96 protein-coding genes and 1 pseudogene (1 of these 97 running past the window's edge) are annotated in these 115,343 nt (G+C 27.2%); 82 read left to right on the forward strand and 15 right to left on the reverse strand.

Going from position 1 to position 115,343, the window contains the following annotated elements:
- Positions 1-398 precede the first annotated feature (398 nt).
- From ACQPVP_RS04775 to ACQPVP_RS04785, 3 genes are all read left to right on the forward strand, one after another.
- Complete coding sequence (locus ACQPVP_RS04775; protein ID WP_430847769.1) at positions 399-1,838, forward strand: alginate O-acetyltransferase; 1,440 nt, start codon at positions 399-401, stop codon at positions 1,836-1,838.
- A gap of 93 nt (positions 1,839-1,931) precedes the next feature.
- Positions 1,932-3,332, forward strand: coding sequence for an MBOAT family O-acyltransferase (locus ACQPVP_RS04780; RefSeq protein ID WP_430847771.1), 1,401 nt, complete (start codon positions 1,932-1,934; stop codon positions 3,330-3,332).
- A 14-nt stretch (positions 3,333-3,346) separates the two neighbouring features.
- Complete coding sequence (locus tag ACQPVP_RS04785) at positions 3,347-4,753, forward strand: alginate O-acetyltransferase AlgX-related protein (protein WP_430847773.1); 1,407 nt, start codon at positions 3,347-3,349, stop codon at positions 4,751-4,753.
- A gap of 94 nt (positions 4,754-4,847) precedes the next feature.
- On the opposite strand, the gene ACQPVP_RS04790 is transcribed toward ACQPVP_RS04785, so the two are convergent.
- On the reverse strand, positions 4,848-5,804 hold the full coding sequence (locus tag ACQPVP_RS04790) for an LCP family protein (RefSeq protein ID WP_430847775.1): 957 nt from the start codon (positions 5,802-5,804) through the stop codon (positions 4,848-4,850).
- Between the two features lie 156 nt (positions 5,805-5,960).
- On the opposite strand from ACQPVP_RS04790, the gene ACQPVP_RS04795 reads away from it, so the two are divergent.
- The 11 genes from ACQPVP_RS04795 to ACQPVP_RS04845 all read left to right on the forward strand — a co-directional run bounded on the left by ACQPVP_RS04795 (position 5,961) and on the right by ACQPVP_RS04845 (position 20,610).
- Positions 5,961-8,267 carry a cell wall-binding repeat-containing protein gene (locus ACQPVP_RS04795; protein ID WP_430847777.1) on the forward strand — a complete coding sequence of 769 codons (2,307 nt, stop codon included), beginning with the start codon at positions 5,961-5,963 and terminating at the stop codon, positions 8,265-8,267.
- A gap of 82 nt (positions 8,268-8,349) precedes the next feature.
- On the forward strand, positions 8,350-10,407 hold the full coding sequence (locus ACQPVP_RS04800) for a family 10 glycosylhydrolase (protein ID WP_430847779.1): 2,058 nt from the start codon (positions 8,350-8,352) through the stop codon (positions 10,405-10,407).
- A 305-nt stretch (positions 10,408-10,712) separates the two neighbouring features.
- Positions 10,713-11,366, forward strand: a complete 654-nt coding sequence (locus ACQPVP_RS04805; RefSeq protein WP_430847781.1) for a sugar transferase — start codon at positions 10,713-10,715, stop codon at positions 11,364-11,366.
- Positions 11,367-11,573: 207 nt separating this feature from the next.
- Positions 11,574-12,359, forward strand: a complete 786-nt coding sequence (locus tag ACQPVP_RS04810; protein ID WP_430847783.1) for a DUF4422 domain-containing protein — start codon at positions 11,574-11,576, stop codon at positions 12,357-12,359.
- Between the two features lie 50 nt (positions 12,360-12,409).
- Positions 12,410-13,462: a glycosyltransferase family 2 protein gene (locus ACQPVP_RS04815; RefSeq protein WP_430847785.1), complete on the forward strand. Its 1,053-nt coding sequence runs from the start codon at positions 12,410-12,412 to the stop codon at positions 13,460-13,462.
- Positions 13,463-13,483: 21 nt separating this feature from the next.
- Positions 13,484-14,548, forward strand: coding sequence for a glycosyltransferase (locus tag ACQPVP_RS04820; protein WP_430847787.1), 1,065 nt, complete (start codon positions 13,484-13,486; stop codon positions 14,546-14,548).
- A gap of 50 nt (positions 14,549-14,598) precedes the next feature.
- A complete protein-coding gene (locus ACQPVP_RS04825; RefSeq protein WP_430847789.1) occupies positions 14,599-15,672 on the forward strand; it encodes a glycosyltransferase family 4 protein in 1,074 nt (357 codons plus the stop codon).
- 29 nt (positions 15,673-15,701) lie between these two features.
- The gene (locus ACQPVP_RS04830; RefSeq protein ID WP_430847791.1) at positions 15,702-16,736 is read left to right on the forward strand and encodes a hypothetical protein; all 1,035 of its coding nucleotides are present in this window, start codon (positions 15,702-15,704) and stop codon (positions 16,734-16,736) included.
- A gap of 37 nt (positions 16,737-16,773) precedes the next feature.
- Positions 16,774-17,979, forward strand: coding sequence for a hypothetical protein (locus tag ACQPVP_RS04835; protein ID WP_430847793.1), 1,206 nt, complete (start codon positions 16,774-16,776; stop codon positions 17,977-17,979).
- Between the two features lie 80 nt (positions 17,980-18,059).
- On the forward strand, positions 18,060-19,172 hold the full coding sequence (gene glf, locus ACQPVP_RS04840) for a UDP-galactopyranose mutase (protein WP_430847795.1): 1,113 nt from the start codon (positions 18,060-18,062) through the stop codon (positions 19,170-19,172).
- Position 19,173: 1 nt separating this feature from the next.
- On the forward strand, positions 19,174-20,610 hold the full coding sequence (locus ACQPVP_RS04845; protein WP_430847797.1) for an oligosaccharide flippase family protein: 1,437 nt from the start codon (positions 19,174-19,176) through the stop codon (positions 20,608-20,610).
- A gap of 170 nt (positions 20,611-20,780) precedes the next feature.
- On the opposite strand, the gene ACQPVP_RS04850 is transcribed toward ACQPVP_RS04845, so the two are convergent.
- Entirely contained in the window at positions 20,781-21,785 is a 1,005-nt protein-coding gene (locus ACQPVP_RS04850; protein WP_430847799.1) for an LCP family protein, read from the reverse strand.
- 102 nt (positions 21,786-21,887) lie between these two features.
- Here ACQPVP_RS04850 and ACQPVP_RS04855 point away from each other — a divergent pair, with 102 nt between their 5' ends.
- The 3 genes from ACQPVP_RS04855 (at position 21,888) to ACQPVP_RS04865 (ending at position 26,173) form a co-directional block, all read left to right on the forward strand.
- Positions 21,888-23,021: a glycosyltransferase family 4 protein gene (locus ACQPVP_RS04855; RefSeq protein ID WP_430847801.1), complete on the forward strand. Its 1,134-nt coding sequence runs from the start codon at positions 21,888-21,890 to the stop codon at positions 23,019-23,021.
- An 11-nt stretch (positions 23,022-23,032) separates the two neighbouring features.
- Positions 23,033-24,199, forward strand: coding sequence for a glycosyltransferase (locus ACQPVP_RS04860; protein ID WP_430847803.1), 1,167 nt, complete (start codon positions 23,033-23,035; stop codon positions 24,197-24,199).
- A gap of 81 nt (positions 24,200-24,280) precedes the next feature.
- Positions 24,281-26,173: a cell wall-binding repeat-containing protein gene (locus tag ACQPVP_RS04865; protein ID WP_430847805.1), complete on the forward strand. Its 1,893-nt coding sequence runs from the start codon at positions 24,281-24,283 to the stop codon at positions 26,171-26,173.
- A 55-nt stretch (positions 26,174-26,228) separates the two neighbouring features.
- Here the strand turns inward: ACQPVP_RS04865 and ACQPVP_RS04870 are convergent, their stop codons facing one another.
- Complete coding sequence (locus ACQPVP_RS04870) at positions 26,229-27,782, reverse strand: cell wall-binding repeat-containing protein (protein ID WP_430847807.1); 1,554 nt, start codon at positions 27,780-27,782, stop codon at positions 26,229-26,231.
- 163 nt (positions 27,783-27,945) lie between these two features.
- Between ACQPVP_RS04870 and ACQPVP_RS04875 the strand changes: the two genes are divergently transcribed.
- The 17 genes from ACQPVP_RS04875 (at position 27,946) to ACQPVP_RS04955 (ending at position 47,379) form a co-directional block, all read left to right on the forward strand.
- Entirely contained in the window at positions 27,946-29,370 is a 1,425-nt protein-coding gene (locus tag ACQPVP_RS04875) for a lipopolysaccharide biosynthesis protein (protein WP_430847809.1), read from the forward strand.
- A gap of 79 nt (positions 29,371-29,449) precedes the next feature.
- Positions 29,450-30,538, forward strand: a complete 1,089-nt coding sequence (locus tag ACQPVP_RS04880; protein ID WP_430847811.1) for a glycosyltransferase family 4 protein — start codon at positions 29,450-29,452, stop codon at positions 30,536-30,538.
- A 44-nt stretch (positions 30,539-30,582) separates the two neighbouring features.
- Positions 30,583-31,905: a polysaccharide biosynthesis tyrosine autokinase gene (locus ACQPVP_RS04885; RefSeq protein WP_430847813.1), complete on the forward strand. Its 1,323-nt coding sequence runs from the start codon at positions 30,583-30,585 to the stop codon at positions 31,903-31,905.
- A 17-nt stretch (positions 31,906-31,922) separates the two neighbouring features.
- Positions 31,923-33,632, forward strand: coding sequence for an asparagine synthase-related protein (locus tag ACQPVP_RS04890; protein WP_430847815.1), 1,710 nt, complete (start codon positions 31,923-31,925; stop codon positions 33,630-33,632).
- A complete protein-coding gene (locus tag ACQPVP_RS04895) occupies positions 33,625-34,893 on the forward strand; it encodes an oligosaccharide flippase family protein (protein WP_430847817.1) in 1,269 nt (422 codons plus the stop codon). The genes ACQPVP_RS04890 and ACQPVP_RS04895 overlap by 8 nt, the downstream gene beginning before the upstream one ends.
- 16 nt (positions 34,894-34,909) lie before the next feature.
- Positions 34,910-36,073 (forward strand): glycosyltransferase, encoded by a 1,164-nt coding sequence (locus ACQPVP_RS04900; protein ID WP_430847819.1) that lies wholly within the window; start codon positions 34,910-34,912, stop codon positions 36,071-36,073.
- Positions 36,074-36,491: 418 nt separating this feature from the next.
- The gene (locus ACQPVP_RS04905; RefSeq protein WP_430847821.1) at positions 36,492-37,262 is read left to right on the forward strand and encodes an O-antigen ligase family protein; all 771 of its coding nucleotides are present in this window, start codon (positions 36,492-36,494) and stop codon (positions 37,260-37,262) included.
- Positions 37,255-38,301, forward strand: coding sequence for a glycosyltransferase (locus ACQPVP_RS04910; RefSeq protein ID WP_430847823.1), 1,047 nt, complete (start codon positions 37,255-37,257; stop codon positions 38,299-38,301). The genes ACQPVP_RS04905 and ACQPVP_RS04910 overlap by 8 nt, the downstream gene beginning before the upstream one ends.
- 19 nt (positions 38,302-38,320) lie before the next feature.
- Positions 38,321-39,382 (forward strand): non-hydrolyzing UDP-N-acetylglucosamine 2-epimerase, encoded by a 1,062-nt coding sequence (wecB, locus tag ACQPVP_RS04915; RefSeq protein ID WP_430847825.1) that lies wholly within the window; start codon positions 38,321-38,323, stop codon positions 39,380-39,382.
- Between the two features lie 163 nt (positions 39,383-39,545).
- A complete protein-coding gene (locus tag ACQPVP_RS04920; protein WP_430847827.1) occupies positions 39,546-41,402 on the forward strand; it encodes a polysaccharide biosynthesis protein in 1,857 nt (618 codons plus the stop codon).
- 36 nt (positions 41,403-41,438) lie between these two features.
- Complete coding sequence (locus ACQPVP_RS04925; protein WP_430847829.1) at positions 41,439-42,044, forward strand: sugar transferase; 606 nt, start codon at positions 41,439-41,441, stop codon at positions 42,042-42,044.
- 18 nt (positions 42,045-42,062) lie between these two features.
- A complete protein-coding gene (locus tag ACQPVP_RS04930) occupies positions 42,063-43,145 on the forward strand; it encodes a Gfo/Idh/MocA family protein (protein ID WP_430847831.1) in 1,083 nt (360 codons plus the stop codon).
- A 47-nt stretch (positions 43,146-43,192) separates the two neighbouring features.
- Positions 43,193-44,314, forward strand: a complete 1,122-nt coding sequence (locus ACQPVP_RS04935; protein ID WP_430847833.1) for a glycosyltransferase — start codon at positions 43,193-43,195, stop codon at positions 44,312-44,314.
- 179 nt (positions 44,315-44,493) lie between these two features.
- On the forward strand, positions 44,494-45,075 hold the full coding sequence (locus tag ACQPVP_RS04940) for a hypothetical protein (protein ID WP_430847835.1): 582 nt from the start codon (positions 44,494-44,496) through the stop codon (positions 45,073-45,075).
- Between the two features lie 20 nt (positions 45,076-45,095).
- Positions 45,096-45,479 (forward strand): GntR family transcriptional regulator, encoded by a 384-nt coding sequence (locus ACQPVP_RS04945; protein ID WP_430847837.1) that lies wholly within the window; start codon positions 45,096-45,098, stop codon positions 45,477-45,479.
- On the forward strand, positions 45,480-46,376 hold the full coding sequence (locus ACQPVP_RS04950; RefSeq protein WP_430847839.1) for an ABC transporter ATP-binding protein: 897 nt from the start codon (positions 45,480-45,482) through the stop codon (positions 46,374-46,376).
- Positions 46,357-47,379, forward strand: a complete 1,023-nt coding sequence (locus tag ACQPVP_RS04955; protein ID WP_430847841.1) for a hypothetical protein — start codon at positions 46,357-46,359, stop codon at positions 47,377-47,379. The genes ACQPVP_RS04950 and ACQPVP_RS04955 overlap by 20 nt, the downstream gene beginning before the upstream one ends.
- A gap of 48 nt (positions 47,380-47,427) precedes the next feature.
- Here the strand turns inward: ACQPVP_RS04955 and brnQ are convergent, their stop codons facing one another.
- Positions 47,428-48,699, reverse strand: coding sequence for a branched-chain amino acid transport system II carrier protein (brnQ, locus tag ACQPVP_RS04960; RefSeq protein WP_430847843.1), 1,272 nt, complete (start codon positions 48,697-48,699; stop codon positions 47,428-47,430).
- Positions 48,700-48,887: 188 nt separating this feature from the next.
- On the opposite strand from brnQ, the gene ACQPVP_RS04965 reads away from it, so the two are divergent.
- Positions 48,888-49,778, forward strand: a complete 891-nt coding sequence (locus ACQPVP_RS04965) for a UDP-3-O-(3-hydroxymyristoyl)glucosamine N-acyltransferase (protein WP_430847845.1) — start codon at positions 48,888-48,890, stop codon at positions 49,776-49,778.
- 76 nt (positions 49,779-49,854) lie between these two features.
- Entirely contained in the window at positions 49,855-50,724 is an 870-nt protein-coding gene (gene galU / locus ACQPVP_RS04970) for a UTP--glucose-1-phosphate uridylyltransferase GalU (protein ID WP_430847847.1), read from the forward strand.
- A 42-nt stretch (positions 50,725-50,766) separates the two neighbouring features.
- Here the strand turns inward: galU and ACQPVP_RS04975 are convergent, their stop codons facing one another.
- From ACQPVP_RS04975 to ACQPVP_RS04990, 4 genes are all read right to left on the reverse strand, one after another.
- Positions 50,767-51,528 (reverse strand): O-antigen ligase family protein, encoded by a 762-nt coding sequence (locus ACQPVP_RS04975; protein WP_430847849.1) that lies wholly within the window; start codon positions 51,526-51,528, stop codon positions 50,767-50,769.
- A 536-nt stretch (positions 51,529-52,064) separates the two neighbouring features.
- On the reverse strand, positions 52,065-53,090 hold the full coding sequence (gene trpS / locus ACQPVP_RS04980) for a tryptophan--tRNA ligase (protein WP_430847851.1): 1,026 nt from the start codon (positions 53,088-53,090) through the stop codon (positions 52,065-52,067).
- Between the two features lie 404 nt (positions 53,091-53,494).
- On the reverse strand, positions 53,495-53,650 hold the full coding sequence (locus ACQPVP_RS04985; RefSeq protein ID WP_430847853.1) for a zinc-ribbon domain-containing protein: 156 nt from the start codon (positions 53,648-53,650) through the stop codon (positions 53,495-53,497).
- A 212-nt stretch (positions 53,651-53,862) separates the two neighbouring features.
- Positions 53,863-54,948, reverse strand: a complete 1,086-nt coding sequence (locus tag ACQPVP_RS04990; RefSeq protein ID WP_430847855.1) for a GerAB/ArcD/ProY family transporter — start codon at positions 54,946-54,948, stop codon at positions 53,863-53,865.
- A 196-nt stretch (positions 54,949-55,144) separates the two neighbouring features.
- Between ACQPVP_RS04990 and ACQPVP_RS04995 the strand changes: the two genes are divergently transcribed.
- The 4 genes from ACQPVP_RS04995 (at position 55,145) to tyrS (ending at position 59,734) form a co-directional block, all read left to right on the forward strand.
- The gene (locus tag ACQPVP_RS04995) at positions 55,145-56,557 is read left to right on the forward strand and encodes a spore germination protein (RefSeq protein WP_430847857.1); all 1,413 of its coding nucleotides are present in this window, start codon (positions 55,145-55,147) and stop codon (positions 56,555-56,557) included.
- The gene (locus ACQPVP_RS05000) at positions 56,554-57,672 is read left to right on the forward strand and encodes a Ger(x)C family spore germination protein (protein ID WP_430847859.1); all 1,119 of its coding nucleotides are present in this window, start codon (positions 56,554-56,556) and stop codon (positions 57,670-57,672) included. Before ACQPVP_RS04995 ends, ACQPVP_RS05000 begins: the two co-directional genes overlap by 4 nt.
- Positions 57,673-57,975: 303 nt before the next feature.
- Complete coding sequence (locus tag ACQPVP_RS05005) at positions 57,976-58,389, forward strand: hypothetical protein (protein WP_430847861.1); 414 nt, start codon at positions 57,976-57,978, stop codon at positions 58,387-58,389.
- A 124-nt stretch (positions 58,390-58,513) separates the two neighbouring features.
- Positions 58,514-59,734 (forward strand): tyrosine--tRNA ligase, encoded by a 1,221-nt coding sequence (gene tyrS / locus ACQPVP_RS05010; RefSeq protein WP_430847863.1) that lies wholly within the window; start codon positions 58,514-58,516, stop codon positions 59,732-59,734.
- 54 nt (positions 59,735-59,788) lie between these two features.
- Here tyrS and ACQPVP_RS05015 read toward each other — a convergent pair whose 3' ends face one another.
- The 3 genes from ACQPVP_RS05015 to ACQPVP_RS05025 all read right to left on the reverse strand — a co-directional run bounded on the left by ACQPVP_RS05015 (position 59,789) and on the right by ACQPVP_RS05025 (position 63,261).
- Entirely contained in the window at positions 59,789-61,219 is a 1,431-nt protein-coding gene (locus tag ACQPVP_RS05015; protein WP_430847865.1) for a HAMP domain-containing sensor histidine kinase, read from the reverse strand.
- 3 nt (positions 61,220-61,222) lie between these two features.
- On the reverse strand, positions 61,223-61,906 hold the full coding sequence (locus ACQPVP_RS05020) for a response regulator transcription factor (RefSeq protein WP_430847867.1): 684 nt from the start codon (positions 61,904-61,906) through the stop codon (positions 61,223-61,225).
- A 329-nt stretch (positions 61,907-62,235) separates the two neighbouring features.
- Positions 62,236-63,261, reverse strand: coding sequence for an Ig-like domain-containing protein (locus ACQPVP_RS05025; RefSeq protein WP_430847869.1), 1,026 nt, complete (start codon positions 63,259-63,261; stop codon positions 62,236-62,238).
- 252 nt (positions 63,262-63,513) lie between these two features.
- Between ACQPVP_RS05025 and ACQPVP_RS05030 the strand changes: the two are divergent.
- The 26 genes and pseudogenes from ACQPVP_RS05030 to ACQPVP_RS05155 all read left to right on the forward strand — a co-directional run.
- Positions 63,514-63,690: pseudogene (locus ACQPVP_RS05030) on the forward strand (EscU/YscU/HrcU family type III secretion system export apparatus switch protein); the annotation flags it as partial.
- A gap of 225 nt (positions 63,691-63,915) precedes the next feature.
- Positions 63,916-64,602, forward strand: a complete 687-nt coding sequence (locus ACQPVP_RS05035; protein WP_430847871.1) for a metallophosphoesterase — start codon at positions 63,916-63,918, stop codon at positions 64,600-64,602.
- 325 nt (positions 64,603-64,927) lie between these two features.
- Entirely contained in the window at positions 64,928-70,903 is a 5,976-nt protein-coding gene (locus tag ACQPVP_RS05040) for an alpha-N-acetylglucosaminidase TIM-barrel domain-containing protein (protein WP_430847873.1), read from the forward strand.
- A 157-nt stretch (positions 70,904-71,060) separates the two neighbouring features.
- On the forward strand, positions 71,061-71,282 hold the full coding sequence (locus ACQPVP_RS05045; RefSeq protein ID WP_430847875.1) for a FeoA family protein: 222 nt from the start codon (positions 71,061-71,063) through the stop codon (positions 71,280-71,282).
- Between the two features lie 12 nt (positions 71,283-71,294).
- Positions 71,295-73,169 carry a ferrous iron transport protein B gene (feoB, locus tag ACQPVP_RS05050; protein WP_430847877.1) on the forward strand — a complete coding sequence of 625 codons (1,875 nt, stop codon included), beginning with the start codon at positions 71,295-71,297 and terminating at the stop codon, positions 73,167-73,169.
- A 240-nt stretch (positions 73,170-73,409) separates the two neighbouring features.
- Positions 73,410-75,164, forward strand: coding sequence for an ABC transporter ATP-binding protein/permease (locus ACQPVP_RS05055; protein WP_430847879.1), 1,755 nt, complete (start codon positions 73,410-73,412; stop codon positions 75,162-75,164).
- A gap of 1 nt (position 75,165) precedes the next feature.
- Complete coding sequence (gene cydC, locus ACQPVP_RS05060) at positions 75,166-76,842, forward strand: thiol reductant ABC exporter subunit CydC (protein ID WP_430847881.1); 1,677 nt, start codon at positions 75,166-75,168, stop codon at positions 76,840-76,842.
- A gap of 93 nt (positions 76,843-76,935) precedes the next feature.
- Positions 76,936-77,226 carry a nitrous oxide-stimulated promoter family protein gene (locus ACQPVP_RS05065; protein ID WP_430847883.1) on the forward strand — a complete coding sequence of 97 codons (291 nt, stop codon included), beginning with the start codon at positions 76,936-76,938 and terminating at the stop codon, positions 77,224-77,226.
- A gap of 36 nt (positions 77,227-77,262) precedes the next feature.
- Positions 77,263-77,673: a YbaN family protein gene (locus ACQPVP_RS05070; RefSeq protein WP_430847884.1), complete on the forward strand. Its 411-nt coding sequence runs from the start codon at positions 77,263-77,265 to the stop codon at positions 77,671-77,673.
- Positions 77,674-77,684: 11 nt separating this feature from the next.
- Positions 77,685-78,005 (forward strand): hypothetical protein, encoded by a 321-nt coding sequence (locus ACQPVP_RS05075; protein ID WP_430847885.1) that lies wholly within the window; start codon positions 77,685-77,687, stop codon positions 78,003-78,005.
- Positions 78,006-78,098: 93 nt separating this feature from the next.
- Positions 78,099-78,332: a glutaredoxin domain-containing protein gene (locus tag ACQPVP_RS05080; protein WP_430840406.1), complete on the forward strand. Its 234-nt coding sequence runs from the start codon at positions 78,099-78,101 to the stop codon at positions 78,330-78,332.
- A gap of 87 nt (positions 78,333-78,419) precedes the next feature.
- Positions 78,420-79,073: a Crp/Fnr family transcriptional regulator gene (locus ACQPVP_RS05085; protein WP_430847887.1), complete on the forward strand. Its 654-nt coding sequence runs from the start codon at positions 78,420-78,422 to the stop codon at positions 79,071-79,073.
- Between the two features lie 105 nt (positions 79,074-79,178).
- Positions 79,179-79,460, forward strand: coding sequence for an ArsR/SmtB family transcription factor (locus ACQPVP_RS05090; RefSeq protein ID WP_430847889.1), 282 nt, complete (start codon positions 79,179-79,181; stop codon positions 79,458-79,460).
- A 106-nt stretch (positions 79,461-79,566) separates the two neighbouring features.
- Positions 79,567-80,358: a GTP pyrophosphokinase gene (locus tag ACQPVP_RS05095; protein ID WP_430847891.1), complete on the forward strand. Its 792-nt coding sequence runs from the start codon at positions 79,567-79,569 to the stop codon at positions 80,356-80,358.
- 288 nt (positions 80,359-80,646) lie between these two features.
- Complete coding sequence (locus ACQPVP_RS05100) at positions 80,647-81,582, forward strand: ABC transporter permease (RefSeq protein WP_430847893.1); 936 nt, start codon at positions 80,647-80,649, stop codon at positions 81,580-81,582.
- Positions 81,582-82,535 (forward strand): iron chelate uptake ABC transporter family permease subunit, encoded by a 954-nt coding sequence (locus tag ACQPVP_RS05105; RefSeq protein ID WP_430847895.1) that lies wholly within the window; start codon positions 81,582-81,584, stop codon positions 82,533-82,535. The genes ACQPVP_RS05100 and ACQPVP_RS05105 overlap by 1 nt, the downstream gene beginning before the upstream one ends.
- On the forward strand, positions 82,532-83,287 hold the full coding sequence (locus ACQPVP_RS05110; RefSeq protein WP_430847897.1) for an ABC transporter ATP-binding protein: 756 nt from the start codon (positions 82,532-82,534) through the stop codon (positions 83,285-83,287). The genes ACQPVP_RS05105 and ACQPVP_RS05110 overlap by 4 nt, the downstream gene beginning before the upstream one ends.
- A 53-nt stretch (positions 83,288-83,340) precedes the next feature.
- Entirely contained in the window at positions 83,341-84,297 is a 957-nt protein-coding gene (locus tag ACQPVP_RS05115; protein ID WP_430847899.1) for a siderophore ABC transporter substrate-binding protein, read from the forward strand.
- Positions 84,298-84,594: 297 nt separating this feature from the next.
- A complete protein-coding gene (locus ACQPVP_RS05120) occupies positions 84,595-85,146 on the forward strand; it encodes an NADH peroxidase (protein ID WP_430847901.1) in 552 nt (183 codons plus the stop codon).
- A 200-nt stretch (positions 85,147-85,346) separates the two neighbouring features.
- Entirely contained in the window at positions 85,347-86,774 is a 1,428-nt protein-coding gene (cls, locus tag ACQPVP_RS05125; protein WP_430847903.1) for a cardiolipin synthase, read from the forward strand.
- Between the two features lie 700 nt (positions 86,775-87,474).
- Positions 87,475-88,488, forward strand: coding sequence for a 3-deoxy-7-phosphoheptulonate synthase (gene aroF, locus ACQPVP_RS05130; RefSeq protein ID WP_430847905.1), 1,014 nt, complete (start codon positions 87,475-87,477; stop codon positions 88,486-88,488).
- Positions 88,489-88,734: 246 nt separating this feature from the next.
- Entirely contained in the window at positions 88,735-89,778 is a 1,044-nt protein-coding gene (aroB, locus tag ACQPVP_RS05135; RefSeq protein ID WP_430847907.1) for a 3-dehydroquinate synthase, read from the forward strand.
- Between the two features lie 193 nt (positions 89,779-89,971).
- On the forward strand, positions 89,972-91,264 hold the full coding sequence (aroA, locus tag ACQPVP_RS05140; protein WP_430847909.1) for a 3-phosphoshikimate 1-carboxyvinyltransferase: 1,293 nt from the start codon (positions 89,972-89,974) through the stop codon (positions 91,262-91,264).
- Positions 91,242-92,324 carry a chorismate synthase gene (aroC, locus tag ACQPVP_RS05145; RefSeq protein WP_430847910.1) on the forward strand — a complete coding sequence of 361 codons (1,083 nt, stop codon included), beginning with the start codon at positions 91,242-91,244 and terminating at the stop codon, positions 92,322-92,324. Before aroA ends, aroC begins: the two co-directional genes overlap by 23 nt.
- Positions 92,324-93,451 carry a prephenate dehydratase gene (gene pheA / locus ACQPVP_RS05150; RefSeq protein WP_430847912.1) on the forward strand — a complete coding sequence of 376 codons (1,128 nt, stop codon included), beginning with the start codon at positions 92,324-92,326 and terminating at the stop codon, positions 93,449-93,451. The genes aroC and pheA overlap by 1 nt, the downstream gene beginning before the upstream one ends.
- A 63-nt stretch (positions 93,452-93,514) precedes the next feature.
- Positions 93,515-93,706 (forward strand): hypothetical protein, encoded by a 192-nt coding sequence (locus ACQPVP_RS05155; protein ID WP_430847914.1) that lies wholly within the window; start codon positions 93,515-93,517, stop codon positions 93,704-93,706.
- A gap of 192 nt (positions 93,707-93,898) precedes the next feature.
- Here the strand turns inward: ACQPVP_RS05155 and ACQPVP_RS05160 are convergent, their stop codons facing one another.
- Complete coding sequence (locus tag ACQPVP_RS05160) at positions 93,899-94,207, reverse strand: hypothetical protein (protein ID WP_430847916.1); 309 nt, start codon at positions 94,205-94,207, stop codon at positions 93,899-93,901.
- Positions 94,208-94,669: 462 nt separating this feature from the next.
- Here ACQPVP_RS05160 and ACQPVP_RS05165 point away from each other — a divergent pair, with 462 nt between their 5' ends.
- The gene (locus tag ACQPVP_RS05165) at positions 94,670-95,086 is read left to right on the forward strand and encodes a GNAT family N-acetyltransferase (protein ID WP_430847918.1); all 417 of its coding nucleotides are present in this window, start codon (positions 94,670-94,672) and stop codon (positions 95,084-95,086) included.
- Positions 95,087-95,151: 65 nt separating this feature from the next.
- On the opposite strand, the gene ACQPVP_RS05170 is transcribed toward ACQPVP_RS05165, so the two are convergent.
- Positions 95,152-95,793 carry a pentapeptide repeat-containing protein gene (locus ACQPVP_RS05170; RefSeq protein WP_430847920.1) on the reverse strand — a complete coding sequence of 214 codons (642 nt, stop codon included), beginning with the start codon at positions 95,791-95,793 and terminating at the stop codon, positions 95,152-95,154.
- A gap of 106 nt (positions 95,794-95,899) precedes the next feature.
- Here ACQPVP_RS05170 and aroE point away from each other — a divergent pair, with 106 nt between their 5' ends.
- The 10 genes from aroE (at position 95,900) to ACQPVP_RS05220 (ending at position 106,334) form a co-directional block, all read left to right on the forward strand.
- Positions 95,900-96,715 carry a shikimate dehydrogenase gene (aroE, locus tag ACQPVP_RS05175; protein ID WP_430847922.1) on the forward strand — a complete coding sequence of 272 codons (816 nt, stop codon included), beginning with the start codon at positions 95,900-95,902 and terminating at the stop codon, positions 96,713-96,715.
- Between the two features lie 9 nt (positions 96,716-96,724).
- Entirely contained in the window at positions 96,725-97,231 is a 507-nt protein-coding gene (locus ACQPVP_RS05180; protein ID WP_430847924.1) for a shikimate kinase, read from the forward strand.
- Positions 97,232-97,392: 161 nt separating this feature from the next.
- Entirely contained in the window at positions 97,393-98,406 is a 1,014-nt protein-coding gene (gene aroF / locus ACQPVP_RS05185) for a 3-deoxy-7-phosphoheptulonate synthase (protein ID WP_430847926.1), read from the forward strand.
- A gap of 115 nt (positions 98,407-98,521) precedes the next feature.
- The gene (locus ACQPVP_RS05190; RefSeq protein WP_430847928.1) at positions 98,522-99,355 is read left to right on the forward strand and encodes a prephenate dehydrogenase; all 834 of its coding nucleotides are present in this window, start codon (positions 98,522-98,524) and stop codon (positions 99,353-99,355) included.
- A 286-nt stretch (positions 99,356-99,641) separates the two neighbouring features.
- On the forward strand, positions 99,642-100,385 hold the full coding sequence (locus tag ACQPVP_RS05195; RefSeq protein WP_430847930.1) for a LytR/AlgR family response regulator transcription factor: 744 nt from the start codon (positions 99,642-99,644) through the stop codon (positions 100,383-100,385).
- On the forward strand, positions 100,370-101,647 hold the full coding sequence (locus ACQPVP_RS05200; RefSeq protein WP_430847932.1) for a GHKL domain-containing protein: 1,278 nt from the start codon (positions 100,370-100,372) through the stop codon (positions 101,645-101,647). Before ACQPVP_RS05195 ends, ACQPVP_RS05200 begins: the two co-directional genes overlap by 16 nt.
- A gap of 313 nt (positions 101,648-101,960) precedes the next feature.
- On the forward strand, positions 101,961-103,361 hold the full coding sequence (locus tag ACQPVP_RS05205) for an MFS transporter (protein WP_430847934.1): 1,401 nt from the start codon (positions 101,961-101,963) through the stop codon (positions 103,359-103,361).
- Between the two features lie 100 nt (positions 103,362-103,461).
- Positions 103,462-104,628, forward strand: coding sequence for an amidohydrolase (locus ACQPVP_RS05210; protein ID WP_430847936.1), 1,167 nt, complete (start codon positions 103,462-103,464; stop codon positions 104,626-104,628).
- A gap of 229 nt (positions 104,629-104,857) precedes the next feature.
- Positions 104,858-105,418 (forward strand): class IV adenylate cyclase, encoded by a 561-nt coding sequence (locus tag ACQPVP_RS05215; RefSeq protein WP_430847938.1) that lies wholly within the window; start codon positions 104,858-104,860, stop codon positions 105,416-105,418.
- A 100-nt stretch (positions 105,419-105,518) separates the two neighbouring features.
- Positions 105,519-106,334 carry a ZIP family metal transporter gene (locus ACQPVP_RS05220; RefSeq protein WP_430847941.1) on the forward strand — a complete coding sequence of 272 codons (816 nt, stop codon included), beginning with the start codon at positions 105,519-105,521 and terminating at the stop codon, positions 106,332-106,334.
- 164 nt (positions 106,335-106,498) lie between these two features.
- On the opposite strand, the gene fba is transcribed toward ACQPVP_RS05220, so the two are convergent.
- Positions 106,499-107,362, reverse strand: coding sequence for a class II fructose-1,6-bisphosphate aldolase (gene fba / locus ACQPVP_RS05225; protein WP_430847943.1), 864 nt, complete (start codon positions 107,360-107,362; stop codon positions 106,499-106,501).
- Between the two features lie 514 nt (positions 107,363-107,876).
- Here fba and ACQPVP_RS05230 point away from each other — a divergent pair.
- The 5 genes from ACQPVP_RS05230 to ACQPVP_RS05250 all read left to right on the forward strand — a co-directional run bounded on the left by ACQPVP_RS05230 (position 107,877) and on the right by ACQPVP_RS05250 (position 114,595).
- Positions 107,877-109,301, forward strand: a complete 1,425-nt coding sequence (locus ACQPVP_RS05230) for a PTS transporter subunit EIIC (protein ID WP_430847945.1) — start codon at positions 107,877-107,879, stop codon at positions 109,299-109,301.
- 107 nt (positions 109,302-109,408) lie between these two features.
- Complete coding sequence (locus tag ACQPVP_RS05235) at positions 109,409-110,065, forward strand: HAD family hydrolase (RefSeq protein WP_430847947.1); 657 nt, start codon at positions 109,409-109,411, stop codon at positions 110,063-110,065.
- Between the two features lie 173 nt (positions 110,066-110,238).
- Positions 110,239-111,279 (forward strand): nucleoid-associated protein, encoded by a 1,041-nt coding sequence (locus ACQPVP_RS05240; protein WP_430847949.1) that lies wholly within the window; start codon positions 110,239-110,241, stop codon positions 111,277-111,279.
- Positions 111,280-111,595: 316 nt separating this feature from the next.
- On the forward strand, positions 111,596-112,924 hold the full coding sequence (locus ACQPVP_RS05245; protein ID WP_430847951.1) for an acetyl-CoA hydrolase/transferase family protein: 1,329 nt from the start codon (positions 111,596-111,598) through the stop codon (positions 112,922-112,924).
- A gap of 348 nt (positions 112,925-113,272) precedes the next feature.
- Positions 113,273-114,595 carry an acetyl-CoA hydrolase/transferase family protein gene (locus tag ACQPVP_RS05250; protein WP_430847953.1) on the forward strand — a complete coding sequence of 441 codons (1,323 nt, stop codon included), beginning with the start codon at positions 113,273-113,275 and terminating at the stop codon, positions 114,593-114,595.
- A 141-nt stretch (positions 114,596-114,736) separates the two neighbouring features.
- Here ACQPVP_RS05250 and ACQPVP_RS05255 read toward each other — a convergent pair whose 3' ends face one another.
- Positions 114,737-115,343, reverse strand: partial view of a 3D domain-containing protein gene (locus tag ACQPVP_RS05255; RefSeq protein WP_430847955.1) — the 3' portion only. 599 nt of this gene lie beyond the right edge of the window; only the last 607 of its 1,206 coding nucleotides appear in the window; the start codon falls outside the window, past its right edge; it ends in the stop codon at positions 114,737-114,739.

The raw sequence follows: 115,343 nt of genomic DNA on the forward strand, positions 1-115,343 counted from the left end.
TAATAAATTAATATATTTTAAATTATATTACATATTTGTATAAAATTAAAGACTGCTGACACTTTGTCAGCAGTCTGTAAAGCTGTGTACAATTAAAGTTGTACACAGCTTTTTTGACAAAAAATAATGATAAAACATAATAATATTTAATTTTAAAACTATAGATATAGTGTAATTTAAAATAAAATTAAGAAAAAAATAAGAAAATATTAATGATATATTAAGAAAATTAGAGTATTTAGGAGTACTATTGAGAAATTAGCTTATAAGTTGCTGATATAAACCCTGATGTATATATTGTATATTCAAATAATATAATATAATCAATAAATGCGCATTTGATTAGGGGAATAGCTTAAAACTTTACAAAATATTAATTTCTTAAGTGAGGTGGTGTTTTGAAAAGAAATATTAGAAATGCTTATTATTTGAGAATAGTTATATTCTTAAGCATTATTATAATACCAATATTTAATATAGATTTGAAAAGTAATCAAGTTTCAGAAATTGATAATAGGATGTTAATGAATTTCGAAGATATTTTTACAAATTCTAATGATAGTAGATCTATATTTAATAATGCTTCTACTTATTTGAATGATAGAATTGGATTTAGAACAAGTATGGTATCCTTATACACAAATGGAATGGACATGCTTTTTGATGAATTAGTTCATCCAAGTTATGAATATGGTAAGGAAGGACATATTTATCTTAAGTTACCAGAAACGGCTGTAAATTTGAAATTTCAGGAAGTTTTCTCAAGTTTTATAAAAGATTTTCAAACCTATTGTAATGAAAGAGCGATTAAATTCTTATATACATTGGAGCCAAATAAGTCAACTATTTATCCAGAGTATTTACCAGAAGGATATAATAGAAGTACTGAAAATTTAGATTATTTTATAGAGCTTTTAGAAGAAAAAGATATTAATTATTTAAGCAACGTAGATACTTTATTAAATGCCAAGGAAGATCCAGAATATAAAGATATCTTACTATATAATAAAGAATATGATGCTGGCCATTGGAATGAAACAGGGGCTATAGTTGGCTTTACAGCTATTATAGATAGGCTAAATGAATTAGATAATAGAGTAGGGCAATTTGATATTACAAACTTTGAGCCAGAAGAATACGTAAATGAAACATTAGTAGCATCTAACTTTGTAATTAATGAAGAAACTACTAATTACAATTTGAAAGAATATAACATAGAATATATTGAAGATTATGAGGATGAAATAATAAGACATGAAAACTTTAGATATTTCACCCATTATAAAAACTTAACAAATACTGAAGGCCCTAGATTATTAATTTTTGCAGGAAGCTACTTTAATAATAAAGAAAAATTTATCACGGGTAATTTTTCAGAAGTAATGAAAATACATAACTACAGAAATGTAATAGACTACGAATATTATATAAACATTTATAATCCAGATATAGTTTTGTTTGAATCAACTGAATATACTAATACTGGCTATCACTATCCAATTAAGGATATGGAAGAAAAAACATATATAAAATCAATTAATAGCTATAATAATTTAATTGAAAATAATTTTGTTTATGTTGATAATAAAAATATTCAAAAGTCAGGAAGTAATATAACAAATTTTGTAGTACCAATTGAAAGTGATGATTTACTTTGTGCATATGTGGATATTAATAATAGAATATTAGACTGCAAAATTAATATAGTTGAAGATAATTTATATGTTGAATTTTCAATAATAACTTCAGAATTAGAAAATATAGATAGCTTTGACTTATATTTTATTTCAAATGATGAAGAAAGGTATCAACAAATAAATATTATTTATAATTATTAAATTTAAGAGTATTTTAAGCTTTAAAATATATAATATTTAGAATATGTTTAGTTGTAAAATTGATAGTATTATAAATTGGAAAGGGATAAATTTATGGTATTTAGTTCGACTATTTTTATTTTTATTTTTTTACCAATAGTTTTATTTACATATTATGTTTTAGGTAAAAAAATAAAAAATTATGTTTTATTAATAGCAAGTCTTTTTTTCTACGCCTGGGGTGGAGTAGATTATTTAAAGATATTGATATTATCTATTATGATTAACTATATTTTTGGATTATTAATAGATAAAGTAAGGGATAACATTAAATTAAAAAAAATATTTTTATCTATGGGAGTATTGATTAACTTAGCTTTACTTTTCTATTATAAATATTATGATTTCTTTATAGAAAACACTAACTTAGTATTTAATACTAATTTTAAGTTAAAATATATAGTTTTACCTATAGGTATTTCGTTTTTTACTTTTCAGGGAATGTCCTATATTATAGATATTTATAGAAAAGATGGTAAGGTTAACAAAAATCCTTTTGCTGTAGCACTATATATATCTTTCTTTCCACAATTAGTGGCAGGTCCTATTGTAAAATATAAGACAGTAGATGATCAAATTAGAAATAGAAGAGAGGCTGTAGAGGATTTTAGTTATGGAATAAATAGATTTGTTATAGGACTAGCTAAGAAAGTTATGATTGCAGATATATTAGGTATTATGGCAGATAATATATTTAATTTATATTATAGCGGAATAGATACACCAACAGCATGGATAGGTGCAATTTGCTATACATTCCAAATATATTATGATTTTTCAGGGTATTCAGATATGGCTATAGGATTAGGATACATGTTTGGGTTTAAATTTATGGAGAATTTTAATTATCCATATATATCAAAATCTATAACTGAGTTTTGGAGAAGATGGCATATTTCCTTATCAACTTGGTTTAAAGAATATCTTTATATACCACTTGGAGGTAATAGAAGAGGAAATGTATACTTCAATTTATTTGTTGTATTTTTAGTTACAGGTATTTGGCATGGAGCAGCGTGGACATTTGTATTATGGGGATTATGGCATGGATTATTTATCCTTATTGAAAGAGCTATAAATAAACGAGAGTGGTATATTAAAATTCCAACTGCTATTAAGTATATTGTTACTATGCTAATTGTTATTTTAGGATGGGTACTATTTAGGGCAGATAGTTTGGAACAAGCAGTAGGATATATTAGGACTATGTTTGGTATGACTAATGTAGGAACTTTAACATTTGAATATCCATACTTTATCAATAAAAAAATTGTGGTTTGGATAATTATTTCAGCATTAGGCTCAACACCTTTTATTTCCAATAAACTTAAGAAGTATAGTGGAAATAAGACTTTTGAATTGTTATCTACAATATTTATATCATTATTATTTATTGTTGCAATAATTTTTGTTGTTAATTCAACTTATAGTCCATTTATTTACTTCCAATTTTAAAGGAGGTTAAGACTGTGAAAAAAATTAATATTTTAAAAATGATAATATTCATTTTCATTATTTTAGTACCTATAGTAACGTTTAATTTAAAAAAAGATGTTGTATCAGAAATAGATAATAGAAAGCTTATGAATATAGAAGATATATTTACTAGTGATGATTTAACTGATGGAATACAAAGTTTTATAGATGATAGAATTGGATTAAGAAATAGTATGGTCAGTATATATAATAGGTCTATGGACGTACTTTTTGATGAAATGGTTCACCCAAGTTATCAATACGGAGAGGATGGATATGTATTTTTCAAGGTATCTGAAAATAATTTTGACCAGGAATTTCAAGAAATTTATTCAAGTTTTATCAAAGATTTTCAGGATTATTGTGAAAGTAGGGGGATAGGGTTCTTATATACATTTGAACCAAGTAAAGCTACAGTATATGAGGAATATCTTCCAAAGGGATATAATTATAATAACGAGAATCTAAGTTATTTTATATCATTATTAGAGGAGAAGAGTGTTAATTATTTAGATAACTCTGAAATATTAATAAATGCAAAAAAAGATATACAAGTTTTTGATCAAAAATATGATGCTGGCCATTGGAATGAAACTGGTGCGAGTATTGGAATTTCTGCTATGCTAGATAGATTAAATGAATTGGATAATAGAGTAGGAAGTTTAGATATAAATAATTTTGAAAAAGTTAGCTTTATAAATGAAACATTACCAACTTCATATTTCTATATAAATGAAGAAACAACTCATTACAATTTAATTAATAATAATTCTATAGAAATAAATGATTTAGAAAGCGAAGTATATAGAGATAGTAATTTTAGATACTTTACTAATTACAAAAATGAAAATAATGAAGATGGACCTAGATTACTTATATTTGCAGGAAGTTATTTTAATGGAAAGGAAAAATTCTTAACAGAAAACTTTTCAGAAGTAATTAAAATTCATAATTATAGAAATGTAATAGATTATGAATACTATATAAATTTATTTAATCCTGACTTAATTTTATTTGAATCAACAGAGTACACTCATTCAGATTATTATTTTCCAAGAGATATGATGAGTAGTAAGATTTCAAATAAGAATATAGATAGTTATATAGATTTATTAGAAGATAGCTTTGTTGAGATTGAAAATACGCCTTTAGAGAAATCAGATACTAATATTACTAATATTACTAATTTTTCAATTCCGATTGAAAGCAAAGATTTGTTATATGCTTATGCAAATATAGATAATAGAATATTAGATTGTAAGATTAGTAAAAGTGAAAATCAAGATTATATAGAGTTTTCAATAATGAATTCTGATTTAGAAAATGTAGATAGTATAGATTTGTATTTTATTTCTAAAGATGAAGAAAGATATCAAAAAACAGAAATATATTTAGATTAATTATTACCTTGAGTTTTTAGAAGTAAATATGTTGTGTTAGGGCGACTTGGAGTTTGCGACGGAGCTATTAATATAACATATTTACTTCTTTTTTTTACTCTACTGAGAATAAGAATTTATGAAGTTCTTCTGTTGTTCCTTCTATATCTATATTAGTATGATACATATCTGTAAATCCTGCACTAATAATATTTCCATCAGAAGGGAATCTTCCTTGTTCTATATTACTTAATCCCATTCCTAAGGCTTTAGTTGATATAGAAATTATTTCACTATTAGTTAAATTAGTAGTAACTAAAGGAAGAATTTTGTTTATCATTCCAGGAACTTCAGTTAAACTTATATCCTTAAACTTAACAAATAAAGCATTTAAAACATCTCTTTGACGTTCAGTTCTTCTAAAATCTCTTCCAGCTGTATATCTAATTCTACAATAAGCAGAAGCTTGAGTACCATTTAAAAGTTGTGTGCCAGAGTTATATATATGTTCTGTAGTTGTTCCATTATTTTTATCTATGTTATCTATGTATCCATTTATATATTGAAGTTCATCTGGAGTAATTTCCATTTCAATACCACCAAGAGCATCTATTATCTTTGGAAGTCTTTCTAAATCCACTTGAACAAACTTGTCTATTTTTAAATTGAAATTATAATTTATGGTCTTTAATATAGAACTTGGACCACCATCTAAAATAGTATAATTTAAGTTCATTTTACCACCATCAGGTAAGTCTAAATAAATATCACGCATTAAAGAGCAAAGTTTAATTTTATTATTTTTAGTATCGATTGCAAGAATCATAGTTGCATCAGCAGCACTAACATCGTAGATTTCTGAAAAATCACTTCCAAATAGAGCTATTGTTATAACGTCAGCAATTTCTTCTGGAGTTTCTTTACCAGTATCAACAACATCATTTCTATCAATATTAACTCTCTCTACTTTACTAGAAAGATAATATGTATAGGAGCCACCTATAGCAAGCATTAAAATGATTACAGATAAAACTGCAACAAGAATTTTCGTTTTCAGTGTAAGCTTTTTCATTTAATTACCCCCAAAAGTAAAATATTATTTATATATTATATCAATAATATTATAATTTTGAAAAGATAGAATAGTATCATATAAATAGAAAATTGATTTTGGAGTAAACAAATGATAAAATCACCAATATATGTTGCTAATTAAAGGGGGATAATCATGAAAAAACTAGCATCAATAATATTACTAATAGTACTAATTATTCCTGTATCAATACCTATGGCAGATGATAAGTTTAATAATGGTAATATCTATAATTACATGATGGATAATGGGGTAGCCCTTGGAAAAGATAACTTGGCAGAAAATGTTGATGATAAAACATTAATACAAATGTCTAATGGAGCTAGCAAAACTATAAATAATATAGTTATTGTAATAAGATTTAAAGGTGAAGAAGAGTTTATGAATATGGATAATTTCTATAAATTATCCAATACATATAATATGTATGAAGACATTAATTATGATAATGTTGCAGATGAGGGATCTATTTCATTAAATTCTTATATTAGTGATTTAACTTATGGACAAGTTAAAGTTAAAAGTAGCTTTTATCCAGTTAGAAATAATAAGTATTTCTCAATAGAGGCACCTGAAACTAGAGATTATTATGAAAAGTATGTAGCTGGAAGTAGAAAAGAAGCGGAATTTATTAAATGGGCCTTTGATGAAATAAAGAATGAAATAAATTTATCAGAAAATGAATTAGATCAAGATAATGATGGAGAAATAGACATTGTTACATTTTTATGTTCAGGTGCAACAACAAGTAATAATATGTTATGGCCGCATGAAACCAAATTTATAGGTGATACGTCTATTAACGGCAAAAAGTTAGGTACATATAATTTAATTAATGTAGGAAATTTTGAAAATAACATTTTTAATAAAGGAAATTTAAAAATAGCAATTCATGAATTCTTACATGGATTTAGTTATCCAGATTTATATAGATACTATTATAGAGGAAATCCAGTAGGTGAATGGGATGTTATGGCCAATACTGATGGATACGGACAACTTCCTTTAGTTTATACAAGAAATTTTTATAGTAATTTAAACTTAAATATTCAAGAAATAAATAGTGATGGTGTTTATATTCTCAAATCTTCACAAAGCACAAATAAGGATGATACATTAGCTTTTAAAATTAAATCGCCTTTATCAGATACTGAATATTTTATGGTGGAGTTTAGAAAAAAAGAAGGAAATTGGGATAGTGCTTTGCCAGGATCAGGTCTTATAGTTTATAGAATAAATGAAAATGTCAATCCTTTTGAAGGGAATAGAAATGGGTCACCAGACCATATTTATGTTTTTAGAGAAGGGGATACTAATAGTTATCATGCTCAAGGTAATACAAGGACAGCTTTTTTATCTAAAGAGTCTGGAAGGACAAGCATTGGTAGTGTAGATTTAAGTGGAAAATTCGTTTCTAATAGCTTATTTTTTGACAGTGGAGAAAACAGTGGGATAGTGATATCAGAAGTTGGCAGTTCAAATGGTGATGAAATAAGTTTTAAAGTTACATTTCATAAGGAAAGTGAAGATGTTGAGTTTAAAAGTATAATTGGAAAGGATAGATATGAAACTGCTGTAAAACTTAGTGAAGATAGTTTTGAAAGTTCTAATTCAGTAATATTGGTAAATGGACTAGCTTTGGCTGATGGGTTAGCTATTACACCTCTTGCAAGTTATTTAAATGCACCAATATTATTATCAAGAAAAGATAGTGTTCCAGAAAAAACTATTAATGAAATAAAAAGAATTGGTGCAGAAAATGTGATAATTGTAGGTGGAGAGGCAGTTTTATCTAATAAGATTTATAGTGAATTAAATAAAGTTGGAATAAAAAATATAAAAAGACTTGCAGGAAATAATAGATATGAAACATCATTAGAAATTGCAAAGTATATAGATAGTAATTATTATAATATTGAAGATATAGTTGTGAGTAATGGATTAACAGAAGCTGATGCTATGTCTATAGCATCGATAGCTGCAAGAGAAAAAATGCCTATAATATTATCTAATTCAAAAGAGTTAGAGAAATCCTCTTATAATTGGTTGAAAAATCAAAATTTAAAAAATGCATATATTATTGGAGGAGAAACAGCCTTATCTAATAATGTTTTAAATCAAGTAAATTCAATAACTAGTATGGATATAAGTAATAATAGGATAGGTGGAAGTAATAGATATGAGACTAACGCTTTAGTAATAGATAAATTTATAGAAGATAATTTACATACAGTATATTTATCTAAAGGATTGACATTAGTAGATGCTCTAGCAGCAGGAACAATAGCATCTACTAACAATGGAGTTATTATACTTTGTAATGATAACTTAACAGAAAGTCAAAAATCTATTTTATCCCATATTAATATAAAAAATGTTATTGAAGTTGGGGGTGGTATTTCTAGAAATTTAGTTAGTGAAATTAAAGGTATAACAAATTGATGAAAATACTTTATTTTACATAATGTAGGATTTATAATATGTGTATTAGGAAATTTTTCTATAATTAAGGGGAGGAAAATAAGTGAAAAATTTAAAAGTTTTATTGCTATTTATTCTAAGTTTTATGGTCTTAAGTGTAAACTTAGTAAAGGTTGAAGCTGCAACCAATGAAGACATTAAGGCTGTTTGGATAACAACAGTATATAATAAAGATTGGCCAAGTGTTGGGTCAAGAAATAATCCTGATGAACAAAAACAAGAGTTTATTAATATTCTTGAAGATGTAAAGAGCTTAGGATTAAATACAGTAATTGTACAAGTTAGGCCTGAAGGTGATGCAATATATAAATCAAGTATAAATCCTTGGTCAAAGGTTTTAACTGGAACTCAAGGACAAGATCCAGGATATGATCCATTAGCTTTTATAATAGAAGAAGCTCATAAAAGAGGAATACAAGTTCATGCATGGCTTAATCCTTATAGAATAACAACTAGTGGCACTGATGTTAATTCTTTATCAGAAAATCATTTTGCTAGAAAGAATCCACAAACTGTAATTACTGATGGAAAGGCATTATATTATAATCCGGGGCTACCAGAAGTTAGACAACATATAATAGATACAGTTTCTGAAATTGTAAATAATTATGATGTAGATGGAATTCATTTTGATGATTATTTTTATCCAAGTGCAAATGTTAATGATGAAGATGCATTTTCTAAGTATGGAAATGGTATGAGCATTGGAGATTTTAGAAGAAATAGCGTTAATCAATTAGTGGAATCAGTATATAATAAAATTAAGAGTATAGATAGTGAGATTGAATTTGGAATAAGCCCAAGAGGAATATGGAAGAATAGTTCAAGTGATTCTACTGGTTCAGAAACAAATGGAGCTCAAAGCTATTATGATATTTTTGCTGATACTAGAACATGGATAAAAAATAATTGGCTTGATTATGTTGCGCCTCAGGTATATTGGGAAATTGGAAATAAGGCTGCAGATTATTCAAAGCTGATTCCTTGGTGGTCCAATGAGGTAAATGGAACAAATGTAAAGTTATATATAGGACATGGAATATATAAGACAGAAGTTGCTAGTGAAATTGATAAGCAAATAGAACTTAATAGACAGTATCCAAATGTAAGGGGAAGTATATTCTATACTTATAGTAATATTAAATCCAACACAGGTGGTATAAGAGACAAGCTGGTAAGTTCATTAACTGTTCCAATAGTAACACTAGCTGGAAGTGATAGGTATGCAACAGCAGTGAAATTAAGTCAAAGCCAATTTAATAAGTCAGATACAGTTGTAATAGTTAATGGATTAGCTATTGCTGATGGATTAGCAGCTACACCGTTAGCTACATATTTAAATTCACCAATTCTATTAACAAGAAGTAATTTAATACCAGATACAACTAAAAGTGAAATATCTAGATTAAATGCAAAAAAAGCAATTATAATAGGTGGAAATACAGTAGTTGATAGTAATGTAGAATCTGCTTTAAGAAATTTAGGAATTACATCTATTGAAAGATTAGGTGGAAGTGATAGATATGCTACATCACTTCAAATTGCAAAATATATAGACACATATCTTTATGATGTAGAAAATATAGTTGTAAGCAACGGGCTTGGTGAAGCAGATGCAATGTCAATAGCTTCAGTGGCTGGCAGAGATAGAATGCCAATAATATTATCAAGAGCTGATAAATTAAATGATGATATATATAGTTGGTTAAAAGGTGAAAATCTTAAGAGTGCTTATATAATAGGTGGACAAACTGTCTTAAGTAATAATCTATTGAATTCAGTTAATACAATTACTTCATTAGATATAAGTAATAATAGATTAGGTGGAGCAAATAGATATGATACTAATGCAATGGTAATAGAGAGATTTTATGGCTCAAACCTAAATAAGGTTTATGCTTCAAAAGGATTAGTATTAGTTGATGCTTTAACAGCTGGTCCAATTGCAGCATTAAATAATGGTCCTGTAGTATTATGTAATAATGATTTAACTACAATGCAAAAAAATATTTTAAGTTTAAAAAATGCAAATTCTATAGTTGAATCAGGCGGAGGAATTTCTAAAACGGCAATAAACTCTTTAAAATCTGCATTAAAATAGTAAAAAATAGAATGCTTCTAGTAATAATAAATATTATTAGAAGTGTTTTTATTATTTGAAAAATAATACAATAATCGACAAAAATAATCAATATTATTTATATATGAACATAATCTGTATTATAAATTAAAATTAAATTTTAATTTATAAAAAAATAGTTTTTTTTATAAATCAACCAAGTGTTTATTGAATTTTTAGAAAGTTTAAATTATAAGATTTATATGATATAATACTATAGGCTAAAATTAGGATATAAAACACTTGGTGTAACTAAGTATATTATGTTTAAAATTAGGGGGATTTGTATGGATAATATTAATGTTAATATTAATTCAGCAGTTGAAAAGGAAGATAGGTTAATATACAGTCTATTAAAAAGATTGATAGATATTATAGGGGCTTTATTTGGCTTAATTCTATTAAGTCCTATATTAATAATTGTAGGATTTTTAATAAAGTTAGAATCAAAGGGACCTATTATTTTTGCCCAAAAAAGGGTTGGGTTAAATGGAAAAGAATTTAAAATGTATAAGTTTAGATCTATGGTAGCAAATGCTGAAGAAATAAAGGAAAAATTAAAAGAAAAAAATGAAATGTCTGGACCAATGTTTAAAATAAAGGATGATCCTAGAATAACTAAAGTTGGTAAATTTATAAGAAAGACAAGCATAGATGAATTGCCACAATTAATTAATGTGCTTAAAGGTGATATGAGTTTAGTTGGACCTAGACCAAGCTTACCAAATGAGGTTAAGGAATTTGAGCCTTGGATGTTAAAGCGCCTTGAAGTTAAACCAGGTATTACTTGCTTTTGGCAAGTTATGGGTAGAAACAATATAGATTTTGAAAATTGGATGAAACTTGATATTAAGTATGTAAATGAAAGAAGTCTTTGGTTAGATATAAAACTTATTTTTAAGACTTTCTTTGTGTTGTTTGGAGATGAAAATGCTGCTTAGTATATAGTAATTAATAAAAGTTAATATTTTTATAAAGAGGTGAGGTAAAAATTAAAACAGCAGTAGTAGAAATATTTGATGATATAATCTCTAATATGTTTTTATATAAATTTCTTGGGGGAGAGGAAAATGTATATACAAGAAATTTGTTTTTAAGGGATTAATAAAGAGTTATTTTAAAATTAAATGCTGACTTAGGAGAATTATATGAATATAAAAATATTAGTAGCCACACATAAGACTTATAAAATGCCAAATGATAAATGTTACTTACCGGTTCAGGTTGGAAGAGAAGGAAAAAGTGATATTGGATATGTTGGAGATAATACTGGAGATAATATATCAGAAAAAAACCCATATTATTGTGAATTAACAGGATTATATTGGGGAATAAAAAATTTAAAATGTGATTATATTGGATTAGTACATTATAGACGTCATTTTTCTGGAAAGGGATTTTTATCAAATTTGATTGGAAATAAATTTGATAAAATTTTATCACAAGATGAAATTGAAATGATATTAAAAGAGTGTGATGTTATTCTTCCTAAAAAAAGAAAATATTACATTGAAACTCTTTATTCTCATTATGGAAATACTCATTATTCAGAGCATTTAGATGAAACTAGGATAATACTTGAGAAGTTATATCCTGAATATGTTGTGGACTTTGACAAAGTTATGAATCGTACTAGTGCACATATGTTTAATATGTTTATAATGAAGAAAGAATTAGCTGATAATTATTGTGACTGGTTATTTTCAATATTAGAAGAATTAGAAAAAAAAGTAGATGTAAACAAATATGATGCATTTCAAGCAAGACTATTTGGCAGGGTAAGTGAGTTATTATTAGATGTTTGGATTGAAAAAAAACAATTAAAGTATACGGAAGTATCATGTATGCATATGGAAAAAATAAATTGGTTCTATAAAGGATATAAATTTTTACAAGCTAAATTTACTTCGAAAAAGTTTGAAAAAAGTTTTTAGTCAATCGTTAATAAAAGTAGAATATTAATTTATATATATGGAGGATGAGGATGGAGTTAAAGCCATTTATAAGTATTATAATACCAATTTATAAAATACCAGAAGATTTTTTAAGAAAATGTATAGAGAGTGTAATAAATCAAAGTTTTAAAGATATTGAAATTATATTAGTAGATGATGAATCACCTGATAATTGTGGAGAAATATGTGATGAATATTCAAATATTGATAGTAGAATAAAAGTAATTCATCAAAAAAATCAAGGAGTATCAGTAGCAAGAAATTCTGGAGTAGATAATGCTACTGGAGAGTGGATTTCCTTTGTAGATGCAGATGATTGGATAGATGAAGATTATATACAAAATTTTTATAACATGACTTTAAAAACAAAAGCTGATATATTGATGTGCGATTGTTGTGTAAATTATTCAAGGAGAGAAGTAAAAAATAAATTTTTCAAGGATAATAAAATTGAGGCTATTGGAGAAGAAAAGGATAGATTTTTACTTCAATACTTATGTAGTAAAATTTATAGTGATGATTTATCAACTGCAGATATTGGATCACCATGGGCTAAAATTTATAAAAGAGAATTTTTAATAAAAAATAATTTTAAATTTGACCCTAAGCTTATTAGAATGGAGGACAATATTTTTAACTTATATACTTTTCAAATGGCTAATACTCTATATTATGAAGAGGGATATTTATATCATTATAGAAAAAGTGAATTCTCAGGATTTAGTAGATTTACACCAGAGATAGTTAATTATTATGAAATAGTATTTAATGAATTACAAAAATTTATAAAAAAGTATAAAAAATCCAATGAATTTTATATAGCTACTGATGTAAAAATTATAAAAAGTATATATGTTTATTGTAAGATGTACTATTTTCATAAAGATAATACTAAGAAATATACAGAGGTAAATAAGGAATTAAAAGAACTTTTAAACAAAGATTTATATAGAAATGCAATTAAAAATGTAAAGTTTAGATACTTATCTAGCATAGAAAAGATATTTGTTATTTGTTTAAAGTTTAAAATGATAAATGTATTAAGACTTTTAATGAATATTAAAAATCTCATATTTAAGTAAACTGAAAGGTGTAAGTAAAATATGATAGAAGATAATGTTTTAATAAGTGTGATAGTTCCAATATATAATTCTGAGCAATATTTAGAACAATGTATTGAATCTATTATAAATCAAAAATATTCAAATTTGGAAATAATATTGGTTAATGATGGTTCTGTAGATGGAAGCTTAAAAATATGTGAAAAATATGCAAAGAAGGATAATAGAATAAAAGTAATAGATAAAAAAAATGAGGGAGTATCTGTTGCAAGAAATGTTGGAATGGAAGTTTCAAGTGGTCAGTGGATTTCATTCATAGATTCAGATGATTGGATAGATCCGGATATGTTTGAAAAAATGTTGGCAAAAAGTAAAGATGATGATTTTGATGTAATAATGTGTAATTGTTATATTAATAAAAATAATAATGAGCATAATAATCAATCCTTGTCAAGTGAAGATTTGATTTTTAATAAAGAGGATATACATATATTACAAAGAAAGTTTCTTTGTAGGGGAATAAAAGAATACAGACCATATGTCTGGGGACTAGGAGCACCATGGTGCAAATTATATAGTAGTAAATTAATTAAAGAGAATAATATAAGTTTTGTTCCTGGATTAACAAGAAATGAAGATGGTCTTTTTAATTTATATATTTTCGAATATTCAAAAAAGATATGCTATTTACCAGATTGCTGTTATCATTATAGAGTTTTATCTGAATCTTTATCTCATAGAAGACAAGATAATATTATTATAGATACTGAGAAAAATTTATCTGAATTGATAGATTTTAGCAATAAATATAATAAAGATAATATATTTTGTGATGGAGTTAATGCAAGAATAATTACAGGAACACAACAATATCTTAGAGATTACTTCTTTTATGATATAACTTTAAAGTCATATGGAAAAAGAAAAAAAGAATTATTAAACTTGAGGAAAGAAGATTTATACGCAAATGCATGTAAAAAAATTAACTATTCAGTACTACCATTATCTGAAAAAATGTATTGTTTTTGCTTTAAATATAAACTAATTCTTGTTTTATTATTAATGGTTAAAGTTAGAGAAAAAGTTAAAAATTCTATAAGTTTTTAATAAGATTTTATAATTTATAGAGATAAAATCAATAGAATTAGGAGATAAATATGAAAATTTGTTTTTTTATTTATAATATATCTAATGCTGGTGGAAGTGAACGAGTATCAATAGTAATTTCAAATGAGTTAAAAAAGCGAGGATATGATGTAAGTATATTAAGTGTTTGTGGAACAGAATCTTTTTATGAAATAAATACTGATATACCAATAGAGATAATTTATAAGGGCGAAAATAATATTAGTAGTAAAAATAAATATTTAGATATACTTAAAAATGCATATAGGTATCATAAGAGAAATAAGACGGATATAGTTATTGATGTATTTGCAAGTAGAAGTTTAATTTCAATACCTTTAAAATTGTTTTTAAAGATAAAGAATATTACATGGGAACATTTTAATTATTCAGCTAAGATAGGATTAAATCCACTAGGAAGAAAATTAGCATGTAGATATTCTAACAAAATTATAACATTAACAAGTGAAGATATTTCATTGTATAAAGAAGATAATAGAAATATTAAAGCTGATATTGAGTATATCTATAACCCTAATCCATATGAAGGATCAGAAGTTAGTGATTTAAATAATAATAATGTAATAACAGTTGGAAGATTATCAAATCAAAAGGGATACGATATGCTATTAGATGCATGGGAGATAGTAGAAAAATCATGTGATTTTAAATTGCTTATTGTTGGTGATGGTGAAGAGAAAGAAGGCCTAAAGAAAAAGGCTTCTGATTTGAAGTTGAAAAATGTAGAGTTTCTTGGTGTCACTAATGATGTACCGAAATTTTACAAGAAATCATCAATTTATGTATCATCATCTAGATTTGAAGGATTACCAATGTGTATGATTGAAGCACAATCTTTTGGATTGCCAATAGTGAGTTTTAAATGTAAAACAGGACCAAGTGAAATAATAGAAGATACTATTTCAGGATATCTTGTTGAAAATGGTGATTATAAAATGCTAGCAGAAAAGTTGTTATTATTAATAAATGATAGAGAGCTACTTAAGAAAATGTCTTTTGAGGCTAGAAATCAATCATATAGATTTAATATTGATTCAATAATTAACAAATGGGAAGATACAATAAATGGTATATATGAAAAGTAATTGTGTAAGCATTAAAGAAGGAGAACAATATGAAATACAGTAATTATTTGATTTCTGAAGATAATGGTAATAATAATCATGCAGGGTCAAAAGCTAGAAATGATATTGATTATTTTCTTAAAGAAAATGTATCAGAAATATTAAGAGTTGAAAAGTTTTTTAATTCGAATGGAATAATTAACAAAGTTAAAATATTATGTAAAATGACAACTGACTGGAGTAAAATTATTTACAAAATTAATTCTAAAAGTAATATTATAATTCAATATCCATTAGAGAGTCCAAAAGAAATAGTTAATTTTTTTATTAAGATGACTAAAAAAGTGAAGGATGCAAAATTAATTGCAGTTATACATGATTTAGAATCATTGAGATTTGATTCTAAAAGGAAGAAGTCCGAAATAGAATATTTAACTCAGTATAACTATATAATAGTTCATAATGAAAGTATGAAAAGATATCTAGTAAATCAAGGAATTGATGAAAATAAATTAATTGTATTGGGAATATTTGACTATAAAACAGATGAAATTAATAAGAAAAATAGAAATTTAACTAATGAAATTGCGATAGCGGGAAATCTATCAAGTGATAAGTCAGGATATGTATATGATTTAGGAAAAATTGGGTCAAATGTTAAGTTTAATTTATATGGACCTAATTATAAGGAATATAAGAATGATAATTTAAAATATTTTGGACAATTTCCTCCAGAAAAATTACCAGAAAATCTTGAAGGAAGTTTTGGGCTAGTATGGGATGGAAGTGAAATAAATGATTGTGTTGGAATAACAGGTGAATATTTAAAATATAATAACCCACATAAAGTATCATTGTATATTGTATCTAATTTACCAATAATAATATGGAAGAAAGCAGCTATGGCAGATTTTGTGGTTAAGGAGAAAATCGGTATAGCAGTAGATTCCTTAGAAGATATTTATGATGAAATATCAAAGTTAAAAGAAGAAGATTATCAAAATATGATTAACAATATTAGTAGCATATCAAAGAAATTGCAAGATGGTTATTATATAAAAAAATCGTTAAAAGAAGTATTATAAGAAGATATAATTAAAATAGAATGTTGGGGAGGGGTATATGTTAAATTCTTATATTGAAAAAATTTATGATAATTTTAATTCAAGAATTAAAATGGAGTTATCAGATTTAATTTATTATATAGCTTATTTTTTATATTTAACAAAAATGGTTATAACAACTACGATGTTTAATGAACATTTAGGTCGTATAGTAACGGTACCAATTACTCTTATTTGTTTAGGACTACTTTTGATAAAAATATTATTATTAAATGAATATTCAAAGAAAAACTTTATAATAATGGGTATATTAACTTTGTGTGCTGGACTTACTTATATAAATAGTTCATATAATGATTTAATATTTTTAGTATTATTTATAATTGGTGCAAATAATGTAAATTTTAAAAATATAGTTAAAATATTTTTAGCCGTTAGAATAAGTATTTTATTAATTGCAATGCTGTCTGCAAAGCTTGGATTAATAGAAGATATAATATATATAAGAGAAGGAAAAATTAGGCAGTCGTTTGGTAGTCTTTACCCTACTGATTTTGCAGCAGGAGTATTCTTTATTGCTTTAGCATATTTGTATATTAAATGCGAAAAGTTAAAAATTAGAGATGTAATTATATTTGTATTCTTAGGAATAGGAGTATCTTATTTTTGTGATGCAAGAGTTGATTCGATTTGCATATTTGGAATAGCAATATATTCATTATTTAAGGTAATGTATAATAAAAAGGAAAACCTAAAAATTAATAAATTTCTCAATGTTATATTATCATCATCTATGATAATATGCACTGCTTTTTCAATAATTATATCTATAATTTATAATAATTCAAATAAAATTATGTTGTTTTTAAATAAGTTATTATCAAATAGATTAGAATTAGCAAAAAAAGGTATAGATAAATATGGATTCACATTATTCGGGCAAAGGGTTGATATGGTAGGAAATGGAGGAAGTACTAGTGTTAATCCAACCGAATATTTCTTCATTGATTCTTCATATTTATTTGTTGCTTTAAGATACGGGATGATTGCACTAATTATATTTTGCATTTTATTCACAATATATATTAAAAAAACAATAGACTTAGGAGAAATTACAATTGCATTTATTATTATGATAATAGCAATTAATTCTATAGTAGCACATAGGCTATTGGATATTGCTTATAATCCATTTTTACTAGTATTTTTTGCTAAAATAAGTATTAATACAAGATATGATGAGAGTGAACGACAAATAATATAAGATTAGTATGACGAAGAAATTAAACTTTTATATAAAAAATAATATAATAAAACTTTAAATTAAAGGAAAGGATTTACTTTATGAAAAAATATGATTATTTAATAGTTGGAGCAGGATTATTTGGATCTATATTTGCATCAGAGGCTAACAAAAGAGGAAAAAAATGTTTAGTTATAGATAAAAGAAATCATATAGGTGGAAATATATATTGTGAGAATATAGAAGGAATTAATGTACATAAATATGGAGCACATATATTCCATACAAGTAATAAAAGAGTATGGGATTATGTAAATAGTTTTGTGGAATTTAATAGATATACTAATTCTCCAGTAGCTAATTATAAAGGTGAATTATATAATTTACCATTTAACATGAATACATTTTATCAATTGTGGAAAGTAAAAACTCCAAAAGAAGCTTTAGCTAAGATAGAAGAACAAGTTAAGGAAGCTAATATAGATGAGCCTAAAAATTTAGAGGAACAAGCTATAAAATTAGTAGGTAAAGATATATATGAAAAATTAATTAAGGGATATACAGAAAAACAATGGGGTATGAAAGCTACTGAATTACCGGCATTTATAATTAAGAGATTACCAGTTAGGCTTACTTTTGATAATAATTATTTTAATGATAAATATCAAGGTATTCCAATAGGGGGATATAATAAAATAATAGAAAAGATGCTTGAAGGAATTGATGTTGAATTGAATGTTGATTTCTTTAAAGAAAGAGAACACTTTGAAAATATAGCAGAAAAAATTGTATTTACAGGTATGATTGATGAGTTCTATGATTATAAGTTTGGAACTTTAGATTATAGAAGTTTGAGATTTGAAACAGAAGTGTTAGAGGAAGAAAACTTCCAAGGAAATGCAGTTGTTAATTATACGGAATATGAAGTACCTTATACAAGAATAATTGAACATAAGCATTTTGAGTATGGAACTCAAGAAAAAACAGTGATAACTAAAGAGTATTCAGCAGATTGGAAAATAGGAGATGAGCCTTATTATCCAATTAATGATGATAGAAATAATGGAATTTATAATAAATATAAAGAATTAGCTGATAAAGAAGACAAAGTGATTTTTGGTGGAAGATTGGCAGAATATAAGTATTATGATATGCATAACGTAGTTGAAAGGGCTTTAAATGTAGTTGAAGAAGTGTTTGGAAAGGTAGAATAAAATGCAAATTTTAAAAAATTTTTTGTATAATTTATCATATCAAATATTAGTATTAATTTTACCTTTAATAACAGTGCCATATGTATCAAATGTATTAGGAGCAAAAGGTGTAGGTGACTATGCCTTTACTTATGCTAATACTCAATATTTTATTTTATTTGGTATGGTTGGTATAACCTTATATGGTAATAGACAGATAGCATATGTAAGAGATAATAAGGAAAAGTTAAAGAATACATTTTATTCTATATACTTAGTACAATTAATAACAATGTCTATATCAAGTGTATTATTTTTAATTTTTGCTTTTACATTTAGTGATAATTTATATAGATCATTATATTTAGTACAAGGTATAAATTTATTAGCTTCATTAATAGATATTTCGTGGTTATTAATGGGGCTTGAGCAGTTTAAAAAAACTGTAGTAAGAAATACTCTAGTGAAATTACTATCACTAGCAAGTATATTTATATTTGTAAAGAGTATAGATGATTTAGTTAAATATACTATGATATTAGCACTAGCGAATTTTCTAGGAAATTTAACATTTTGGTTCTATATACCAAACATAATAGGATTTAAAAATATTAAATTAGGAAGACTATCATATCATATAAAAGAATCAATAGCTTTATTTATACCACAAATAGCAATCCAAGTTTATATTTTATTAAGTAAAACTTTATTAGGAGTTTTTACAGATACTATACAAGTAGGCTATTATGAAAACTCTCAAAAATTAGTTAATATAGCTCTTACAGTTGCAACAGCTATTGGTACAGTAATGATGCCTAAAATAGCTAATACAGTTGCAACTGGTGATATGGATAAGGTTAAGTATTACATAAAAAATTCTTTTTTCTTTATGAATTTAATTTCTATTCCTCTAACTTTTGGATTATTAGGAATAGCTAAGGAATTATCCCCTTGGTTTTTTGGAAAGGAATTTGAAGGAATAGAAACATTAGTAATTATAAGCTCTATAACAATTTTAGCAATAAGCTGGTCAAATGTATTTGGAACCCAATTGTTGGTGCCATTAAATAAAACAAAAGAGTTTACTTTATCAGTTACTGCTGGAGCTATAGTTAATTTATGTTTAAATCTTATAATCTTAAAGTCTATGGGAAGTGTAGGAGCTTGCATAACTACAGTTTTAGCAGAAATAACAGTTACAGCAACACAAATGTATATTTTAAGAAAAGTTTTGAATTTAAAAGAAATGCTAAAATCAGTGTTTATATTTTTCCCATCAGCAATAATTATGTTTATAGTAGTTAGATTTATTGGAATGTATATGGGAGCTAAAATAATAACTACTATAGTTCAAGTTTCTATAGGAGGAATACTTTATTTAGCAACAATATTTATACTCTATAGAACTATTTATAAACAAAATATTATAGAATATATAAAAAATATGATAAAAAATTAAGTAGACAATATTAGAGATTTGAGAAATTTTTATCTAGTATACTTTTAAAAATAAATTTATATTTAGAATTAGAAAATTAAGTAATATTATAAATGCATATTATTTTAAATAATTTATTATAAGGCAATAAAATATCCCGACATTAAATGTCGGGATATTTTGTTATAATTTTATTTTATATCATTAAATATATAATCTCTCATTTGTTGTTTAGCAGTTTCTAAATCAAAGGTTAAATAATAAACTCCATTTATCATAGCACCTTCTCCATAGCCATCTCTAGGGAATCTATCTTGTTCTAAATTATTTCCTATACCAAGAACTTTAGTACCTAGTGAAAGAATATCAGTAGCATTTAAATTAGTTTGAACATAAGGTAATACTTCATTTAATAAAGAATTATAAGAAGATACTGAAGTAGAAGTTAACTTATTAAATAAAGCGTCTAGTACTGTTCTTTGTCTTTGAGTTCTTTCATAGTCTCCACCGCTAGTATATCTTATTCTAGAATAAGCAAGGGCTTGAGTTCCATCTAAGTGTTGAACTCCAGAAGAATATATATGTGCTGAATTTGTTCCATCTTTTTGGTTAATGTCATCTATATAACTATTAATATATTCTAATTCTTCATTTGTAATCTCGATATCAACACCACCAAGTATATTAATTATTTTAGGTAATGATGAGAAGTTAACTGTTACAAAATCTTGAATATTTAAACCGAAGTTTTCATTTATAGTTTTTATTGAAAGTTCAGGACCACCATAAGCATATGCGTGGTTTATTTTATCTTGTCCATATCCATCTATGTATACATAAGAATCTCTCATTATAGAAGTTAGTTTAAGTTTATTATGGATAGGGTCTAATGTTGCAATCATAATTGCATCTGAACGACCAGTTTCACCATCAGTAGCATCTACACCGAATAAAGCTATATTTGTTATTTTATCAGCTGTAGTATATTCCTTAATTTCATCTTCTACAATTCCTAAGTTATCTTTATCAATATCAACAGTATCCATTTTATTTAAAAGTCCTACGAAATATCCTCCACCAACTACTGCTAGTGCAAGTAATACACATAAAAAACCTATAAATATTTTAAATCCAATAGATTTCTTTTTTTTCTTTTTTCTTTTTTCATTGTGTTGATTATTTTCAATGCTTGACATAAATACACTTCCTTTCATTATATATTTTATCATAAAGCTATTATATCTTTCAATTATGTAGTAGAATTTGTAATAAGTAAGTAATTAATTAAGGAGTAACAAATGAAAGTACTACAAATATGTTCGTTTTATGCTATAAATGATTTGTATAAAAATCTATTTGAAGAATTAAAGAGCATTGCTATTGATAGTGATATATATATTCCGTGCAGACCTAAAAATATTCCTGAGAATGTAGAGAAAAATGAGTTCTATTCTGGGGTATATAAAAATGGTGATAGAATATATGAAAAAGTTATAAATGTATTAAATCAATATTTATTTTATAAGAAAAATAATGATATATATGAGGATTTAAAAAAGAAAGTTAAAATAGATAAATATAATATCATTCATTCTCACTCTCTTTTTGAAAATGGATATTTAGCATATAAAGCTAAAAAAGAATATGGAATTGAATATATAGTTGCTATTAGAAATACGGATGTAAATGGTTATTTTAAGAAAGCAAAGCATTTAAGAAAAATTGGAATAGAAATAATGAAAAATGCTAAAAAAGTAATTTTTATATCTCCGAGTTATAGGGAATTTGTGATTAATAACTTTATTAAGGAAAGTGATAAAGAAGTAATAATAAATAAATCTGAGGTTATCCCTAACGGAATTGACAATTTCTGGATCGATAATATATTAATTCATGGAAGAAGTTTAGTTAACAAAGAAGAGATACATTTAATTCAAGCTTGTAGAATAGATAAAAATAAAAATGTCTCTACATCTATTGAAATAGCGAAAAAATTGAGAGAAGAAGGTATTAACAGCTTTATTAAGATAATTGGAGATGGAGAAGAAAAGAAAGCTTTACAGGAGAAATATAGTGAACTAACTTATGTAAGCTTTGAAAAAAAATCTAGCAAAGATGAACTTAAGAAATATTATGATAATAGTGATATATTAATAATGCCTTCTAAGAATGAAACCTTTGGGCTTGTATATCCTGAAGCTATGAGTAGAGGAGTACCTATTATTTATACTAGAGGGCAAGGGTTTGATAAATATTTTGATGATGGGGAAGTAGGATATCCTATTATCTATAATAGTGTGGAAGAAGGGGTAAGATCTATTAAAGATATATTAGATAATTACGATAATATAAGTAGTAAATGTATTAAAAATAGTGAATTATTTTCGTGGAAAAAAATTTCTAAAGAATATAAAAGAATATATTTAAAATAGGAGGTTCAGAGTTGAATATATTAATAATACCTTCTTGGTATAGTACAAAAGATAATCCTACAAATGGAAGTTTTTTTAGGGAACAAGCACATGCTTTAAAAGAAGGTGGAAATAATGTAATAGTAGCTTTTGTAGAAGTAAGACTTTTTTCCAAGATAAATAAGAAGGAAAGAGTAGAAGTAATTGATGATAATGGAGTTAAAACATATAGAATAATTCAAGGGAAGTTTCCTAAAACAGGGAATGTAGGCACTGCTATTGCATTTAGACAAGGATTAAAGAAAATATATAGAGAAATAATTAAAAGTGAGAAAATAGATACTGTTCATCTTCATTCATGTATATGGGGAGGGATAGGTGGAGCCTATATGGCTAAAAAATTAAAAGTTCCCTTTGTAATAACTGAGCATAGTTCATATTATGGAAGATTTAAGGTGAATTTTATTGAAAGTCAATTAATAAAATATACTTTAAAAAAATCTGATAAGGTTATTTCTGTAAGTAGCTATTTAAAGGGAATAGTTTCAAAATATTATAAAGATGATATAATAATAATTCCTAATATGGTAGATTGTAATGAGTTTTTATCACAGAAGGTTAACACTAAAAATACTTGTGATAAGTTTACCTTCTTATCCTTATGTTATTTAAAAAAGAACAAAGGGGTAGACATATTAATCAAAGCCTTTAGCAAATATTTTAATGATGAAAATGTAGAGCTTATAGTGGCTGGTGATGGACCAGAAAGAGTTAATTTAGAAAAACTAGCAGTTGAGCTAGGAGTATCAGATAAAGTTAAATTTAAAGGAGCATTATCACGATCGGAAGTTAAGAAGGAAATGAGCAATTGCAATGTTTTTGCTTTGGCAAGTAGATTTGAAACCTTTGGAGTAGTATTAATTGAAGCCTTAGCTAGTGGTAAACCTGTTATTAGTACACGAAATGGGGGAGCTAATGATATAGTTAATGATTTTAATGGGATATTAGTAGAGGTTGATAATATAGATGAACTTGGTGAAAAAATGTATTATATGTATAAAAACTATAATAACTATGATAGTTATAGAATTAGGAAGGATTGTATTAATAAATATAGTAAAGAGGTTATTATAAAAGAATTATCACAAATATATAATGATATTAATAGTAAAGAGTTGGTAAATAAAGAAATTTATTAAGTTTTTTTCTGTTAATTGAATATAGTTTTATGTTAGTATATAATTTATATTGGCATTTATAAAAGAAAGGTGGGGGAATGTTTGAAATCAAGTAAAAAAAGCTTGAAGTTAATAGCAATTATGTTGCTTTTAACTGTTTTTAATTTTGTATTGCCAACTTATGATTATATAGCAAAAGCTGATACTCAAAGTAATTCTGAAATAGTAGAAGCGATGCTAAAAGAAATAATTAACGAATATGGTGAAGACAACATAATATTTGATGATGGAATTGTATTAGAGGAAAGCCAAGAAATTTCTTTATCAGATTTATCAAATGAATTATCAATTAACTGGAAAAGTAGAGATAATAGTGTTGTAGAAGTAACTAATGATAAAGTAAAAGGAATATCATATGGAACGACTTTTTTAATTGGTGAAGAAAATGGAAAATATCATGTTAGACAAGTCTATGTATCATCTACTGTAATGAATGCTAGATCGTCAGTTTCAAATTATAATGCTGACAATGCTAGGAAAGGTCAATATGTGGTTTATTTAGATCCAGGTCATGGGGGTTCAGATCCAGGAGCTAGTGGAAATGGGTTAGTAGAAAAAGAATTAAATCTAAAAATTGCTTTAGGAGTTAGAGATAAACTTCAAAGCATGGGAATAGTTGTTTATATGAGTAGAGATACTGATAAGTTTGTTTCCCTTGAAGATATAGCATCAGGAGCAAACGCAGTTAACCCTGATATTTTTATATCTATACATCAAAATTCATTTACAAGCTCATCAGCTTATGGTATTGAAACATATTGGTATAAAGGTAATGCTGACAAGTCTTTAGCAACTTTATTACAAAATAACTTAATAAATAATACTAATGGATACAATAGAGGTGTAAAGAACGAGGCTTTTTATGTAATTAAAAATACTAATATGCCTTCTTCACTTATAGAATGTGGATTTATTACTAATCCAGATGAAGCTAGTAAGTTAAAGACTTCAGATTACCAAAATAAAATTATAAATGCAATAGCTAATGGAGCTAATGATTATCTAAAAGCAAATATAAATCTTGATTCTTTAGTGGCTGAAAGAATTTATGGAAGTACTAGATATGAAACATCATATAATTTATTTGATAAAGGTTGGTCTTCGTCAGATACTGTTATTCTAGCATCAGGAGTAGATTATCCAGATGCATTAACAGCTACGCCTTTAGCAGGAAAGTATAACGCACCGATTTTATTATCTAGAAATACTACTTTAGACTCTCAACCAGAATTGAAATCAACTTTAATTAATAAAGGTGTAAAAAATGTAATAATAATAGGTGGGCAAACTGCAATTCCACAAGTTATTCAAGATCAAATTTCAGCTCTTGGAATTAGTGTTAGAAGAATTGGTGGAAGTGATAGATACGAAACTTCAGCTTTAATAGCAAAGGAAGTAGGAGTTAATAATGGTGAAGTAGCATTAGCTTACGGATTAAGCTTTGCAGATGGCTTATCAATAGCATCAGTAGCTGCTAGTAAGCAAATGCCAATTTTATTAACTAGAACAGATTCTATTCCAAATGCAACAGCAAACTTTATAAATAATAATAATATAAAGAAGACTTATGTTGTAGGTTCAACTACAGTAATTTCAAATTCAGTAGTATCTCAAACCCAAAATCCTGAGAGATTAGGTGGATTAAATAGATATGAAACTAATTCAATTATATTTAATAAATTTAAATCAGAAATTGATCTAAATACTATTTATATAGCTTCTGGATTAGCATTCCCAGATGCATTATCATCATCAGCATTAGCTGCTAAGAATGGTAATTTCGTATTATTATCTAATATAAGACAAGTTGAGGGAACAGTTAAAAATATTATTTCAGAAATAAAACCATCTCTAAATAATGTTTATGTTCTTGGAAGTAATGTTGTAATATCAGATAATATTTTATATGGATTAGGAATAGATAGTATCAGATAAAAAGTTATAGTATAATTTAAAATATAAAATGAGCTGTCCGAAAGGACAGCTCATTTTATATTCCTGATAAGTGTAAATAAGACGAAACTTTATAATCAGATGTTAGAGCTTTAAATAATCCAGGTACAGATTTGTATCCAATCCCTTCTCTGACCATATCTCCATTATCTATGTTATATTCATTACAAGCAGATAAAACTTTATTTTTTTCGTTTGTAGTATCTGATACGCTTTCAATTAATTGATTAGTAGGTATTTTACTTACCTCGGAAGGAGGTAGGAAAAACCTACAGTCTTTAACAAGATCATTTATGTATAAGTTATTTAAAATTTCTCCTGTAGCTAAATGTTGAGGATGTGTATCGTATTTATAGCTATGAGTTATGTGAGTAACATTTTTAAAGTTGCTTTCAAAATAATCTATTGTTTTTACAATAATATTTTTATCTATGTTATCTTCAGGTTGTCCTAGTAGAACAATATTACTATCTAAAACACCTAATTGTGAAAGTGCAGCTTTAAATTCATTTGTTCTTAAAGCAATTTTAGTTTCATTTGATATATTTTTATATCTACTCCAGTTAAAGACCTCAGAGCCTGTCCCATCTGTTACTAATACAACATATACATTTTCTTTACCAACAGCTTCGATTGCATCTACTATTGCACTTCCTGCAAATAAGGTTTCATCATCTTGATGTTGCGAATAAAATACTACTGTATCTCCAAATAAATAAGCTTTAGCTCTATTTACAGCAGGTGTACTAATATTTCCGAATACAGTAGCACTTTTAGCACCAGCAATAACACTTTTGTCAGAGTCATTAGAGATTAGTACAACAGGTTCTTTTAAGGCTGATGAAGTAAGAGCATCAATTAACACATCTGACTTACTTAAGTTAACATGAGTTTTATTAGGAAAGAATTTATTTATTACATTTTTATTGGTTTCAAATCTATTTAAACCAGAAATTCTTTCAGAGAAGCTATCAAAGCTAGAAGCTATTACGGTGGTTCCACCTATTGAATAAGATGAGACATTACGTCTATATGTAGTGCTTTGTCCATTTGTTAGTATTACTGGATTTTGTCTAGAAGCGGCTACAGGAGCAATACTCATGGCATCTGCTTCTCCTTTCAGACCATTTACATAATATACCTCTTGGACACCTTTGATTTTTTCTATTTCGTTAGCTACAGCTATAGATGTATCATATCTATTTAATCCAGATAGTCTTTTTATTGTTTTACCCATATTTGATAACTGTTTTTCTATTGTTGAAGATATAACAGTCTCTCCACCTACTAGATAAATAGTATTTGCTGAATTTAGTCTCTCAAGGGTTGATGAAGGAATAACTGAATCTCTAGTTAGTAATATAGGGGCATTCAAAGCACCACTTAAACCGCTGGCTGATAATCCATCTGCTAGTGAAAGGCCATTAACTAGTATTGCTGTAGTATAATTCATTTTATCAGCTATCATTGCTGCTGTCTCATATCTATCAGAGCCTTCTATGTAATCTAATTCCAATGCATTTGCTTTAATTATAAAGAAATTGAAAATGACTACTGTAGATACAAAAAGCCTTATTAAGTTTTTTTTCATTAAAATATCCTCCTATTAAATTTATATCAATACTTATTATAATACAATGATAATATGAAGAGAAATCCAATTATAAAAATTAATAAATAATTTAGTTTTAGTTAGATTTCTTATGATATTATATAATAAGGATAAAATAAATAATTTACAGGGGAAGAAATGGATGAATGGACTATTTAAAAAATTTATAGAGTTTGCTATTGGAAATGGAATCGTATTAATTTTAGGTTTTATATCATCACCGATAATCTCTAGATTAATATCTCCTGAGCAATTAGGTAAAGCATCTATGTTCACAACTTTTACAGGATTAATTATTGTGGTTGTAATGATGGGGGTAGATCAAGCATACATAAGATATTATTACGATGAAGAAGAGGATAATAGAGGAGGATTATTAGGGAAAAGTCTATTTATAACAATATTTTTAAATTTGGTAGTAACTATTTTCTTACTACTATTTTATAAAAAAATATCAGTGTTTATAGTAGATGAAACTTCATTTCCTTTAGTTATATTAATATTAATTCATACTATATTTAGTATATTAGGAAACTTTGCTATGATTCAGGTAAGAATGAAGCAAAAAGGAAAGTTATATTCATTGTTAAATGTGGTAAATAAAGCAGGATACTTGATTTTTGTTGGATTTCTTTTTATATTCTTTAAGGATAATTATATGACAATAATTATTGCAACTATTTTAGCAAATTTATTAAAGACAGTATGGGCTATTATTAGTGAAAGGCAGGATTGGAAAAAGATTAGACTGGTAAATAAAGTTAACACCACAACTAAGGAACTTGTAACCTATGGGACACCATTTATTTTTTCAATGGCTATAACATGGGTATTTCAATCTGTAGATAGGGTATCACTAAGAATATTTAGCTCTTATGAAGAAATAGGATTATATACAGGTGCGATGACTATTATTGCTTTATTAAATAATTTTCAGGGGGCTTTTACTACTTTTTGGACTCCGATAGCATATGAAAAATATAAAACAAATCCTGAAGATACAGAATTTTTTACTAATATAAATCAAATAGTTTCTGTAGGAATGTTGCTTTTATCTGTAGGATTAATAGCTACAAAAGACATTGTTATAGGATTATTAGGAAAGGAATATCGTGGTGCACAATTTATATTCCCATTCCTAGTTTTTATGCCAATAATGTACACCATATCTGAGACTACTGTTTTAGGTATTAATTTTAAGAAGAAAACAAAGTATCATGTTTATATAGCTACTTTTTCGGCTATATTTAATATAATAGGAAATTTAATATTAGTACCTTCTTATGGAGCTAAAGGGGCTGCAATATCAACTGGACTTGCATATATTGTATTCTTTGTGACAAGGACATATTATGGCAAGAAATACTATAATATTAAGATGTATATGGGAAGGTTTTGGATATGCACTATATCAGTATATATATTAGCTGCTTATTCAAGTATATATGAATTTAACAATATGGTATTATTTTTAAGTTTATTAAGTGTATTTTTAATTTTAATTATGTATAGAGATATTGTTAAAAGCTTGTATAAATCTATATTTAAAAAGAAGGGGACTTTATAGACATAATATAAGTAACATATTATAATTAAGTAAAATATATAATGCCGAATTAGGCTAGACTCTAAATGAGAGGTGTATTATGAAAATTTGTTATTTAGGTGATGCAAATAGTATTCACACTAAAAAGTTATGTTGTTTTTTTAGAGATAAGGGATATGATGTCTCTGTAATTTCATTAAATGATGGAGAAATTGAAGGAGTAAAGGTATATAGCATGGCTATGAAGATTGAAAACCAAGGGAATTCAATAGCTAAGGTTAGATACTTAAGGAATATTATTAAAATAAAGAAATTAGTTAAAGAAATTAATCCGGATATTTTACATGCTCATTATGCAACAAGCTATGGATTATTTGGATCACTTATGAACTATAAACCATATATAATTTCAGTTTGGGGAAGTGATGTGTATGATTTTCCTAAAAAGTCTTTTATTCATGAAAAATTACTTAAATATAATTTGAAAAAGGCTGATTTGATTTTATCAACTAGTAAGGTAATGGCAGATGAAACAAGAAAATATATTGATAAAGATATTCTTATAACTCCATTTGGAGTAGATATAGATAAATTTAAGACTAATAATATGAACAAAACTGTTGAAGATGGGTTAGTTGTAGGAACAATAAAAACATTAGAAGAAAAATATGGAATTGAATATTTGATAAAAGCTTTTCAGATTGTGAAAAACAGGAATAAAAATTTGAATATTAAATTAAAAATAGCTGGCAAGGGAAGTAAAGAAAGCGATTTAAAAACATTATGTAAAGAACTCAATATTGAGAATTATGTAGAATTTTTAGGATTTGTTAACCCAAATGATGTTCCTAATATTTTTAATAGCTTTGATATTGCTGTATTTCCTTCTATATTAGATAGTGAAAGCTTTGGAGTAGCAGCTGTTGAGGCTGAAGCTTGTGGTGTACCAGTTATAGTTTCTGATGTTGGAGGATTAATGGAATCAACAAAGCCTAATTATTCTAGTTTTGTAGCTAAGAGAAAGGATTCAAATGATTTAGCAGATAAATTAGAAAGATTGCTTTTAGATGATAAATTAAGAAAATCGATGGGAATGAACGCAAGAAAATATGTAGAAGATAATTATAATTGTATTGATAATTTTAATTATATTAATAACATTTATTTAGATTTACTAGGTAAGAAGTAAAGTAGATATTTTATTGAAGAATATATAAAGGTAGGGATAAAAATATGGAACCAGAGATACTAAAATTTGAAGATATACTAAAAGGTTGTGTAAAAAGATGGAAGAGTATTTTAGTTTTTGCTATATTTACTACAATTTTAGCAGCTATAGTCTCAGGAACATCTAATGAAACCATAACATATCAAGGTAATTTTAAAACTCTTATTAAAAGTGATGTATTAGTAAATGATAACGGAACAATTGTAAAGAAAGATCCTAATTTAATACAAAACTATATAGAAGTTATGAAAACTAGAAATTTTGCTGAAAATGTTATAAAGAGAGCAGGTTTAGATTTAACTCCTCAGCAGGTTTTAGCCGATTTATCATTAGTGAATATTAACAATTCTGATTTTGTACAAGTCAAATATTTAAGTGAAGATAAAGAGCAAACTGAAAAAATTATTACTGCCATAAAGGATGAGTTATTAGCAGTATCAAAAGATTATAATGAGGATGCAGAAGTTTCTATAGAAGAAAATGTTGGTATAACAGAAAAGACAGATATTAGAAATAATAAACTGTTAGTTATATTGGGGCTTATAGGTGGATTAGGATTAGGTTCTGTTGTTGCTTTTGTATTGGAATGTTTAAATAAAACATTTAAAACAAAGGGGGAACTAGAAAGAGAAATTAAACTTCCTGTAGTTGCTGATATACCTAAGTGTAAAAAAGGTTTTGGTACTATTATTTCAAAAGATAAATGTGATGAAGTTTTTATAGAAGCTTATAAATCCTTAGTTGCTGACTTGAAATTTTCTAAAGAAAATTCAAATAATAAAATAATATCAGTAACATCGGCATTAAAGGGTGAGGGAAGCTCTACTATATCAACTAATTTAGCTCTGGCTTTAAGTGACAGTAATAAGGTTATGTTAATTGATGGAGATTTTATAAATCCTTCTATAGCTAAAAATTTAAATATTGATGTAAAAAAAGGATTAGAAGATTTAATATCTGGAAAATGTGAATTAAAAGATAGTGAAGTTGAGATTAGCAATAATTTAATGTTGATTAGCCCGGTTTCAATAAATCATAATTCAATGTCATTATTTGATTCTAAGGAATTTTTAGAGTTATTAGATAAACTTAAGAATAAATATGATTTTATAATCATAGATACACCTCCATTTAAATACGTTTCAGATACAAAAGTATTAATAAAAAATAGTGATGGAGTAATCTTAAATATAAAAGCTGAATCAACAAAGAAAGATATAGTTAAATCAACTATTAAAGAAGTTAATGGTTTAGGTGCTAATATAATAGGATTAGCATTTAATTTTGGAGATAGATTTAGAAATTCTTATTATCAATATAGAAAGTAGTTTAGGAGGTTTAATTCATGAGAGGTACTACTTTAATATATTCAAATAATATTTCATCTGAGCTTAGAAGTAATGAATTTGATTCAATGCAAAATGACAATTTAATTATTTATAAACATTTTAATAAAAAATTTCAAAAGGAAAAAGTGTTTAAAGAATCAAAAGATTTAATAATAGTAATTGATGGTGTAATATTAAATAATGAAAAGTTAAATATAGAATATGCGGCTAAAGATAATTTTGATTTACTCTCAAAAATGTATGAGAAAAAGGGAGTTAATTTTGTTAAAGATTTACGTGGCAATTTTTATGGAGTAGTTTACGATAAAATAAAAAAAGAAATATATGTATTTACAAATCATCTTGGTAATAAGCCAATATACTATTATTTTAATAAAGAAAATAATAGTTTTGTGGTTAGTTCAGACTTGTTTGAATTAGTAGAAGTTCTTAAAAAAATGAAAATAAATGTAAGTCTTGATGAATTAGGTGCTTATTATATGCTTACATTTGGATATATGATTTCTGATACAACTCTCATAAAAGAAATTAAGAGATTAGAGCCAGGAACTATATTAAAATATAATGACAATAATATAGAATTAAAACAGTATTATTTCTTAGATAATGAAAATTATTTAAATGATAGTGAAGATAAAATAATACAAAATATGAACGAACTTTTTAGAGAATCCGTTGACATGGCTTTCAAAAAAGATAAAGATAATGGATATAGGCATGTAGCTTATTTAAGCGGTGGTCTAGATTCTAGAATGATTTCTGTTGTGGCGAAAGATCTTGGATATGATGATATAACAACCATAACTTTTTCAGAAAATTATTCAAGAGATGAGAAAATTGCAAGACAAATAGCTGCTGATTTTAAATTAAATAGCATATTTAAAAGTTTAAATAATGGAGAATTTCTTAAAGAGATAGATAAGGCAGTAGAAGCAAATTTTGGACAAAATATATATTCAGGAGCTATTCATCTAGTCTCAGCAAATGAAATTATAAATTTTGATAACTTTGGATTTATTCATAATGGTAATTTAGCTGATGTTATGCATGGAGATTATATAGATGCCCCTAATCATACAAAACCAGAAATACATAATTGGATGTATTCAAGAAGATTAAAAGGAAGAGTAGAGTATATTTCTGAAATGGTTAAGGAAAAATATAGGAATGAAGAGAGGTTTGCTATTTATAATAGAGGAATAAATGGAATGTATAATGGATCGGTTAGTTCATTAGACATATCTGAAACTAGTGAGCCTTTTACTAATCATGATTTAATTGATTATTGCAGTAGGATGAAGCCAGAGTATAAATATAAAGAAGCATTATTTTTGAAGATGATACAAAAGTATTATCCAGATGCAACAAAGTATAAGTGGCAAAAGTGGAATTTAAGGCCAACTAAGTTTAATACGAAATTTATGGGAACATTTGCAGGAAAAGTATTTAGAGTTATTGATGGACAAATTCAATTACACTTTTCACAAGCTAATAATATGAATCCCTTCAATAAATGGTATGATGAAAATGATAGTCTGAGAAACTTTATAAATGATTATATAAAAGAAAATTTTTGGCTATTAGAAAAATATCCTGAAATAAGTAAGGACTGTGAAGTATTAGTTAGAGAAGGAAATGTTACCGAAAAAACACAAGTAATGACATTACTTAACTTTATAAAGAGGATAAGGAATATTTATGAATAAAGAAGATATTAAATCAATATTAAGCAAAGGATTAGTACAAATTTTTAGTGCTAACTTCATTAATAAAATAGTACAGTTTATGACTGTACTGTTTCTTACTAATATTATATCTGTAAATGAATATGGTGCATTTTCATATGCCCAAAATACAATGAGCTTTGCATTATTGCTTGAAGGGTTAGGGGTTACTGCAGGTATTTTACAATATTCAAGTGTTGAAAAAGAAACTAAAGAAAAATATAAATTTTTTAGTTTTGGGATAAAGGTTGGGTTTGTATTTAATATACTTGTTAGCATAGTTCTTATGATATATTCTATATTCGGACCAATTGCTATAGAATCAAGTAGACAATACCTCTTTATTATGTCATTTATACCAGTACTAAATATAACATATAATTCAATACAAGCATACTTAAGAGCTTCACTTAAAAATAAGGAGTTTAGTAGGTTAACAGTATTTAATACTGTCATATATTTTATAGCTACAGTATCTCTTTCTTATATAAATGGAGCAAATGGATTAATTTTAGGTATGTATATTGCTTATCTTAGTACAGTTTTATTAGGAGCATACTTTATTAGAGAAGATATTAAGTTGTTTAAATTTACAAAAATGGACAGCCGAAGTGTTGAAATTAAGTTCTTAAAATATTCTGTAATTACTGTATTAAGTAATGCTATGTCACAAATCTTATATTTATTAGACACTCAACTTATAGGTGTATTTACGAAGGATGAGGCGATACTTGCAGCTTATAAAGTAGCTACTACAATACCATTTAATATTACATTTATCCCTATATCACTAATGGTATTTGCTTATCCATATTTTGCACAAAATAAAGACAATAAGGAATGGATAAAAGAAAAATTATCAATATTGATTAAAAGCTTAGGAGTAGTAAACTTAATAATAAGTTTAGGGGGTATTATATTAGCTAAGCCTATATTTTATATTTTATTTCCTAAATACATGGATTCAATAGGATGTTTTAGAGTTCTTATGTTTGGTTATCTAATATCAGGAACATTTAGAATACCTTATGGTAATATATTAGCAAGTTTGGGAGATGCAAGAGCAAATCTTATAAATGCTGTTTTTTCAGGGGTTGCTAATATAATATTAGACATAGTTCTTATAAAAAAATATGGAAGTATAGGTGCCGCTTATGCGACTTTAATAGTTTTTATAATTTCATCTATAATTCATCATATATTTATAAAAAAATATATTAACAGAATTAATGTCACTAGTTAGGAGTAGGTGATTAGTTTTGAAAGTTTTATTATTACCATCTTGGTACCCAGATAGTAAAAAGCCGTTAAATGGAGTGTTTTTTAAGGAACAGGCTGAGGCACTAAGCAAAGAAGGAATAGAGGTTATTGTTCTTAGTATAAATATTAGAGATATAAGACAAATAGATTTTAAAGAAAAATTAAACAAGCTTGAAGTTAGTATTGAAAATAATATTACGGTATATAGATATAATACTTATAATTATTTTCCTAAAATGCAAGAATTATATTTAAAATATTATTCAATTTTAGTCAATAAAATGATAAAGAAAATATTAAGCAAAGAAGGGCATATAGATATAGTTCATATTCATTCAGCTCTTGATATGGGAATTGCATATTCAAAGTCAAGATTAGATTTACCCTATGTGATAACTGAACATTCAACTAAGTATTCCAGAAAACTATTAAATAATACACAAAAAAAATATTTAACAAATGTATTTAGTAAGGCTGATAGAGTACTAGTTGTTGGTAATGGATTAAAAAATGATATTTCAGAATATATAGATAAAAGTAAAATTGAAGTAATACCTAATTTGGTGAAAATGCCGGAAATAAATATTAGTAAAGAAAGTAATAATAAAAATAAGAAGTTTAGATTCTTTAGTTTAGGATTTCTAACATTTAAGAAGGGAATGGATTTATTAATTGAAGCATTCAATTTAGGTAGAAATGAATTAAAGAATGTTGAACTATTTATTGGTGGTAATGGAGAAGAAATGAATAATCTGAAGACTCTAATCAGTAGATATAATTTAAGTGATAATATATTTTTATTGGGAGAGTTAAGCAGAGAAGAAGTAGCTATTAATATGAATGAATGTGATTGTTTTATTTTAACAAGTAGATTTGAAACCTTTGGAATAGTTTATATTGAGGCTATGAATTATGGTAAGCCTGTAATTGCATCTATAACAGGGGGACCAGATACATTTATTAATGAAAAGTGTGGATTACTAGTAAAAAATGAAAATATAGATGAAATTAAAAATGCTATGATTAAAATGATAAGTGAGTATGATAAATATGATAAATACTATATTAGTAGATTTTGTGAAAATAACTTTTCAGAAAATGTCGTGGCAAACAAACTAGTTTCTATATATAGAGAGGTAATTAAGGATAAAGATGTTACTTAGAGTATTATTATGTAATGTATTTTTTAATGTTTTTGTATTGTTTATTAATACATCTATTAGTGATGCATTATTTGAAAAATTTTATATAAATCCTAGTATACTTAGTATTATCAGGTTGCTTATAAATTTAAGTTTTATTCTTTTAATGATTTACTATATATTAACCAAAAGAATTAAACTTAGAATGTATGATGTAATTATAATATTTATATTGTTTGTAGGTGGAAGTATCTTAATAACACCTGAAAAATTTGAGGCAATTAAGATGTATATTAATTTTATAGGGTTATTATCTTATTTTATAGTGTTATTCAATATTATAAATAAAGATAGGATTATTTTATATCTTAAAAATTATTGTAATATATTATTATCACTTGAGGTGTTGACTATATTTGTATTTAAGGATATAGGATATATGGATAATTCAGATGTTATTAGAGGAATACATCTAAGTAGAAGCACTTTAATAATTTATTTAAATTTGTGTATATTTGTATATTTATATTATTTATATTTTTTTAAACAGATCAATAATAGAATAAATAAATCAATATTATTTATGATATTTGTAAGTATATTTTTAGTTTTATTATCAAAAAGTTCTACAGGAATTTTGATTATTGCATTATTTTTGCCTATATTTTTATGGATAAAGAATAATAAAAGAGCAAATATTCTACTTATATTGTCTACTGCTTTTTCTGTTTTTCTTCCATTAATTAATTTTAATTCTGTATTTTTGAATACACTTATTGGAGAAGTGTTTCATAAAAATATTTCTTTTAGTGGAAGAAGATACATATGGGATTATGCACTAAGTCATTTTTCTAGTAACCCAGTAATAGGAAATGGATTTAATAGTATAGATTCTTTATTTAGAGGAAAGGTAATTCCGACTTATGAGAGAGTTGCTGCACATTCACATAACGGATTTTTAGAAGTTTTTCTTCAAAATGGATTATTAGGTTTAATGTTAATTCTTATAATAATATTTATATATTTTAAAAGTATTAATGAGTTTAGTGAATTTGAAAAAAGATTATTAAAGACTTATATTATTATATTTATAATTTTTAACTCTATGGAACCATATTTATTACAAACAGTATCAGGGTGTACATTTTGGCTAGTAGGTATATTTATAATTGTATATAATAAAAGAAGCAAGGAGCAAATGAATGAGTAAAGATATATTATATATAACTTTTGTAGATTTCAATGAGCAAAAGAGTGGTTCATCGGTAAGACCTAAAAAAATATATGATGCATTCTTAGAAGAAGGATATAAGATAACTCTTTTAACTGGATTACAAAATAGAAAATTAGAAAGATGGAAAAATTGTCTTGAATTTTATAAGAGTATAAAAAAAGGAAATTTTGATTTTTGCTATGTAGAACCTCCAGCAGGTCCAATATTTAATTTATGTGATCATTTATTACTATTATATATTAGTAAAATAAAAAAGATTCCAATAGGTATATTTTATAGAGATGCATATTGGAAATTTGCAGATTGGTATCAGTTAAAAGGAATAAAAAGATTTATAATTAATACAATGCATAAATTTGATTGGAGTATAATTAAGAATACTTGTAAAAAAGTTTATTTTCCAACAAAGACTATGGGAGATCTATTTGATTTTAAAGAAAAAGAAGCGTTGCCTCCAGGATGTGAATTACTTTCTGTAGATGGTAATATTAGTAGAAATGTAGAAGTTGTTTATGTAGGTGGAGTATCTGAAGAGTATGGTGGAAAATTACTGCTTGAAACATTAGATAGGGTAAATAAAGATAAAAAAATGATATTACATTTAGTCTGCAGAAAAGAAGAGTTAAGTAAACTAGGTGAATATAAAAATAAACCTTGGCTTAATATATATCATGCATCAGGAAATGAACTTAAGGAAATATATAGTAAGGCAAACCTAGCAATAATTCCAAGGAAGGTTGATTTCTATATGGATTTTTCTATGCCTGTTAAGTTGTTTGAATATATATCGTATGAACTACCAATAATTGCAACTAGGTGTAAAGAGGTAGCAAAGTTTATTGAAGATAATAATATTGGATTAGTTGCAGATGATAATGTAGAGAGTTTATATGAAGCTCTTATGAAAGTTAATGTTGATGATATTTTAGAATATAATAAGAATGTTAAGATTGCTAAAAAAAATAATACTTGGAACGAGAGAGTAAAGCAAATAAGTAGATTAAGCAATATATAAAATTCTATGGAGGTTAGATATGAAAATTATAACAGTTGTTGGTGCAAGACCACAATTTATAAAAGCAGCTCCAGTATCAAGAGAACTAAGAAAATATTTTGATGAAAAGTTAGTGCATACTGGACAACATTATGATGATAATATGTCAAAAATTTTCTTTGAAGAATTGGGAATACCACTACCAGATTATAATTTAAAAATAGGATCTGGAAGCCATGGTAAAATGACTGGAGAGATGTTAGAAAAACTTGAAGAAATATATATTAATGAAAAGCCAGATTGTGTTTTAGTTTATGGAGATACAAACTCAACATTAGCAGGAGCTTTAGCAGCAAGTAAGCTTTTAATACCAGTAATACATGTTGAGGCTGGCCTTAGAAGCTATAATAAAGCAATGCCTGAAGAGCAAAATAGAATACTTACTGATAATATATCAAAGTTATTATTAGTTCCAACAGTAGATGCCGAAAAAAATCTTAAAAATGAAGGTATTACAGAAGGGGTATATAACATTGGTGATGTCATGTATGATGCTGTTCTAATGTTCAAGGAAATATCTAAGAGTAAGGAATACTTACTAGAGGATTTAAATATATTACCTAATAAATATATTTTAACTACAATTCATAGAGCTGAGAATACTAATGATATTAATAGATTAAAAAATATTATTGAAGCATTAAATGAAAGTAATGAAGTTGTTATATTACCACTTCATCCTAGAACAAAGAAGTTTGTTAGTGATTATGGACTTACTTTTAATGAAAATATAAAAATTATAGAACCTATAGGATATTTAGAAATGCTAATGCTTGAATCTAATGCTAAAAAAATAGTTACTGATAGCGGAGGGGTTCAAAAAGAAGCTTATTTTATGGGAAAACCATGTATTACAATGAGGGATGAAACTGAATGGGTAGAAACTGTTGAAGTAGGATGGAACATTATAGTTGGAACAGATAAATATGCAATTATAGATGCAATAAATAATTTCAATCCTAAAAGTAAGCAAGAATTAATATTTGGTGATGGAAGAGCATCTGAAAAAATTGTAGAATTATTAAAAAAATTAATGAAATAAATTTAAGCTATAGAAATTCTATAGCTTTTATAAATAGTATATTAGAAAAAGCCATACTTTGTAGACAATTAAAATAAAATAGTAGTATAATTATATAAGTTAAATTTTATATTAATTAAATTAATAATTATAAATTCTTCTAATCTAGAAGTGGAGGATAAATATGAATAGGATAAAAACGTTATTACTTATAATTATAGATATATTTTTAGTGAACATGGCTTATTTACTTGCTATAAATATAACTGCTTATGAGAGATTTACAGAGTATGCAACTATATATCAAAACGATGTAGTATTTGTTACCATCACATATATTGTATGTTTTGCATTGTTTAAAATGTATAGCTCTCTTTGGCATTTAACAGGAACTGATGAATTCCTATTAGGTGTAGGCGGAGGTATTTTAGCAGGAGCAATAGTTATTGTATATACTAGAAACTTTGGATCTACAATACCATTAAATGTATCTGTAATAGGGACTATGTTAGTATGCATATTTACATTAGGATATAGAATTCTTTTTAGAGTATATAGAAGAGCTTTATTATACATGCCTTATAAATATGCTAGTGATCAAGAAAGAGTAATGATTATAGGAGCTGGTTCAGCAGGAACTATGATTATTAATGAAATGCTTTCTAGAAGAAATTTGAAATTAAATCCTATTATATTAATTGATGATAGAGACTTTAAACAAGGTAAGCGTATAAGTGGAGTAAAGGTAGAAGGTAAAAGGAAAGATATTGTTAGATTAGCTGAAGAAAAAGAAATAGACACTATAATTTTAGCGATACCATCTATTGATAATGAAAATAAACGAGAAATATTAGAAATATGTAAGAAAACTAATTGTAAAGTTAAGATAATTCCAGGAATTTATGAAATAATAAGTGGAGAGGCAACAGTTAGTAAAATTAAAGATGTTGAATTAGAGGATTTATTAGGTAGAGATCCTATAGTTTTAGATAACAAGGGAATTTCTAGTTATTTAAACAACAAAGTTGTCTTAGTAACTGGAGCTGGTGGATCTATTGGATCAGAATTGTGTAGACAAATAATACCATTTGGTCCTAAAAAGTTAGTTTTATTTGATATATATGAAAATACAGTTTACGATATTCAAAATGAACTTAAGGCTAACTACCCGGATGTAGATATGGAAGTTTTAATAGGATCTATAAGAGATAAAGGTAGATTAGAAGAAATTTTTGATAAATATAGTGTAGATGTAGTATTCCATGCTGCCGCACATAAACATGTACCTTTAATGGAAGATAGTCCTAAAGAGGCTATAAAAAACAATGTATTTGGAACATTAAATTTAGTAAAAACTGCTCATGAGCATAAAATAGATAGATTGGTTTTAATATCTACAGATAAAGCTGTAAATCCAACTAATATAATGGGAGCAACTAAGAGACTGTGTGAGATGATAATACAATCATATAACACAATAAGTGATACGGAGTTCGTAGCTGTAAGATTTGGAAATGTACTAGGAAGTAATGGCTCTGTTATTCCATTATTTAAAAGGCAAATACAAAATGGAGGACCAGTAACTGTTACTCATAAAAATATAACTAGGTACTTTATGCTTATTCCAGAAGCAGCACAATTAGTACTTCAAGCTGGTTGTTTTGCACAAGGAGGAGAAATCTTTGTTCTTGACATGGGAAAACCAGTTAAGATTTATGATTTAGCGGTAGATTTAATTAAATTATCTGGGTTAGAGTTAAATAGGGATATAAAAATTAAAATTACAGGTTTAAGACCAGGTGAAAAACTATACGAAGAATTACTTATGAGTGAGGAAGGCTTAAAAAGTACAGGACATAATAAGATATATATAGGTAAGCCAACATTTGAAAGCATTGATACCTTGAATAAGAAGTTAGAGGAACTAAATGAATTATTAAAGGAAAATGATGATAAGTTAATAAGGAAAAAAATGAAGCAAATAGTTCCAACATACAAGGAACCCTCAGAAGTAAATGAAGTGGCTATAACTAAAGAATAAAAGATGTAAATATTATATAGAAGTAGAGGATAAATAATGAGTAAACTAAATCAAGTAGTAAAGAGAATTTTTGATTTTCTGCTGTCTTTGTTTGGAATAATAATATTGTCACCAATATTTATAATAGTAAGTATAGCAATAAAATTAGATTCAAAGGGAAGTATATTATTCTTACAGAAGAGAGTTGGCAGATATGGCAAAGAATTCGATATTTACAAGTTTAGAACAATGGTAACTGATGCTGAAAAGCTTGGAAAACAAATAACTGTTGGTAAAGATAATAGAATAACTAAAGTTGGAGCTTTCCTTAGAAAATTTAAAATAGATGAACTACCTCAGTTATTCAATGTCTTAAAAGGTGATATGAGTCTAGTTGGACCAAGACCAGAAGTCCCTAAATATGTAGCATTATATAATAAGGAACAAAAAAAAGTATTAGACATTAGACCAGGAATAACGGATATGGCTTCTTTAAGATATAAGGATGAAAATGATATACTTGGAAAAGTAGATAACCCTGAAGAGTATTATATTAATGTTATAATGAAAGATAAACTAAATTTAAACCTTGAATATATAGAAAAAAGTAATGTTTTTTTTGATATATATTTAATTGTAAAAACTATAATAAAATGTATATAGATGTAAGGTGGTTTAGAAATGAAAAAATTAAATTTTGCAATTATAGGTTGTGGAAGAATTTCATATAAGCATGTTGAAGGTTTATATGAAAATAGAGAATTAGCTAATTTAGTTGCTACATGTGATGTTAAATTAGAACTTGCAGAAGCTAAGGCTAAAGAATATTTAGATAAGATGAATGATGATTCATTAAATGTTGGAATATATGAAGACTATAAAGAAATGATTGAAAAAGAAAATATAGACGTAGTAACTATTGCAACAGAAAGTGGATATCATGCTGAAATAGCAATTTATTGTATGAATAAAGGAAAGCATGTAATAGTTGAAAAGCCTATGGCTATGTCAATAGATGATGCAAATGAAATGATTGAGGTGGCTAAAAAGAATAATGTTAAGTTATCTGTAGCTCATCAAAATAGATTTAATAAGCCTATTCAAAAGCTAAGGGAAGCTGTTGAAGATAATAAGCTTGGAAGAATAATGAATGGTACTGCTAGAATACTTTGGAGAAGAGATGATAATTATTATAAACAAGCTCCATGGAGAGGTACTTGGGATTTAGATGGTGGTACTTTAATGAATCAATGTATTCATAATATAGATTTATTACAATGGATGATAGGTTCTGAAGTTGAAAGAGTATATGCAGAGTGTGATACTTTTAGAAATCCAATTGAGGGAGAAGACTTTGGTGCTATAGTAATTAGATTTAAAAATGGTGCTATAGGAATAGTTGAAGGTAGCGCAGTTGTATATCCAAAGAATTTAGAAGAAACTTTAAGTATGTTTGGTACAGAAGGAACAGTAGTAATTGGTGGTTTAGCTGTTAATGAACTTAAGACTTGGAGATTTGAAGGCGAAGATGAAGAGGCGGTTAAGAAGGATTTACAGGTTGAAATAGACAGTGTATATGGTAAAGGACATACTCCTTTATTTAGAGATGTTATTGAAGCTGTAAATGAAGATAGAAAGCCATATATAAGCGGTGAAGATGCAATAGTTCCATTATCTATAATATTAGCAGCTTATAAATCAAGAAAAACAGGAATGCCTGTAACCTTCCCATTTATGAATTTTTCAAGTTCAGATATGAAATAGTGTTAGTAAAGAACTTTGAAAATATACAAAATAGATAAGGTGGTTGGATGAAAAAAAAGGTATGCCATATTTCGACTGTACATCGTGATAATGATAATAGAATATTATTTAAAGAGTGTAGTAGTTTAAAAAAAGCTGGATATGATGTAGCATTGATAATTACTTCTAATAAAAGTAAGAAAGTTAATGGTGTAGATATAGTTCCCCTTAAAAAAAGAAATGGGAGAATAGAAAGATTAATATACAGAAGGAATGAAGCATATAAGAAGGCTTTAGAATTAGATGCAGATATTTATCACTTTCATGATCCTGAATTAATACCAATAGGTAAAAAATTAATTAAAAAAGGTAAAAAAGTAATATATGATGTTCATGAAGATGTACCTAAACAAATATTATCTAAAGATTATTTAGGTCCTAAATGGATGAGAAAGATTATTTCTTCAATATTTAATAAATATGAGAAAAATCAAAGTAAAAGTTTTAGTGGAATAGTTACCATATTAGATGAATTAAAAGATGAATTTAATAAATATAATGATAATGTTATTGCTGTGAAAAATTATGCAATAAAATCTATAATAGATGATACTAAATCTATTAAAAATAAAAAGAATAGAGAAGAGTTTGTGATATTGTACACTGGAGCTATAACAGAAATTAGAGGAATAAAAGAAATGATTATGGCAACAGAAAAATTTAATGGTAAAGTGAAGTTGTGGTTAGCAGGAACATGGGAATCACATGAATTGAGAAAAAAATGTGAAAGATTAAAAGGATATGAGAATACAATATATTATGGGAATTTTAAAGCTGAAGATCTATATAAATATGTTAAAGCATCCGATATTGGTTTAAGTGTGTTACATCCTACTCCAAATTATAAAAAAGCTATTCCAACTAAGGTTATAGAGTATATGGCTTGTGAATTACCCGTAATATTATCTGATTTCCCATTCTGGAAAGAGTTGTTTGGGGAAATTGGAATATATGTAAATCCTTTAAATGTAGATGATATTTCAGAAGCTATACAATATTATATGAATAATAGAAATGAAATAAAATTAATAGGTAAAGCTAATAGAGAAAGATATATTAATAATTTTTGTTGGGAAAATGAAGAAAAAATATTATTAAAATTATATGAAGATTTATTAAAAGAATCTTAATAAAAATTCAAAGATAACTATACATATTAAGGAAAAATTAATTGCTTAAAAACATATTATTCCATATAATACTAAGTGGACTATATAATATAGTACACTTAGTATTTTTTATTCTTTAGGAAATTATATCTTATAATAAGTTATTGACAATTTTTTATTATTATTTAGGAGGAACAATTATGAAGAGGTCAACTTTTTTAGCTGTTGGTGGTGTTATTTTAGCATTTTTTATAGTATCAGCCTTTGGCAATAAAAATAACTTTTATGAAAAGGAAAAAACTTTTGAAAAGCCTGAGGATGCAATAATTAATTTTATAGGATACATAAATACATACGAGATGGTAAAGGATGATAATGGCTACTATTATGTTCCTTCAAGGGATTTTTTAGAAAGTATATCTAAGAGATATAGGATGTTTGTAGGCACTGAAGGTTCTAATAAATTTATTAATGATCAAGTGCCAGTTTTTTTTAGATATGAAATGAAGGAAGTAGATTTTAACTCCCTAACTAATTTAAAGAATACTTATAATGAATCTTTTAAGAATATTCCTAAATATCCAAGTAATAATGAAGTTAGAGTCTATAAATTGGATGGATATGGAGATTTTAATTCAGGTTTTGAAAAGTCTTATGTAAAAGAAGATGGAACTATAGAAAATATTTATGATGGTGAAGGGACATCTATGACTTTATACTTAATTTTAGTAGATGAAGGGGAAGGATATGTAGTTGATTATTATTCATTAATGTATCAATAGCCTAAATGTGAGGTGATATTATGTTAAGAATAGATGCAAGAATTAGTACTCCAATTTATGAACAAGTAATACTTGGTATCAAGGAACTTATACTTAAGGGTGTGCTTAAATCGGGTGATAAGTTACCTTCAGTTAGGGAATTATCTGCACTTTTAACTATAAATCCTAATACTGTAAGTAAGGCATATATTGAGTTAGAAAAAGAAAATATAGTTGAAGTTATAAAAGGCAAGGGAACTTTTATATCAAAAAATTATGAAAAGAATATTTCCAAGGAAAAGTTAAATAAGTTAATGATAGATTTTAAGAAAATTATATTAGAAGCAAACTACTTGGGGCTAGATGAAAAAGATTTGATTTTAATATTAAGCCAGGAGTATAGGGATATGAGGGGTGGAATATAGATGTTAGAAGTTAGAAATTACTCCCTAAATTATGGAGATAATAAAATTTTAAATAATATAAATTTTTCATTAGATAAAGGAAAGGTATTAGGTATAGTAGGGCCTAGTGGAGTAGGAAAAACTTCATTAATAAGAGGAATAGTTGGAATTTATAAGGGGACAGAAGGAATGTTACTATATGATGGCGAAGAGGTTTATGATAATCCTAATGCCAAGAGAAAAATAGCATTTGTTCCAGATGAACATAATAGTTTTTATTTAATTACTTTAAGGGAAATAGTTAATTTTTATAAAGGATTATATCCTGAGTTTAATGAAGAAAAATTTTATAAGATTAACAAGCTTTTTAAGATTCCTTTAAATAAAAGATTTTTACAATTATCTAAAGGAATGAAAATGAGAGTTAACTTAATGGTTGCATTTTCTCTAAATGTAGAGTTATTAGTGCTAGACGAGCCAACTTCAGGATTAGATCCTATTCTTAAAGAAAAAGTTTTGAGGATAATTATGGAAGAGGTTTCAGGAGGAGATAAGTCTGTTATAATTAGTTCCCATAATTTAATTGAGCTTGAAAGAATATGTGATGATGTTTTAATTCTTAATGAAGGTAAGGTAGAGTATCATAATTCTTTAGATAATATAAAACGTAATATTAAGAAGATTCAAGTAGCCTTTGATATGCCTGTGTATGAAGAAGATTTAAATTTCCCGGGAATTTTTAATATTTCTCAAGTTGGGAGAGTGTTTACTGTTGTAATAGAGGATAATGATGATGAATTTAAAAAGTTTATTAAGAGGTTTAATCCTTTATTTGTTGAGGAAATAGATCTAAGTTTAGAAGAGGTATTTATAAATAGGATAGAAGGGAAGTCTAGTGATGAAGAAATATTTAAATAGTAATTTATTTTATCAGGGAGATGCTAACATTTTTCTTCCCCTATGTATAGTTTATATAGCAGCTTTTATTTTTACGGTTATAGGAACCAATGGAGTATTTACTTGGAATATAAAATATTATTTGTATAATCAAAGTCAAATTGGATATATTTTTTCATTTGAAGGAGTAGTAATATTAGTTGCCTATATATTAGCAATATATGCTATAACTGTTGGAATATTTAAAAGAAAGAAGTGGTCAACCTTTTTATCTGGACCATTTTCTAGATTTGATATTAGAGTAAGGGAATTAATAATAATTGTTATGTCAGTTCTTATTTACATAGGAATTTTTCTATCTATAATAGTTAAAAACTGTATTCAATATTACGATATTTTACAATATCTGGATGGTTTTGGTAAAATAATTATATTTGATGTAATAAGAATAATTAGTATTTCAACATTGACTATAGGAATTTTAGCTTTATTAGATAGTATTTTTGCAAACTTATATTATTTAGTTGGAGCAGGTATATTATCTTTTATATATTTAGTTGCTTTGCTTGTTAATTTTAACCCTATCCTAAGTTACTATTCTTATGAAAATGTATATGGATTAAGATATATTTATAATGGATTAATGCAATATTTAGGAGGATATAGCGTAGAAAATACTATTTATCCTACAAAAATAATTTGTATATCAGTAGCTTTCGTAATTATTGGACTTATATTAATTTATATTTCTAGAATATTAACTAATAAGATGTTTGTAGAAAATATGAATGAAGGAATAATATTTGATTTCCCTAAAAAAGTAGCAAGCTTTATGATAGTAACTTTTTTAGGAGTAGTAAGTGCTCCATATATAGGTGAATTTATAAATGATGAATATTTTAGATATACATTAAGTGCATATCAGATAGTATTTGTTAGATTAACAATTATAGTAATTATAAGTATAGTATCATACTTTACATTTAAAAATTTTAAGAAAGTAAATAAGGACGTTTATTATTAATAATAACAATAGGAGCTATCCTAAGATAGCTCCTATTTACTGCTTTTTTTAATCTAATTGGCTTTCTTGACTAGTTTTAGGTGAATAGATTATATATCCTATAAGTATTGAAATTACTGTTGGGATAAACCATCCAAATCCTACTTCGGCTAGAGGTATAAAGGTTAGGTTTAATCCTGGTATAGCAGATAATAATCCAAATGCTAATGAAGTATATACTCCCACTCTAACAGCTTTAATATTTTTTAGGTAATTAGATAAAAGTGTAGTTACAATAAGAGTAATAGAAACTGGGTAAAGTACATTTAGTATAGGAACTGATAAAGCTATTATATTATCAACTCCAAGAGTAGCAAGACCTAAGCTTATAATAGATATTACTATTGCGTTAATTTTAAAAGGTAGTTTACCATTTGATATCTTTTCAAAGAAGCTTGCGCCTGCTGTTAATAAACCTATAGAAGTAGTTAAGCAAGCAAGTCCCATAGCTATTCCAATTATAGCAGGTCCAATATTTCCTAAAATACTTTTAGAAATAAATATTAGTAATCCAGTCTTACCTATTTCAGAAGGTACTAATCCTATAGTTTGAGCACCTATGTAGGTTAATCCGCCATAAACAAAAGCCAATCCTAATACTGCAACTAAACTTGATTTAAAGATCATAGATGGCATTTCTTTATTTTTATACCCTTTAGATTTTAAGGAAGTTGTTATTATTCCTGCAAATAGAAGAGCAGCTATAGCATCCATTGTTTGATAACCTTCTAATAAAGAAGTAGGGAATACATTTATTGCATTTGTTGCTGAAATAGAACCAATAGGCATAAATAATCCTTTAGTGATCAAAATAAATAATAGTGCCATAAGCACAGGAGTTAAATATTTACCAAGTGTATCAATTATTGATGTTTTTCCTAAAACAAAGAATAAATTAATTATAAAATATACTGCCATAGCCACAAATGCAGGTATATTTGGAAAAAATGGATTAATTGTTAATTCAAATGTAGTTGCAGCAGTTCTTGGTATAGCCAGCATTGGACCAATAGCAATAAATAATATAGCAGTAAAAATTACTGAAAATCTTGGTCCGATTTTACTTGAAATAGATTTAAATGTTCCATCTCCTTTAGAGCAAGCAAGTATTGCTAGAAGAGGTAGACCTACTCCTGTTAATATAAAGCCTATAACACCTAAAATATATTGATCTCCTATTGTATTTCCTAAAAATGCAGGGAATATTAAGTTACCTGCTCCAAAAAACATTGAAAATAGGGCAAATCCTACTACAATAGAATCTTTTGTACTTTTCTTCATTCTTTTTCCTCCATAACAAACAAATTTATTTTCTAATTAACAATATAAATATAATTTTTCTACATAAATATTAAATAATACTTAAATATATTAACATAATGATATAAATACTGCAATAAAATATTAGATTAAAAATTTGAGAAAAAACTGGTATAATAAATATATAAAACAAAATTAGGAGGATTATTATGTTATTAAGTGAAATTTTGCACTTAGGTGAAGGCTTAAGTTTATTAAATGATGGAGAGTTTACATCTTTAGGACTTACTATAGCAGATTGTGATGAAAAACTTCTTACTTTTATTGAAAGTGAAAAATATATAAATAGTTTAAGTGATAAGATATCTGCAGTAATTACTACTAAAGAATTAGGAGAGAAGCTTAAAGATAGATATGGTGTACTAATTTCAGAAAATCCAAGAATGGATTATTTTAAGTTACATAATATATTATCAAGTAAAGATAATTATAGAAGAAAAGAATTTAATACTACAATAGGTGAAGGATGTAAAATAAGTAATTTATCATCTATAAGCAATAAAAACGTAGTAATAGGAAATAATGTAATAATAGAAGAGTTTGTTGTAATAAGAGAAAATACTGTGATTGGAGATAATAGTATTATAAGATCTGGTTCAATTATAGGTGGAGAAGGGTTTGAATATAAGAGAGTTGATGGAATAGTAATGAATGTTAATCATTGTGGTGGAGTAATTATTGGAAATAATGTTGAAATTCAATATAATTCATGTATAGATAAAGCTCTTTATACTTGGGATAATACTATTATAGGAGATCATTCCAAACTTGATGATTTAGTTCATATTGAACATGGAGTTAAAATAGGAGAAAGATGTTTAATTGCTTCAAGAACTACTTTTGGAGGAAGGACAATAATAGGAAATGATTCATGGGTTGGCCTGGGAGCAATAATTTCTAATGGACTTAAACTAGGTAATAAAGTAAGTATAAGCCTTGGCTCTGTAGTTACTAAAAATTTATGCGATGGTGAGAAGGTTTCTGGAAACTTTGCAATAAATCATGACAAGTTCATAGATTTTATAAAGAGCATTAGATAGATTTGTTTTATAAAAAAATATATGATAAAATCTTATTGTTATATAATGTAAAATATATTGGATGTGAGGGATAGATATGAAAGTAAGAAAAGCTATTATACCAGCCGCAGGTCTTGGAACTAGATTTTTACCAGCAACTAAGGCTCAGCCAAAGGAAATGCTTCCTATAGTTGATAAGCCTACTATTCAATACATAATTGAAGAAGCTGTTGCTTCAGGTATAGAAGAAATATTAATAATTACAGGAAGAAACAAAAAGTGTATAGAAGACCATTTTGATAAGTCTGTAGAACTTGAAATGGAGCTTGAGAAGAATCATAAAGATGAATTATTACAAATGGTAAGAAAAATATCAGATATGGTAGACATTCACTATATAAGACAAAAAGAACCTAAAGGGTTAGGTCATGCTATTTTATGTGCAAGAGCCTTTGTTGGAAATGAACCCTTTGCAGTTTTACTTGGTGATGATGTAGTAGATTCAGAAGTTCCTTGCCTAAAGCAGTTAATGGATTGCTATAAAGAATATAAGACAACAATTTTAGGAGTTCAAACTGTAGATAAAGAAGATGTAAATAAGTATGGTATAGTAGATGGAATTCATATTGAAAATAGGGTTTACAAAGTTAAAAAGCTAGTTGAAAAACCATCTGTTGAAGAAGCACCAAGTAACATGGCTATCCTAGGCAGATATATAATAACTCCACAAATTTTTGATGTATTACAAAGTACAGAGCCGGGTAAGGGTGGAGAAATTCAGCTTACAGATGCATTACAAACTTTAATAGGAAATGAAGCTATGTATGCATATAATTTTGAAGGAAGAAGATATGATGTTGGAGATAAGTTAGGATTCCTTCAAGCCACAGTAGAGTTTGCATTAAAAAGAGATGAACTTAGAGAACCATTCATTCAATATTTAACAAATAGAGACTGGAATAAGTAAAAAATAATAAGAAGAGTGTAAGCCACACTCTTCTTATTATTTTTATTTAGTTTCTAATGCTTTATTATTTAAAATTGATAAAACTATGAATAAACAATACATTATTTTAACAGGGCCATAGTAGCAATCTATTATATTCATAATTTGAAAGCATATGAATCCTACAAATAGTCCTAAATATAATCCATTAGAATTAGAAATTAATTTATTTTTTATAAGTTTATAAAATGTCCATATAGAAATAATTAAAAATAATATAAATAGTATTGTTCCAAATATTCCAAGTTCAACTTGAAATTTTAATATTACGTTATGGGGATGTAAAGGAAGTAAACTTTCCCTGACGAAGTAAGAAGGATTGCTTTCTAAATAAGATTTATAATTTAATGAATAATTCTCATAGCCTAGTCCAAATAATCTATGATTATCATTGATCATAATCTCAGTTAATTTCCATATTTTAAGTCTAGAATCATTTTGATTTATATCAAAAACAGCAAATAATCTATCTCTTGTTTGAGGAATAATAAATAGTATTATAGGTACAAACACTGAATACAATAAAAATCGCTTATCGTAAAGTATAGCAAAAATAAATACACCAATTATTAATGCTAAAAGCGCATTTCTAGATTGTGATACGATAATATTAAATAATAATAGTAAAGTAGCAATAGAACTTATAATTTTTAATTTTTTATTTTTACTTTTTAACACAAAAGTGATAAATATAAAGATTATTAAAATACTATAAGTACCTAAATTATTTGGATTTTCAAGAGTAGATGATATTCTATGTTCCATATCTATATTGCTACCTATAATCTTTGTATATATAACCTGAAATATGGTAATTAAGCTAACTAGTATGGAGGATGATAGAAATACAGTAAGTAAGTTATTTATATCATTTTTATCACATTCATAAGAAATTATATAAAAAATAAAAAGATACATTGAAAACCTAATGCTATTAGTTAATGTTACATATTTATTAAATGCCATAAACATTGACAAATACATTAATAAATTTAATAAAATAAGACTCAAAAAAATTTTATCTTTAATAAAAATAGTTTTTAAGTTAGAAAAAAATTTTTTCCTTTTTTCCGAAATAAAAGTTATTCCTACAAATTCTAAAAAGAAAATAGCATAAATAAAAATATCTACACTAAACTTACCATAGCTAGGTAGAATGGGAAATAAAAAAACAAAAAGTAACAGTAAAATATATGTTGATTTCTTTAAAAATTTAATCATAATAGACCTCATATTATATAAATTTAGTAAAAGATTAGTAGAAATAAGAAATGACTACTAATCTTTGGTGTGTAGAGTTATTATCTAGGAATAAATCCTATTTTCTTTTGCATTTTTCTTAGTGTTTTCATTGAAATATAGTTAGCTTTTTCAGCACCAAGTTTGTAAATTGACTCTAATGTTTTCTTATCTTTAAGAATTTCATTTACTTTATTTTGGATTGGTTCTAATTCTGAAATTATAGCATCGGCTACATCTTTCTTTAAATCTGCATATCCTTTATCTTTATAATATTCAACTAGTTCTTCAGCTGTTGAATTCTTAATTGCAATTAATATATCTAATAGGTTTTTAACACCTGGCTGTTCATCTGTATAATTTATAACTCCAATGCTATCTGTTACAGCTCTAGAAACTTTCTTTCTAATAACTTCAGGTGGATCCATAATTAATATATATGCATTTGGATTATCATCTGATTTAGACATTTTCTTAGTAGGCTCTTGTAAACTCATAACTTTAGCACCTATCTTTGGAATATATGGATCAGGTATTTTAAAGGTAGGGCTATATATATTATTAAATCTGTTTGCAATATCTCTTGCTAATTCTAAATGTTGTTTTTGATCTTGACCAACAGGTACTAAATCTGAATTATATAAAAGGATATCAGCTGCCATTAAAACTGGATAAGTAAATAGTCCAGCCCCTATAGAGTCACCGTATTTTTGAGATTTATCTTTATATTGAGTCATTCTACTTAATTCACCCATATAAGTGTTACAAGTTAATAACCAAGCTGCTTCACTATGAGTTGGTACATGAGATTGAATAAATAAAGTGTTTTTCTCAGGATCTATTCCAGCTGCAATATAAATTGCTAATACTTCAAGGGTTCTTTGTCTTAAATCCTTTGGTTCTTGTCTAACTGTAATTGCATGTAAATCAACTACACAAAAATAACAATCAAATTCATTTTGTAGATTAACCCAGTTCTTTATAGCTCCTAGATAATTTCCTAAGGTTAATTGACCAGAAGGTTGGATTCCGCTAAATATGACCTTCTTTTTTTCTATATTATTTTCCAAGTTAAGCACTCCTTTCATTTGTGCGAATTAACATAAAACCTTAAACTATATTTTTAATTATAGATTTGGAAAATTATCATGTCAACAACAATGGAGAAATGGACATAAACAAAAGAAGAAATCATTTTATTAGCTAAAATGATTTCTTCTTTCTTTACTAAAAAATATATCTATTAATAATGTAGCAATTGATAGCAGTAATATTATATTAATCACCCAAAAGGAGTATTTAAAGATTAATATTATTAACATTAGTAAAACTAATAAAGTAAAGGATATTTTTAAGAAATTCAAATTTTTGACCTCCTAACTCTTACTATAAATAGCTTGTGCAACTTAATAAAAAAAATACTGGAAATAATTGTTGAAGCAAAAAAAGACTGTATCAAGTCTTCTTGATACAGTCCATTTTAAAACAGAAATTATCTTCTGTTGTTTTGAGCCTTTCTAGCTTTTCTGCATTCTGGGCATCTTACAGGATCATTGTCAAATCCTTTTTCTTTGTAGAATTCTTGTTCTCCTACTGTGAAAACAAATTCCTTTCCACAATCTTTACATACTATTTTCTTGTCTTCCATTTTAAAAAATTCCTCCTTAAAATTCATAGGCACAAACTGATAATTTCTTCCTTAAGGCAAAATATGAACTTTAAGGGGAGAGATCTATCGAATTTTTCCTATTATTTAAATATTCAAACTTATTATAACATAAAGTAAATTTTATGCAAGGTACATTAAGGGAAATTTAAGCGTTAAATTTATGCTTTTTTCCTCATAAAATACATGATTAATTAAGACTTTTTGTTGTTTAAATTTTTATGTTTAATATGGTATAAAGTAAAAACAATAAAAGGAATAAGAATAAAAGCTACTAAATTAACTATCTGCATATATTTAAGTAAGTCATATAGGTAGAAATTATTTAATCCCAAAAAGTTTGCACATACAAAGACTATAAATACATAAATACCTATAAATATGGGTTTTCTTTTTATATATTTTTCTAGTATCAATAATATGCTATAGGTAGCTAAAATGTATTTAACAAAGAAACCTACTACTGTTTGTATTATGAAAAATAGTTCACCAAACTCTAAAAATCCTGCTAGTTCAATTCTTTGGCTTAGAACAAATTCAGGATAAAAAATATTAGCAGCTCTAGATGGACCAAAGGCAGTTATAGCAGTAACAAAGGATATAACTACAAAGACAATAGCAATTATTCCAGCATAAAAGCTATGTTTTCTTAGATGTTGATTTTTATCTATATATTTAAGATAAGGAGCTACTATCATAAATGTTGAAAAACCACCTAAAATAAGTAAGGTAGTAGAGAAAAAATTTTTAGATAGACCATTTCCAAGTACAGGAAGCAAGTTATTTATATCCGTATATCCTTGTGTTAATAGAAAAAGTGCAATTCCATTTACTAAAAATATACCAACACTCACTAATACAAATATTAATATTGTACGCATTTTTTTTGTAAAGATGAATAATGATGGAATTATAAAAAATATTAAGGCATACCAAACTGGAGTATCTATAAATAAAGTTGAATGAATTACATTAGCTTCTACAGCAGCAGATTCTACTGCATTTATAAATAGGCCTAATACAAAAATGCCAATACAAATATAGCTAAGAAGTTTTGGCATTGATTTATGGAATATTTCTTTTATATCAAAGGTATTACTTACTTTACAAATATTAATTATATATAGTAAAAAACAAATGAAAATAACTCCAGCTAATAAAGATGATAGCCAAGTATCTCTTCCCCCTTCATTTATAAAAACAGATAAATAAGTCTTTAGTGAAATTATAGTTACACCAAGTATAAATAGAACATAATGTTTACTAGATATTTTATTCATAATAAATCCCTTTCATTTCTAAATAATTAAACTTAATAGCTATAAGGCTGTAGTAAATACAGAGAAGTAAAAACCTTATAATTATTGATGTAATTAAGTTATGAAAACTCATATAGAGTTTTTTCACTAAATATAATTCCCAACTATTATGAATATTAAACAGTTTTACAACAAATAATACAAACAGGTGATGTATATGAAGAATTTAGAATATGTAAAGGAAAAATTAAAAAATTCCTTCGATGTTAAATATAGGCCAGTAAAAACTGTACTAGGAAAAGCAACTATAGTATTTATAGACGACTTATGTAATTCAGAAATGATAAGTGAATATGTAGTCGCGCCATTAAGAGGAACTGAATTAGCATATAGGGATGGTAAATTAAGTTCCTTAGAACAAGTAATTGAGGACTCCTTGGATATAAATGCAGCAGGAATTGCAAAGGATGCAGATGATGCTGTAATGCATATATTATCTGGTGATCCGGCAGTTATTTTCGAAAATTATAAGGAAATAATGTATGTAGAAGCTAAGGGATTTCCAGTAAGGGGAGTTGGTACACCGGAAACAGAATCTGTATTAAAGGGACCAAGAGAAGGTTTTAACGAATTAATAGTTAATAATGTAGCATTAATAAGAAGGCGTATTAAAAATCCTAATTTAAAATTTGAAGCAGTGGTAGTTGGAAAAACATCTCAAACTTCAGTAGCGGTTTGCTATTTAGAAGGAATAGCACCAGAAAAATTAATAAATGAAATTAAAAATAAGGTAAAGAACTTAGATTTGAGATTTATTTTAGATACTAATTATATTGAAGATGCAATTAAAACTCAAAATAGTTTTTTTGATACAGTGGGTTATACAGAAAAACCTGATGAAGTTTGTGCAAAATTAATGGAAGGAAGAGTTGGAGTAATAGTAGATGGGACACCTTTTGTTATTACTGCTCCATATTTTTTCTTAGAAAACTTTCAAATGCCAGATGATTATTATTTAAATAAGTATTATACAAACTTTAATAGAATTCTAAGATGGCTAGCTTTTTTTATTGCAACCTTAGTACCTGGATTATATGTTGCAGTAATGACATATCATTTTGCAATGATACCATCTTTATTTATGTTTAGACTTGCAGTATCTAGGGCTGGAGTACCATTTCCGACATTTATTGAAGTTATATTAATGATGTTAGCCTTTCAATTTATAAAAGAAGCTGGACTTAGATTGCCACAGCCAATAGGAGGTGCTATGAGTATAGTTTCTGCTTTAATATTAGGTGATGCAGCAGTAGGAGCTGGAATAGCCTCAAGAATTACAATTATAGTAGTAGCTTTAAGTACACTTTCATATTTCTTAATACCAAAGCTTTATGGAGCTGTATCTTTCTGGGCAATAATATTAGTTTGTTTTTCAGCAGCCTTTGGAATTCCAGGATTTTTATCAGGAACTTTATTATTATTAGTACAATTAGCAGAACTTGATTCAGTAGGATATCAATTTTTATTTCCAATTGGTAGCATAAGTGAATATAGATTTAAAGATGTAGTACTAAGAGGATCGCTAAATAAAATATCAAAAGATTTTATAAAAAGGGGGAAACAAAAATGAAAACTAAAAAATTCATAAGATTTTTATCAGTTGCATTTCTTCCTTTACTATTGGGGGGATGCTTTAATTATAGAGATATAAATAAAGTAAGTTTTTCTACTAGTATAATCTTTGATACAGATGATTTCGGAAGAGCAGTAGTTTATGTAGATTGCGTAAAGCCTTATAGGAGCACTAATGAAAGCTCTGATAAGGGCAAGAGAATAATTTATAGAGGAGAAGGAAAAACTGCATTAGAAGCTTTAAGAGATGTAAACTTAGCCTCTAGTTATGAGTTAAACTATTCTCAAAATAGAGCATATATTTTTACAGAAAAGGCAGCTAAAGAAGGAATTAATAAATATACAGATTTAATAAATAACAATCAAGAATTTCAAATAAAACCTGATTTATTTGTTTATTTTGGAGAGGTAGATGATCTTTTAAAGGTTACATCAAGCGATGAGGAATATTTAGGTCTATATCTTGAAGAATTAGTTCATAAAAACAAAAGAAATCCTAGAGCTATGAGAGCTAATATTAATGATTATTTGAGTAATACAGTAGATAATAGTAATACTTATATAGTTGGTAGTATTGAAATTAGAGAAGATGCTTTAGATAAGAAAGTTGAGATTGGGGGAGGAGCAATTATAAAAGATGGAGCATTAGTAGATAGAATAGATGCTAGGGATGCAATGAGCTATAATTTACTAATGAATAAAGTTACAAAAGGAACTTTAGAAATTTCTAATCCACAAGATGAAAGTGGGTTTATAACTTTAGAAATTTTGGGCAATACTACTAATAGTAATTTAATTTTTGATGATGAAAATATAAAATTAATTAAGAACTTAACTATAAGAGTTTCCATTGCTGAAATGCAAGGAAAAGCTATAGTTGATAAAGAGTTGCTTGATTATATTAAGGTAGCAAAGGAAAAGGAAGTAGAAGGATATCTGAATTATACTTTTGAAAAGTATAAAGCAGAAGGGATAGATGTATTTGAAATACAAAGATTATTAGAGATAAATTATCCTAAAGAGTCAGTAGAGGATCCAATAAGTAAAGCTGAATTAGAAGTAAATGTAGATATAATTATGGAGGGAACCGGTATAGTTAAGGATAGTTTGTAGGTATAATCAGATTAATTTAAAATAAGAATTAATAAATTTCATAATATATATGAATGTATAATCTCAATAATTAAAGTTTTGAGTTTATGACTAAAAGCGTAGTAAGAGAATATAAGTTCATAATTCCGAAGAATGAGGAATTATTACCTTCAGTTTTGAAGTATTAAAATATCATAGCAAGGTGACTTGGAGCGAAGCGACGGAACCTAGATATGATATTTTAATATTTTTTTGTAAATAATTTCAATAATGAAGAATATATATAAATTAAGATATAAAAATATATAAAAGGAGTGGATTCCAATGATTCAAGTCTTTTGTTCAAAAAGAGGTGCAGGTAAATCTAAAAAATTAATAGAGCTTGCAAATGAACGTATATTAATATCAAAGGGTGATTCAGTTTATATCGATGATGACGCAAGACGTAGGATGCAACTAAGGGGAAAAATTAGATTTATAAATACTAATGAACTAGGTGTATTAGACAGCGATAGCTTTTATGGTTTGTTATGTGGGATTATATCTCAAAACTATGATGTAGAAAATGTTTATGTTGATGCCTTATCAAATATAATTAACCAAAATATATCGGGATCAAATAATTTGTTCAAAAAATTACAGGAATTCTCTCAAAGATATAATTTAAGTATCTTTATAAATTTAAACTGTGAATGTATAGATGATTTACCAGATTTTATAAAAGAGTATGTGGCATAAAAGTTAAAAAGTTAAGGGCTTTTGTAGAAATAACTGCAAGAGCCTTTTTCTATAATTGAACATTGATATTATTTTAATAAAAAGATATACTATAATAAGTAAAGATAAGAGGAGGATACGTAGAATGGCTAATGTTTTAGACGAGTTATTAGATCGTGGATACATAAAGCAATTTACTCATGAAGAAGAAACTAGAGAATTGCTAGAAAAGGAAAAAGTAACTTTTTATATAGGATTTGATCCAACAGCTGATAGTTTACATGTTGGACATTTTATTGCATTGATGTTCATGGCACATATGCAAAAAGCTGGGCATAGACCAATAGCACTTCTTGGTGGAGGTACTGCAATGGTAGGCGATCCATCTGGAAAAACTGATATGAGAGCAATGCTTACTAAGGAACAAATAGAACATAATGTTAACTCTATTAAGAAGCAAATGGAAAGATTTATAGACTTTTCTGATGATAAGGCAATATTAGTTAATAATGCAGATTGGTTATTAAACTTAAATTATGTAGATTTCTTAAGAGAAGTAGGAGTTCATTTCTCAGTAAATAGAATGCTTACTGCAGAATGTTTTAAACAAAGATTAGAAAAGGGACTTTCTTTCTTAGAATTTAACTATATGTTAATGCAAGGATACGATTTCTACGTATTAAATCAAAAATATGGTTGTAAGATGCAATTAGGTGGAGATGACCAATGGTCAAATATGATTGCAGGTGTAGAGTTAGTTAGAAGAAAAGCTCAAGGCCAATCAATGGCTATGACTTGTACACTTTTAACAAATAGTCAAGGACAAAAAATGGGTAAAACTGTTGGAGGAGCTTTATGGCTTAATCCAGAAAAGACATCACCATTTGATTTTTATCAATATTGGAGAAATGTTGATGATGCAGATGTAGAAAAATGTTTAGCATTATTAACTTTCGTACCTATGGATGAAGTAAGAACTATTTGTGCAGTTGAAGGTGCAGCAATTAATGAAGCTAAGAAGAGACTTGCTTTTGAAGTAACTAAGCTAGTTCACGGAGAAGAAGAGGCTCTTAAGGCCAAGACTGCTGCAGAAGCTTTATTCTCAGGTGGAGTAGATATGAGTAACGTTCCAACAGTTACTATATCTAAAGAAAAGCTTGGATCAACAATCTTAGATATAATGGCTGAAAATAAAATAGTACCATCAAAGGCTGAAGGAAGAAGATTAATTCAGCAAGGAGGACTTTCTTTAAATGGTGAAAAAGTAACTGAAGTTACTAGAACTTTAGAGGAATCAGATTTAGAAGATGGATCAGCATTATTAAAAAGAGGTAAGAAAAACTACAATAAAATAGTAGTTGAATAAAAGTGGCTGCATAGGCAGCCTTTTTTAATTAACATTTAAAAACTCATGCACAATTTAATAGGGTAGGTATACAATTGCCTCTACTTTATTTCCATTTGATAAGGTAATGCTTCCGTTATGATCTTTTATTATTTCACTGCAAAGATATAATCCTAAGCCAGAACTATAGTTATCATCATCTGAATTAATTTTTATAAATGGTTCAAAAATATGGCTATATATTTCTTCAGGAATTGGATTAGCTTTATTTAAAATTGAGATTTTGTAGAAGTTTGCTTCTATAAATCCATGTATTTCAATATTATTAGTAATATTAGTATTAATAGAGTATTTAATAGCATTATCAATTAAATTAATAAAAACCTCTTTTATTTTATTAACTTTAATCTTTAATATACTATTTTCTAAATTAGAGATTATGGTTAAATTATATTTTTCAGCTTTTATAGACATATCGGAAATCACTTGTTCAAGTAGTTCCTTTATATTAAATTCTATATATTCTTCTTTTATTGAAGAAAGTCCTTTAGAGATTTTTATTATTTCTAATACAAGGGTATTTAGCCTTTGGCTTTCAGAATAAATTCTACTTACAGCTCTCTTTTTAAATTCTTCATCATCTACTACATTTTCTAATATCATTTCTGAGTATCCAATTATTGAAGTAAGTGGAGTTTTAAGTTCATGAGTTACTGTATCAAAAAATATTTTTCTACTTAGGGCTAATCTTTCCACCTTTTCTTTTTCATTTTCTATATCTAATATTTGCTCTTTAATTTTATTTTTCATATTAAGAAACTCCCTAGATAAAATAGATATTTCATCATTACCATCAGTGTTTAATAATACATCATAATTACCTTCTCCAAGGCTTTTTGCTGCTATAGTTAAGTTAGTAATGGGCTTTGCTATTTTATTAGTTAGCCTAGTTGATAATAGAAATATAAAGATTATTAATATTACTTCAATTAAGGTTAAAATATTTGTTGCTTTGTAATATTCCTCATATAGGGTTGTATAGTCCTTATTTAAATTTATAATTCCAATATAACTTTCATTTATTATAATGGGATAAGATAATAATCCAATTAGTTCATTATTTTGATATTTAATATTAACTATAGTTTTACCTTCCTTTACTTCACTAAGGTTTTGACTTATTTCAATTGGCTTAAAAGATAGATTTGAAGCTAGTACATTACCACTAATATCACAAATTTGTAGTGTACTATCAAAGTTTTGTGATATATAATCTAATAAATAATTTGCTTCTTCTTTTAAAGCCTTATCTTTATATAGGTAATTTCTTTGTGATAAGGTATATTTTATAGATTCTCTAGTACTTTTCATCACTTCTTTCATTGAAGAGGTAATTGAACTTTCCATATTATCCTTAAGTATTTTTCTTACAGAAATATTTAGGGATAATCCTAAAATAATAAGAATACTTGTAATAATTAAGGTGAATTTATATTTAATTTTCATAATCTACCTCATAATATATCCAACAGAAAATACCGTTTCAATTATAGATGGGGTACCCTTAGTATCTAATTTACTTCTAAGTCTTCTGATATGAATATCTACTGTCCTTAAATCACCATCATAGGAAAACTCCCAAACATTATCAATAAGTTGTTCTCTAGAAAAAACTTTATTTCTATTTTGAACAAAGAATTCTAAAAGCTCATATTCTTTTGGCTTAAGTTGTATAAGGTCGTTATTTTTTAATACTGTTCTATTTTTAAAGTTAATTTTTATGTTTTCATTTATAGTTATGAAGTTTGAATTTGAACCATTAGTAGTTTTCTCTATTCTTCTAAAAATAGCTCTAATTCTGCTTACTACTTCTTTAATATGAAAGGGTTTAGTAATATAATCATCTGCACCAAGCTCAAGACCTAGAACCTTGTCCACGATATCACTTTTAGCAGTAAGTATTATAATTGGAATAGAGTTATTTAAGTTTACTTCTTTGCATAACTGAAAGCCATCTCCATCAGGTAAGTTTAAATCTAATAAAATTAAGTCAGGTAAATTAACATTTAAATAACCTCTAGCATCTTTTAGAGAAAAGGCACTATAAGGTGTGTATCCTTCTGATTTTAAAGTGTGAAATAATATATCATTTATAGATTTATCATCTTCAACAATGAGTATTTGATTATTCATATTGATCTCCTTTATAGATTCATACAAGTAAATTATAATAAAATTTTACAAATTAATAAATACTTTACATAAATAAGAGGGTAAAAAAGAGAAATAATTGGGGACATCACACAGTTAACAATTAAAAATTTATAATTATTAATTGCGTGATAGTCCCTTAAAAATATAGAATGAAAAATATACCATAGGTAATTAGGGAGACTAATTTATTTAGGTAATTCTTTTAGAATTGATGAAAAACTATTATTTTAAAAACTTCTCTAGAAGTTTTATCATTAATTCTTCAGTATTAATTTTTAATTTCTTAAACATATTAAATCTCCTTTCAATTAAGGTCTATATTGCTGAGAAATTTTTGTTACTGTACCATTCTTTATATCAAACCATACCATTAGTCCATAGTTAGTATCATTAAGATACTTAGTATTCATTTCAGAAAATTCATCTAAAGAAACGGGTACTTCATCTCCAGATTTTAAATCTGATTTTTCTGGGAAAAAATTATAGGCACATAAATAATAAGATGTATTATTATCAACTAAATAGGTTGAAATAGTATCATAATTATTTCTAATATAAATTGGATCAGGTAAGAAATATCTCTTTTTTTCTTCATCATATCCAGCTTTATTATCTTTTATAGCTTCAGGTAAAGCTTCGTCACCTATATAAAGCTCTATTAAATCAAAATCTAAATAAGTTTTTCCATTTTCAGTTTTAATATTTTTTAAGAAACCATATTGTCTTTCATAAACATTCTCTAAAACAGTAAGTTCTACAGTTATGCTCCTACCATAATCCTCGTTATAGCCTTGGAAAGTAAAAGTTCCTACATTTTCTGTATCTACTACTTGGTTTTCCCAAGATACTGGAATGTTAACTTGTTCACCTGAAATCATAGTAGTAACTTGCTGAGGCAATGAATAATTGCTATTTTGATATATTGAAGTTTGAATATTTATTTTTTCAAATTTATTAGATATATCTTTTAATACAGATTTCATATTCTCAACGTCCACATTATTTGTAACAGCAGTTTTAATAAAATAATAAGCTTCATCTGATTTATCTACAGATAAATATTTATCTTTTATTCTTAGGTATATTTCTTTATTAGTCTTATCTAAATTAATTGCTTTAATGAATTCTTCTTTGGCTTCCTCAAATTTCTCTTCATCTATAAGTTTTTCACCATCAGTTATTGCAGCTAGGACTTCACTTTCTTCCATGGCTACTTCACTTTGGGTATCATCTGATATAGTTATTTTTTTACTGGAATTATTACAAGAGATAAATAGTAGGGGTAGTAGAATAACAGTTGATATTAAAAGTTTAATTAGTTTTTTTCTTATCATAAATATAATCTCCTTTTATTTCGATCTTTGATTTTATTATATAAGTCAATATTTTCTAAATATAATAAGGATATTTCCAAGATGTTTCCAAATTAAAAGCTTTTAAGTAAAGATATAAAACTTAGGTATAGTTGGTGGATATATTAAGATTTTAGATAAAAAATAGATATTAATTTAGAATATGAATATAAATTTGTTAAAATAATAGATATAACTAAAAGCAAATTAATATCCAATATAGAAACTATATGATATATAGCAGATAAAATTATTGAAAAAGCAGAAGAAAATGATGCTCCTATAGTGTATAATAATGAATTGACAGATTTACTTTGCAATGTAGGTGTTGGAGAATATATAGCAGCAGAGTTTTGTGAAGCATTAGTACATTTAATTGCATATATAACAGATTTAGATAGCTTAAAATAATGAAGAATGAAGAAGTAATAATGTTATAATTAATGAAAAAAACTACTAAATGAGTTTTGAAAATAATGGTGCTGTCGTACAATGAAAAATTAAGAGTGAGTAATGAAAAATTGACTAAAAAACTCCTTTAATATTTTTAAAAAGTATTAATTTTAGTAATTCTGTAAGAATTACATCAATAATTCTTCATTTTTAATTTTTAATCTTAGAAAGGTGAGTAGATAAATGGCTTTATACGCTATTTCAGATCTTCATCTTGCTTTTACAACAGATAAGCCTATGGATATCTTTGGAGAAAAGTGGCTTAAGCATGATGAAAAGATAGAGGAAAATTGGACTAATAAAATTACAGACAATGATATGGTATTAATTGCAGGAGATATATCTTGGTCAATGAGATCAAGCGATAGTAAGGTAGATTTAGATTGGATTAATTCATTACCTGGCAAAAAGATTATATCCAAAGGTAATCATGATTATTGGTGGGGAGGAATATCAAAGCTTAATAGTATGTATGAAGATATGAAGTTTATACAAAATAACTTCTATACATATGAAGATTATGCTATTTGTGGCTCAAGAGGATGGATACTTGAAGGAACAGATAGATTTACTGAAAAAGATAAGAAGATATTTGATAGAGAGCTAATAAGATTAAGGTTATCTTTAGATAAAGCAAAAGAAGCTGGATATGAAAAATTTATAGTAATGATTCATTATCCACCATTAAATGATAAAGGAGAGCAATCTGCTTTTACAGAATTATTTAAAGAGTATGGAGTAGAAAAAGTAATTTATGGACATTTACATGGACCATCTCTAAATACAGCTTTTTCTGGAGAGTTTGAAGGAATTGAATATATAATAACTTCTTGTGACTATTTAAACTTTGATCCAATTAGAATACTATAGAAAAATTTTGTGAAGCAAAATATCCTGAATTTTTCATTTTTAATTCTTCATTATTAATTGAAAAGATTGAATTGGATAAAAAAACAAGAATACTGAATTAAGTGAAGATGATGGAAATGTTATTGACAAAATAATGTAGTTAAAGTAAAATTTAGTTGTAAATTGATATGTAAAATTATAAGTAGTTTAGATTAGCGTGTCACTATTATGATAGGCATTAGCTGAGAAGAGTCCTTGGAGTTCTTCTCGGCTTTTTTTTTGTTTTCAAGGTTTTTATGTATAAATTTATTTAATCACAATATTATCTCAAGGGGGAAACTGGTCAATGAAAAATGTTAAAAGACATGTAGCAAGAGCTCTAGCGATAACAATAACAGCTAGTATGCTAACATCAATTCCTTTTCCGACTTATGCAAGCACGGAAAATAAAATAAGTTCTGATAAAATGAAGATTACTTCTAAAAGTAATACAGAAGGTCATGATAGTCAACTTGCAATAGATGGAGATATATCAACTTATTGGGAAGCATCAAATAGCTTTAGATGGGTAGAACTAGAATTAGATGGAACATATGATTTGTCGGGAATTAAAATTTATAACAAGCAAAATGGATACTACAATTATAATATTTATGCAACATCTGATGGAGAAAATTATGAAAAGGTAGCTTATAAATCAGATAATTCAGTTGCTGATGATGATGGTGATTTTTATAGCCTAAGTGATGTTAGAGCATCTAAGATAAGAATTGATGTTACCTTCACTTCAGATAATAATGATTCAAATATAGCAGAAATTGAAGTTTTCGGTAATAAAGTTTCTAGTGAAGTGGCAAAAGAAACTCCAATTTCAGTAGAAAACTTTGAAGATACTAAATGGGCAGAAGAGTATAGCAAATTTGAAAACGATATAAATTATGCAAATGAAAAAACTATAAATGAAATGACGAATATGGTTGGAAGAGTTATTGGAGATGAGTATAAGGATAACTTTAAATTTGAAATTATAGAACAAACTTCTTCAGGAAATGATGTATTTGAAGTAGAAGATGGAGCAGATGGTAAAATAGTGGTAAGAGGTAATGATGGTGTATCATTAGCATCAGGATTTAATTACTACCTAAAGAATTATGCAAAAGTTATGTATAATCCTATAATGGGTTCCAACTTAAATATGCCTGAAGTATTGCCAAATGTAGGGGAAAAAGTTGTAGTAGATACTCCATATGAACAAAGATATTCATTAAATTTCTGTACATATTCGTATACAATGGCTTTCTGGGATTGGAATGAGTATGAAGCATTTATAGATTGGTCAGCAATGAATGGATTTAATTTAATCCTTGACATAGTAGGGCAGGAAGAAGTCTTAAGAAGAACTTTAAGTGAATTTGGATATTCAGATGAGGAAATAAAAGAATATATTTCAGGACCTGGATATTTTGCATGGTTCTATATGCAAAACATGACAAGCTTTGGAGGACCATTACCCAATAATTGGTTTGAAGATAGAGCTGAGCTTGGAAGACAAATGCATGATAGAATGCAAACTTTAGGTATTACTCCAGTTCTTCAAGGATATTCAGGAGGAGTTCCATTAGACTTTACTGAAAAAAATCCAGATGCACAAGTAATTAAACAAGGTGATTGGTGTGGATTTGATAGGCCAGATATGCTTAGAACTTATGTAAATGAGGGGGAAGAGGATTACTTTGCAAAGGTTGCAGATGCATTCTATAAAGCTCAAAAAGAAGTGTTTGGGGATGTTAGTAGTTATTATGCAGTCGATCCATTCCACGAAGGTGGGAATACTGGCGGATTAAATAATGGAAAGATTTATGAAACAGTTCAAAATAAGATGATAGAACATGATGAAGATTCAGTATGGGTAATTCAGCACTGGCAAGGAAATCCTAATAATGAAAAGTTATCGGGGCTTAAAAAGGATCAAGCTTTAATACTAGATTTAAATTCAGATTTAAATCCAGATTGGAATAGATTTGATAGTCAAGGTTTACCATGGGTATGGAACATGCTTCATAACTTTGGGGGAAGAATGGGATTAGATGGACAACCTGAAATATTAGCAAATAATATTCCAGAGGCTTATGCAAACTCAAATAACATGAAGGGTATAGGGATAACACCAGAAGCAATTAACAACAGTCCAATAGTTTATGAATTAATTGGAGATATGATTTGGACAAGAGATTCAATAGATTTTAGACAATGGACTATGGATTATATTGAAAGAAGATATGGTAAGGTAAATGAAGATATTCGAGAAGCTTGGAATATATTATTAGAAACAGCTTATAAGAAAACTAACGATTATTACCAAGGAGCAGCTGAGTCAGTAATTAACTCAAGACCTGCAACTGAAATAAATAGTGCATCAACATGGGGACATAATAACATTATTTATGATAAGGAAGAGCTTGAAAAAGCTTTAGAACTATTCATAAGTTCATACGATGAATTAAAGGATAGCGAAGCCTTTATTTATGATTTCTTAGATATAACTAAACAAGTATTAGCAAATTCATCACAAGAATATCATAAGGAAATGGTAGCAGCTTATGAAAATAAGGATTTAGAATTATTTAAAAAGATTTCTACTCATTTCTTAGAACTAATTAAGCTTCAGGAAGAAGTTTTATCAACTAGTCCAGAATTCTTAGTTGGAACTTGGATTGATCAAGCCAGAACTATGTTATCAGGTGCAGATGATTGGACAATGGATTTATTTGAATTTAATGCAAGAGCATTGATAACTACTTGGGGAGATTATAAAAATCCAGCTTTAAAGGACTATTCAAATAGACAATGGGCAGGATTAACTGAAGATTTATATTATAAGAGATGGGAAAATTGGGTTAATAATGTTGTTACTGAAATTGAAACAGGAAATCCAGCTGCAGAAGTTAACTGGCATAAAATGGAGTATCAATGGGCAAATACTAAGACAACAGAAGATAATAGATATACAACAGAAGGATCAGGAGAAGATTTAGGAGCTTTAGCTAAAGAAGCTATGGAAAAATTCTCAGTAACTAATATGGATACATTCTTAGAAGGTGGATCAAATGCAGTAGAAAAGGTTAATGTAGCTTTAGGAAAAAATGTAGTAGTTGAGGGGGTAGATACTGATTTAAACTTCCCAGCAAAAAACTTAACTGATGGTACTACAGGAACAGCTTGGAAGGGAACAGAAGTTAAGTGGCCAGTAACTATGACAATAGATTTAGAAGGTGAAAGAAATCTTAATGGAATAGCATTTGCTCCAAACCAAGCAGCAGGTGGATTCCCTATTGATTATAAAGTAGAAGTAAGAAGTGGTGATACTTGGAATGTAGTTGGATCACAAGAAGGCGGTAGTATAACCGGAACTATATCATTAGATTATAAGGGAACTGCTGATGCTGTAAGGTATACATTTAAAAGTGATAATAAAGAAAATATTCCAGAAATGACAGAGCTCATGGTTTATGAAAATGCAGGAGAAAAAGTAGTTTATGATAATATTGCCTTAAATAAACCAGTTAAAGTAGAGGGGGCAGATACAAGCTGGGATAGACCATCAACTAATTTAACAGATGGAAATGATAGTACAATTTGGGCAGCTACAAGTGAAGCATTAAATTCGTCATTATTTGTTGACTTAGAAGGTAGTGAATTTGTTGATAAAGTAGAAATAGTTCATGAAAAAGAAGGATTACCATTTAAGTTTACTGTAAGTGTAACTGAAAAAGATGGAACAGAAACAGTTATATTAGATAAGAGTACAGAAAGTAATGCGTTGGATAGAAGATATACTATAGATGTAAATAGAGAAATAAAGGGAATTAAATATACTTTCCATGGTAAAAATAATGTTGGGTCATATCCTGGAGCTTGGGCAGGACTAGCTGAAATTAAAGCTTTAAGAAAACAAGAAGTCAAGATTGATGCAGTAAATGTTGCGTTGGATAAGCCCGTAACAGGAAGTACCGCTGAAAATGGAAAACCTCTTTCAAATGTAACAGATGGTAAAGATGATACACTATGGGTAGCTGATGGTGGAAAATATCCTGCTAATGTAAATGTAGATTTAGTTAATTCTTATTATGTTGATAATTTAGAATTAGTATTTGAAAAAGAAGGGCTGCCATTTAAATTCTATGTAGATGTAGTAGATGAAAATAATGAAACTCATAGAGTATTAGATATGAGATCTAATGATAAGGTTACAGATTTAAAATATAACATTCCTGTAAATAAGAATATTAAAAAAATAAAAGTTGAAATAACAGAAAATAATGGACAAGGTAATTCATATTTAGCTTGGCCAGCAGTAGCTGAAATTAGAGCTTTTTCAACACCAGAAAATGTAGCTATAAATGCAACTGTTAATCCTCTAGAGGGAGAATTTTTAATTGATGGAAATGAAACAAGGGGAATTAATTTAAATGCAGATTCAAATAAAGAGTATGTAATAGACTTTGGTAAGGTAGTAGATATCAACACTATTGAAACTATTGGGAAAGCTGATGGTGGATTAAAATACAATGTTGAATATAGAAGTATTGAAAATGAAGAATGGATAGAGCTTGTTGATAAAAGTGAAAATGCAAGTACAGCAGAAAAAATATTAACAGCTATAAAAAATCCAATTGCTACAGATGCAATAAGAATTAAATTTGGAAATGAAGAATTAACTGTTAATGAAGTTAAGGTTTATAAGGCAGATGTAACAGGTAAATTAGTAAATTACATTAGTGAAGTAGAAAAGATATACAATAATGCAAAAGAAGGGGAGTATGCTGGACAATATCCAAATGCTGCAAAAAGTCAATTATTATCAGCAATAAATTCAGCTAAATCAGCTTCAATGAATGGAATAAACTCTGTTGAAGTAAAAACAGAAATAGTTAAGCTGAAAGAAGCTGTAAATAAATTCTACTCACAAGTTGTAATAATAAATAGAAAAGGCCTACTAACTACCATAAGTGATGCTAATATAGTATTGAATGCTTTAAAGACTTCTTTAGGAGCAGAAGCTAAAGAGGACAAGAGAGCTGTGATTAATGATAGTATTACTAATTTAGAAACTGGAATAACAGAGGCTCAAGGGGTTTATGATACTAAGGCTGTAACACAAAAAGAATTAGATGATGCTAAGGGGAAGTTGAAGTTAATAATAGAAGAAGGATATGTTTCTCTAGATGCTAATAATAAATATAAAGTAGAATTAGAAATAGCAGAAGGTAGGTTAAATGATGCAGTAGTAGGGGAAGGAAATGGACAGTTCCTTCAATCTGATGTTGAATCATTAAAAGCAGTTATTGCAAAGGCTAAAGAAGATTATGCGAGATCAACTACTATAGAAGAAGTAAATAATATTATTGATACTTTAAAGAATGCAGTAGAAGAGTTTGATTCTAAAGTAATTATAGTAAATAAAGATGCCTTAGAAGTTGCTATAACAAATGCTGAAGAAAAAGCAAAAAATGCTGATGGAAAATATTATACAGATGCTATTGAAAAATTTCTATCAGAAATAAATAAGGCTAAGGTAGTATTATTAGATATTAATGCAAGCCAAGAAACTGTAGATGAAAGTATAAAAGAATTGTTAAATGCAGAATCAGAATTATTAAAATTAGCATTGCCAGATAAGACCGAGCTAAAAAACTTAATTAATGAAGGAAAAGAATTAATTAAAGCTTTAGGAAGGTATGAGGAATCATCTGAATTAAAAACGAAACTAGAAAAATTAGTATTAGATGCAGAGAATATTAGAGATAATAATGAAGCCACTTTAGAAGAAATAACTTTAATAGTTGAAGGGTTAAAGAATAAAATTATTGAAGTTAAGGAAGTATTGAAGGATTTTGAAAATATTTCTAAGGTAGAATTAGAAGAAGTAATTAAAAAGGCAGAAGCTTTAAATGAAAAAGACTATACTAAGGATAGTTACAAAGCATTATTAGCAGAGATTAAAGAAGGAAAGAAAGTACTAGAATTAGAAAAGTTAACTCAGACCAATATAGATGCAGCAGTAGCTAGAATAAATAATGCCATTAAAAATTTAGTTAAAATAGATAATGAAAATGGTGGAAATAGTAATAGTTCTAATAATGGAAATATAAACAACAACAATGGAAATCAATCTAATAATGTAAATAATAGTGGTACTACTGGAAAAGGAAATAGTAAACTTCCTAAAACTGGTGGTGTTTCATCTATACTAACATTAATATTAGGTGGATCAACAGCAGCTGTTGGTGGGGTGTTATTAAGAAAGAAAAAGGATAATTAAAATAGTTTATAAAAAATATAGCAAGACTTAGAGCTTCGCTATATTTTTTTGTCAAAAAAATTGATAAATATTTAACAAATATTGGTTAAAATTATTGACAATCAATTTCAATTGATTATAATTGTATATATAGAAGATTATGTAAGGGGGAAGAGTTATGACTATATTCAATATGAAGGTTGGGGAATCTGGAACGATAAAAGAGGTAGGAGGAGATCCTAAGTTAGCTAAGAGGCTTAGGGCTTTAGGTTGTGTAAAGGGGACTGAAGTTAAGGTTAAGTTAGTTGCACCATTAGGGGACCCAATATTAATATCATTTAGAGGTTTTGATTTAGCTATTAGAAAAACAGATGCAAAAAATATTTATTTAAATGTTTAAGGAGTGGGTAAAATGATAAATGTAGCATTAGTAGGTAATCCTAATACAGGAAAAACCACAGTTTTTAATGCTTTAACTGGGGCAAAACAATATGTAGGGAATTGGCCAGGAGTAACTATAGACAAGAAATATGGGTTTATAAATAAGGACATAAAGATAGTGGATTTACCAGGTATTTATGCCATGGACACATATTCAAACGAAGAGAAAATATCAAGATCTTATTTAGAAAATGAAGATGTTGACTTAATTATAAATGTAGTAGATGCTACAAATTTAGAAAGAAATTTATATCTTACAACTCAATTAATGCAATTCAATAAGCCAATATTAGTTTTGTTAAATATGATGGATATAGCTAATAAAAGAGGTCTTAATATAGATATAGAAGCTTTAGCTAATAAGCTTGGTGTTAGTATTTTACCAATATCAGCAAAGAACAAAACTGGATTAGAAAATATATCAGAAGAAATTAATAAATCTAAAGAAATTATTCCAAGTTATAATTTAAAATTTAATAGTGAAAAAGAAGCTTATTCTTTTATTGATAAGGTCATAAAAGATTCAGCTAAAGGAAAAGGTAGATCAAAATACATAGGAGAAAAGATAGATAAGGTAGTATTAAACCCAATATTAGCATATCCGGCATTTTTAATAGCGTTATTTATAATATTTAAATTTACATTTAGTTGGTTTGGACAACCATTAGCTGATGCTTTAGATGCTTTTATAGCAGATACATTTACACCAATAGTAGAAGGATTAGTTGCAAATTCATCACCATGGTTCCAATCATTAATAGTTGATGGTATAGTTGCTGGAGTTGGAGGAGTTTTAGTATTTTTCCCAATAATATTTTCCCTTTTCATTGGTATATCATTCCTTGAAGATTGTGGATATATGTCAAGAATGGCTTTCCTAATGGATAGAATAATGAGAAAAATCGGATTATCAGGAAAGGCATTTATTCCAATAATAATGGGATTTGGATGTTCAGCACCAGCAATAATGGCAACTAGAACTCTTGAAAGTGAGAAAGATAGAAAGATGACAGCTTTATTAGCACCACTTGTAACTTGTGGAGCTAGATTACCTGTATATGCTTTATTCGCTTCAATTTTCTTTGCTTCAAATCAAGAATTTGTAGTAATGGGATTATACTTATTAGGAATAGTGGTTGCAATTTTAGTAGGATTATTATTTAAAAATTCTTTATTTAAGAAAGATGAACAACCATTTATATTAGAACTTCCAGAATACAAAATGCCAACTTTAAAGAGTATATTATTAAATGCTTGGGACAAGTCTAAAGGCTTTATAATAAGAGCTGGAACATTAATATTTGCAGTATCAATAGTAATTTGGTTCTTAACTTACTTTAATATGAGTGGATTTACAGATGAAATAAACAATAGCTTTTTAGCAAGTATTGGTGGATTTATATCACCTATATTCAAACCATTAGGTTTTGGTGGCTGGCAAGCTGGAGTATCAATTATTACAGGATTAGCAGCAAAGGAATTAATAATAGGAACTATGGAAATAGTATACGGAGATTTGGCTGTAGTACTACCAACTATGTTTACAGCAGTAACAGCATTAACTTTCTTAGTATTTGTTTCATTATATACACCATGCTTTGCAGTTATAGGTGTTATGAAAAAAGAATATGGAACTAAGATGATGTATTTATCAATTGCTTATCAATTTGTATTAGCTTGGGTAGCAGCATATTTATTTAAATTTGTAGCAACACTTATTACAGGAGGAGTGACTCTTGCATACACAATAGAATTCTTAATTTTCTTAGGAATATTATCATTAGGAATCTTACTTTTAGTTAAGTATTTTAACAAGGAAGAAGTTAGGGAAGCAGTACACTCATAATTGAATGAAGAATTAAAAATTAAGAATTAAGAATTAGAAATAAGAACTCAGCTTTGGCTGAGTTCTTATTTTAAATTTTAAAAAGTTATTTATGTATGATAGTAAATAAATATACAGTAAGGCCTTTATAAAATAAAAATTATTTTATAATTATCCATTGAAAATTACTATCAGTTAATGTATACTATCAATTGTACTTATAGAATGGAAATAAATATCGGTATGTCGGAGGAAGATATTATGATGATTAATAAAAGGCTAATAAATTTATGTAGCCAATCAAAAAAATACATAGGTCTTACTATATTAGCAAACTGGATTGCAATTATATGTAATATAATTACAATTATGCTTATTGGACAGTTTATTAATAAGGTTTATGTTGGTGGAGTAAGCTCTATAGATATGAATTCAATTTTAAAACCAGGAATTATAATAGGTTTACTTTTAATTATAAGATTTATATCTAATATTCTATATGCTAAGTTTTCTAATTTAGCTTCATCTGAGGCTAGAACCACTTTAAGAGAACTTGTATATAAGAAGTTACTTAAGTTAGGTACTGGATATAGTGGTGTTGAAAGTACATCATCTATAGTTCAAGTAATGGTAGAAGGGGTAGAACAATTAGAAATATATTTTGGTAAGTATTTACCACAATTTTTCTATTCATTATTAGTACCAGTTACATTATTTGTATTTATGAGCTTTATATCAGTTAAAGCGGCCTTAGTATTTATACTTTGTGTACCTCTTATTCCGATATCGATAATTGCAATAATGAAAATAGCAAAGAGAATTTTAAAAGACTATTGGAAAAGCTACTCAGATTTAGGTGGAAGTTTCTTGGAAAATCTTCAAGGACTTACAACTTTAAAGGTTTTTGATATGGATGAAGAAAGACATCAAAAGATGAATGTAGAGGCAGAAAAGTTTAGAAAAATAACAATGAAGGTTTTAAGTATGCAGTTAAATTCTATTACAATAATGGATTTAGTTGCTTTTGGTGGTGCAGCAGCAGGAACTATAGTTGCTTTAATTCAATTTAAAAATGGAGATTTACTACCAGGAAGCTTACTTATAATAATACTTTTATCTTCAGAATTCTTTATTCCTCTAAGACTTTTAGGTTCTTACTTCCATATAGCAATGAATGGAATGGCAGCTTCAGATAGAATCTTTGGTATTTTAGATGCAAAAGAAAGAGAAAAAGAAGTTGATGATAAAGTAAAAGAAATTAAAGAAGATATAAACATTAAACTTAAAGATGTTACCTTTAGTTATGATGGTGAAAGAGAAGTATTAAAGAATATTAATATGAATATTACACCTAATGGAATAGTTGCAATAGTAGGTGAAAGTGGTTCAGGTAAGAGTACTATAGCTTCTATAATATTAAATAATTATAAAGTTAACAAGGGACAAGTTTTATTAAATGATATAGATATTGAAAAGCTTAATTCAAATCTTGTATATGAAAATATAGGTTTAATATCTACTAATAGCTATATTTTCAATGGTAGTATTTTAGATAATCTTTTAGTAGGTAATAAGGATGCTACTGATGAAGAAATTAAGAAAGCATTAAAGGTTTCAAGATTATATGATTTTGTACAAGGATTAAAAGATAAATTAAATACTAATGTAGGAGAAGGCGGAAGTGCCCTATCTGGAGGACAAAAGCAAAGATTAGCTTTAGCTAGAGCTATACTTGCAAACAGAAAGATGATAATTTTCGATGAAGCTACTTCAAATATAGATGTAGAAAGTGAAGAGGCTATTTGGGAAGCTATATATGACCTTTCTAAAGACAAAACTATATTAGTAATATCTCATAGATTAGCTAATGTTAAAGATGCTAAAAATATTTATGTTATGAATAAGGGAGAATTAGTAGAAGAAGGAACTCACAATGAGTTAATGAATGCTAAGGGATATTATCATAACATGGTAAACAAACAAAATGAATTAGAAGAAATTAGGGAGGTTTGCTAATATGAAAAGAAGATCAGGCTTCCAAATAATGAAGAGACTAATAGTAGAATTAAAACCACTTGCACCTATAATGATAATTACAATTTCTATGGGAGTATTAGGATTTTTAGCTGCTATTTCAATAGCTAGTTTTGGAGCAATTGCTCTTGGTGCATTTATTGGAGATATAACTTTTATAAGCTTTAAAGGAGCTTTAATAGTAATGGTTGTAGCTGCATTACTAAGAGGATTCTTAAGATATGGTGAACAATTATCAGGACACTATATAGCATTTAAGATTTTATATATTTTAAGAGATAAGATTTTTACTGTTTTAAGAAAACTTGCACCAGCTAAATTAGAAGGCAAGGAAAAGGGAAACTTAATTGCTTTAATAACTTCAGATATTGAGCTTTTAGAGGTGTTTTATGCTCACACAATAGCACCAATATCTATAGCAATAATAACAAACAGTATAATAGCTATAATATTATTTTTAATTAATCCGATTTTTGGAGTTGTAGCTGCTATATTCTATATAATAGTAGGTTTTGTAATACCATATGCTTCTTCAAGTTTCGCAAAGGAATCAGGAGTAAATTACAGAAATATTTTTGGAGAAAGTAATAACTATGTTTTAGACTCTTTAAGAGGTTTAAAAGAAGTATTATTATATAAAAACGGTGAAGAAAGACTTAATAAAATAAATGAGAATTCTAAAAGATTAAATAAAAGCTTAGATAAGATAAAGGAACATGAGGGAATTATTAGAGCTACTACAGATATTACAATAATGATAGCAATATTAACTTTTGTTTTACTTGGTACAAGTAAGTTCTTAGCAGGTGAAATCACATTTACAACAGCTATAGTAGCTATAGTAATAATAGCATCATCTTTTGGACCAGTAGTTGCACTAAGTAACCTTTCTAATACATTACTGCAAACTTTTGCTTGTGCAGAAAGAATATTTGAACTTTTAGATGAAAATCCACAAGTGGAAGAAGTTTCAGGAAAAAATGATATAGTTTGTAAAGATATAACTTATAATGATGTGACCTTTTCTTATCCAAATAGGAAAGAAAAAATATTTGAAAACACTAGTTTAAATATTAAAAAGGGAGAAAAGATTGCATTAATAGGAGAAAGTGGAATAGGTAAGAGTACATTTATTAAGCTAATAATGAGATTTTGGGATGTTAACTCAGGAGATATAAAATTAGATAATATAAATATTAAAGAAGTCAATACTAAATCTCTAAGAAATACCCAAAGATTAGTTAGCCAAGAAACTTATCTTTTTAATGAATCTATAATGGAAAATATTAAGATAGGAAATAAGAATGCTACAGAAGAAGAAGTTATTGAAGCTGCTAAAAAAGCATCTATACATGATTTTATATTAACATTGCCTAATGGATATGACACAAAAGTTGGAGAACTTGGTGGAAATCTTTCTTCAGGAGAAAAGCAAAGAATTGGATTAGCTAGAGCCTTCTTGAAAGATAGTGAAGTTCTTATATTAGATGAACCAACTAGTAATTTAGATGCTTTAAATGAAGGGGAAATTTTAAAGTCTATAAATGAAAACTGTAAAGATAAGACTATAATTCTTATTTCACATAGAAAGTCTACAACAGCTATATGTGATAAAGTTTATAAGCTAGAAAATAAAAAAATATTAGAATATCATAAATAATAAAAATAGTATAAGTTAATAAAGAGGATGATAAATCCTCTTTATTAATAATCATTATTGATAATGATTATCAAAATCTAGGGGAGTATGTATATGACAAAAATAGAAAGAGAAAAAAGAACTATTGAACTTATGATAAAAATTTATTGTAAAAAGAAACATAAAAATAATGAATTATGTGATGAGTGTCAGGAGTTATTAGAGTATGCACATAAAAGACTTACGTTCTGTAAGTTCGGAGAAGAAAAGAGTACTTGTGCTAAATGTCCAATGCACTGCTATAAAAAGGATATGAAAGAAAAAGTTAAGAGGGTTATGAAATTTTCAGGTCCGAGATTACTTATTTATAATCCAATAGAGCTATTCAGACATATGACTTACTAGTAAGTAATATAAAATTTTAGAATGGGAGAAATTAACATGAAATCTATAAAAAAATATGTTTATATAACGGTAGGACTTATCGCTGTGGTATTAGGAGCAACAGGGGTTATACTTCCTATACTACCAACTACACCATTTTTATTATTAGCATCTTATTGTTTTGCAAAAGGATCTGATAGATTTAATAACTGGTTTATTAATACAAAATTATATAAAAATCATTTAGATTCCTTTGTTAAAGAAAGAGCTATGACATTAAAAGAGAAAATTTGTATTTTAGCTTTTGCAGATTTTATGCTAGCTTTTCCATTAATTTTTTTAGATAGCTTATTTATGAAGCTTGTGATTGTAGTACTTATATTATTTAAATTTTATTATTTTATTTTTAGAATTAAAACTATAACAAAAGAAGAAAAAGCATTAATGAAACTTAATAAAGAAGTTTAATTGGAGGATCTATGGAAAGAATATCATCAAATTTATTTATGCTAGCACTATTAATTTATTATATACCAAAACTTTTTAAGATAAAGAAGTTTAATTTTATAAAGGCACATATAGTTATTGGAAGTTTATCTGTATTAGCAATGTGTATAGCTCTAATACAAAAAATAGGACAAGCAGATTTTATAAAATATATTGGTTTTACTTCCATTATGGTTGCAATTGGAGTAACAGGATACTTTTCTATAAGAAAAAGGGGACTAGTGAGAAAAATACATATAGCTAGTACTATTGGATTTTTTGGCTATTTATTTACAGTTGTAGCTATTTTATAATTAATTATCTTTTGTGACTTTGTTACAGTCAAAAAAGTAAAATAAGAATATACTTATATCATAAAAAGAATTTATGATACGGAGGAATTCAAAATGAATAATATAAAAGTATATACAACAAATACATGCCCATGGTGTACAAAGGTTAAGAATTATCTAAAAAGCAAAAATTTAAATTATGAAGAAGTTAATGTTGGATTAAATAGAGTGGCAGCAATGGAAATGGTAACTAAGAGTGGACAAATGGGAGTTCCAGTTTTAGATATTAACGGTAATATAGTTGTTGGATTTGATAAGGGAAGAATAGACTCATTATTAGATTTATAATTATTAAACATTATCTAATTAATTGATTACTAAAAAAAGTAAAGCTACAATTAAAGTAGTTTTACTTTTTTATTTTTAGGGGGAACTATGGATTTTAGATATGAATTATTAAAGGCATACCCTTTTTTAAGGGAGGTTGAAAATGAAGTATTGGATTTATTTTTTAAAAGAATAATTGTCAATAATTATGAGGCTGGCCAAAATATATTTAGCGACAAGGTAAGCTGTATAGGTTTTTCTTTTATTTTAGAAGGGCGTCTTAGAATTTATAAGATTGGTGATGATGGAAAGGAAGTAACTCTTTATAGAATTGGTAAAGGAGATAGCTGCTTTAATACTATTTTATGCGCATTAACTGATTCGGATGAGATTTCTTTTGCAGATGTAGAAGAAAATGCTTTAATAGCTATTCTACCAATGGATATATTTAAAAAATATTTAGTTAATAACAGTAGCTTTTTAAAATATATGTTTAAAAATTTATATAATAAATTTGAAAATGTAGTTGAAGGGTTAGAAAAAGTAACTTTTGATAGTATTGAAAATAGGCTTATAAATTACTTTAATCTAAAGCTTAAGGATAATAATGGTGCAAGAATTATATATACGACCCATGAAAAGATTGCAGCTGACATAGGATCATCAAGGGAAGTAGTAAGTAGGAGCTTAAAAGCATTAGAAAAAAGAGGGTTATTGGAGCTTGGAAGAGGAAAAATTAAAATGAAAAATTGGATTTATTAAGAAAAACTTGACAATTAAGTAAGTGTATCTTAAAATTTGCATATAGTAATATCATTGATATTATTATAACAATGTTGAAAAAATGGTATTAAGTGGAGTGGTATAATGGATAGTAACTATAAACAATATGAGGATGTAGCAGAAATGTTAAAGGTTTTAGCACACCCAGTTAGACTTTGTATAGTGAAAAATCTTTTAGAAAAAGGCGGCTGTAATGTAACAAATATGCATAGTTGTTTAGGTATGCCTCAATCAACAATTTCTCAACATCTTCAAAAGTTAAAAAGTATAGGAATAATAAAAGGTGAGAGAAATGGCCTAGAAATAGTATATGAAGTTGTAGATAAAAGAGTTGACAAAGTAATAGAAGCTTTATTAGATAAATAAAACAATTTGAAATAGTAATATATTTTATAACCTTTAAGAATTTGATTACACTTTTCAATATTTTTGATATAATAATTAAGGTGAAGTTTGAAAAGGGTGATGTAATATGGCAATTCATGATTGGAAAAGTTTTTTTATGCCTTATGAGCAGGCAGTAGATGAGCTAAAGGTTAAGCTTAGAAGTATAAGAAAGGAATATAGAAAAAGAAATGAATACTCACCTATAGAGTTTGTTACTGGTAGAGTGAAGGAAATTTCAAGTCTTTTAGAGAAGGCTAACAAATTTAATATTCCAGTAGATAGACTTCAATATGAAATTGAGGACATAGCGGGCATAAGAATAATGTGCCAATTTGTAGATGATATAGATAAGGTAGTTGAAATAATTAGAGGAAGAAAAGATATGCAGATCCTTTACGAAAAAGACTATGTTAGGGGAGTAAAGGAAAGTGGGTATAGAAGTTATCATATTGTTATTAAATATCCAATAAATATGGCAGAAGAGCAAAAGGAAATACTAGCAGAGTTTCAAATAAGAACTTTGTCAATGAATTTCTGGGCAACTATAGAACATTCGTTAAATTATAAATATAAAAAGCAGCTGCCTGATGTGGTAAGGGAGAAGCTTAAAAAAGCAGCAGATGCAGCATTTGAATTAGATGAACTTATGTTGGATATTAAAGATGAAATCAAAGATGCACAAAAATTATTTGAAATTAAATCAGATATTATCTCTAATATAATGCATAATATTTTAACTTTGAAATCTTTTGGAAAAAATGCAGAAGCAAATAGATTTGAAAGTTCTTTAAATAAGCTAGTTGAAGATGGAGAAATAAATGAGCTTAATAATTTATTAGTAATAGTAAAAAGAGAAGTGAGTAAATACAGAGACTAGTATAAATGTATAATGTAGATTAATGGAGAAAATATAAAGAAATTTAAATTAAAAAATAAAATATAATTAATGAAGGAATTCAGTTTTGTCTGGATTCCTTTTATTTTTTATAAAACTATAGAGTTTAAATTATGGATAAGTAATTTTATTTGTATGTATTTATCAAAAATAACGAATAATTTACACACTTAAGTGGATTATTTTTCAAAATATGTTGACAGTGATAATCTTTATCAATTATAATGGTAATCAGTTGATATGAATTATCAAATGACGGGAGTGGAGTTTATGGCTAAAAAATCTTTGTGGATTATAACGATATTATTATCAATTATTTCAATTTTTGTTGGAGTAATAGATATAAACATATTTAATTTAACTTCAGAAGATGTACAAGTTCTTATGATAAGTAGGCTTCCAAGGTTAATAAGTATATTAGTAGCTGGTGTTGGAATGAGCATAAGCGGTGTTATTATGCAACAAATAAGTAATAATAAATTCATTTCGCCTAGTACAGCAGCAACTGTAGATTCAGCCAAGCTTGGAGTTTTATTTTCAATGATAATATTTACTTCAGCAAGTATATTTCAAAAAATGATTTTGGCTTTTATCTTTTCTGTAACAGGTACTTTTATATTTATGACAATACTTAAGAAGATAAAGATAAAAAATGTAATATTTATACCTTTGGTAGGTATTATGTTAGGAAATGTAATTGGATCTATAACAGACTTTTTTGCATACAGATTCAATTTAAATCAAAGTATGGGAGCATTTTTACAAGGAAGCTTTTCGACAGTTTTAAAAGGAAATTATGAAATTTTATATTTAAGTATACCTTTAGTTATTATAGCTTTTTCATATGTACATAAATTTACCTTAGCAGGTATGGGGGAAGAAATGTCAATAAGCTTAGGACTTAATTATAAGAGAGTAACTAATTTAGGCGTTATAATAGTTGCTTTAATTTCCTCTTTAGTTGTAATAACTGTAGGTAGCTTGCCTTTTGTTGGGCTTGTAATACCTAATATAGTTTCTATATGGAAAGGTGATAATTTAAAAACTAATATGCCACTTGTAGCTCTCTTAGGGGCAAGCTTTGTTTTAGCTTGTGACATAATTAGTAGAGTTATAATAGCCCCATATGAAGTTCCTATTAATTTGACTATAGGAGTTATTGGAGCAGTAATATTCCTTTATTTAATACTTAGGAGGAATAACTAATGAATAAGAATAAAAAACAAATAATAATAATGTCAATTATAGCGTTAATTTCCTTAACTCTTTTCATAGTATGGGGATTAACAGCTAAAAATTATAGATTTAATTTATCATTAAGAATTCCTAAGGTATTAGGTATTTTAATTGCAGGTGGAAGTATTTCAGTAGCATCTATACTATTCCAGACAATAACAAATAACAGAATTATAACTCCAAGTATTATAGGTTTAGATTCTTTGTATAGTTTAGTTCAAACAGTTGTTGTATTTGTTTTTGGATCTACATCATTATTTATGGTGAATAAAACTATTAACTTTTTAACATCAGGAACATTAATGGTGCTTTTAGCAATGATTTTATTTAAAGTTGTTCTTAAAAAGAGTAAAAACAATATATTTCTTTTACTTTTAGTAGGAACAGTAGTAGGAACATTATTTAGAAGTATGTCATCATTTATGCAGGTTTTAATTGATCCAAATGAATATGATGCACTTCAAACAAAGTTATTTGCTTCATTTAGTTTAGTTAATACAAAGATAATATTTGTTTCTATTATAATTATAGTAATATTAGGATTATTTTTATATGAAGATTTTGGTAAATTAGATGTTATGTCATTAGGAAGAGAACAAGCTATAAATTTAGGCGTTGATTATGATAAGTTTAGCAAAAAAATATTAGTTATTGTAGCAATTTTAGTTTCATTATCAACGGCATTAGTTGGCCCTATAACATTTTTAGGAATATTAGTTGTTAATTTAACTTATGAAATAACGAAAACATATAGACATTCAGTTCTTCTTATAGTTGGTACTCTTATAAGTATAATAGCATTAGTAGGTGGACAATTCTTAGTAGAGAGAGTGTTTACATTTAATACAACTATAAGTATAATAATCAACTTTATTGGTGGAATTTACTTTATAAATCTATTATTAAGGGAGAGTAAGCTATGATAGAAGTAAGAAATATAAATAAAAGTTATGGGAATAAAAAAGTTGTAGATAATGTTTCTTTTAATATAGAAGAAGGAAAGATAACTTCTTTTATAGGTCCAAATGGTGCTGGTAAAAGTACTGTTTTATCTATAATATCAAGACTTATGGATGCAGATTCAGGTGAAGTATTTATAGATGGTAAAGAGATAAAAGAATGGGATTCAAAGGAGTTATCAAAAAAACTTTCTATATTAAAGCAAAGTAATAACTTAAATATAAGATTAACTATTAGAGAGCTTGTTTCATTTGGAAGATTTCCTTATTGTGAAGGAAAACTTAAAAAGGAAGATGAAAAAATAGTAGATAATGCTTTAGAATATATGCAACTTACAGATATTCAAGATAAATATCTTGATGAGTTAAGTGGAGGACAAAGACAAAGAGCATACATAGCCATGATAGTAGCTCAAGATACAGATTATATTTTCTTAGATGAACCATTAAATAATTTAGATATGAAGCATTCAGCTGAAATGATGAAAATGCTTAGAAAAATGGTTAATGATCTTGGAAAAACTATAGTAATTGTAATACATGATATAAACTTTGCTTCTTGTTATTCAGATACAATAGTAGCATTGAAAAATGGCGAACTTATAAAACATAGTGAAACTAGAGATATGATAACTGAAAAAAGTTTATCAAAGCTTTATGATATGGACTTTAATATAAGAGAAGTTAATAATCAAAAAATATGTATTTATTTCTAGTATAAAAATGATATAAATAAAAATTTATATAAACATAAAATGGAGGTATTTTAATGAGAAAGAAAATTATAGCTATATTAGGTATGGTTATGGCATTATCAGTAGGGGTTATGGGATGTACTAGCAATAGTGCAGGAACAGATAGCAATGTAGCAGCACAAGAAGAAAATAAAACAATTGTTGTTACAGATCAAAAAGGTGAGGTAGAAGTACCTGTTAATCCTAAAAATGTAGTAGTTTTAGATTATGGTTCATTAGATATAATGAGTAAGTTAGGGGTTGAACCTGTAGCACTACCAAAGGGTTCATTACCAGAGTACTTATCAAAATATGAAGATGAAAAATATACTGATTTAGGTGGATTAAAAGAATTTGATTTAGAAAAAATAAATGCAGCTGAACCAGACTTAATTATAATTGAAGGAAGACAAGCATCATATTATGAAGATTTAAAGAAAATTGCTCCAGTATTATACCTAGGTACAGTTAATAATGATATATTTGCTTCAGCAGAAAATAATGCTAAAATTTTAGGACAAATATTTGAAAAAGAAGACCGTGTAACTTCTGAATTAGAAAGCTTAAATAAGAGAGTTGAAGCTGTAAAGGCTAAAGTAGAAGAAAATAATTCAACAGCTTTAATGGCAATGTTTAATGAAGGTTCATTATCAGCTTATGGTGTAGGGTCAAGATACGATATGGTTTATAGCAAATTTGGATTCAAAGTAGTGGATGAATCTATAGAATCTTCAAATCATGGTCAAGAAATATCATTTGAGTATATAAAAGAAAAGAATCCAGATTATTTATTTGTTTTAGATAGAGGAGCTATAACAGGAGCACAAGCATCTGTTAAAGAAGCTATGGAAAATGAATTAATAAAGACAACAAAAGCTTATGAAGATGGACATATAGTATATGTAAACCCACAAGCTTGGTATGTTGGTGGAAGTGGATTACTAGCAATAGATGCTATAATTTCTGATATGGAAACAGCAGTAGGAATATAAAGTAATAATTAATAATATATATTTTAAAAAGTAAGGAGCTATTAAAAATAGCTCCTTACTTTTTGGCTTAAATGCTTAATTTAAGAAAAATAATGTTTGTAATGATAAAATATTAATGAAAATATTAATTTAATGATAAAATTTGTGTATATAGCAGTATATTTTAGAAATTTAATAAAAATATATTTCTATATTTACAATGGATAATAATTATTATATAATAATTATTGTCGAAGAGATAAGGTGAATGAAATAAATTTAAATATGAAAAAGAAAAGATATAGGAGGATTTTAATTATGAAGAAATTTGTATGTACAGTATGTGGATATGTTTATGAAGGGGATATGGCACCAGCACAATGTCCAATATGTAAAGCTGGAGCTGATAAGTTTGTTGAACAAACAGGAGATTTAAGTTGGGCAGATGAACATAGAGTTGGAGTTGCTAAAGATGTAGATCCAAGAATTATGGAAGGATTACAAGCAAACTTTATGGGAGAATGTACAGAAGTAGGAATGTACTTAGCAATGTCAAGACAAGCTGATAGAGAAGGATATCCAGAAGTAGCTGAAGCTTATAAGAGAATAGCATTTGAAGAAGCAGAACATGCTGCTAAATTCGCTGAATTAATTGGAGAAGTTGTAGTAGCTGACACAAAAGCTAACTTACAAGCTAGAGTTGATGCTGAGCACGGTGCTTGCCAAGGAAAAATGGATTTAGCTAAATTAGCTAAGGAATTAAACTTAGATGCAATCCATGACACAGTTCATGAAATGTGTAAAGACGAAGCTAGACACGGACAAGCATTCAAGGGATTATTAGATAGATATTTCGGAAATAATAAATAGCCTATACTATATAAAATATATATAATAAAAATAAGAAGCTATAAGGAGCAAAGTAATCCTAATAGCTTCTTATTTTTAAATTATAAAAAGTTAACAAATATATAATATTAAATTTAAATTATTATATTTAAATAATGATAAAATTAAGTATAATTAAATGATAAGATAAAATATTTAATATAGAAATAGAGGTGAAATAAATGCATGCATCTGCTTGGATTATAATAGCTTACCTTGTTAGTATCTTATGTGCTATATCATTAATATTTATTGAACGTAAGGAGGCTACAACTACTTGGGCATGGCTATTAATTCTACTGGTATTGCCAGTAATAGGTTTTATATTATATTTGATGTTTGGTCAAAATTTAAGTAGACAAAAGATATTTAGAGAGAAAAAGGTTACGGATGAAATAAAATCTAAGGAATTATTAGAGAAATTTAAAGAAGAAGAAAGAAGTAGCAGAATGTCTGAGGAATTTATAGAGCTTATCAGAATGAATTATAATCATTCAGGAGCTTTATACACTAATGGTAATAGCATTGAAACCTTTATAAATGGTGAAGATAAATTTAAAGCTTTAATAGAGGACATAAGATTAGCAAAGAATTTTATACATATTGAATACTACATATTTAGATTAGATGAATTAGGTAAAACTATAATTAAGGAATTAAAGAAAAAGGTAGATGAAGGTGTAGAGGTTAGGCTTTTAGCTGATGGTATGGGATCTAAAAGCTTAAGGAATAGGGATATTAAGTACATAAGAAGTCTAGGAATTAAATTTTATTTATTTTTCCCAGGAATACTACCTTATGTTAACACTCGTTTGAACTTTAGAAACCATAGAAAAATAGTAGTTATAGATGGAAAAGTAGGTTATGTTGGTGGATTTAATGTAGGAAATGAGTATATAAATAAAGGAAAGCAATTTGATTTTTGGAGAGATACTCACGTAAAAATTAAAGGAAGAGCTGTTGACGAACTAAATAAAAGGTTTATATTAGATTGGGATTATGCTTCAGAAGGAGAATTAAATACATATGAAAAGTATTTTCCAAAACAAAGTGAAGAAGGAAATATTGGAATACAGATAATTTCTTCAGGACCAGATCATAAAGAAGAATATATTAAAAATGCATATATGAAAATTATTAATGATGCAAAGAAGAGTGTTTATATTCAAACTCCATATTTAGTTCTAGATGAACCTATGAAAGAGGCATTAAAAATTGCTGCATTATCAGGGATAGATGTTAGAATAATGGTACCAGGAAAGCCAGATCACTTTTTTATGGCATGGATATTAAGTGCTAACATGGGTGAGCTTATGGAATATGGGGTTAAAATTTACAAATATAAAAAAGGATTTATACATTCTAAAACTATTGTAGCAGATGGAAAAATTGCAAGTATAGGAACAGCTAACTTAGATATTAGAAGTTTTCAGCTTAATTTTGAAATTAATGCAATTATTTTTAATTGTGATTTTGCATCTAAGCAAGAAGAAATATTCAAAAAAGATATTGAAGATAGTAAGCTAGTTACATTAGAAGAATATAATAATAGAGGAAGATCTATTAGAATTAAAGAAGCATTAATTAGACTTATAGCACCAATATTATAAAAATGTAAGCATTTTTATAATTGATAATTGGTAATGCATAATTAAGGAGAAAAATCCCAAAGGATTTTTAATAAAAGGTTATTTCTACAAAATTAATTTAAGTTTTATGGAGTAAAACATCATTTATTTATTATTAATTAAACATATTCTTAGGAATATTGACAATCTGCTAAGTTTTGGTATAATTAGGTAAAGAATTCAAATTTATGGAGGAACTTATGAAAGGAATTACAAATAAAATAGCAAAATTTTATAGCTTTTTTTACTTTACATTCTGGGGCTTTTTCTTTAGCGCTGGCTATTTATTTTGCAAAAAAAAATAATTCTTTTCAATGTGAGTTTTTAATATAAATTTGTATATTTTGATAAGGAATATATAGTGATTATTATAAGAGAACTCCTAGGGGTTCTCTTTTTTTACTCTTTAGGAAATTATAAAGATGTTACCCTATGAATAACTTTTTTATAATTTCCTTCCTTAAGCTTTGAAGTGATTCTATTAATTTTGCGATGACTTGGAGCTTGCGACGGAATAAGAAAAATTATATAGAAGTACTTTTTAATATAAAAAATGATTTGAATTAGTAAATAGAATAATTTAATAGAAATTTAGTTTCAATATTTGATTTTAAATAATCTAGCTAGCTAGATTATAACCTAAATTATTCATTATTAATTAAATTTAAAGGGGGCTTTATTCATGGTAATAATTTTAAAACCAAGAACAAAACAAGAGGAAATTGACAAGTTAACAAATGAATTAGAAGGAGAAGGTGTTAAAGTTAACCCTGTAATAGGAACAGATCTTATTATTTTAGGATTAGTTGGAGACACTAGTAAAATTGATGCTTTAAAAATTGAGGCTAATGATATTGTAGAAAAAGTAATGCATGTTCAAGAGCCTTTCAAGAAGGCAAATAGATTATTCCATCCAGATGATAGTATAATTAATGTTGAAGGACAAGAGATTGGTGGAAGTAAACTAGCAATGATAGCAGGTCCATGTTCAGTAGAAAGTGAAGAGCAGTTAACTTATATTGCTGAGGAGGTCAAGAAGTTAGGGGCAAACTTCTTAAGAGGAGGAGCATTTAAACCAAGAACTTCTCCATATAGTTTCCAAGGATTAAAATATGATGGATTAGAACTTTTAAAGATTGCAAGGAAAAAGACAGGACTTCCAATAGTAACGGAAATTATGTCACCATATGATATTGAAATTTTTGAAAGAGACGTAGATGTTATTCAAGTTGGTGCAAGAAATATGCAAAACTTCGATTTATTAAATGAATTAGGTAGAACTAAAAAGCCAATATTATTAAAAAGAGGTTTATCTGCTACAATAGAAGAATGGCTTATGTCAGCGGAATACATTATGGCTGGTGGAAATGAAAATGTAATTCTTTGTGAAAGAGGAATAAGAACTTTTGAAACTTACACAAGAAATACATTAGATTTAAGTGCTATTCCGGCTGTTAAGAAGCTAAGTCACTTACCAGTAATAGTAGATCCAAGTCATGCTACAGGAAAGAGATTTATGATATCTCCACTTGCAAAGGCAGCAGTAGCAGTAGGAGCAGATGGACTTATAATTGAAGTTCATAATAATCCAGAAAAAGCACTTTGCGATGGACCACAATCAATTAAACCAAATGACTACAACAATTTAGTAAAAGAATTGCAAGCAATTGCAGCAGCAGTTGGAAGAGAGATATAATAAAAATGAAGAATGAAAAGTTAAAAATTAGTGTTGAAATTCAAGCAAGTTGAATTTCTTAAAATAAATTTAACGATTAATTTTAAAATTACAAGAAATATTAGATGAAATTTGGAGAATTATATTTACAAATTAGCGTGAAAATTTAAAATGAAAAATTAATGTGGAAATTCAGCCAAGCTGAATTTCTTCTATAATTTATCATTCTTCATTTTTAATTTTACATTTAAATAGGGGTGTATAGTAATGAAGTTAGATATAGATTTAGCTCATAGTAGCTATGATATAATTATAGAAAAGGGAATATTTAGTAAATTATCTGATGAAATAAAGAAAGTGTTTACAGGAAATAAGATTTTTATATTAACGGATAAAAATGTAGATAAATTTTATGGAGATATAGTTATTAAAGAGTTAGAGACTGCTGGTTATGAAATTAATAAATTAGTTTTAGAGCCTGGTGAAGAAACTAAAGCTTTTTTTACATTACCAAAAGTATATGATGAGCTTTTGAATTTTAAGCTTACTAGAAGTGACTTAATATTAACATTAGGTGGAGGAGTAATTGGAGATTTAGGAGGCTTTGTTGCAGCTACATATTTAAGAGGAGTTTCTTTTATTCAATGTCCAACTACTTTATTAGCTCAGGTGGATAGTAGTGTTGGTGGAAAAGTTGGAGTAGATTTAGATAGAGGAAAAAATTTAGTAGGAAGCTTTTATCATCCAAAGAAAGTTATAATAGATCCAAATGTTTTAGAAACTTTAAGTGATAGAGTCTTTAATGATGGAATGGCAGAAGTTATAAAGTATGGATGTATAAAAGATAAAGAATTTTTTTATAAGCTTCTAAATTATAAGAACAAAGAAGAAGTTATGAACAATATTGAATACATTATTCACAATTGTTGTAAAATCAAAAAAGAAGTTGTGGAAATGGATGAAAAAGACACTGGGGAAAGAATGAAATTGAATTTTGGACATACAATAGGTCATGCTTTAGAACAACATTATAATTATAGTAAGTATACGCATGGAGAAGCAGTAGCAATTGGAATGTATGAAATAACTAAGATAAGTGAATCCTACGGAGAAACTGAAAAAGGAACAGCAGATATAATAAAGAATATATTAATAAAATATAATTTACCATACAAGTTAGACGTTGATATAAACGAAATAAAGGAAGCTATGAAGTTAGATAAGAAAAATATCAATAAAAAACTTAATCTAATTTTTATTGATAAGATAGGAAAAAGCAAAATAGTACAGCGAGTTTTAAAAAATGAATAATGAATAGTGTATAATGCATAATTAAGGAAGTAGCTGTCGCACAATGAAAAATTAAGAATGAGTAATGAAAAATTAATGAAAAAACTCTTAAAAGAGTTTTTGAAAGGAAATTAATTTTAGTAATTCTGTAAGAATTACAACAATAATTATTCATTCTTCATTTTTAATTCTTAATTCAAACAAGGGGGTTTTTATGCAAGGTATAAAAGTAGAAAATAGTAAGTTAAAAGGAATAGTTAAAGTTCCGCCTTCTAAGAGCATGGCACATAGAGCTATTATTTGTGCAGCTCTAGGTGGTGGGGTTTCAATAGTAGAAAATATAGATTACTCAGATGATATTAATGCAACTATAGATGGAATGGTAGCTTTAGGAGCATATATTGAAAAGGATGGGGATAGGCTAACTATTACAGGAGCCTTTAATAAGGATAATAAAAGAAATGCAGTTAGAACTATTGATTGCAATGAATCGGGTTCTACATTAAGATTTTTAGTCCCTGTTTCCCTTCTATTTGATGGTATGACTAAGTTTGTAGGAAGAGGAAATTTAGGAAAGAGGCCATTAGATACTTATTATAATATATTTAAGAATCAAGGAATTAGCTATAGTACAGTTGAGGGGAAGTTAAGCTTAAAAATTAAAGGAATTTTAAGTAGTGGTGAGTTTACTTTGCCAGGAAATATAAGCTCTCAATTTATAACAGGACTTTTATTTACATTACCTTTATTGGAAGGGGATTCAAAGATAATAATTAGTACAGAGCTTGAATCTAAGGGATATATAGATTTAACCTTATCTTGTATGAGGGACTTTGGAATTTCTATTGAAAATAATGATTATAGAGAGTTTATAATTAAAGGAAATCAAAGATATGTTTCTAGAAATTATAGAGTTGAGGGAGATTATTCTCAAGGAGCTTTTTATCTTTGTGCAGGCGCTTTGGGATCAGAAGTTGAAATTAAAGATTTAAGATTAGATTCACTTCAAGGAGATAAGGAAGTTATAGAAATTTTAGAAAGAATGGGAGCTAAATTTAATTGTGGAGCTAATTTAAGCTGTAAAACTCAAAATGAATTAGTTTCTACATTAATAGATGGTTCTCAATGTCCAGATATAATCCCTGTAATTTCATTAGTAGCTGCTTTATCAAAAGGAAGAACAGAAATAATAAATGCAGGAAGACTAAGAATTAAAGAGTGTGATAGATTAAGGGCTATAGTTACTGAGCTTAATAAGCTTGGTGCAAAAATCGAAGAAAAAGAAGAGGGGCTAGTAATACATGGAGTTCAAGAGTTAGAAGGCGGCGTAGAAGTTTGGAGCTGGAAAGATCATAGAATTGCCATGACTTTAGCAATAGCGGCAACTAGGTGTAAAAAGCCTATAATTATAAAGGATTATGATTGCGTAGCAAAATCTTATCCGAGATTTTTTGAAGATTATAAAATGCTAGGAGGAGCTATATATGAGTGGAGTATGGGGGAATAATATAAAGATTTCTATATTTGGTGAATCTCATGGAAATGCAATAGGTATAAATATAGATGGACTTCCATCTGGATTTGAAATTGATATGGATAAGATACTTCTTGAAATGGAAAGAAGGGCACCAGGAAAAAATCAATTATCAACCTCTAGAAAAGAAGCTGATTTACCAGAAATATTAAGTGGCTTTTTTGAAGGAAAAACTACGGGAACACCACTTTGTGCAATTATAAGAAATAGTGATACTAGATCTAAGGATTATTCGAAAACTAAAGATTTTATGAGACCAGGGCATGCTGATTTTACTGGATATAAAAGATATTCAGGTTTTAATGATTATAGAGGTGGTGGACATTTTTCAGGAAGAATTACAGCACCATTAGTATTTGCAGGTGCTATTTGTAAACAAATATTAGAAGAAAAAGGTATAGTTATAGGTGCACATATTTCATCAATAAAAGATATAGAAGATGAAAAGTTTAATAGTATAAATATATCTAAAGAAGGATTATTAGAATTAAGAAAAAAAGAGTTACCATTAATAAATACATCTTTAGAAGAGAAGATAAAGCATACTATAATGCAAGCTAAATATGATGGAAATTCAGTAGGTGGAACTATAGAATGTGCAGTACTTGGTATAAAACCAGGAATAGGCAATCCATTTTTTGATTCAGTAGAATCTACATTAGCTCATCTTATGTTTTCTGTTCCAGCAGTTAAAGGAATTGAATTTGGCAAAGGATTTGAAATGACAAAGTTATTTGGATCAGAAGCCAATGATGAATATTATTATCAGGGGGATTTGGTAAAAACTAAAACTAATAACAATGGTGGTATCCTTGGTGGAATAAGCAATGGAATGCCTATAGTATTTAAGGTTGCAGTAAAGCCAACAGCATCAATATTAAAGGAACAAAATACTATAGATATTAAAAATAAAAAAGATGTTAAATTTAGAATCGAAGGAAGACATGACCCTTGTATAGTACAAAGAGCTGTACCTGTAATTGAAGCAGTTACTGCAATAGGAATACTAGACTTAATAGGGGGAAGATATTAATGGGAAACTTAGAAGACTATAGGAGAGAAATTGATTTTATAGATAGAAAATTAATTTCTTTATTTGAGAAAAGAATGGATGTTGCTATTAAAGTTGGGGAGTATAAAAAAGAAAGAAATCTTCCAATATTTAATGGAAAAAGAGAAGAGGAAGTTATTGAAAAAAATATAAATCTTCTTAATAATAAAGATTATAGTGATATAACTAGAAGTTTTTTTGAAAAAGTAATGGAGCTTAGTAGATCTCTTCAAGCTAATTTAATGGAAAAAAATAAAGAGGTTACTAATTGCGTTATAGGAGAAAAAAAAATAAAAATAGGATACCAAGGAGTTGAGGGATCCTTTAGTGAAGAAGCTTTAATAAAATATTTTAAGTCTTATGATTCACTTCAAAATTATGATGAATTTATAGATGTATTTAAGGCTTTAGAAAAAAATGAAATAGAATATGCCATACTTCCTATTGAAAATTCTTATACTGGAGCAATCACTGAAGTATATGATCTTTTAGTTAAATATAATTTTTATATAGTTGGAGAAGAGTGCATAAAGATAGATCAACATCTTATGGGGATGCCAGGAGCAGACATTAATAATATTGAAGAAATATACTCTCATCCTCAAGGATTTGATCAAAGTAAGGGTTTCTTAAGTAAATATGATAATGTAAAACTAATACCATATCATAATACAGCTATAAGTGCTAAATTGGTTTCAGAGTTAAAGGATACAAGAAAAGCTGCGATTGGAAGCAGAAGAGCTGCTGAAATTTATGGATTAGATATATTAAGAGAAAGTATTAATGATAAGAAGGACAATCATACTAAATTTATCATTATAGGAAAAAAATTAAGAAATGATGATACATCTAATAAAGTCAGTGTTGTATTTTCTCTAGAAGATAAGGCTGGAACATTATATAAACTTTTAAGACATTTCGCAGAAAATAATATTAATATGATTAAGATAGAGTCAAGGCCTAATAAGCATGAATCATGGAAGTATTTACTTTATGTAGACTTCGAAGGAAACTTAGAAAATAACTTAGTAAAAAATGCTCTGGATCTTATAGAGAAGAATAGTGGATATTTTAAAGTAATAGGAAATTATAAGGAGGTTACTCTGTGAACAATGGGTTCCAATTTGGAATGATATTAATTATGCCTAATTAAATAAGGGGGCCATAATAAAATGACTGTTACTAATCAAGATCTATTTAGATACTTACTTGCTATTGTTATTCTAGTTACGTTTATTGCAATGATTGTTTATTTTTTGATTGGTTTAAAAAATAAAAACTATGCAAAGGCAAAAATATTTGCAATTATCTATGTATGTTCAAATGCATTGAGACTTCTATTAGAGCATTTTAATATGTATTGATTTAAGACTTTGTTTTTATATATTGCTATTTAAAGGGATGTCCTTCGGATATCCCTTTATGTCATATATATTTAAATAGTATTTTAAAACAAAGAAATTAATTTTAGCAATTATGTAAGAGTTACATCAATAATTCTTTATTTTTAATTTTTATATTTCATTTTATCTTTGTAATAGTATTCGTTATATTAATTATTTAACTTTAATTCCTTTGCAATTTGTTTTACTTAAACAATGTGGACAAAATAATTCTTTATAATTCACACCTATATTTTTACCAAACACATTCTGTTTCAAAGTGATTTCGAAAATTTTTCCACAGGTGTCGCATTTCCATTTGTAACTGAGGGTGCTCCAATACATTAAAAGATAAATTCCAATTACTAAACTAATTATACTAAATATAATTATCTTAAAGTTTAAAATAGCGCCTACTAAAGTTAAGGTTAATGATACTATGGTTAAAAGAGACGCTATTATAAAGTGTATTTTATTTTTCATACTATCCACCTCGATTTAAATTACTATTTTTTAATATTGCAAAATTTAACTACTTGTTTTTCTATTATTTCCAATTATAATACATTAAAATTTATAATTTTTCTTGTCATTTTCTTAATCACTTTTATCATTGTAACAATAATTGTACAACAACACTTTAACTATGAATATTACTTGTATTAGATGATTCATAAATTAGTTGTTTAATACAAATTTTCGTTACTTATTAATAATATATTAACATTAATTACAATAATATTCCATAAATCCCTTTTTGATAAGAAAATTATATAAGAAGTCACATCATTAATTTAAATTTTAAAGTAGTAGTAAATATTTAGAAAAAGTAATATAATAAATATATAGATAAAATACAGAATTTTCTGAAAAATATAATTCGAAGGATGTTCGCTGATTTGTTATGGGGTTTATGTAAATGTTTACCTGGGGAGGTATATTTAAATGGTTGGTTTTGATGTTAGAAATATAATCTTGGATGATTATAATGATTTAATTAATTTAAATTCAAACTTAGATTATTCAAGCATTAAATCAAAAGAAGAAGATGAAAACTTAAGGATTATTGTTGCCCAATTAAATGATAATATTATAGGCTATATAAGTTACAGTATAGTACATGATAGGAATTATAATAAGAGCTTAGTGATAAATGAGATAGTTGTCGATGAAAAGTATAGGGGACTTGGAGTTGGGCATCAACTTATGTTAGAAGCTGAAAGACATGCTAAAGCATATAATGTAGTTTATTTAATTTCATTAAATAATAATTATGTGGAAGAGGAGGTGGAGTTTTATAATAATCAATTCTTTGAATTAAATAGTGAGAGGAGGTATGAAAAACAGTTTTATCTTCAATAAACATAAGGTAGTAAGAGCTTATTATAAGCATTAATTCTTACTACCTTAATTATTTATGTATTAACTTATTTAATATTTTGAATAAATTTTATTATATAACTTAGAGTATAGAAATCTCTATCTAATTCATTAGCAATTAAATCTAGACCTTTAATTAAAGTTTCTTCATCAAAGTTTTCTAAAAGAATCATAATACTTAATAAATTTATACTTCCATCCTTTGTATCAAGGACTCTTGAAGTTTTTACATATTTATTATTTAAGGCATTTAAAGTTGCATTTTTTAAATCATCACTTATTTCTATTTGAGGCATTTCTTCATAAATTCTTATTTCTGAATTTTTTATATTCAAATTTTTAGCTTTACTTATATCAGTTCCAACAAATATAGTATTTATAAATTGGGCATCTTTAAAATCTACATTATCTAATCTTACTGAATCAAAAATAGTATTTTCAAATCTTGCATTTTTAAAATTACTCTTTTTAAAATTACTACCTATAAATTCAGCAAATTTAAAGCTACATTTTAGAAAGCTAGATGATTTAAAACGTGCTCCTCTAAAATTTACATAATCAAAATTTGAACCTGAAAAATTGCAATTATAGCAATTACATTTTTCAAAATTTTGGTACATAAAATTTTTATCTTTTTTTTCTACATTTTCATAATTAAAGTTTCCTTTAGTATTTTGGGTTTTACTCATTATTACCTCCATAATAAATATATATTTTTAAAAGCCTGTTATTCTAGTTAATATTACCACAACCTTATGATATAATAAATATTATATTTAAATAGGGGGCGATTATATGGAGCTTTATGGGTTACTTGGGGAAAAGTTATCTCATAGCTTATCACCTGAAATTCAGGGTGAAATATTAAAATCATTAAATAAAAATGGGGCATATGAATTATTCGAAATAGAGAGGGATAGGCTTAAGAACTTTACAGAAGAAATAAAACTATCAAAGATTAGTGGATGTAATGTAACTATTCCTTACAAAAAAGACATAATGAAATATATTGATATATCATCTGAGGAAGCTAATAAAATAGGGGCAGTTAATACTATATTTCTAAAGGATGAAAAGCTTTATGGATATAATACAGATTATTTTGGCTTTGGTTATATGCTTAAGACAAGTAGTATTGATGTAAAAGATCAGGTGGCAGTGATTTTAGGTAATGGTGGAGCATCAAGTGCTGTACTTCATTATTTATTGGATAACGGAGCTAGAGAAGTATACATAGTTAGTAGAAATCCTAATAAGGAAGTTTTGGATTTTGAAAATACTAAATTAATTGGTTATGAAAAGTTAAATTCATTAAGTGGAGATATATTAATAAATACCACACCAGTTGGAATGTATCCTAATGTTGGAAATTCTCCAGTATCTAAAGAAATTGTAGATAGATTTAGTTCTTTAGTTGATTTAATTTATAACCCAATGGAGACTAAATTTTTATCCTATGGAAAAGAATTAAATAAGCAAGTAGTTGATGGACTATATATGCTTGTGGGTCAAGCAGTTAAAGCTCAAGAAATTTGGCAAGATACTGTTATTGATGATTCTGTGATTGAGAATATATATAGAAAGATAAAGATGAATCTTATTTTGTCTTAGGTGAGTATTATGGAAAAAAATATTGTTTTTTTAATTGGAATGCCAGGAGCTGGTAAGACTACTGTAGGAATGGAAGTTTCTTCAAAGCTTAACTATAACTTTTGTGATATGGATAGATATATAGAGGAAATTTCTAATAGTACTGTAAAAGAATTATTTGATATTAGCGAAGATTTCTTTAGAGATTATGAAACTAGGGCTTGTAAAGAGTTAAGTTCTTTAGATGAGAAAATTGTAATTTCTAGTGGCGGAGGCGTTATAAAAAGAAAAGAAAATATAGATTTCTTTAAAGATAAGGGAATTATTGTATTTATAGATAGACCTGTTGAAAATATAGCTAAAGATATTGAAACTTCTTCAAGGCCATTATTAAAAGAAGGAAAGTCTAAGCTTTACAATTTATATTCTGAAAGATATAATTTATATAATGATTATTGCCATTATAAGATAGACAATGATAAAGCTATTGAAGATACTATAGATAATGTTATAGAGGTAATAAAAAGTAATAAATAAGGGGGCATTAAGGTGCCATTTAAATGATACTAATAATTTTGAAAAAGGACTTATTTAATTAGACATTTTCAGAAAATTTTTAAATATCATAAAAAGAGTAACAAAAGATAAATATAGGCATAAATCAAAAATTTATTTAAGTAGTATGGAGGTATAGTAGAATGATAATTATAATGAATCCAAATTGTGATGAAAATGAAGTATTGAAGGTTAAGGTAGAGTTAGAGACTAAGGGATTAGGTGTTCATTTATCTCAAGGAGAAACTTTTTGTATTTTAGGAATAGTAGGAGAAACTAGAGCTATTGATTCAAATAAGATATTAAGATTTCCAGGAGTAGATAGAGTTATTAAAGTTGAAGAGCCTTATAAGAAGGCCAATAGATTATTTAAGCCTGAAGACACTGTTATAGATGTAAAAGGTAGTTTAATTGGAGGCAATAATTTAGCTGTTATGGCTGGGCCATGTTCTGTTGAAAGCGAGGAGCAAATAATAGAAATAGCTAAGAGTGTAAAAGAATCTGGTGCGACTTTTTTAAGAGGAGGAGCATTTAAACCAAGGACTTCTCCATATAGTTTCCAAGGATTGGAATTAGAAGGCTTAGAACTTCTGAAAAAAGCAAGGGAAGCTACAGGACTACCAATAGTGACTGAAATAATGTCAACTGATTATATAGATGTATTTGAAAGAGATGTTGACGTAATCCAAGTTGGAGCAAGAAATATGCAAAACTTCGATTTATTAAAGCAATTAGGAAAAACTAGAAAACCTATTTTATTAAAAAGAGGTTTATCAGCAACAATAGAAGAATGGCTTATGTCAGCTGAATATATAATGGCAGCTGGAAATGAAAATGTAATTTTATGTGAGAGAGGTATAAGAACTTTTGAAACTTACACAAGAAATACATTAGATTTAAGTGCAATTCCAGTAGTTAAGAGAAAATCACATTTACCAGTAATAGTAGATCCAAGTCATGCAGCTGGATACTGGTACCTTGTAGAGCCACTAGCAAAGGCGGCAATAAGTGCAGGTGCCGATGGACTTATGATAGAAGTTCATAACAACCCACAATGTGCATTAAGCGATGGACAGCAATCAGTAAAACCAGAATCCTTTAAGAACATTATGGACAAGGTGAAAATTTTAGCAAAAATGGAAGGCAAGATGATTTAGTTAAGAATGAAAAATTAAGAATGAAGAATTAAGGAAGAAATTCAGCTAAAAGCTGAATTTCAACTATAATTTTTCATTTTTAATTCTTAATTTTGCATTTAAATTAGGGGGGTTTATGAAAATTTTAATTGTAGGGCTTGGTGTTATTGGTGGCAGTTATGCCATGGCACTTAAAGAAGCAGGATATGAGGATGTATATGGAATAGATAGTAATTTAGAAACTTTAAAAAAAGCAGAAAATTTAGGGATAATTAAAAAAGGATACTTGTGTGGAAATGAAATTATAAAAGAAGCAGATTTAGTTATTATTTCTTTGTATCCAAGATTAGTTAAGGATTTTATGCAGGATAATAGATTTTATTTTAAGCCTGGTGCAATAGTAACAGATGCAACGGGAATTAAAGGACATTTTATTGATGACATTTTAAATATATTACCTAATGAAATAGATTTTATATTTGGTCATCCTATGGCTGGTAGAGAAAAAAAAGGAATAGATTATGCTTCAAAGGAAGTCTTTAAGGGAGCTAATTATTTAATTACTGTAACTGATAGAAATAAAGAAGAAAATATAAAGCTTTTAGAGAAAATTATTTATGAAATGGGCTTTAAAAATATAAAAAGAATTAATCCGTATTACCATGATAAGATGATAGGCTTTACAAGTCAGTTGCCTCATGCTATTGCAGTAGCTTTAATAAATAGTGATGAAGAAGGCAGAGATACAGGAAGCTTCATTGGTGATAGCTATAGAGATTTAACTAGAATAGCAAATATTAATGAAGATTTATGGAGTGAATTATTTTTCGGTAATAAGGAAAATTTAATTGAAGCAATAGATAATTTTTTAGTGGAAATAAATAATATAAAAAATTCTTTAATTGAAGATGATGAAGAGTACTTAAAAAGACTATTTATAAAATCTAGTAAAAGAAGAGAAAGATTATAAAAGAGAGGATGCTTATGTATCCTTAGAGTGTCGACAAAGTCGTCACTCTTTTGTTTTTATTATAAACTATATCCTGATGATTAAACTTTTAACAAAGAAAACTAATTGAGGAAGACATCAAAGAGTCCTAATAAATACTTAATATAAGCTTTCTTATAAATGAAATTCATTACTTTCTAACTTTAATTGACTAAATCAAAGATTTAGTCAATTAAAGTTAGAAAAACTATATATTATTGAAAAATATAGGTATATTTATTAATATTATAATTAGAAGTGTAAGGTGGTGATTTCTTTGAATATAATTATATGTGAAGATAAACAAGAATATATAAAAGAAGTTTCAAGAATAGTAAAACTTTTATTTGATAATAGCGATATAAAATATAGTATAAATACATTTAACAATTATGAAGAAACAATAAATTATATTGAATCATTAGATTCTTATGAAGACTGCCTTTATATATTGGATATAGATTTGAAACAGGATAAAAATGGATTATTGTTAGGGAGAGAAATAAGAGATATAGATGATTATAAAGGTGAAATGATATATATTACTGCATATATTCATCAAATGAGTAGCGTATTTAAATATAAATTAAGAATACTAGATTTTTTAGATAAAGGCTATAATATGGAAAATGATTTAAAGGAGGCACTTAAAACATATCTTAAGATTTATAGACATAGAATTGAGAATAAGGCCTTATTATTTAAAGTTGGCACAGATGTAATTATGGTGAAACCTTCAGATATTATATGGATAGAAACTGATAAGCATAAAAAGAAAATTATTATGCACACAACTACAGAACAGATAAGTATAAATTTAACTTTAAAAGAAATTCAGGAAAAACTTACAGAGGAATTTATACAAATTCATAGATGTATAATTGTAAATAAAGAGCATATTAAAAAAATTGAATATATTAATGAAGATTTGTATGTAGTTCTTACTGGTGATATAAAAGAAATTATATCTAAAAGAAGAGAAAAAGAGGTAAGAGCATGCATTTTACAATAGCAACTACTATAGCACAAATATATCTTATATATGTTTATTCAGATAAAAAAATAAAAATAAATTTTAAGAGTCTTTTTGCTATAGCCTTAGTTATGCTTTTAAAGCCTCCAATTATGAGATTTTTAAAAGATAATTTTTTAGTTTTCGTATTTATATGGTTTTGTAATTATATTATAACTTATTTTTTAATTGGTAATAACTTGGAACGAAATCTAGAACTTTCTTTTTTTGTTGAATTAATTACTCTAATGTCTTATTATATGGCAGCGGGGTTGATACTTATTTTCTGGAATAACATAAATATAAAAGATATATTTAATTTTAATATATTGCTATATAGTATTAGTTATTATTTTGATCTAATTTATTTATCTATGTTTATTATTTTTGGATTATTTAGGAGGTATATTCCAGTAAGTTTTTCTGAGGAAGACGTAAAGGGAAGAAATTTTAATGGTATATTTATTATTATAGCTATTAACATATTAATAAAAGTAATAAATGATTTAAATATAAATTATGGAATTAAATTAATTACATTTGTTTTTATAAATTTTTGTGTTTTACTTTTTTACATTATAAATAATGAACTAAATATAGAAAGAATCAAAGTTAAACTGGAGCTAAAGGAAAAAGAAAAGAGAATTGAGGAACTTAGTCTTTATATAGAGACTATAGAAGAATTAGTAGAAAAATATAAAGAGTTTAGACATGATTATAAAAATATTTTGTTAGGTGTTGGAATTGAAAAGTTAAATGAGAAGGATTTATTAGAGAAATTAAATAAAGAGGTTATGGGAGATAAGAGTTATTATGCTTTTTTAAATTTAAAAGATATAAAGTATATTCCTTTAAAATCTATATTTTCATATTATATAATGCTAAGTATTAAGAAAAATGTAGAAATAAGTTTAATAACTATAGGGGAAATAAAGGAATCTAATATATCTGAAATGGAATTTTCTAGAGTTATGGGAATTATATTAGAAAATGCAGTGGAGGAAGCATCACAAAGTAACAATAAGAAAATAGAAATATATGTAGAAGCAAGGAATGAAAAATTAAATATCGCAGTAGGAAATACATTTAGAAATAAAGTAATAAATTTAGATAAAATTTATAAAAAAGGATATTCTACAAAAGGGGAGAACAGAGGATTAGGTCTTTACATACTTAAATCAATAGTTGATAAAAATCATAATATGACTTTAGATACCTTTATAAATGAAGGAATGTTTATTCAAGATTTATATATTTTTTAGTTGAAAAAAAGTTAAAAGCAAAGTAACGCTTTTAACTTTTTTACGTTTAGAGCAAAAAAAAATCTTCTAACGTAGAAGTATAAAAAATTAAGCCCATAAATATAAACGTTGGAAGAAACACTATTTTAGATTTTGCTTAAGGGGGATAAAATAAGATTGCTCACAAAAAATAGTTTTTAAATTATTGTATATACTAGCTAGTTAATAAATTATTTAGGTGAGAACTAATTGTTCAATAGTTTTAAAGTAATATAAAAGCTTTTTAGAATTTAATAATTGACTAAATTCTAAAAAGCTTTAGGAGGAAGAAAATATGAAGAATTATAAAGGGAATGATCGTTTATTATTTGGAATGATTCTTGGTGTAGCAACTTATTGGTTATTTGCAAGTAGTATAACAGCAGGTGTGCCACAACTTGATCAGGACTTGGGGATTTCATCTTCAGTTGTTAATACCGCAGTAAGTATTACTGCATTAATTTGTGGAGTTAGTATAATAACAGCAGGAAGTATAGCAGATAAAGTAGGGCGTGTTAAAATTACTCAATTTGGATTTATATTAAGTATAATTGGATCTATACTTTGTACAATAGCACAAGGACAGACATTACTTATCATAGGTCGAGTTATACAAGGTTTATCAGGTGCATTTATTATGCCAGCTACTTTAGCATTAATAAATGCCTATTATCCAGGAGAAGCTCGTCCGCGCGCGCTAAGTTTTTGGTCTTTGGCTTCTTGGGGGGGCAGTGGTATTGCTAATTTCTTTGGAGGTGCAGTAGTATCAGCATTAAGTTGGCGTTGGATATTTGGTCTTACTGTTCCAGTAGCATTGATAGGAATGTTTTTAGTTAAGGGAACTCCAGAGAGTAAAATTAATAGTGTAGAAAAACAAAAAGTTGATTATTTTGGAATTATTACTTTAGTTTTATCATTACTTTCATTAAATTTAGTTGTTACTAATGGTGGAGAATGGGGATGGACAAGTGCGCCTATTCTTTCATTAATAGTTGCGTTTATAATTTTATTTGCTTTATTCCTATTTATAGAAAATAGAAATGTTGCTCCAATAGTTGATTTATCATTATTCAGAAGCAAAGGTTATAATGCGGCTGTAATCTCAAATTTCTTACTTAATATGTGTGCAGGATGTTTATTTATTTTAATACCGTATGTTCAAACAGCACGTGGATTAACTTCATTCCAAAGTGGGCTTTTAACAATTGGTTATTTAGTTACTATAGTGACAACAATTCGTGTAGGTGAAAAAGTAATGCTTAAGAAAGGTGCACGTATGCCAATGATTATAGGAACTTTAATGGCTGCTATAGGAATTTTATTAATGGCGTTAACATTTTTACCAACCACTATATATTTGGTATCTTCTTTTATTGGTCTTGCTATTATGGGAGTTGGTTTTGGATTTTATGCTACTCCATCTACAAATACTGCTGTTGGAAATGTTCCACAAGAAAAGGCTGGATCAGCATCAGGTATTTACAAAATGGCAAGTTCTCTAGGTGGTAGTTTTGGAATTGCTATTTCTGGGGCAGTGTCAACCGCCATTCTTATGAATAACAATAAAGCGCAGAATTTAGCAGGAGGTTTTGGCTTAGGAGTTAGTGTAATTGCAGGATTTATATCATTAGTTGCTGTTTTAGTGCTAGTGCCTAAGAAAAAGAAAAATGAAAATAGCCAAAAGAGAGCGGCTTAATTTTTTAAAATAGAAATTTATTCAAAAGTATGTTACTATTGTTTTTTATTAGACTAAAGTAGAGAATTACATATAGAAAATGGAAAAAGGAGGACTTAAAATGTCAAACATATTAGATAAAGCAAAATCAATTGAAGATTATATTATTAATTTTAGGAGAGATCTACACGAGAATCCTGAAATTAGTGGACAAGAATTTAAAACTCAAGAAAAGATTATGAAAGAATTAGATAAGCTTGGAATACCATATAAGAAGGCAGGTAACACTTCTTTAATAGCTACATTAAAAGGTGGGAAAAGTGGAAAGACTATAGCTTTAAGAGGAGATATAGATGCTCTTCCAATAAAGGAGGAAAGTGATGTGGAGTTTAAATCTAAAACTCCTGGTATAATGCATGCTTGTGGTCATGATGCTCATGCATCTATGCTTCTTGGTGCTGCAAGAATTTTATCTGAAATGAAAGAAGAAATACCTGGTGAGATAAGGTTCTTCTTTCAAGAGGGTGAAGAAACATTCACAGGTGCTAAAAAGATTATAGAGGCAGGTGGAATGGATGGAGTGGATGCTTGCTTTGGTATGCATGGAATGAGGGAATTAGAAACAGGATATGTAAATATTCAATCAGGATATAGAATGGCAGGCTGTGATACTATTTATATTAAGTTTGAAGGAGTATCAGGTCATGGATCAATGCCTCATCTTGCAAAAGATACAATTCATCCTGCATGTGTTTTTGTTACAGATTTACAAGGAATGGTTACTAAAAATATTGATTCTCAAGAACCTATAGTTATTTCTGTTGGAAAATTCATTGGAGGTACAAAGGCAAATATAGTTTCAAAATATACTGAAATTGAAATTTCAATGAGATATTTTAATCCAGAGGTTAGAAAAATAGCACATGAAGGAATAAAAAGACATGCAAAAGCAATTGCAGATGCTTATGAGATTAAAGTTGATATAAGAATAGAAGAAAGTGCTATTAGTCTTTATAATGATGAGGAATTAGCAGCAATAGCTGATAATTCAGTAACAAAAGTATTTGGAGAAGGTAAAAATATAAATTTACCTAGATATATGGGATCAGAGGATATGCCATATTACTTTCAACATGCTAAAGGATTATATGCATTTATGGGATATAAAAATCTAGAAAAAGAATCTATATATTTTCCACATCATGAGAAATTCAAAATTGATGAAGATTATATGAAATATGGTACAGCACTACATGTACAATTTGCTCTTGATTTTTTAAATCAATAACAAGCTTTTAGATTTTTATTTTTTAGGGTTAAAGTATCACTATTAATTTTATATGAATATGTCAGAAAATTTAATGATTCTGAAGAATGAAGAATTATTATATTAGGTTTTTATAAGTAAATATGTTATGTTAGTGAGACTTTGAGATTGTGATGAAGCAACTAATATAACATGTTTACTTCTTTTTTTGTGATATAATTGTTAATATAATTTTAGAGGAGTGATATTAATGAAGGAATTAGAAACTAGGGTAGTAGATATAGATGTTGATAAAATAAGAAAGATTCTAAATGATCTTGGTGCAAAGAAGGTAAAAGAAGAATATCAAACTAATAATATTTATGACTTTGATGATAATAGACTTCTTAATGCTAAGGGATATGCAAGAATTAGAATAACTGATGATAGACTTAATAATAAAGAAGTAGTTTATATGACTACTAAGAAAATGTTAAGTCAAGATACTTTTAAGGTTATGGAGGAAAATGAGACTATTGTTGAAGATAAGGAATCAGCAAGTAAGATATTTACTTCATTAGGATTATCTTTAAAGCAGTCTATAAAAAAGTATAGGGAAAGTTATAAAATAATGGATTCATTAATTGAAATAGATATTAATGATAAGAATTTCTGTCCTTTTCCGTATTTAGAAATAGAGACTTCTTCAGAAGAGAAATTAAAGAAGATATTAGATTTAATAGGATATACTATAGAAGATACTACATCAAAAACAATTTATGAATTATTAGAAGAAAGAGGAATAGGGCAAGGAAAAGGCAAGGGACTTTAAAATGATTTTGTAATAAGTTGAATAATCTTGTAACAAAAAAACACCTTCCTTAGTAAATTATAATTAAGGATTTAATAATAAAAACTAAGGAGGATATTTAATGGAATGGTTTGAAGGTTTAAGTCCTGTTTTACAAGGTTTACTTGCAACGTTATTTACTTGGTTTATTACTGCTTTAGGAGCTGCATTAGTTTTTTTCTTTAAGAAGTTTGATAAGAAGATTTTAAATTCAATGCTTGGGTTTGGTGCTGGAGTAATGCTGGCAGCAAGCTTTTGGTCACTTTTAAATCCGGCAATAGAGTTATCAGAAGAGCTTGGATATAGTGGCTTTATTATTCCCTCTATTGGGTTCTTCTTAGGTGGTGCATTTTTAATCTTTGCAGACAAGTTAATGGATACTTATTCCTATGGTGTTGTAGTAGATAAAAATAATGAAAATATATCTAAAGGAACTAGGTATAGAAAAAGTATTTTATTAGTACTTGCAGTAACACTTCATAATATTCCAGAGGGATTAGCTGTAGGAGTTGCATTTGGTGGTGTTGCAGCGGGGATACCTGGAACTAGTATAGGAGCAGCATTAGCTCTTGCTTTAGGTATAGGTCTTCAAAATTTCCCAGAAGGAGCTGCAGTTTCATTGCCATTAAGAGGAGAGGGTTTATCTAGAAGTAAAAGTTTCTTTTATGGACAAGCATCTGGATTAGTTGAACCTATGGCGGGAGTTATTGGAGTTATTGCAGCATTAACAGTAAGAAGCTTATTGCCATTTTTATTATCATTTTCAGCAGGAGCTATGGTTGCAGTAGTAGGAGCAGAATTATTACCGGAAGCTTCTCTTGAAAATAAAAAATTAACAACTCTAGGGCTTATTTTAGGATTTATTGTTATGATGATTTTAGATGTGGCATTAGGTTAAATTTATTTAAAGTTTTAGCTTAATCTAAAATTTTTAGATTAAGTTAAAAGTTAGAATAATTAAAAAAGATTAAAATTAAGAAAAAAACTACTAAGTTTAGTTTCAAATTTTTAATTTTATATTAAAAGGGGCTGTTATAACAGCCCCTTTATATTTGCATGAAATTATGCTTGGTTGATTGATCCGAATAATTCCATTTTTTCTTTAACTGTAGCTTTAATAGCTTCAAATCCTGGAGCTAAAAGCTTTCTTGGATCAAAGCCTTTTCCTTGAAGATCTTTTCCAGCTTCAATGTACTTTCTTGTTCCTTCAGCAAATGCTAATTGACATTCAGTGTTAACATTTATTTTAGAAACTCCTAAAGAAATAGCTTTCTTTATCATATCTTCAGGGATTCCAGTACCACCATGTAATACTAGAGGAACATTGTTAGTAGCGTTGCTTATAGCTTCTAAAGCGTCAAAACTTAATCCCTTCCAGTTTTCTGGATATACACCGTGGATGTTACCAATACCAGCAGCTAACATAGTAACTCCTAAGTCAGCAATTGCTTTACATTCAGCAGCATCAGCGATTTCTCCAGCACCGATAACGCCGTCTTCTTCTCCACCGATTGATCCAACTTCAGCTTCTAAAGATAAACCTTTTTCTGAAGTTAATTTAATCATTTCTTTTGTCTTAGCTATATTTTCATCTATTGGATAGTGAGATCCATCAAACATGATTGATGAGAATCCAGCTTCAATAGCTTTTAAAGCACCTTCATAGCTACCGTGGTCTAAATGTAATGCAACTGGTACAGTGATGTTTAACTCTTCTATCATTGCAGTTACCATTCCAACTACAGTTTTGTATCCACACATATATTTAGCAGCTCCTTCAGAAACTCCTAATATAACTGGTGAATTATTTTCTTGAGCAGTTAATAATATTGCCTTAGTCCATTCTAAGTTATTGATATTGAATTGACCAACAGCATATTTTCCTGCTTTAGCCTTTGTTAACATTTCTTTTGCTGAAACTAACATGGTATAAACCCTCCATAAACTTTATATTTTATTACAATTATGCTATATGCTAACTGTAGTAAGAGAAACAACTAAGAAGTTGTTCTTGTTAATATATATTATAACTCAAAATAAATTTAATTTAAACAAAAATATTAGAATTTACTTACTAGTTTATGAAAATTATTAGAATTTACAAACTTTTTTTTAATAAGCTTTAATAAATAATATTAATTTTGAAATTATTTAAGTATTATTAACCATTTTTAATTAAATTATCTAAAAATTGATTTAATTTATATTATATTGATAATTTTAAATAAAATATGAAATAAAATTTCAAAGATACTATATTACGATGAAAAAATAATTATAAATTTAGGATTAAATTAAACAAGGGATGAGTATAAATATAAGGGGTAAACCTTTATTGAAATATTAAAGGAAGTGTATTTAGAAAGATACTTAATTTTGATGAACGGTAAAGGGGATAATATTTAAAACCCTGAAAATATTGAAGAGAGAGGGAGAGGTTATGAGTAATTTAGAATTAGCAAAGATTATTGTTGATTTAATTGGTGGCAAGGAAAATGTAATTAAAGCGGCAAATTGTATGACAAGACTTAGACTTACATTAAAAGATACATCTATAGTTAAAATTGATAGTTTGAAAAATACAGCGGGAGTACTTGGAGTTGTAGAAAATGGTAACTATATACAAATAGTTTTAGGACCTGGTAAGGCTAAAAAAGTAACTGATATTTGTGTAGAAGAATTGGGCTTACCTAGAGATGGTGTTGTTACTGAAGATTGGAAAGGCAATAAACAGGCTATAAAGGCAAATCAAAAAGAAAATAAATTTAAAAAAGTAGTAAATATAATTGCTAATATATTTATTCCTTTAATACCTGCAATTATAGCAGCTGGTATATTTAATGGATTAGGTAGTTTGGTTTCTACATTACAAGGACAAGGAACTTTGCCAGCGGAAGGATTCTGGAAGGGTACACAATTAATATTTTCATTAATTGGTGGGGGATTCTTATCATATTTTGCAATTTATACAGGTATTAATTCTGCAAAACAATTTGGTGCAACAGAAGCATTAGGTGGTATGCTTGGAGCTATTTCAATTAGTGCTAACATAGTTTCATTATCAACTATGTTAGGTTTATACGATGAAGCAGTTCCATTAAATTCTATTTTAACAACAGGAAAAGGCGGTATTATAGGTGTTATATTTGGTGTATATATTCTTGCTAAAATAGAAAAAGAAATTCGTAAGAGAGTACCAGATGTTTTAGATTTAATTTTAACTCCGTTACTAACATTATTAATAACAGTAGTACTTTTCGTATTTGCAATAATGCCTTTAGCTGGATTCCTATCTGATGGATTAGTTTCTGTATTAAGTGTTATTATAAATTCTTCAAATCCAGTTATTAGTGTAATAAGTGGATATTTATTATCAGCTTTATTTTTACCAATGGTTTTATTTGGATTACATCATGGATTAATTCCAATATATGCAGTTCAATTAGAAGCTATGGGTGGAGTTTCATTATTCCCAGTACTTGCAATGGCTGGAGCTGGACAAGTTGGTGCAGCAATTGCGATTTATTTTATAGCAAGAAAAGTTAAAAATATCAGATTACAAAAGGTTATAACAGGTGCGTTGCCAGCAGGATTCTTAGGAGTTGGCGAACCATTAATTTATGGAGTTACACTTCCAATGTTCAAGCCATTTATTACAGCAGGACTTGGTGCAGGTTTTGGTGGAGCTTATGTTATGTTAACTCATGTACTAGCTACAGCATGGGGACCATCTGGATTAGTTGCTATCCCTATAATGCAACCGCAAAGTATGCTTAATTATTTTATAGGATTAGTTATTTCGTATATAGCTGGATTTATTATAACCTACTTTGTAATTAAAGAATCAGATGTTAAAAATGCTTAATTACTAAATAATGAAAAAATAGGATTTATATTAAAAATAAATATAAGTCTTATTTTTTTATAAATTATATTATAATATATAAATAGGAAAGTATTGGAGGAAGAATTATGGAAAAAGTTAAACTAGTAATATTTGATATGGATGGATTAATATTTGATACAGAAAAATTATCTTATGCATCATGGGCTGAGGCTGCTAAAAATTTCAATTTTGATTTTGAATTAAAGTTATTTCACAAAATGTTAGGAACAAACCATGAAAGTATTAGAAATCTATTAATATCTGAGTTAGGTGATAAGATAGATGTAGATGAGTATATTAAAGAAAAAAGAAGAATTAATTTGGCTATGTTAGAAAATGGTGCGGAAAAAAAGCCAGGTTTAGATGATTTATTAAAGTATTTAGAAGAAAAAAATATTAAAAAGGCAGTTGCAACTTCTTCTAATAGAGAGGTAGCTTTAAATCTATTAGAAAAGGCTAGCATATTACATTATTTTAATTATGTATTATGTGGTGACGAAGTAAAAAAATCAAAACCAGATCCAGAAGTATTTTTAAATGTTGCTAAAAAGTTAGATGTAAATCCAAGAAATTGCATTGTTTTAGAAGATTCTGAAGCTGGTACTATAGCCGCAAGTAGAGGGAGAATGAAAGCAATTATAATTCCAGATTTAAAGGAACCAGATAAAGAAATAGAAGAATTAGCTTATAAAAGATTAAATAATCTAAAAGAAGTAATAAATGTAATTGAAAACTTAGAATAAATTATACATAATAATAGGAGCATAAGTGAAAGGTGGTGAGTTTGGGCTGACTAAAAATATAAAATTTATAATATAAAGTGTAAATTAAATAAGAAACTCCATTTGGAGCATTCAAAAATTAAATTGCATAAATAATTTTATATATTAGAGGTCATTATAATAGCCCAAAAGATATGGAATACATAAGTGAGATAGATATACAAGAAGCAGTAATTCATATTGCAGATTCTAATGCTGATGAGCCTATTTTAAATGAGTATAGTCTTGAGTTAACTGAAGATACATATAAGTTTCTTCATAGACATATTGAAAAATGTTTTAAGGATGAAGAATTAAAATATGCCATATTTAATCCAGAAAGAAATATAGTAAAGGAACTTGTACAGGATTATTTAAATGGAATAGATAATAATTTGATAGGATTATCACAAGAGCTTGCAAGACAATTATTTATTATAATGAAGGGAAATGTAAATATACCATCTTGTGATTTAATTATAGTTTCTTTAATAACAGATCAAGGTCCTATGATAGGAATATTAAAAATGGATTATGTTAAAAACTTTACACATCAAGTAGAATTTATAGAAAACAAGATAGGAATAGATATAGTTCCACAGTCAGCTGGACTTCCAGCAAGTAGTCAAAGAATTCAAAAGGCAGCTTTTATAAAGCCAATAAGAGAAAATCAAAGTTATAACCTTATGGTTATAGATAAGCAAAGAAAGAGCAAAGACGAGGAAGAATACGGTGCAAATTATTTTATAAGTAACTTTCTAGGATGCTCAATAATTAGTAATGAAAGGGATATGACTAAAACTTTCTTGAAGGCTACTGAAAATTGGACCAGAAGCAACATTATAGAAGATGCAGATAAAGCTGAAAGAATAAGAACTGCAGTTAAAGCAAAGCTTAAAGAGGCAGAAAAAATAAATATAGATGAACTTTCTAATGAATTATTTAAAGAAGAACCACAAATAAAAAATGATTTTTCAAATTTTGTTAAAGGTCATGGTCTTGAAGATGAAGTAGCAATAGATAAGCAGTGGGTAGAAAAAAAGTTAAAAAGAGTAAGATTAAAGATAGATAAAGATATAGATTTATATATTAATGAAGAGGCTTACCATGATAATAGTAAATTTGAAATTCATAGAAATGGTGATGGTAGCATAAATATGATAATAAAACATGTTATAAATTATATAGAAAAATAAAATTAGTAGGGATAAATTCCTATTAATTTAAATTATGATATAAATATGTGCTTTTATCTAATTACACAGTTTTAGTAGAAAATAATTCATTTTTATCTAATAATAAGAGGTTTAATTTCAAAATTAGCATATATAATTGAAGGTATTGACTATAGTTTTGATAATGTTTACAATTAAATATATAGAAAAAATAAGCATTTCCACATACATAAATATCAAGCTTAAAGTATAGACATTGAGGTTGACCATACTTGATATTAAAATAATAAAATCTATTTACAATATTTGTATTAGATTGTATGTTAGGAGGATCAATATGGCAAAAGTAATATCAACAAATGATAAGTATATTACTGTAGATGAAGCATTGAGTTTAATTAAAAGTGGAGATGTAATAGTAACAGGTTTAGGAGGGGCTGAACCAAGAGAAATTTTAAATAATTTACACAAAATTTCAGATAGAGTAACGGATGTTACTGTAACTACATGCTTGCCTCTTGAACCAGCAGAATACTTTATGAACCCTGAATACCAAAATTCATTTAAGATGGATAGTTGGTTTTATTCAGGTCCTATGAGGAAAGCAATAAAAAATGGAAATAAGAATATAACTCTTATACCAAATCATCTTCATGAATCAGCTTATAAGAGAGGTTTCCATAAAAGAACAAATATTTATATGGGAACAGCTACTCTTCCAGATAAGCATGGATATATCTCTTTATCCTTAAGTAATATGTATGAAAAAAGAGTATTGAAAGAAGCTGATTTGGTAATCTTAGAAGTAAATAAAAATTTTCCAAGAACATTTGGGGATATGGAAATTCATGTGAGTGATGTAGATTATATGGTTGAAACTGACTATGAAGTTCCTGTATATCCAGACTTAGAGCCAAATGAAAAAGATTTTACAATAGGAAAGTATATAGCAGATAGAATTAATGATGGAGACTGTATTCAACTTGGAATAGGTGGAATACCTAATGCAGTTGCAGCTTCTTTAATGGATAAAAAAGACTTAGGAGTTCATACAGAAATGTTTAGTACTGGAATGATGAACTTAATTAAAGCAGGAGTAGCAACTGGAAAGAAAAAGAATTTTAATAATGGAAAACACGTTGCATGTTTTGCTCTTGGAACAAAAGAGTTATATGACTTTATAGATGATAATCCATCATTTGTTATGTTTGATGGATATTGGACAAATAGTCCAGCTGTAATAGCACAAAATGATAATCAAGTTTCTATAAATACTACTTTAGAGGTTGATTTAACAGGACAATGTGCTTCTGAATCCTTAGGATCATCAATATTCAGTGCTACAGGAGGACAAACTGATACTGCAGTTGGTGCTCAAATGTCTAAAAATGGACGTTCTTTCATTACTTTATATTCCACTACTATGGTTAGAAATAAAGTAACAGGAGAAAAAGAAGAAATTTCAAAGATAGTTCCATTCTTAAAGCCAGGAGCTGGTGTAAGCTTATCAAGAAATGATGTAGATATGGTTGTAACAGAATATGGAATTGCAGAATTAAAAGGAACTAGTATTACTGAAAGAGTAGAAAGATTAATAAAAATAGCTCATCCAAAATTTAGAGAAGAATTATTAAGAGAAGCAAAAAAAATAGGAATAATTTATTAGAAACCTTATTTTCTTCTCTTTAAGATATCTTTAATTAATAAAAGATAAGATGTAAATAAGTTTTGAACTTATTTATATCTTATCTTTTTTTATAAAAAAAGATAAATATTACAATAGATTTAATCATATTATTTAAAAGAAATAAACAATAGTTATTATTATTCAAAAGTTTATAAAAGTTAATAGTTAATATTGACAGATAAATTAGAAAGATTTACTATTTAAGTATATATAATGCATATTGATAATTGAGAAATTTACAAGAGATTAGAAAAGTTAAAAATTATGTGTTAAAAAATAATAATCCACTAAATTTTAGTAAGGATTTAATGGTTAGGGAGGATTAATATGAGAGAAAATAATATGTATAAGGGAAAATATATCACAGTAGATGAAGCTTTAGGCTTAATTAAAAGTGGTGATGTGATAGTTACAGGGTTAGGAGCTGCTGAAGCAAGAGAGATTTTAAAAAATCTACATAAGATAGCTGATAGAGTTAAAGATGTTACAGTTACTACTTGCTTACCTCAAGAGCCTGCTGAATATTTTATGAATCCAGCATATAAGGATTCATTTAAGATGGATGGATGGTTTTATACAGGACCCATGAGAAAGGCTCAAAAAAATGGAAATGTATCACTTATACCGAATCATCTTCATTTAACAGCTTTTAAGAGGCAGTTTCATAAAAAGACTAACATCTATATGGGAACAGCAACACCACCAGATAAGCATGGGTATTTATCTTTATCATTAAGTAATATTTATGAGAAAAGAATATTAAAAGAAGCTGATTTAGTAATATTAGAAATAAATAAAAATTATCCAAGAACATTAGGAGATGTAGAAATACACATAAGTGATGTAGATTACGTAGTAGAAACTGACTATCCAGTTCCAACACTACCAGATAGTGAACCAAATGAAAAAGACTTATTAATAGGAAAATATATAGCAGATAGAATTAATGATGGTGATTGTATTCAACTTGGAATAGGTGGAATTCCTAATGCTGTTGCAGCATCGTTAATGGGTAAAAAAGATTTAGGGCTTCACACAGAGATGTTTACTACTGGTATAATGAAACTAATAAAGGCTGGAGTTATAACTGGTAAGAAAAAGAATTTTAATTATGGAAAACATGTAGCAGGTTTTGCACTTGGTACAAGAGAACTTTACGATTTCCTAGACGATAATCCATCAGTTATGATGATGGACGGATATTGGACAAACGATCCATATGTAATAGCACAAAATGATAATCAAGTTTCAATAAATACTTCTTTAGAAGTTGATTTAACTGGTCAATGTGCTTCGGAATCAATAGGACCAATTCAATTTAGTGCAACAGGTGGACAATCTGATACTGCTGTTGGATCTCAAATGTCTAAAAATGGACGTTCATTTATAGCTCTTTATTCTACTACTATGGTTAAAAATAAAGAGACAGGAGAAAAAGAAGAAATTTCAAAGATAGTACCATTTTTAAAGCAAGGTGCAGCTGTAAGTTTATCAAGAAATGATGTAGATATGGTTGTTACAGAATATGGAGTTGCAGAACTTAGAGGTACAAGTATTGCAGAAAGAGTTGAAAGATTAATAAGTATAGCTCATCCAAAGTTTAGAGAAGAATTATTAAGACAAGCTAAAGAGTTTGGAATAATTTACTAAATGCTGCATTGATTTTAAATATAAAAAATAAATAATGAAAATGGGGCTGATTTATTCAACAGCTCCATTTTCATTATTTTAAGAATTATATAAAATATAGTTTTAAAGATTTTCACAATAAAAATTTTGAAGAAGTAGCTATTACCATTGGTTAGGATAAGCTACTATGTAAACTGTAACAGTTCTTCTTCCAAAGTTAGTGCAATCTTCTAATGAATTCATGTAAAGATCGATTTTATTACCTTGAATAGCACCGCCGGTATCTGAGGCAATAGCATATCCATAACCTTCTACATATACCTTTGAACCTAAAGGAATTACACTGCTATCAACTGATACTGTGCTTAAACCATTAGGATCACGAGTAGGCTTAAGGCCCATAGCTGTATATTCACCACCAGTATAGGCTGTAGCAGACATAGAAAATGTAGCTAAGTAATTACCATTTGTACTTCCAGAATTATCTGTAGTTTCATTTTTATTAATGGTTTCAGCAGCTGCAACAGCTGCTGCTTCTAAAGCTTCAATTTGAGTGTTCGCAGAAGTAACTCCTTGTTCAGCTAAAGAAATTGCATAATCACTATTAAGTTGAGGTAACATGTAATTTAAAGTACTTAAGGCATCTTTAAGATCTGAAATAGATGAAGAACCTGAATCAATAATAGATAGAGAATGAGATAATAAACTTACTTCATTAGCTTCTATTATAGACATAATTTCATCTTTTTTAGAATTTAAATCAGCTAGT

It is taken from the genome of Clostridium nigeriense (assembly GCF_050585265.1).
Taxonomy (GTDB): domain Bacteria; phylum Bacillota; class Clostridia; order Clostridiales; family Clostridiaceae; genus Clostridium; species Clostridium nigeriense_B.

Excerpts from the sequence above, each read along its gene's own strand:
- ACQPVP_RS04780 (WP_430847771.1), top strand. The coding sequence starts at position 1,932 with ATGGTATTTAGTTCGACTATTTTTATTTTTATTTTTTTACCAATAGTT.
- ACQPVP_RS04790 (WP_430847775.1), bottom strand. The coding sequence starts at position 5,804 with ATGAAAAAGCTTACACTGAAAACGAAAATTCTTGTTGCAGTTTTATCT.
- ACQPVP_RS04795 (WP_430847777.1), top strand. The coding sequence starts at position 5,961 with ATGAAAAAACTAGCATCAATAATATTACTAATAGTACTAATTATTCCT.
- ACQPVP_RS04805 (WP_430847781.1), top strand. The coding sequence starts at position 10,713 with ATGGATAATATTAATGTTAATATTAATTCAGCAGTTGAAAAGGAAGAT.
- ACQPVP_RS04810 (WP_430847783.1), top strand. The coding sequence starts at position 11,574 with ATGAATATAAAAATATTAGTAGCCACACATAAGACTTATAAAATGCCA.
- ACQPVP_RS04815 (WP_430847785.1), top strand. The coding sequence starts at position 12,410 with ATGGAGTTAAAGCCATTTATAAGTATTATAATACCAATTTATAAAATA.
- ACQPVP_RS04820 (WP_430847787.1), top strand. The coding sequence starts at position 13,484 with ATGATAGAAGATAATGTTTTAATAAGTGTGATAGTTCCAATATATAAT.
- ACQPVP_RS04825 (WP_430847789.1), top strand. The coding sequence starts at position 14,599 with ATGAAAATTTGTTTTTTTATTTATAATATATCTAATGCTGGTGGAAGT.
- ACQPVP_RS04830 (WP_430847791.1), top strand. The coding sequence starts at position 15,702 with ATGAAATACAGTAATTATTTGATTTCTGAAGATAATGGTAATAATAAT.
- ACQPVP_RS04835 (WP_430847793.1), top strand. The coding sequence starts at position 16,774 with ATGTTAAATTCTTATATTGAAAAAATTTATGATAATTTTAATTCAAGA.
- glf (WP_430847795.1), top strand. The coding sequence starts at position 18,060 with ATGAAAAAATATGATTATTTAATAGTTGGAGCAGGATTATTTGGATCT.
- ACQPVP_RS04845 (WP_430847797.1), top strand. The coding sequence starts at position 19,174 with ATGCAAATTTTAAAAAATTTTTTGTATAATTTATCATATCAAATATTA.
- ACQPVP_RS04850 (WP_430847799.1), bottom strand. The coding sequence starts at position 21,785 with ATGTCAAGCATTGAAAATAATCAACACAATGAAAAAAGAAAAAAGAAA.
- ACQPVP_RS04855 (WP_430847801.1), top strand. The coding sequence starts at position 21,888 with ATGAAAGTACTACAAATATGTTCGTTTTATGCTATAAATGATTTGTAT.
- ACQPVP_RS04870 (WP_430847807.1), bottom strand. The coding sequence starts at position 27,782 with ATGAAAAAAAACTTAATAAGGCTTTTTGTATCTACAGTAGTCATTTTC.
- ACQPVP_RS04875 (WP_430847809.1), top strand. The coding sequence starts at position 27,946 with ATGAATGGACTATTTAAAAAATTTATAGAGTTTGCTATTGGAAATGGA.
- ACQPVP_RS04880 (WP_430847811.1), top strand. The coding sequence starts at position 29,450 with ATGAAAATTTGTTATTTAGGTGATGCAAATAGTATTCACACTAAAAAG.
- ACQPVP_RS04885 (WP_430847813.1), top strand. The coding sequence starts at position 30,583 with ATGGAACCAGAGATACTAAAATTTGAAGATATACTAAAAGGTTGTGTA.
- ACQPVP_RS04890 (WP_430847815.1), top strand. The coding sequence starts at position 31,923 with ATGAGAGGTACTACTTTAATATATTCAAATAATATTTCATCTGAGCTT.
- ACQPVP_RS04895 (WP_430847817.1), top strand. The coding sequence starts at position 33,625 with ATGAATAAAGAAGATATTAAATCAATATTAAGCAAAGGATTAGTACAA.
- ACQPVP_RS04905 (WP_430847821.1), top strand. The coding sequence starts at position 36,492 with ATGGATAATTCAGATGTTATTAGAGGAATACATCTAAGTAGAAGCACT.
- ACQPVP_RS04910 (WP_430847823.1), top strand. The coding sequence starts at position 37,255 with ATGAGTAAAGATATATTATATATAACTTTTGTAGATTTCAATGAGCAA.
- wecB (WP_430847825.1), top strand. The coding sequence starts at position 38,321 with ATGAAAATTATAACAGTTGTTGGTGCAAGACCACAATTTATAAAAGCA.
- ACQPVP_RS04920 (WP_430847827.1), top strand. The coding sequence starts at position 39,546 with ATGAATAGGATAAAAACGTTATTACTTATAATTATAGATATATTTTTA.
- ACQPVP_RS04925 (WP_430847829.1), top strand. The coding sequence starts at position 41,439 with ATGAGTAAACTAAATCAAGTAGTAAAGAGAATTTTTGATTTTCTGCTG.
- ACQPVP_RS04930 (WP_430847831.1), top strand. The coding sequence starts at position 42,063 with ATGAAAAAATTAAATTTTGCAATTATAGGTTGTGGAAGAATTTCATAT.
- ACQPVP_RS04935 (WP_430847833.1), top strand. The coding sequence starts at position 43,193 with ATGAAAAAAAAGGTATGCCATATTTCGACTGTACATCGTGATAATGAT.
- ACQPVP_RS04940 (WP_430847835.1), top strand. The coding sequence starts at position 44,494 with ATGAAGAGGTCAACTTTTTTAGCTGTTGGTGGTGTTATTTTAGCATTT.
- ACQPVP_RS04945 (WP_430847837.1), top strand. The coding sequence starts at position 45,096 with ATGTTAAGAATAGATGCAAGAATTAGTACTCCAATTTATGAACAAGTA.
- ACQPVP_RS04950 (WP_430847839.1), top strand. The coding sequence starts at position 45,480 with ATGTTAGAAGTTAGAAATTACTCCCTAAATTATGGAGATAATAAAATT.
- ACQPVP_RS04955 (WP_430847841.1), top strand. The coding sequence starts at position 46,357 with ATGAAGAAATATTTAAATAGTAATTTATTTTATCAGGGAGATGCTAAC.
- brnQ (WP_430847843.1), bottom strand. The coding sequence starts at position 48,699 with ATGAAGAAAAGTACAAAAGATTCTATTGTAGTAGGATTTGCCCTATTT.
- ACQPVP_RS04965 (WP_430847845.1), top strand. The coding sequence starts at position 48,888 with ATGTTATTAAGTGAAATTTTGCACTTAGGTGAAGGCTTAAGTTTATTA.
- galU (WP_430847847.1), top strand. The coding sequence starts at position 49,855 with ATGAAAGTAAGAAAAGCTATTATACCAGCCGCAGGTCTTGGAACTAGA.
- ACQPVP_RS04975 (WP_430847849.1), bottom strand. The coding sequence starts at position 51,528 with ATGGAACATAGAATATCATCTACTCTTGAAAATCCAAATAATTTAGGT.
- trpS (WP_430847851.1), bottom strand. The coding sequence starts at position 53,090 with ATGAAAGGAGTGCTTAACTTGGAAAATAATATAGAAAAAAAGAAGGTC.
- ACQPVP_RS04985 (WP_430847853.1), bottom strand. The coding sequence starts at position 53,650 with ATGGAAGACAAGAAAATAGTATGTAAAGATTGTGGAAAGGAATTTGTT.
- ACQPVP_RS04990 (WP_430847855.1), bottom strand. The coding sequence starts at position 54,948 with ATGAATAAAATATCTAGTAAACATTATGTTCTATTTATACTTGGTGTA.
- ACQPVP_RS04995 (WP_430847857.1), top strand. The coding sequence starts at position 55,145 with ATGAAGAATTTAGAATATGTAAAGGAAAAATTAAAAAATTCCTTCGAT.
- ACQPVP_RS05000 (WP_430847859.1), top strand. The coding sequence starts at position 56,554 with ATGAAAACTAAAAAATTCATAAGATTTTTATCAGTTGCATTTCTTCCT.
- ACQPVP_RS05005 (WP_430847861.1), top strand. The coding sequence starts at position 57,976 with ATGATTCAAGTCTTTTGTTCAAAAAGAGGTGCAGGTAAATCTAAAAAA.
- tyrS (WP_430847863.1), top strand. The coding sequence starts at position 58,514 with ATGGCTAATGTTTTAGACGAGTTATTAGATCGTGGATACATAAAGCAA.
- ACQPVP_RS05015 (WP_430847865.1), bottom strand. The coding sequence starts at position 61,219 with ATGAAAATTAAATATAAATTCACCTTAATTATTACAAGTATTCTTATT.
- ACQPVP_RS05020 (WP_430847867.1), bottom strand. The coding sequence starts at position 61,906 with ATGAATAATCAAATACTCATTGTTGAAGATGATAAATCTATAAATGAT.
- ACQPVP_RS05025 (WP_430847869.1), bottom strand. The coding sequence starts at position 63,261 with ATGATAAGAAAAAAACTAATTAAACTTTTAATATCAACTGTTATTCTA.
- ACQPVP_RS05035 (WP_430847871.1), top strand. The coding sequence starts at position 63,916 with ATGGCTTTATACGCTATTTCAGATCTTCATCTTGCTTTTACAACAGAT.
- ACQPVP_RS05040 (WP_430847873.1), top strand. The coding sequence starts at position 64,928 with ATGAAAAATGTTAAAAGACATGTAGCAAGAGCTCTAGCGATAACAATA.
- ACQPVP_RS05045 (WP_430847875.1), top strand. The coding sequence starts at position 71,061 with ATGACTATATTCAATATGAAGGTTGGGGAATCTGGAACGATAAAAGAG.
- feoB (WP_430847877.1), top strand. The coding sequence starts at position 71,295 with ATGATAAATGTAGCATTAGTAGGTAATCCTAATACAGGAAAAACCACA.
- ACQPVP_RS05055 (WP_430847879.1), top strand. The coding sequence starts at position 73,410 with ATGATGATTAATAAAAGGCTAATAAATTTATGTAGCCAATCAAAAAAA.
- cydC (WP_430847881.1), top strand. The coding sequence starts at position 75,166 with ATGAAAAGAAGATCAGGCTTCCAAATAATGAAGAGACTAATAGTAGAA.
- ACQPVP_RS05065 (WP_430847883.1), top strand. The coding sequence starts at position 76,936 with ATGACAAAAATAGAAAGAGAAAAAAGAACTATTGAACTTATGATAAAA.
- ACQPVP_RS05070 (WP_430847884.1), top strand. The coding sequence starts at position 77,263 with ATGAAATCTATAAAAAAATATGTTTATATAACGGTAGGACTTATCGCT.
- ACQPVP_RS05075 (WP_430847885.1), top strand. The coding sequence starts at position 77,685 with ATGGAAAGAATATCATCAAATTTATTTATGCTAGCACTATTAATTTAT.
- ACQPVP_RS05080 (WP_430840406.1), top strand. The coding sequence starts at position 78,099 with ATGAATAATATAAAAGTATATACAACAAATACATGCCCATGGTGTACA.
- ACQPVP_RS05085 (WP_430847887.1), top strand. The coding sequence starts at position 78,420 with ATGGATTTTAGATATGAATTATTAAAGGCATACCCTTTTTTAAGGGAG.
- ACQPVP_RS05090 (WP_430847889.1), top strand. The coding sequence starts at position 79,179 with ATGGATAGTAACTATAAACAATATGAGGATGTAGCAGAAATGTTAAAG.
- ACQPVP_RS05095 (WP_430847891.1), top strand. The coding sequence starts at position 79,567 with ATGGCAATTCATGATTGGAAAAGTTTTTTTATGCCTTATGAGCAGGCA.
- ACQPVP_RS05100 (WP_430847893.1), top strand. The coding sequence starts at position 80,647 with ATGGCTAAAAAATCTTTGTGGATTATAACGATATTATTATCAATTATT.
- ACQPVP_RS05105 (WP_430847895.1), top strand. The coding sequence starts at position 81,582 with ATGAATAAGAATAAAAAACAAATAATAATAATGTCAATTATAGCGTTA.
- ACQPVP_RS05110 (WP_430847897.1), top strand. The coding sequence starts at position 82,532 with ATGATAGAAGTAAGAAATATAAATAAAAGTTATGGGAATAAAAAAGTT.
- ACQPVP_RS05115 (WP_430847899.1), top strand. The coding sequence starts at position 83,341 with ATGAGAAAGAAAATTATAGCTATATTAGGTATGGTTATGGCATTATCA.
- ACQPVP_RS05120 (WP_430847901.1), top strand. The coding sequence starts at position 84,595 with ATGAAGAAATTTGTATGTACAGTATGTGGATATGTTTATGAAGGGGAT.
- cls (WP_430847903.1), top strand. The coding sequence starts at position 85,347 with ATGCATGCATCTGCTTGGATTATAATAGCTTACCTTGTTAGTATCTTA.
- aroF (WP_430847905.1), top strand. The coding sequence starts at position 87,475 with ATGGTAATAATTTTAAAACCAAGAACAAAACAAGAGGAAATTGACAAG.
- aroB (WP_430847907.1), top strand. The coding sequence starts at position 88,735 with ATGAAGTTAGATATAGATTTAGCTCATAGTAGCTATGATATAATTATA.
- aroA (WP_430847909.1), top strand. The coding sequence starts at position 89,972 with ATGCAAGGTATAAAAGTAGAAAATAGTAAGTTAAAAGGAATAGTTAAA.
- aroC (WP_430847910.1), top strand. The coding sequence starts at position 91,242 with ATGAGTGGAGTATGGGGGAATAATATAAAGATTTCTATATTTGGTGAA.
- pheA (WP_430847912.1), top strand. The coding sequence starts at position 92,324 with ATGGGAAACTTAGAAGACTATAGGAGAGAAATTGATTTTATAGATAGA.
- ACQPVP_RS05155 (WP_430847914.1), top strand. The coding sequence starts at position 93,515 with ATGACTGTTACTAATCAAGATCTATTTAGATACTTACTTGCTATTGTT.
- ACQPVP_RS05160 (WP_430847916.1), bottom strand. The coding sequence starts at position 94,207 with ATGAAAAATAAAATACACTTTATAATAGCGTCTCTTTTAACCATAGTA.
- ACQPVP_RS05165 (WP_430847918.1), top strand. The coding sequence starts at position 94,670 with ATGGTTGGTTTTGATGTTAGAAATATAATCTTGGATGATTATAATGAT.
- ACQPVP_RS05170 (WP_430847920.1), bottom strand. The coding sequence starts at position 95,793 with ATGAGTAAAACCCAAAATACTAAAGGAAACTTTAATTATGAAAATGTA.
- aroE (WP_430847922.1), top strand. The coding sequence starts at position 95,900 with ATGGAGCTTTATGGGTTACTTGGGGAAAAGTTATCTCATAGCTTATCA.
- ACQPVP_RS05180 (WP_430847924.1), top strand. The coding sequence starts at position 96,725 with ATGGAAAAAAATATTGTTTTTTTAATTGGAATGCCAGGAGCTGGTAAG.
- aroF (WP_430847926.1), top strand. The coding sequence starts at position 97,393 with ATGATAATTATAATGAATCCAAATTGTGATGAAAATGAAGTATTGAAG.
- ACQPVP_RS05190 (WP_430847928.1), top strand. The coding sequence starts at position 98,522 with ATGAAAATTTTAATTGTAGGGCTTGGTGTTATTGGTGGCAGTTATGCC.
- ACQPVP_RS05200 (WP_430847932.1), top strand. The coding sequence starts at position 100,370 with ATGCATTTTACAATAGCAACTACTATAGCACAAATATATCTTATATAT.
- ACQPVP_RS05205 (WP_430847934.1), top strand. The coding sequence starts at position 101,961 with ATGAAGAATTATAAAGGGAATGATCGTTTATTATTTGGAATGATTCTT.
- ACQPVP_RS05210 (WP_430847936.1), top strand. The coding sequence starts at position 103,462 with ATGTCAAACATATTAGATAAAGCAAAATCAATTGAAGATTATATTATT.
- ACQPVP_RS05215 (WP_430847938.1), top strand. The coding sequence starts at position 104,858 with ATGAAGGAATTAGAAACTAGGGTAGTAGATATAGATGTTGATAAAATA.
- ACQPVP_RS05220 (WP_430847941.1), top strand. The coding sequence starts at position 105,519 with ATGGAATGGTTTGAAGGTTTAAGTCCTGTTTTACAAGGTTTACTTGCA.
- fba (WP_430847943.1), bottom strand. The coding sequence starts at position 107,362 with ATGTTAGTTTCAGCAAAAGAAATGTTAACAAAGGCTAAAGCAGGAAAA.
- ACQPVP_RS05230 (WP_430847945.1), top strand. The coding sequence starts at position 107,877 with ATGAGTAATTTAGAATTAGCAAAGATTATTGTTGATTTAATTGGTGGC.
- ACQPVP_RS05235 (WP_430847947.1), top strand. The coding sequence starts at position 109,409 with ATGGAAAAAGTTAAACTAGTAATATTTGATATGGATGGATTAATATTT.
- ACQPVP_RS05240 (WP_430847949.1), top strand. The coding sequence starts at position 110,239 with ATGGAATACATAAGTGAGATAGATATACAAGAAGCAGTAATTCATATT.
- ACQPVP_RS05245 (WP_430847951.1), top strand. The coding sequence starts at position 111,596 with ATGGCAAAAGTAATATCAACAAATGATAAGTATATTACTGTAGATGAA.
- ACQPVP_RS05250 (WP_430847953.1), top strand. The coding sequence starts at position 113,273 with ATGAGAGAAAATAATATGTATAAGGGAAAATATATCACAGTAGATGAA.